Below are 110,082 nucleotides of genomic sequence, written 5' to 3'. Positions count from 1 at the left end.
CCAGGATCACCCCGCTGGCGGTCAGGGTGCCGGTGTAGAACGCCCCGGGCAGCTCGCCGGAGGCCACCAGCAGCAGGTGCCCGGGCAGCTTGCCCGGTTGCGGCAGCTCGATCAGCTGGGTGGCGCGCAGCTCGCCCTGGCGCCAGCTCTCCAGCTCTTCGCCGTGCGCCGGCAGCTGCAGCGAGTCGCCCAGTTGCAGCTCGGCGAGGCGCAGGCCGTGGCTGTCGTAGAGCGCGGCGGCGCGCAGCGGGCTGTAGCTGTCGAGGTTGTGCAGCAGGGCGGCGGCGGCGGCCGGCGAGGCCAGGGCCTTCTGGCTGACTTCCGGGGTGGCGATCAGCCGGCCGAGGGTGTGCAGGGCCTGCGGCGCCACGCTTTCCTGGGAGATCCAGTAGGCGGCGCTGATAAAGGCCAGGTTGGCCACCAGCAGCACGGTGGCCAGCAGGGCCAGCAGGGCGGCGAGCAGTTTGCGGCCGACCGGCAGGTTATCGAGGCGCTGGCGCAGACGGGTCAAGGGCGCAGGTTTCCGCGGAGTGAGGAAGGGCAGGGTAGCGCGGGCTCAGGTGACGGGCAATCCGCGGGCGGCCAGGTGCGCGCTCAGGCGCTGCTGCAGGGCCTGCAGGTGGGGTACGGCCAGTTGCTGCCGGGCGGCCGCCTGGCAGGCATGGCCGAGCAGGTAGGCGATTTCCGTGCGCCGGCCGGCGGCGACATCCTGGTACATGGACGAGTAGTTGGCGGCGGTGGCGGCAATCACCCGCTGCACCTCTGCGTGCAGGCCCTCGGCGGCGCTGGCCTGGCCGCAGGCGCGCAACAGCGTGGCCAGTTCCTGGCAGAGCGCGGCGACCTCATCCGGCCATGCGGCCAGGCCGCCGTTGCGGCAATCGTGCAGCACGGTCAGCGGGTTGATTGCGCAGTTCAGGGCCAGCTTGCGCCACAGCTTGGCGAGGATCTCGGCACTCCAGGTATGGGCGATGCCGGCCTGCTCCAGCTCGCCGAGCCAGGCCGGAGCTTGCGCCTGGCCTTCGATGCCGAGCCAGGTATGGCCCTGGCCGGCGAACACCACGCGAAAGTCGCCATCGCGGAAGGCTCCTTCGGTGCTGCTGGCGAGGATGCAGCGCGCCCGCGGCAGGCGCGCGGCGACCGCGTCCTGGCTGCCCAGGCCGTTCTGCAGGAGGATGATCTCGGCGTCCGGGCTCAGGCGCGGAGCCAGGGTGGCGGCAGCTTCTTCGGCATCGTAGGCCTTGCAGGCCAGCAGCAGGCGCTGCACCGGGGCGCCGGCGGCGGCAGTCTCGCCGGGAATCGGGTAGCGCCGGGCCTGGCCGTTCTCCACCAGGCTCAGGCCGCCGGCGGCGTGGTAGGCGGCCAGGCGCGGCGCATCGCGCAGGATCAGGCGCACCGGCAGGCCGGCGCGGGCCAGGCGGGTGGCCCACAGGCTGCCGAGGCTGCCGGCGCCGAGGATGTGCCAGGTCACTGCGGGACGATCACTGTGGCAGCGGCAGGCGCAGCGCGGTGACCCGGCCGCTGGCGTAGGAGTCCGCCAGCAGGGCGCTGGCGCGATCGAGCAGGGTATTCGGTTCGACCGGCAGCGACTTGGCGTCGAGGCCGACCAGGCTGATCCCCGCCTTGAGGGTGATGAAGCCTTCGCTGGTCTTGAAGGCCTTGAGGTTGAGGCCGTCGTACAGGCGCTTGAAGCTGCTCGGCGAGCATTCCTGCAGGTCGTCGAGCAGGGTGATCAGGGCGAAATGGTTGTCGTCCATGCGCGCCAGCACGTCGAGGGGCCGAACCAGCTGTTGCAGGCGCCGGGCCACGCCGTGCAGCAGCTCGTTGTAGAAACCGTTGCCGTACTGCTGGCGCAGGGTGCTGGCCTCCTGCAGGCCGATCAGCAGGTAGCACACCGCGCCGCCGCGGGACTCGACCTGGCGCAGGCTGTCGGCCAGCTTCTGCTTGAGGTAGCGCGGGTTGCCCAGGCCGGTGAGCGGGTCGACCAGGTTGCGCTGCTCCAGGCTGGAGATGTTCTGCACCAGCATGCGGTTCTCCTGCAACAGGCGCTGCAGGGTGTTGCACAGGCGGTCGGCGGCATACACGCGCGGCACCAGCTGCTCGTTCATCGAGGCCTTGCTGATGAAGTCGTCGACGCCGCGGTCGAAGGCTTCCACCAGCACGTTGTCGCCTTCCTTGCCGGTGAGCAGGATGATGTAGGTGTAGTGGTCGGCAGTCTCGTCCAGCTGGCGTACCCGCCCGGTCAGGTCCAGGCCGTCCATTTCCGGCATCAGCCAGTCGGCCAGCAGCACGCTGGCCGGGCGCAGTTCGAGCTGTTGCAGGGCCTCGGCGGCGCTGCTGGCGAAGCGCACATCCTGGTAGCCGGCCTGGCTCAGTGCACGACCGATCATGGCGCTGGAAAACTTGGCGTCGTCCACCACCAGAATGCTGAGATGGGGGTTGGGCATGATGGGCTCACTGGCAGGGAACTGGGGCGCCGTCGGTACTTCGCCGAACGGGGCGTGTGGGTGTGGTTATAATGAGCGCGCAAATTTTATCGTCAAGCCAGGCGCGCTCTGTCCGTGATATGGATCGCGCCGTCCATCTGGAGGAATTCCATGCCTTCGTTCGACGTGGTGTCCGAACTGGATAAACACGAACTCACCAACGCCGTGGACAACGCGGTGAAAGAGCTGGAGCGGCGCTTCGACCTGCGCGGCAAATGCAGTTTCGAGAGCAAGGACAAGAGCATTACCTTGACCGCCGAAGCCGATTTCATGCTCGAGCAGATGCTGGAAATCCTGCGCATGGCCCTGATCAAGCGCAAGATCGACGCGCAGTGCATGGAGGTCAAGGACGCCTATGCCTCCGGCAAGGTGGTCAAGCAGGAAGTGGAGTTCCGCGAGGGCATCGACAAGGAGCTGGCGAAGAAGATCGTCGCTCATATCAAGGATGCCAAGCTCAAGGTGCAGGCCGCCATTCAGGGCGAGCAGGTGCGCGTTACCGGCAAGAAGCGCGACGACCTGCAGGAGGCCATCGCCGCCCTGCGCGCCAAGGAGTTCGGCATGCCGCTGCAATACAACAACTTCCGCGATTGATGCCGGCTTCCCGCTTGCATGAAAAAGGCCGGCAATCGCCGGCCTTTTTCATGGCTGCTCGGAACTGCTTGGCAGCGGGGCTGCGCCGTTGCCGTTCGGCTGGCCGCGCTCGCGGCGCCACTGCAGCAGAATGAGGAGCAGCGTGGGAATGCCGAGCAGGGCGGTGACCAGGAAGAACTGGGCATAGCCGAGTTTCTCTACCAGCAGCCCGGAGGAACCGCCGACCAGGCGTGGTAGCAGCAGCATGATCGAGCTGAGCAGGGCGTACTGGGTGGCGGAGAACTTCAGGTTGGTCAGGCTCGACAGGTAGGCGACGAAGGCCGCGGTGGCGAGCCCGGAGCTGAGGTTGTCGAGGGCGATGGTCAGCACCAGCATGAGCATGTGCGGGTCCAGGGCCAGCAGCAGCTCGGCCACGGTCTGTTCGGCATAGCGCGCGCGGTCGGCGACTTCGCCCAGGCGCGACAGGCTGGCGAACAGCAGGTTGGTCGCGGCGGACGCCGCCCCGCCCAGCAGCAGGATCGGCAGGATGCCGAAACGCACGATCAGCAGGCCGCCGATGGCGGCGCCGAACAGGGTCATGAACAGGCCGAACAGCTTGCTGACGCTGGCGATCTGGCTCTTGGCGAAGCCCATGTCGATGTAGAAGACGTTGGCCATCACCCCCATCACCGTATCGGACATGCGGTAGGTGGCGATCAGCCCGAGCAGCAGCAAGGCCTGCCAGCGGTAGCGCAGGATGAAGTCGTTGATCGGCGTGAGCACCGGCCCCAGGCCGCGGCGGCCCATGCGCGACAGGCAGGCGGCGGTGAGGATGCCGTACAGCAGGAAGCGCAGGGTGGCGCGGTCGTCGCGCAGCAGCTCGCTCAGGCCCAGCTCGCCGCGCAGCATCGGCAGGATGTCGCTGTTGTAGAACTGGGTGAACATGGCCGGCACCGAGACCAGCAGCACGATCAGCACCAGCACCGAGGCCAGCTGACGGTACAGGCCATAGCGCGCCGCGGCGATCTGGGTCTGCAGCGGCACTGCCGGCTCGCGCATCCACAGGGTGGTGATCAGCCCCGGCAGCATGAACATGGCGAACAGCAGGTAGGTGCTGGCCCAGGCGCCATGCTGGTAGCCGGCGTCGGCATTGCCGAACCAGCCGGCGAAGTACAGCGCACCGGCCGTGCTGAGCAGCACGGCGACCCGGTAGCCGGCCATGTAGCTGGCGGCCAGGGCGGCCTGGCGGGTGTCGTCGACGATTTCCAGGCGGTAGGCGTCCACTGCGATGTCCTGGGTGGCGGAGGCGAAGGCCACCACCACCGCCACGCCGATCAGCCAGGCCAGGTGCTGCTGGGGGTCACACAGGGCCATGCCGATCAGGCCGAAGACCACCAGCCCCTGCGACAGCACCAGCCAGGAACGGCGGCGGCCCAGGCGGCCGAGCAGCGGCAGGCGCCACTGGTCGAGCATCGGCGCCCAGACCCATTTGAAGGCGTAGGCCAGGCCAATCAGGCTGGCGTAGCCGATGGTCTGCAGGGCCACGCCGGCTTCGCGCAGCCACACCGACAGGGTGGCGAATACCAGCATGTACGGCAGGCCGGCGGCGAAGCCGAGCAGCAGGAGGGCGAGGGCGGCCGGGTGGGCATAGGTGGCGAGGGCGGCGCGCCAGGATTTACGGGGCATGGGCAAGGTCTGGGGATAAGCGAAACAAAGGGCGCACTCTAGGGTCTGTTGCCGTTTCGGCGCAAGCCGCGTTGCCGCGAAAAATCTCGCCAGGCTAGGCGCGGGACGCTGGTAATGGTGATCCCTTGCCAAGTCCCGCAACGACGCATGGCGAGATTTTCCGCGCAACCCGAAGGGACGGGCCAGTTTTTACGCGGAACGTCGTTACTCGACGGCTCATCTGGACGACCAAACTTCGTGGCTCGCGCCTAGCTCCGCGAAAAAACTGGCTCCGTCGCGGTCGCGGCGAAACGGCAACAGACCCTAGTCGTTGAGCTCCATCGGGCGCCAGCCGTGGCGGCGCATATCGACGCGGTTGTTGCGGATGGTCAGGCCTTCCTCGCGCAGGCGCGCGCGCTGCTCGTCGCCGCTCGGGCTGCCGGCCGGCAGGCTCAGGCGGCCGCCGGCGCCGAGCACGCGGTGCCAGGGCAGGCGGGTGTCGGGCGGCAACTGGCTGAGGGTGCGCCCGACCCAGCGGGCGGCGCGGCCGAGGCCGGCCAGTGCGGCCAGTTCGCCGTAGCTGGTGACCTTGCCTGCGGGGATCTGCGACAGCAGCAGATACAGCGCGGCGCGCCGGCCCTCGGCGCTTGCCGTCGGGTCGAGGGCGGGGGCATGCTCTGTGGCGATGCCCTGTCCTGCTGGTGGTTTCTGTCCCATGCTGCGCTTCCTGCTCTCGACTGTTCTCTTGGCCGCCGCGGCCTGTGCCCAGGCGGATACCGTGTGGCTGAACAACGGTGACCGCCTGACCGGCAAGATCCTCCTGCTCGACGGCGGCAAGCTGGCGCTGAAGACCCAGTATGCCGGGCGCGTGCTGATCGACTGGAAGGATATCGACACCCTGCGCTCGGACAAACCCCTGCTGTTGCGGCGCAACGGGCTGGACAGCCGGCACAGCAAGCAGTTGCAGGCTGCTGCTGCGGGCCTGGTGACGGTGATCGACGACGGCCGCGAGACGGTGCCGCTGGCCAGCATCAGCCGCCTGGTGCCGCCGCGCCCGCTGCTGCAGGACCGCCTGTGGGAAGGCAACCTCGACGCCAAGCTCGACCTGGAGCGCAACGAGGATCGCACCGACGAATTCAAGATCAAGGGTGATACGCGGGTCGAGCATGGGCGCTGGCGCCATGTGCTGCACGGCCAGCTGGAGCACGAGACCACGAACGACGAGAAGAAGGAAGACAACTGGGAACTGGAGTACGACCTCGACCGCTTCTTCACCGAGCACTGGTTCTGGCGGGCCGGTTATGAGCAGGAGGAAGACCAGTTCGAGGACATCGAGCGCCAGCGTATTCTCGGCAGCGGCCCCGGCTACCGCTTCTGGGACGACGAGCTGGGGCGTTTCGACCTGATCGGCCAGTTCAACCGGGTGCGGCTGGATTCGCAGGTGGGCGAGCTGGCCTTCAACACCTGGTCGCTGGAGTGGGACTACAAGCGCCTGTTGTGGGGTACGCGCCTGGAGTTCTACAGCAGCGCCGAGCTGCAGCTGCCGCAGATCGACGAGATCGACTACGTGCTCGACAGCGAGTTCGGCCTGCGTTACCGCCTGAACGACTGGGCCCGGCTGTCGCTGCTGTACGAGCTGGACCAGCTGCGCGGCCTGGGCAGCACCTACTCGGAGCGGCGCTACCTGATCGGCGTGGGGGTTGGCTGGTAGCCGTCTACCGGTGCAAGGACGAGGCTTTTCTGAACTCGTGGAGCAATCGCCAGTCTGTGCTTGCTCTGCCGGCGCGTACGCGGATAATGCCGGCCTTTTTGCCCACCCCGAGCCGATTGTTTGCCGATGACTGTTTCCCGCTCCCTGCTGTGCCTGGCGCTGAGCGCCATTTCCCCCCCCTCGCTGGCCGACACCGTGTGGCTGAAGAACGGTGACAAGCTGACCGGCAGCATCGAGCTGGTCGATGGCGGCAAGCTGCTGCTGAAGACCGACTACGCCGGCTCGATCACCCTCGATCTGCACAAGGTCGCCACCCTGGAAAGCGAGCGCGAGCTGCTGGTCAAACAGGACGATTTCACCGGCGAGCGGGCCAAGTCGCTGAAGCCGGCCGGTGAAGGCCAGGTCGAGCTGGTCAACGGCGAGGCGCCCAAGGTGGTGGCGCTGAGTTCCATCGCCCAGATCCTGCCGCCCAAGCCGCTGGTGCAGGACCTGCGCTGGAGCGGCAACATCGATTTCTCCGCCGACTACAAGCAGGCCGAGAGCGACGTGGAGGATTACGACATCGACCTCGCCACCCAGGCCCGCCACGGTGCCTGGCGCCACAGCTTTGGCGTCGAGTACGACCACGAACTCAAGGATGACGAGAAGAAGACCGACCGCACCGAGCTGGACTACGACCTCGACCGCTTCCTCACCAAGCAGTTCTTCTGGCAGGGCCAGCTCAAGTACACCCATGACCGCATGGAGGATCTGCGCATCCAGCGCACCGTCGGTACCGGCCCCGGCTACCAGTTCTGGGACGATGCCCTCGGCGCCTTCTCCATGGCCGGCCTGCTCAACCGCAACGACTTCGTTTTCGACAACGGCGAGAGCGAGCACTTCAACTCGGCGGCCATGGAGTGGGACTACAAGCGCAAGCTGATCGGCCAGAACGTCGAGCTGTACAGCCAGGGCGAGCTGGGCGCGCCCTTCATCGACGAGATCGACTACATCATCGATACCGAAGCCGGCGTGCGCTACAAGCTCAACAGCTGGGCGGCCCTGAGCCTCAAGGCCGAGTGGGACAAGGTCGCCAGCGAGAATGGCGATACCGACGAGCGCCGCTACCTGATTGGCCTGGGCGTCGGCTGGTAATTCACCCGCTCACAAAAAAGCCCCACAAATGCGGGGCTTTTTTGTGTTCTACGCTGCTTAGGCTCGACTCTGCGAGCTAGAGCCAGGCAAGGCGCAACGACCAACGGGAGTAACAGCCGCAGGCTGGCCCGAAGGGTAAGCGCCAGCGAATCAATTGGGCGAGGGCGCGGAGTTTACGAGCTGTAAATGAGCAGCCCGAGCCCAATTTCAACGCAGTCTGGCCGACGCGCAGCAAGTCGAAACGTTACAAGCGGAGGCCGCCGTCGAGTTCCAGGATGCGACCCGTGTAATAGTCGTTTTCCAGGATGTAGGCCACCGAGTGGGCGATCTCGGCCGGCTTGCCCATGCGCTTGAGCGGGATGCCGGAAGTCATCTTCTCCAGGGCTTCCGGCTTCATGCTGCCGGTCATCTCGGTTTCGATGAAGCCCGGGGCGACGCCGGCCACGCGGATGCCGTAACGCGCCAGTTCCTTGGCCCAGACCACGGTGTCGGCGGCGACGCCGGCCTTGGCCGCAGAGTAGTTGGCCTGGCCGACGTTACCGGCGCGGGAGATGGAGGAGATGTTGACGATCGCGCCCTGGTTCTTCAGCTCGATCATCTTCGCCGCCACTTCGCGGGTGCAGAGGAACACGCCGGTCAGGTTGACGTCGATCACCGACTGCCACTGGGCCAGGCTCATCTTGCTCAGCTCGCCGTCCTTGACCTTGATGGTCAGGCCGTCGCGCAGGATGCCGGCGTTGTTGACCAGGCCGTTGATCGCGCCGAAGTCGTCGGCGATCTGCGCGACGGTGTGGGTGACTTGCTCTTCGTTGGCCACGTTGCACAGGTAGGCACGGGCGTCACCACCGGCGGCCTTGCAGGCGGCCACGGCTTCGTCGAGCTTTTCCTGGTTGAGGTCGACCAGGGCCAGCTTGGCGCCCTTGGCGGCCAGGTATTCGCCCATGGCGCGGCCGAGGCCCTGGCAGCCGCCGGTGATGATGATGACTTTGTCTTTGAGTTCCATAACACTACCCCTCTAAAGGTCTACAGGTGGCCTCGCTGGCGCTGCAAAGAGTTCTGCCGGGCGCCTGTCCGTTTTGTTTTAGACGGATTCTTAACGAGGAGTCATAAGTTGAGCGTGACAGCCGGCAAGCATGCCCGAGAATTGCTCCTCAAGGAATACCGCGGCGTGCTCTCGACCCATTCCAAGGCCATGCCGGGTTTCCCTTTCGGATCAGTGGTGCCCTACTGCCTGGACGAGCGCGGTTGCCCGCTGATCCTGATCAGCCGCATCGCCCAGCACACCCACAATCTGCAACAGGACGGCAAATGTTCGCTGCTGGTGGGCGAGCGCGGCGCCGAGGATGTGCAGGCAGTCGGCCGCCTGACCCTGCTGGCCGAGGCGGAAAAACTGGCAGAGCCGGCGCAGATCGCCGCCGCTGCCGCGCGTTACTACCGTTATTTCCCCGACTCGCGCGATTACCACCGGGTGCATGATTTCGACTTCTGGCGTCTGCAGCCGGTGCGCTGGCGCTATATCGGCGGCTTCGGCGCGATCCACTGGCTGGACCAGGTCAGTCTGGCCAATCCCTTTGCCGGCGAAGTGGAGCTGGGCATGCTCGAACACATGAATGCCGACCATGCCGCGGCCATCGCCCATTACGTCGAGCTGGCCGGGTTGCCCGGCCATGAGCCGGCGCAACTGGTCGGCATCGACAGCGAAGGTTTCCACCTGCGCATCGGCAAGAGCCTGTACTGGCTGGCCTTCCCAACATCCTGTAACAGTCCCGGCGCAGTGCGCCAGGCCTTGGTACAGCTGGCTCGCGCCGCAAGCTGGCCGACCGCCGGGCAGGTTTCAGCTTGAATTAAGGGCCAGGCCCCATACTTCATCGGTATCGGAAGCCGTTCTTCCGCCAAGGAAATCCTGATGCGCGTTTTTCTCTTTCTGTTTCTGCTGTTCCCGCTGATCGAACTGGCCGTGCTGATCCAGGTCGGCAGTGCCATCGGCGTCCTGCCGACCCTGTTGCTGGTGATCGCCACGGCGATTCTCGGCAGCGTGCTGCTGCGCGTGGCCGGCCTGGCCACCGCCTGGCGCGCCCGCGAGAAGCTGGCGCGCGGCGAAATGCCCGAGCAGGAGATGTTCGAGGGCCTGCTGATCGCCGTCGGTGGCGGCCTGCTGCTGTTGCCGGGCTTCATCAGCGACGTGTTCGGCCTGCTCTGCCTGATTCCGTTCACCCGCCGTCTGCTGATCGGCAACCTGCGCCGCCGTGCAGAGGAGCAGGCCCTGCGCCAGCGCGCCTTCTTCGACGATCCCCAGGCCCGCTCCGGGCAGACCCGGCCCAATGTGCTGGAAGGCGAATACCAGCGCCGCGACTGAGCGCGCCAGACGCCTGCATGGGCGGGCGTGGAAAATTTTTCCGCGCCCGCCCTTGAAATGGCCTTGATCGCCCCTATCTAGCTAGCACCGCAAGGTTTCCACCGCAGGTGGAACAGACTCTCGCGCCTCGCCAAGGCGAGGCGCGTCCGGCTCCGCCGGATTTTGCTAACCCGCCGGTGCAGTCACCGGCCTGCTTACAACAACTATCGGGAGAGATCGACCCATGAAGCTTCGTCCTCTGCATGACCGCGTCGTTATCCGCCGCAGCGAAGAAGAATCGAAAACCGCGGGTGGCATCGTGCTGCCGGGCTCCGCTGCTGAGAAGCCGAACCAGGGCGTGATCGTCGCCGTCGGTGCCGGCAAGACCCTGGACAACGGTGAAGTACGTGCCCTGGCCGTCAAAGTCGGCGACAAGGTGGTGTTCGGCCCGTACTCCGGCAGCAACACCGTCAAGGTCGACGGCGAAGACCTGCTGGTGATGAGCGAGAACGAAATCCTCGCCGTCCTCGAAGCCTGATTCCCGCGAATCTCCGTACAACCGTCAAGAATTTAAGGAACTACCACCATGGCTGCTAAAGAAGTCAAATTCGGCGATTCCGCTCGCAAGAAAATGCTGGTCGGCGTTAACGTCCTGGCCGATGCCGTCAAAGCCACCCTCGGCCCGAAAGGCCGCAACGTGGTGCTCGAGCGCAGCTTCGGCGCGCCGCTGATCACCAAGGACGGCGTGTCCGTCGCCAAGGAAATCGAGCTGAAAGACAAGTTCGAGAACATGGGCGCCCAGCTGGTCAAGGACGTCGCGTCCAAGGCCAACGACGCTGCCGGTGACGGCACCACCACCGCCACCGTGCTGGCCCAGGCCATCGTCAACGAAGGCCTGAAGTCGGTTGCCGCCGGCATGAACCCGATGGATCTGAAGCGCGGCATCGACAAGGCCACCATCGCCATCGTCGCCGAGCTGAAGAAGCTGTCCAAGCCGTGCACCGACACCAAGGCCATCGCCCAGGTCGGCACCATCTCCGCCAACTCCGACAACTCCATCGGCGACATCATTGCCGAAGCCATGGAAAAAGTCGGTAAAGAAGGCGTGATCACCGTTGAAGAAGGCTCGGGCCTGGAAAACGAACTGTCGGTCGTCGAAGGCATGCAGTTCGACCGCGGCTACCTGTCGCCGTACTTCATCAACAAGCCGGACACCATGGTCGCCGAACTCGACGGCCCGCTGATCCTGCTGGTCGACAAGAAGATCTCCAACATCCGCGAACTGCTGCCGGTTCTCGAAGCCGTTGCCAAGTCCGGCCGTCCGCTGCTGATCGTGGCCGAAGACGTCGAAGGCGAAGCCCTGGCCACCCTGGTGGTCAACAACATGCGCGGCATCGTCAAAGTCGCAGCCGTCAAGGCTCCGGGCTTCGGCGACCGTCGCAAGGCCATGCTGCAGGACATCGCCATCCTCACCGGCGGTACCGTGATTTCCGAAGAAGTCGGCCTGAGCCTGGAAGGCGCCACCCTGGAGCACCTGGGTAACGCCAAGCGCGTCGTACTGAGCAAGGAAAACACCACCATCATCGATGGTGCCGGCCAGCAGGTCGACATCGAAGCCCGCGTTGCGCAGATCCGCAAGCAGGTTGAAGACACCACCTCCGACTACGACAAGGAGAAGCTGCAAGAGCGTCTGGCCAAGCTGGCCGGCGGTGTTGCCGTGATCAAGGTCGGTGCCGGCACCGAAGTGGAAATGAAAGAGAAGAAGGCCCGTGTCGAAGACGCCCTGCACGCCACCCGCGCAGCCGTCGAAGAAGGCGTGGTACCTGGCGGCGGCGTCGCCCTGGTGCGTGCCCTGCAGGCCATCAGCGAGCTGAAAGGCGACAACGAAGACCAGAACGTCGGTATCGCCCTGCTGCGTCGCGCCGTTGAAGCGCCGCTGCGCCAGATCGTCGCCAACGCCGGCGACGAGCCGAGCGTGGTGGTCGACAAGGTCAAGCAAGGCCAAGGCAACTACGGCTACAACGCTGCCACCGGCGTGTACGGCGACATGATCGAGATGGGTATCCTCGATCCGGCCAAAGTCACCCGTTCCGCCCTGCAGGCCGCCGCTTCCATCGGCAGCCTGATGATCACCACCGAGGCGATGATCGCCGACATTCCGGAAGACAAGGCCGCCCCGGCCATGCCGGACATGGGTGGCATGGGTGGCATGGGCGGCATGATGTAAGCCGACCGGCACCCAGCTGCAAGAAAAGCCCCGCCTAGTGCGGGGCTTTTTGTTTTCAGTGGCTCGGCTCGGCGTTGTTCGCCAACTGGGGCAGCGCTGGCGGGCGATACAGCAGCAGGTCGTACAGGCCCAGACAGATCAGCCAGCTGAGCAGGGCCGTCCACAGGTTGTGCGAGAAGAAGTGCGCGCCCTGGGCCATGCGCACCAGGGAAAACAGGCAGCCCAGGCTGATGGCGAAGCCCAGCGCGGCATTGGCCAGGCGCGGGTAGCGGTCGCGCCAGACGAAGAACAGCGCGAGCAGGGCAAACCCGGCCGCGGCATGGCCGCCGGGCCAGCACTTGCCGGCTTTCTCCACCGGCTGCGCGCGCGGCTCCAGCAGCCCGGAGAAGTGTTCGACGCCGCCGTACTGCTCCAGGCTCCACGGGCAGTGCATCTGGGTGAGCTTCTTCAGCGGAGTGACGAAGCTGGTGGACAGGCTCATGGCCAGCACCAGGTAGCCGAGCTGGCGGCGCAGCGGCCGCAGGCGGGTTGGCAGCAGGCTGAGCAGGAAGCCGCCAATGGCCAGCACGCCGATGACGATGGTCAGCTGCTTGGCGCGGTCGTGCAGGACATCCTCGAGGAAATCGTTGTGCCGGCCGATGAAGCCCTGGCCCTGGATGTAGAACAGGTCGGCCAGGGCGAAGTCCAGGCGGCTGGGCTCGGCCAGCAGCATCAGCGCCAGCAGGGCGAGCGGCAGGCCGTACCACCAGCGGCGGTCGAAGGTGGGTGAAAGGCTGGGCATGGCGGCTTTCATCTCGTGCTGAGTTGCAGGTCGGGTTGCTGGTTGCCCTTCCAGGCCAGCAGGTGCTCCTTGAAGGCGTGGCTGGCGGCTTGGTAGTAGGCGATGTCGCGCTGCAGCAGCGGGTCATGGCTGTCGACGCTGGATTCGCGGCTGGCGCCGAGGGCATCGTCGTGGCGGCGCATGTGCCGCTGCGGGCTGAGGATGGCCAGGTCCTGGCCGTCGAACAGGCCCAGGTGCTGGTAGTTGCCGAGCAGCACCCGGCGCGGCGCCGGATTGCCTTGCAGCAGGTTGCGGCCGAAGAAGGTCGACTGGTAGTCGAGGTCGAGCAGGCCGAGCAGGGTCGGCGCCAGGTCGATCTGGCTGGCCAGCTGGCTGTCCTCGCGTGGCTCGACCAGCCCCGGCGCGTAGATGAACAGCGGGATGTGGTAGTTGGCCACCGGCAGGTCCTGGGCCCCGGCACTGCCGGCGCAGTGGTCGGCGACGAAGACGAACAGGGTGTTGGCGAACCAGGGCTTGTTGCGCGCGGCGGCGAGGAACTGGCCGATGGCATGGTCGGTGTACTTCACCGCGCCTTCGCGGCCGTCGCCCGAGGCGATGTCGATGCGCCCGTCCGGGTAGGTGTAGGGGCGGTGGTTGGAGGTGGTCATCAGTTGCAGCAGGAACGGCTTGCCGGCGGCGTGATCGGCATCGGCGAGCTTGAGGGTCTGGGCGTAGAGGTCCTCGTCGGCCATGCCCCAGGCGTTCTTGAAGTGGATATCGGCCTCGGCCACGCTGCTCTGGTCCACCACCCGGTAGCCGTTGCCGGCGAAGAAGGCATTCATGTTGTCGAAGTAGCCGCGCCCGCCGTAGACGAACACGCTGTCGTAGCCTCGCGCGCTGAGCTGCTGGCCGAGGCTGGCATAGCCGCTCTCGCGGCCGACGCGCTTGACGATGGAGCGCCCCGGCGTCGGCGGTACCGACAGGGTGATGGCCTCCAGGCCACGGTCGGTGCGGGTGCCGGTGGCGTAGAAGTTGTTGAAGAACAGGCTTTGCCGGCGCAGCGCGTCCAGGTTGGGGGTCAGCCCGCGGCTGTCGCCGAAGCTGCCGAGGTACTTGGCCGACAGGCTCTCGATGGTCACCAGGATGATATTCAGCTGGCGCGGCTGGCCGGGGTTGTCGATCTGCCGGCGGATATCCAGCGGGTCGCTGCCGATGAAGCGGCTACCCGGCTCGTTCAGCTCCTCGCGCAGGCGGCTGGCGACCTGGGCATCGGGCAGGGTGGCATAGAACTGCGGGTAGTCCAGCTCGTTGTTACGGAAGGCGGCGAAGAACTGGTAGGGGCCGTTACTGGCCAGCTCGTGCTGGTAGGCATTGCCGCCCAGGCCGCGCGGGCTGTCCTGACCTAGCAACCACAGGCTCAAGGCTGCGCAGGCCAGCAGACCGGCAATTGCGCTCAGGCGGCCCGAACGCGTAGGCAGCGGTGCCTGCAGGGCGGCTTGCAGCGGCTGGTGCAGGGCCAGAGTCAGCAGCGCGGCGCCAGCGGCCAGGGCACCGAGCAGCAGGCCCAGCGGGTAGGACTCCAGCAGGTTGTTGAGCACCTCGTCGGAGTACACCAGGTAGTCCACGGCGATGAAGTTGAAGCGCACACCGAACTCGTCCCAGAACAGCCATTCGGCCGTGGCGACGAACAGCATGGCGAACAGGCTGGCCAGCAGCAGTCCGCGCAGCAGCCAGCGGTGCCCGGGCCGGCGCCACAGCCCGGGCGGGCAGAGCAGCAGGTACAGGCCCAGCGGCAGGGCGGCGTAGGCGAGGAAGCCGAGGTCGTAGAGCAGGCCGATGGCGAAGATCGCCAGCGGGTTGCCGGCTTCGTGCAGGTGGCCGAACAGCAGCACGCCGCGGGTCAGCAGGAAGATCGCCAGCCAGCTGGCGAGCAGGAGCAGCAGGTAGCGCAGGGGCGCGCTGCGGAGCAGGGACATGGGGCGGTTCCAGGCGGGGGAAATGCGCGGCAGTCTGCTCCCGGCTTTGTTGGCGGTCGGTGAATTCGCCGTGAAAAATGCGTCAAACCGGCCGCCGCGGTGGGGCGGCCGGGTTATCGTGGGCACCTGGCAAACCGGCTGCCGCCGAAGAGGAACAAACCATGCGCATCCTCCTGGTCGAGGACAACCGCGACATCCTGGCCAACATGGCCGACTACCTGGGGATCAAGGGCTACACGGTGGACTGTGCCCAGGACGGCCTGTCCGGCCTGCACCTGGCCGCCAGCGAGCATTACGACCTGATCGTGCTGGACATCATGCTGCCCGGCATCGACGGCTATACCCTGTGCCAGCGCCTGCGCGAGGAGGCGCGCCGCGATACCCCGGTGATCATGCTCACCGCCCGCGACCAGCTGGACGACCGCCTCAAGGGCTTCAAGGCCGGCGCCGACGATTACCTGATCAAGCCGTTCGCCCTCTCCGAGCTGGCCGCGCGCATCGAGGCGGTGCTGCGCCGCAGCCTCGGCGGCGGCAAGCGCAGCCTGCAGGTCGGCGACCTGAGCTACGACCTGGATACCCTGGAAGTCAGCCGTGGCGGGCGTGGACTCAAGCTCAACCCGGTGGGCCTCAAGCTGCTCGCCCTGCTGATGCAGAAGAGTCCCCATGTGGTGCGCCGCGAGGCGCTGGAGGAGGCGCTGTGGGGCGACGACTGTCCGGACAGCGACAGCCTGCGCAGCCACGTGCACCAGTTGCGCCAGGTCATCGACAAACCGTTTGCCCAGGCGCTGCTGCACACCGTGCATGGCGTCGGCTATCGCCTGGCGGAGCTGCAGGATGGAGTTTAGGCACGGCCTGTTCAGGCAGAGCCTGTCGCGACGCATCGTCATCGCCTTCATGCTGATGACCCTGCTGGTCGGCGGCACTTTCGCCATCGGTATCGTCGAGACCGTGCACCTGGTCGAGGAGCGGCTGATATCCACCGAGCTGGGCGGCGATCTTGGCCGCCTGCTGAAGATGGAGAGCAGCGAGGATTGGCGGCACAACCCCGAGCCGGGTCAGCTGTTCCATTTCAGCAACGGCCCCGGCGACTTCGCCATGCCGGCAGACCTGCAGGCGCTGCCGCCCGGTTTCAGCGAGCTGTACCGTGGCGAGCGTTCCTACCACGCCTTCGTGCAACTGGTGGATGGCCGCCGCTATGTGCTGCTGGAAGACCAGAGCGAGTTCGAGGACCGCGAGCAACTGCTATTCGCCGTGGTGCTCACCGGCTTCCTGATCAGCCTGGCGCTGTCCGGGCTGCTCGGCTGGCTGCTGGCGCGCAAGGTGATCGAACCGGTGGTGCGCCTGTCCAGGCAGGTGCGCCACCCGGACCAGTTGCTCGACCGCGCGCCGTCGCTGGCGCCGGACTATGCCGGCGACGAGGTCGGCCAGCTGGCGGCGTCCTTCGACACCACCCTGGGCCTGCTGCGCCGTGCGCTGATGCGTGAGCGGCTGTTCACCAGCGACGTCAGCCATGAGCTGCGCACGCCCTTGATGGTGCTGGCCAGCTCCTGCGAGCTGCTGCTGGAAAGCCCCTCCCTGGATTCGCGCGCCCGCGGCCAGGTGCAACGGATTGCCCGCGCCAGCGAGGAAATGCGCGACCTGGTGCAGACCTTCCTGCTGCTGGCGCGCTCGCGCAACGATGAGACCAGCATGACGCCCCTGGCCAGCCTGGCCGAGGTGGCCGATGGCTTGGTGGAACAATGGCGCCCGGCGATCGAGGCCAAAGGCCTGACGTTTCACTACCAGCGCGGCAGCGGTGCCCTGCTGCATTACAACGCGCCCTTGCTGCGTTCGGTAATGGGCAATCTGCTGCGCAATGCACTGCATTACACCGAGCGTGGGGTTATCGAGCTGCAACTGGGTGAGCAGGGCTTTGTCGTCGTCGACAGCGGCGTGGGCATTCCGGAGAGCGAGCGCGAGGCGATGTTCCAACCCTTCGTGCGTGGCGGCCAGGCGCGGGGCGAAGGCCTGGGGCTGGGCCTGTCGCTGGTGCAGCGGATCTGCGAGAGCCAGGGCTGGAGCGTCAGCCTGAGCGGCGTCGAGCCGCAGGGCTGCCGTTTCGAGGTCAGCCTGTACCCGCATGACCCACTGCTCGAGGCATGACGCTTTTTTCACAAAGCGCTCCATAACCTGCCTGTAACTTTCCCCGGCTAGGCTGGTCACACCGTGGCTGGGCCGGTGTCCTGGCCTACCGTTCGTCTGTCGAGCCTGCGCCCTAGTCTTAGTGAACTAGGGTTTCATTTAAGTGCTTGCAGCATTTTCAAGGGGTTGCAGTTATGAAGTTAGAAATTGCTCGAGGTCTTTTCCTCGTCGGCGCCCTCGGCGTGACGGCCCTGGCCGCCGCCGCATGGCGCGAGCCCGAACCCATGGTGCTGGAGGCCCAGCAGAGTTCGCGGCAGTACTGCCCGCAGCCAGCGGTCGCCCGCAACAAGCTGCTAGTGTCGCAGGTCAGGCCCGACAGCGACTTGCTGTTACTGATGTTCGGTTTGTCGCAGAACATGGCTGCTCACCAGTAGCGCCGTAGAGCCTGGTCCGGCAGGCATTTCAGCCATAAGCAAAAAGCCCCGCGCCAGGCGTAATGCTGTTCACTTAAGCATCTGAGGCTTGGCGGGACACTCCAGAAACCCGCTGCCAGTCATCTGGCAGCGGGTTTTTTGTGTTTTTCAGCCATGCCGAGAGGGCCGGCGCTGAAAAATAGACCCACAAAAGCTAGAAAGCAGACCAAGAAAAACGCCGCGCTCCCAATGGGAGTCGCGGCGTTTTTCTTAAGTGAACAGCATTACGCGCCAGGCGGGGCTTTTTGCCGGGTTGATCAGTGGCTGCTCGCCACTGCTGCCGCTGCCGGTTGCGTGTCCGGCTTGGCCAGCAGGGTGTAGACGCAGGGCAGGACGAACAGGGTGAACAGGGTACCGATCGACATGCCGGTGGCGATCACCAGGCCGATGTCGAAGCGGCTGGCCGCCCCGGCGCCGGTGGCGAGGATCAGCGGCACCATGCCGAAGACCATCGCCGCGGTGGTCATCAGCACCGGGCGCAGGCGAATCGAGGCGGCTTCCTCGATGGCTTCGCGCACACCCAGGCCCTTGTCGCGGCGCAGCTGGTTGGCGAACTCGACGATCAGGATGCCGTGCTTGCTGATCAGGCCGATCAGCGTCACCAGGCCCACCTGGGTGTAGATGTTCATGCTGGAGAAGCCGAGGAAGATCGGCAGCAGGGCGCCGCAGATCGACAGTGGCACGGTCACCAGGATCACCAGGGGATCACGGAAGCTTTCGAACTGCGCGGCCAGCACCAGGAAGATGATCGCCAGGGCCAGGGCGAAGGTGACGAACAGCGCGCTACCTTCCTGCACGTACTGGCGCGAGGCGCCGGCATAGTCGAAGGCATAGCCGCGTGGCGCTTCCTCGCGGGCGATCTGCGCGATGCTGTCCACCGCTTCACCGGTGCTGACGATCGGCACACCCTCGATGATCGCCGAGTTGAGCTGCTGGAACTGCTTGAGCTTGGTCGGCCGTGCGCGGTCGCTGACCTTGATCAGGGTGCCCAGCGGTACCATCTGCCCGCTTTCGCTCTTCACGTAGTAGCTGCTCAGCCAGCCCGGATTGTCACGGTAGGCACGCTCGACCTGGGCGATCACCTTGTAGCTGCGGCCATCGATGGTGAAACGGTTGATCTCGCCTTCGCCGAGCAGGGTGGCCAGGGTCAGCCCCAGGTCCTGCATCGACACGCCCATCTGCGCGGCCTTCTCGCGGTCGATATCGACCACCACTTCCGGCTTGTCGAAGGCCAGGTCGACGTTGAGGAAGGCGAACTTGCCCGACTCCATGGCCCGTGCCTTGACCCGGTCGGCCACCTGCAACAGCGACTCGTAGTCGTTCGGCGTGTTGATCACGAACTGGAATGGCAGGCCCTGGCCGGTGCCCGGCAGCGACGGCAGGTTGAAGCCGAAGATCTGCAGGCCGGGGATGGCATTGAGCCTGGCCTGGACCTCCGGCAGCAGCTCCATCTGCGTGCGTTCGCGCTCGTCCCAGGGGGTCAGCAGGAAACCGCCGATACCGGACTGGACGCCATCGAAGCCATTGATCTGGAACGACGAGTAGTACTCGGGGAAGCTCTTGAAGATCTCCACGAACTCGTCGGTGTAGGCGTTCAGGTAGTTGAGGTTGGTCGGCTGCGGCGCATTGGCGAAGAGGAACACTATGCCCTGGTCCTCTTCCGGCGCCAGCTCGCTGTGGCTGAACTTGAGCAGCACCGGGATCAGACCGAGGACGATCAGGGCGAACACCAGCACCACCGGGCGGGTGTTGAGGGTGCCGTGCAGGGCGCGCTGGTAGCGGCGCTTGAGCCGCTCGAAGATCTGGTCGAGGCGGTGCGCCAGGCCCGAGGGGTTCTCCTCGTGGCGCAGCAGCTTGGCGCACATCATCGGCGACAGGGTCAGGGCGACGATGCCGGAGATGATCACCGCGCCGGCCAGGGTCAGGGCGAATTCCTTGAACAGCGCCCCGGTGAGGCCTTCGAGGAAGCCGATGGGGGCGTACACCGCCGCCAGGGTAATGGTCATCGAGACCACCGGTACGGCGATCTCCCGTGCCCCTTCGATGGCCGCGTCGAAGGGCGTTTTACCTTCCTCGATATGGCGGTGGATGTTCTCCACCACCACGATTGCGTCGTCCACCACCAGGCCGATGGCCAGGACCATGGCCAGCAGGGTCAGCAGGTTGATCGAGTAGCCCATCAGCTGCATGAAGAACAGCACGCCGATCATCGACAGCGGGATGGTGATCACCGGGATCAGCACCGAGCGGAACGCGCCGAGGAACAGGAAGACCACGACGATGACGATCAGCACCGCCTCGATCAGGGTCTTCACCACCTCGTCGATGGACGCCTGGATAAAGCGCGTGGCGTCGTAGGCGATGGAGACTTTCAGGTTCGGCGGCAGCTGCGCTTCCAGCTCCGGGAGGATGGCGCGCACGTGCTTGATCACGTCCAGCGGGTTGGCGCTGGGCGTGCCCTTGATGGCGATGTACACGGACGGGGTGCCGTCGAACGAGCTGATCGAGTCGTAGTTGGCCGCGCCCATTTCCACCCGCGCCACGTCACGCACCAGCACGCGGGTGTCGCCGACGGTCTTCAGCGGGATGGCGCCGAAGGCTTGCGGGGTTTTCAGGTCGGTGCTGGCGTTGATGCTGGTGACCACGTACTGGCCCTTCACTTCGCCGGCGGCGGCGAGGAAGTTGTATTGGCGCACGGCTTCGCTGAACTCGCCGGCGGTGACGCCATAGGCGGCCATCTTCACCGGGTCCAGCCACAGGCGCATGGCGAACACCTGGTTGCCGAGGATTTCCGCTTCGGCCATGCCCGGCAGGGTGGCCAGCTTGGGCTGGATGACCCGGGACAGGTAGTCGGTGATCTGCGGGTTGGACAGCTGCTCGCTGTAGAAGCTGACATACATCAGCGCGGTGGAGTCGGCCGCTTCCTTGGATAGCACCGGGTCTTCGGCATCCTGCGGCAGCTGGTTCTTCACTTCGCCGGCCTTGGCCAGCAGCTCGGTGAACAGGCGGTCGCTGTCGGCGCCGATGCGCGCGTAGATGGAGATCACCGAGAGGTTCTGCTGGCTCGACGAGGTCATGTAGTCGATGCCTTCGGCACTGGCCAGGCTTTGCTGCAGCGGCTGGGTGATGTAGCCCTGGATGGTCTCGGCGTTCGCCCCGGGGTAGGCGGTGGTCACCGTGATCAGGGCGTTTTCCATCTGCGGGTACTGGCGGATCACCAGTTTGCTGAAGGCCTGGAAGCCCAGCAGGATGATCAGCAGGCTGACCACGGTTGCCAGTACCGGACGACGGATGAACGGATCTGTAAAAGCCATGTTGGATTCCTTGGTGCCGAGCCTTACCGGGCGGCGCTGGCTGGGGTGGCCGTTTCGACCGCCTGGGCCTGGTCGTCGACGATGCTCACATGGGCGCCGTTATCCAGCTTGAGCTGGCCGGCGGTGACCACCTGCTCGCCGGCCTTGAGGCCCTTGAGCACCACCACCTGGCCATCGCGGCGCTCGCCGGTCTCGACGAAACGGCGCTCGACCAGCAACTGGGCCTGGCCCTTGTCGTCTTTTACGACGGCGCCTTTGTCGTCCTGCTTCTCACCGATCACGTACACCGAGTTGCCGTACAGGGTGTAGGTGATGGCGGTTTCCGGAACCACGATCACCGGCTTCTCACCGGGCAGGAGGACGTCCAGGTTGGCGAACATGCCCGGCAGCAGCTTGCTCTCGGGGTTCGGCAGCATGGCGCGGACCTGCAGGTTGCGCGTGGTTTCCTCGACCTTGGGGTTGATCGCGGCGATTTCGCCCTCGAATACCTCGCCCGGATAGGCGGCGACGTTCAGGCGTATGCGTTGGCCGATGGCCAGCAGCGGCACGGCCTGTTCCGGCAGGAAGAAGTCGACATACAGCTTGGACAGGTCCTGCAGGGTGGCCACCGGGTTGCCGGGGCTCAGGTAGTCGCCGACATCGACCTGGCGGATGCCGATGGTGCCGGCGAAGGGCGCGAGGATGCGCTTCTTGTCCAGGCTGGCCTGCAGCTGGGCGACGCTGGCCTCGGCCTTGAGCAGCTCGGCATTCAGACGGTCGAACTCGCTCTTGGAGATGGCCTGCTTGACGGCGAGGTTCTTGCCGCGCTGGTACTCCACCTGGGCCAGGTTGCGCACGGCCAGGGCGGTGGCGAGGATCGCCTGTTCCACCTGGCTGTCCAGTTGCAGCAGGGGCTGGCCGAGGCTGACCTTCTCGCCGGACTGGAACAGCACCCGATGCACGGTGCCCTCGACTTCGGCGGTCAGGTCGACGCCCTGGAACGCCTTGAGCGTGCCGATGGCCGGCAGGCGGCTCTGCCAGGGCTGCTCCTTGGCCGTGGCCGCGGACACGCTGATGGCCGGCTGCGGCGCGGCGAACAGCTGTACTTCCTGGTAGATCGAATAGCCTTTGTAGGCGGCCAGGGCGAGCACCACGAGGATGACCGCGCCCAGCATGATAAACATGCGGCGGAGCAACATATTCCGGTTCCTTGGCAGGGCGAGAGTAGCCTGGGAATAGGCGAAGCAGGCACCTTAGTACCAGCTGACCATCAAGTCAAAAACATCCCGGTTGCAGGAAATTACCGCTGCCGATTGGCGCAACGCGGTGTCGCGGCGATCGCCCGCTGAGGCCCTGCTCCGGCACTTCCCTGTGCCGGCACGCGGGCTCGGAAGCTGTCTGCGAGCTGCTGCGCGGCGGCCCTGCGGCGTTAAAGACAGGCTCCAGCGCAAGATCGCAACCAGGGTTTCAGGAGGCCAGGCTGCGGGTCACCGCGCCCAGCTCGCCGGAGAGCTGGTGCAGGTTCTGGCTGGCGGCCTGGGTGCGCTCGACGTTTTCCTGGTTGGAACTGGCGATGGCGGTGATCTCGGTGAGGTTGCGCGAGATGTCCTCGGCCACCGAGGTCTGCTCCTCGGCGGCGGTGGCGATCTGCCGGTTCATGTCGCGGATGGCTTCCACCGCACCGGTGATGCGCTGCAGCATGGCGCCGGCCTCGGTGACCTGAGTCACGCCTTCCTCGCTACGGCTCTGGCCGCTCTCGATGGCACGCACGGCATTCAGGGCGCCGGTCTGCACCGTGTCGATGATCTGGTTGATCTCGGCGGTGGATTCTGCGGTGCGCTGGGCCAAGGTGCGTACCTCGTCGGCCACCACGGCGAAGCCGCGGCCCTGTTCGCCGGCGCGCGCGGCCTCGATGGCGGCGTTGAGGGCCAGCAGGTTGGTCTGCTCGGCGATGCCGCGGATCACTTCGAGGACCTTGCCGATGCGCCCGCTGTCGGCTTCCAGGCGGCGGATCACCTCGGCGGTATTGGCGATCTCGCCGCGCATGCCGGTGATGGTCTGGATGGTCGCGTCCATCACCTGGCCGCCCTGGCGCGCCGAGCTGTCGGCATCGTCGGCGGCATGCGCGGCCTCGGCGGCGTGGCGGGCCACTTCCTGGGCCGTGGCGGACATCTCGTGCATGGCGGTGGCGACCTGGTCGGTGCGCTCGAACTGCTCGTTGATGCCCAGGGTCATGCGCGAGGCGATGTTGTTCAGCTCGCCGCTGGCGTTGTCCAGGTTGCTGCTGCTCTGTTGCAGGCTCTGGGTGGTGCTGGCGAGGAAGTCGCGCAGGGTGTTGGCGGCGATGGCCAGCATGCCCAGCTCGTCGGCGCGGGTGGTTTCCACGCGCTGGCCGAAGTTGCCGTGACTAAGCTGGTCGACGTGGGTGATCAGGTGGCGGATCGGGATGATCAGGTTGCGGTTGACCAGCCACAGGCTGAACAGGGCGATCAGCCCGCTGGCGGCCAGCAGCAACAGGCTGCCGATGAGGATGGTGCGGTCGGCGGCGGCGTTGATCTGCCGGGCCTGCTGCAGGCTGTGTTCGCGCAGCTGCTTGACCAGGGCGCTCATCTGCTCGCTGGCCGCGCGGTCGATACCCTTGACCGCGGCATCGCCGGCCTGGGCGTCGCCAGCGGCGGCGATGAAGGCGTCGCGGCCCTTGCGGTAGTTGGCGCCGAGGCTCTGGTGCTCGCTGCGCAGGCGCTCGACCTGGGCCTGCAGGGCCGGATCATCGGCGGCGATCTGGGCCAGTTGGCCCAGGGTGTCCTGCACCTTGCGTTCCTGGGCCTCGAACTGGCCCCAGTACTTGTCCAGATTGGCGCTGTCGCGGCCGCGCAGCAGGACGTTCTTCCATTCCTGCACCTGGATCTTGAACTCGACGTTGGCCGCGTCGATCAGGCGGCTGGCTTCCAGCGGGCCGTCGAGCAGGCCGCGGTAGGCCTGCATGCCGCCGGAGAGGAAGCTGAAGCAGGCCAGGGCGGTGATCAGGATCAGCACCAGGCTGCCGCCGAGCAGGGCGAGAATCTGCGCGCGCAGGGATTTTTGCAACATGGGGCTAGGCCTCTCTTCCGGGTTTTGGGTGCGGCAAGGCGCGCCGTGGGGCGCGTGCCGGCTGCCGCCTGGAGGCGGGCCGGTCAAGCCGCGGTGAGTATAGATCGGTAGGCCGGCGCCGACCTTTAGCCTGGCGCGTGGCTCAGGCCAGGCGCAGGTGGTTGTCCCACAACCCGGCCGGCAGCTGCAGCGGGTGGGCGGCGATCGGCCTGGTGCGGCAGTCGTACAGGCGGCAGCGGCCCTGGCCGGAGGTGACGACGAAACCCTCGCTCACCGCGCCGACCCCGGCGCAATCCGGCAGCGGGGCGTCGAGCAGCAGCTCGCTGCTGTCCAGGTTCCAGATGAAGAAGCGGTTGCCGCGTGGCGCGGTCAGGGCCAGCAGGCGCAGTTCGTCGTGGATGGCCAGGCTGGCGGTGTACTGGTGCATCGCCGCGCGCTGCGCCTCGCCCAGGGGGAAGGCCTGGAAGGGCTGGCCGGGGCGCTTGATCGCCAGCAAGGGCGCGGCGTCCAGCGGGTCGCCCTCGTACTGCTGGCCGGAGACTATGGTGCCGTCGCTGGCCACGGCCAGGTGGCGCACGCTGTTCATCTGCTGCGGCAGCTGCTCCTTGCTCAGCAGCGTGCCGTCGCGCTGCATCAGCACCAGACTGGGTTCCATGGCCTGCAGGTTCATCATCACCCGGCTGTCGGCCTCGGTGCGGATGCCGCCGTTGGCCACCACCAGGTTTTCCCCGCCGGGCAGCCAGAGCAGCTGGTGCGGGCCGATGCCGTGGGTGGAGTGCTCGCCGATGCGCTGCAGCCGGTCGGCCTGCAGGCGATAGACGCCGAGCACGCCGCGGCCGGGCTGCGCGGTGTCGTTCTCGGTGCTGTAGAACAGCTCGCCGTCCTGGTGGAACAGGCCGTGGCCGTAGAAGTGGCGCTCGTGCGCGGCGGCCAGGGTCTGCAGCAGGCGGCCGTCGCGGGTGTCGATCAGGTAGCTCTCGCGGCTCGGCCGGCGGCCGACGAACACGGCCAGCGGCAGGCTGGGGTGCGGCACCACGTCGTGGCAGCGTTCGGCGACCGGCGTGGCGAAGGCTTGGCTGCCGTCCAGGCGGTAGCCGACGGCGTAATGCTGGCCGTTGCCGTCGTCGCGGGCCGACAGCAGCAGGGGTTGCCGGGCGTGGCTGGCCAGCTTCCAGCCGCCCAGGGAGGCGGCGGCGAGGGCGGCGCCAGCGAGGCCGAGGAAGGCTCTGCGTTTCATTCAGTCACCATCGTGGGCGTTGAAGCCCAGCTGGATGCCGAGGGCCTTGGCCAGCTCGCCTTCGTGCAGGCGGTGCAGCTGGTCGAGGCTGTCGTAGAAGGCGTTCAGCTGCTGGCGGCCGGCGTCGTCGGCGAGCAGTTCGCCGAGCGGGCGCTGCAGCGCGGCCAGCAGCTGGCGGGTGCTGCCGTACTGGGCGTCCAGGCGCCGGGCCAGGTCGGCCTGCTCGCTGCCGAGCAGGGCCTTGATGCCGTCGTTGTTGGCGCCGAGCCAGACGCGTTCGGCGCTGGCCAGGCTGGCGGCGAGGCTGGCCAGGCTGGCGTTGCTGCGCCAGAACTCGGCCTGATAGGGCTGCGCCAAGCCCTTGCTCTGCCGGCCGAGGGCGGTGCCGAGCTTCTTCTTCAGGCCGTCGAGGGCGCTGACCTGGGCGCGTAGCAGCTCGCCGACGGCTTCCGTGGCTTCCGCGTAGCGGGTATTGGGGAAGGCCTTGAGCTGGGCGGCCATGCCGTCCTGGGCCTGCCACTGGCCGAGCACCCTGGCGCTGAGCTGCGCCTGGTGTTCGCCGATGGCGATCAGCAGCGGGCAGTAGCGGGCTTTCTGCGCGGCCTGGTCGAGGTCGATGGCACCATCGAACAGCGCGTACTCGTAGGCGGTGAGCCCCTGGACCACCACGCTGGCCTGGTCCAGATCGGCCTGGGTCAGTTGCGGCTTGCTCTTCAGCAGGCTCTCGACCTGGCGCTGCACCAGGTTCTTCTTGTCCGGCCAGAACTGCACCTGCCAGGCCTGGTTGCCTTCGGCCAGCGGGCCGACCAGCAGCGGTTGCAGGGCGGCCCAGCTGCCGATGCTGGTGTGCAGCGCCTGGCGCGCCGTGGTGAGGTCCTGGCTGCCGGCGCAGAAGGCCTTGGCGCTGGCGGCCAGCTGCTGGTTGCTCTTGTCCCAGCTGGCGTAGGCCGGCAGCAGCACGCCGTCGGTCAGCGCCGTGCTGGCCTGCTGCCTGGGGTCTTGCGGGCTGCAGGCGGCCAGGGCGAGGCCGAGCAGGGCGACAGCGAGGGGCGTGCGGATCATGCCGTTCTCCTTAGAGGGAATTGAGGAAGGCCAGCAGCGCGCTGCGCTGCTCGGCGTCGAAATCGAGGACCCGGCTCTTCGCCGCCTGCGCCTCGCCGCCGTGCCAGAGGATGGCCTCCAGCAGGTTGCGCGCGCGGCCGTCGTGCAGGTACTGGGTGTGGCCGTTGACCGTCTCGGTCAGGCCGATGCCCCACAGCGGTGCGGTGCGCCACTGGCGGCCGTTGGCCTGGAACTCGTCGCGGCCGTCGGCCAGGCCCGCGCCCATGTCGTGCAGCAGCAGGTCGCTGTAGGGGCGGATCAGCTGGTTGGCCAGCTCGGGCTCGGCGGTCTCGGCGGCGGTGGTGAAGCTCGGCGTGTGGCACTGCTGGCAGCCGGCCTGGTGGAACAGCTGCTTGCCGCGGCGCACCGCCAGGCTGTCGACGTCGCGACGGGCCGGGACGCCGAGGTTGCGGGTGTAGAACAGCACGCTGGCGAGGATGCTGGCGCTGACTTCCGGCACTCCGCCGTCGGGCGTGGCGCGGCAGTCGGCCTGGGCGGCGGTGCATTCATCGTGGGGTAGCAGGCTGCTGGTCAGGCCCATGTCGCTGGCGAAGGCATGCACGTTCTGCTGGTTGAGGTCGGGCTGGCCGGCCTTCCAGCCGAAGCGGCCGAGCACCGTCTCGCCGCGGGCGTCGTCCCAGACCCGGTTGGGCACGCCGCGGATGCCGTCGCCGTTGCCATCCTCGGGGTCGGCGCCGGCCAGGATGGCGGCCTCGGGAATGGCTTCGAGCAGGCCCAGACCGATCATCGGCGGAGCGATGCGGACGGAGAAGCGGGTGTCCGGGTGCAGCTCGCCATAGGCGAGCCGGGTGATTTCCAGCTTGGGCTGGCGCAGCTCGACCCGGCTGCCGTCGGCGAAGGTCTCCAGGCGCGGTTCGTAGCGCACCCGCACGCGGCCCTCGGGGGCATGCCCGGGAATGCTCATGTCCTGCAGTTGCCCGCCATACACCGGCTCGGGGATCACGCCCTGGCGCTGCAGCTGCTCGGCATGGGCAGGCGAGCCATCGGCGGGGATGGACAGGCGTACCAGTATGGACGCTGCCGTGCTGGCGTCCGGCTGCGGTGGGTGGCCGCGGCCGTCCTTGATATGGCAGTTCTGGCAGGCGTTGGTGTTGAACAGCGGGCCGAGGCCGTCGCGCGCGGTGGTGGTCGACGGCGCGATGACCCAGGGATTGCGGAAGAAACTGTTGCCCACGCTGAAGTCCAGGCGCCGTGACGGGGCGAGGTTGGCGGAGGGCTGGGAGAAGGCGTTCTGGTCGGCCTGGCGCACGCTGGCGCTGCCGGCGGAAAGGGCTTCGCCGGGCTCCGCCGGTGGCGGCGCCTGGTCACAAGCGGCCAGGCCGAGGGTCAGCGCAAGTACGCAGGGGCGCAACGGGAAAGGCATCGAGCACGAACCTGAACGGAGAATCAGGCGGGCAATCTTAGCAGGCTAATGGAATTCGAATAAGAGGGATTTGCGTTTGCAGCCTGAGGCGCGCTGCCGCAGGTGCGAGTGGCAGGCATGAACAATGGCCGGAAGCCGTTGCAACCGTCGCGCAGCGGCGGCCCGAAGGGTGGTCGCCAGCTAGTTGCCGGGCATAAAAAAACCGATGCACCTTGTGGGGGCATCGGTTGCCAGTGCCGGGGTATCAGAACTGGTGGTCGGCGGTGTCCGGGTTCAGCTCGCTGATGCCCAGCTTGCCGGCAGCCTGTTCGATGGCGCCGGTCTGCTTGACCAGGGCGGCGATGGCGTCACGGACAATCTGCTGGCCGTCCTTGTTGTCGGCGGCGATCAGCTGGTCGAAGTGCACATTGCTCTTCTCGGCGCTGTCGACCAGGGCCTGCAGCTTGGCTTCGCTGCTCTGCAGGTCGGCCTTGAGGGTGCTGTCGGCGGCGGCATCGACCTTGGCCACCAGGGACGACAGGCTCGGGCCGCTCAGGGTGGTGCCGTCGACCTTCCGGTATTCGCCCAGGTAGACGTTGCGGATGCCCTTGCCGTTGTAGAAGTGCGAGTTGTGGGTGTTGTCGCTGAAGCAGTCGTGCTCGTCTTCGGTGGAGTTGGCTTCCAGGGCGACCTTCATGCGCTCGCCGGCCAGTTCGCCGAGGGACAGGCTGCCCATGCCGAACAGCATCTTGCGCAGGCCGTTCTCGGCCGACTCGGCTTCCAGCTTGGCGCGGTAGTTGTCGGGGTTGCCGGCTTGCCACTGCACGACCATCGCGTCGAGGTCGCTGACCAGCAGGTCGGTGGCGGCCTTCAGGTAGGCGCGGCGGCGCTCGTTGTGCTCGCCGGTGGCACCGGCGCCGACGCTGAAGTCGCTGGCCGGGCGGGCACCGGCGCCCGGGCCCGTGCCGTTGAGGTCCTGGCCCCAGAGGAGGAACTCGATGGCGTGGTAACCGGTGGCGACGTTGGCCTCGGAACCGCCCAGCTCGTTCAGGCTGGCCAGCAGTTCGGGGGTGAGGGTGGTCACGTCGAGCTTGTCTTCGCCGACCTGGATGGTGGTGTTGGCGATGATGTTGGCGGTGGCACCCGGGTTGCCCTGGGTTTGCGCGGTGTCGGCGGCGACGTAGTCGATCAGACCTTCGTCCAGCGGCCAGGCGTTCAGCTGGCCTTCCCAGTCGTCGACCACGGCGTTGCCGAAGCGGAACACTTCGGTCTGCATGTAGGGCGCGCGGGCGGCCAGCCAGGCCTGGCGGGCGGCCTGCAGGGTGGCGTCGCTGGGGTTGGCGAGCAGGGCATCGACGGCGGCCTGCAGGTTCTTGCCGGTGCTGGCGGCATCGCTGAACACGGCCAGGGCCAGGTCTGCGTAGTGACTGACTACGGCCTTGGCCTCGGCATCGGCGACTTTCAGGGTCGCGGCAGGACTGCTGGCGGCAGCCGGAGTGGCGGCTTGCGGTGCGGCGACTTGTTGCTTGTCTTCACCGCAGCCGGCGAGGGCAATGGCGAGGGCCAGCAGGCTGGCGGTGGCCAGGGGCATACGAGTCATGACGGGATCCTTTACCTATGAAGATGGGAGTGCAGTGCAGTTGCACCTGGAAACCGCGCAATAATGCGAAAGATTTGCATTTTATGCAAAGGGCTAATTATTCCGCTGCCGTGTGACCTGCTGGGACTGTGCTCGCCGCGGCGCACCGCTAGAATGCCGGCAGTCCACAAGGAGCGTTGCCCATGAGCCTTACCATCGTTGCCATTCTGGTTGTCCTGTTCCTCGCCGCCGTCTGGGTGGTGAGCCTGTATAACGGCCTGGTGCGCCTCAAGCACGGGGTGAGCAAGGCCTGGTCGAACATCGATGTGCTGCTCAAGCAGCGCCACGACGAGTTGCCCAAGCTGGTGGAAACCTGCAAGCAGTACATGCAGCACGAGCGCACCACCCTGGAGCGGGTCATCGCTGCTCGCAACTCGGTGGCCAGTGCCCGCGAGAAGCATGATGTCGGTGCTCTGGGGAAGGCCGAGAGCGGCCTGCGTGCCGGCCTGGGGCAGCTGTTCGCCCTCGCCGAGAACTATCCCGACCTCAAGGCCAACGACAGCTTTCAGCATCTGCAGCAGCGCATCAGCGGCCTGGAGAACGCCATCGCCGATCGCCGCGAGCTGTACAACGAGGCGGTCAACCTGAACAACGTACGCGTCGAGCAGTTCCCGGACGTGATCATCGCGCGCCTGTTCGCCTTCCAGGCGGCCGAGCTGCTGGAGTTCAGCGACGCAGAGAAGGCCGACGTCGACCTCAAGTCGCTGTTCAGCTGAGCATGGATGTCGGTGGACTGGCCATCAGCCTGGCCTTCAGCGTCGGTGCCTGTGTCGGCGGTGGCTGGTGGTGCCTGAAGCGGCTCGGCGAGGCGCGTTTCCTGCTGGATACGCCGACCTCCAAGCTGCGCTCGGCGGCGCAAGGCTACGTCGAGCTGTACGGCGTGCTGCACGAGCAGCCCGAGGTGCAGATCATCGCGCCGCTGACCGGCACGCCCTGCCTGTGGTGGCGCTTCAAGATCGAGGAATACAGCGAGAGCGGCAAGAAGCGCTCCTGGCGGGTGGTCGAGAGCGGCAGCAGCGAAGGCTGGCTGCGCTTCGCCGATGGCACCGGCGAGTGCCTGATCAATCCGGCAGGGGCCGAAGTGCGCCCGGCAACCCGCCAGGTCTGGCGCGGCAGCCTGCGCCACCCGCGGATGCAGGAAGCGCCTGCGGGGGTGCTTGGCTGGCTGCTGTCCGGCAGCAGCGAGTACCGCTATACCGAGGAGCGCCTGCATGCCGGTGAGCCGCTGTATGCCATCGGCGACTTCCGCACGGCGGGCGGGGCCCAGGCTTTCGACCTGGGCGTGGCGCAGGGCGCCGTGGTGCGCGAATGGAAGGCGGATTTCGCCGGCCTGCTGCAGCGCTTCGACAGCAATGCCGATGGGCGGCTGGACGAGGCCGAGTGGGCGCGCATGCGCGAGTCGGCGCGCAGCGAGGCGCAGCGGCGCCAGCGCGAACAGGGCGATGCGCCGCTGCGCAACCAGTTGCAGCAGCCGCGCGAGGCGCAGCCTTTCATTCTCTCCAGCCATGGCGAGGATGTGCTGGCGCGCGGCTTCTACTGGCAGGCGGCGGGAGGCGGGCTGCTCTGCCTGCTCGGCGCCCTGGCGACCACCTGGCTGGTCAGCAATGTGCTGCTGCCGGGGCTGGCGCTCTAGCGTCCGGCATGGGCGCCGGGTGGCGCCTCAGTGCTTGCCCTGCTTGTGGATGTTCTTCGGCAGCTGCACCACCCGGCTTTCCGAATAGATGTCGTGCCAGCTGCGCCCGTCCTTGTCCCACAGCATCCAGAGAAAGCCCAGGCCGCCCAGCAGCCAGGAGATGATGGCGATCAGGAAGCGCAGCAAGGCTTGCCACAGGCTGATCGCCGAGCCGTCGGCATTCTCGATGCGCAGGCCCCAGACCTGCATGCCGAGGGTCTGGCCGGTGTGCGTCCAGAACTTGGCGAAGAAGGCGAACAGGCTGAACAGCACGACGGTGGCCAGTAACGGGTCGCGGTCCAGGGCGCCGGCCTGGGACATCGCCAGCAGCTGTTCGCTGCCGTAGAGCAGGCGCAGCAGGCCGTGCTGGTAGATCAGGGTCACCACCATCATCAGTGCCACGCACAGCAGGAAGTCATAGAAGATCGCGGCGAAGCGGCGAGGCAGGCCGGCGGTGGGGAAGTTCCCCTGGGGGCGCAGCATATGTTTGGGCATGGCGGGCTCGTGGCTGAACAACTGCGCGGATTGTACGGGCAACAAATCGCAGGCACAAAAAAGCCCCTGATGTCGCCATCAGGGGCTCTTCGGAGCAGCGAAACTTAGCCCAGAACCTGGACCTTGTCAGCTTGCATGCCTTTCTGGCCTTGAACGGCTTCGAAAGTAACCTTCTGGCCTTCTTTCAGGCTCTTGAAGCCATTACCTTCGATAGCGCGGAAGTGTACGAACAGATCCGGACCGCTTTCTGGGGTGATGAAGCCAAAGCCCTTCTCGTCGTTGAACCACTTAACGGTGCCGGTTTGACGATTCGACATGTCTTATTTCCTTGAAACTAGAGTTAATGACAGCCTCTTGCTTTGGCGAAGAGGGCTGGGACTGGTTGCAGAGAGTAAGAGAAGTCGAGCGGGTTTAGCGGATCTAGGATCTACTGCACCAGGTCACGATTCATAGCGACCCATGCAAACACAGTGGGCACACTCTAGCTAACAAAAGGGGGTTTGCCAAGCCCTGCGAAACGCTCACTTTCGTGGCTTTTTCCGGGGCGCTGCGACAGGTTTTTCGGGAGGGTTTCAGGCGCCTCGGACGAGGGCTGAAACGAGGTGGCTGGTGCCCCGGGGGAGACTCGAACTCCCACTTCTTGCGAAAACGGATTTTGAATCCGCCGCGTCTACCATTCCGCCACCGGGGCACGATGGGCGCGCAGTATAGGGAGCAGGCCGGGGCCGGTCAATCGTGGCGCGTGGTCAGCGCGGGCTGTTTCCGGTAAGCTCTGCGCCCCTGCAAGACGAACTCCCACCATGCGCGTTGCCGACTTTCATTTCGACCTTCCCGAAGCCCTGATCGCCTCCCATCCCCTGGCCGAGCGCCGGGCCAGCCGTCTGCTGGTGCTGGATGGCGAGACGGGTGCATTGAGCCATCGGCAATTCGTCGACCTGCTCGAGTACCTGCGTCCCGGCGACCTGATGGTGTTCAACAACACCCGGGTGATCCCGGCGCGGCTGTTCGGTCAGAAGGCGTCCGGCGGCAAGCTGGAGGTGCTGGTCGAGCGCGTGCTGGACAGCCATCGGGTGCTGGCCCATGTGCGTTCGAGCAAGTCGCCCAAGCCGGGTTCGCTGATCCATATAGAAGGTGGCGGCGAGGCCGAGATGGTCGCGCGCCACGATGCGCTGTTCGAGCTGCGCTTCGCCGAGCCGGTGCTGCCGCTGCTGGAGCGAGTCGGGCACATGCCGTTGCCGCCTTATATAGAGCGCGCCGACGATGCCGCCGACCGCGAGCGCTATCAGACCGTGTATGCGCAGAAGGCCGGTGCGGTGGCGGCGCCCACCGCCGGCCTGCATTTCGACGAGGAGTTGCTGGCGGCGATTCGCGGCAAGGGCGTGGAGACCGCGTTCGTCACCCTGCATGTCGGCGCCGGGACTTTCCAGCCGGTAAGGGTGGAGCGCATCGAGGATCACCACATGCACCACGAGTGGCTGGAAGTCGGTCAGGACGTGGTGGATGCCGTGGCTGCCTGCAAGGCGCGCGGCGGTCGGGTGGTCGCGGTGGGCACCACCAGCGTGCGTTCGCTGGAGACGGCGGCGCGCGATGGCGAGCTGAAGGCCTTCAGTGGCGACACCAATATCTTCATCTACCCGGGACGGCCGTTTCACGTGGTCGATGCGCTGGTCACCAATTTCCACCTGCCCGAGTCGACCCTGCTGATGCTGGTGTCGGCCTTTGCCGGTTATCCCGAGACCATGGCCGCCTATGTCATGGCCGTGCAGCAGCGATACCGCTTCTTCAGTTACGGCGATGCCATGTTCATCACCCGCAATCCCGCTCCGCGCGGCCCCGAGGAAACCCTATGAGTCACATGTCCTTCGAGCTGCTGGCCACCGACGGGCGTGCCCGTCGTGGTCGCCTGACCTTTCCCCGTGGCGTGGTGGAAACCCCGGCCTTCATGCCGGTGGGTACCTACGGTACGGTCAAGGGCATGCTGCCGCGCGACATCGAGGCGATCGGCGCGCAGATCATTCTCGGCAACACCTTCCACCTGTGGCTGCGCCCGGGTACCGAGGTGATCAAACAGCACGGCGACCTGCACAACTTCATGCAGTGGCAGGGACCGATCCTCACCGACTCCGGCGGCTTCCAGGTGTTCAGCCTGGGCGCCATGCGCAAGATCAAGGAGGAGGGCGTGACCTTCGCCTCGCCGGTGGACGGGCGCAAGGTATTCATGGGTCCGGAAGAGTCGATGCAGGTGCAGCGCGACCTGGGCTCGGACATCGTGATGATCTTCGACGAATGCACGCCGTATCCGGCCGACTTCGACGTGGCCAAGCGCTCCATGGAGCTGTCGCTGCGCTGGGCCAAGCGCTCGAAGAATGCCCATGAGGGCAATCCGTCGGCGCTGTTCGGCATCGTCCAGGGTGGCATGCACGAAGATCTGCGCATGCGCTCGCTGGAAGGGCTCTGCGAGATCGGTTTCGACGGCCTGGCCATCGGCGGTCTGTCGGTCGGCGAGCCGAAGGAAGAGATGATCCGCGTGCTGGACTTCCTGCCGCCGCAATTGCCGGCGGACAAGCCGCGCTACCTGATGGGGGTGGGCAAGCCGGAAGACCTGGTCGAGGGCGTGCGCCGCGGTGTGGACATGTTCGACTGCGTGATGCCGACGCGCAATGCACGCAACGGGCATTTGTTCACCGATACCGGGGTGGTGAAGATCCGCAACGCGGTACACCGCAATGACGAGTCGCCGCTCGATCCGACCTGCGATTGCTACACCTGCCAGAACTTCTCCCGCGCCTACCTCTATCACCTGGACAAGTGCGGCGAAATGCTGGGCAGCATGCTCAATACCATCCACAATTTGCGCCATTATCAGCGCCTGATGGCTGGTTTGCGCGAGGCAATTCAACAGGGTACATTGGCCGCCTTTGTCGATGCCTTCTACGCTCGGCGCGGCCTGCCTACGCCGCCGCTGGCGCCTTGAACGCAGCTATTTCGTGACATGAATCGCTCGCAAGGCGTTGAAATCGAACGAAATGCACCCATTAAGGCGGTAGCCTGCGTTGCGCTTGCGGCGCCTTGCCCGAATGGCTTGCCTGTGCAGCCACCCAAAACAACAGTTTCAAGACCTCGTAATAGGAGTTTTCCATGAGCTTTCTGATTCCCGCCGCTTTTGCCGATGCCGCCGCGCCGGCTGCCGCCGCTGGTCCTGCCGGTAGCGGTTTCGAGTGGGTGTTCCTGGTTGGCTTCCTGGTCATCTTCTATCTGATGATCTGGCGTCCGCAGGCCAAGCGCGCCAAGGAGCACAAGAACCTGCTCGGCGGCCTGCAGAAGGGCGACGAAGTGGTGACCTCCGGCGGTCTGGCCGGCAAGGTGACCAAGGTGTCCGACGATTTCGTGGTGGTCGAAGTGTCCGACAACGTCGAGCTGAAGTTCCAGAAACAGGCCATCGCGGCGACCCTGCCGAAGGGCACCCTGAAAGGCATCTAACGAACCACTCTTCACCAACGACGGGGCGCATCATGCGCCCCGTGTCATAACGGGCGGCGTCATGCTCAATAAGTTTCCCCTGTGGAAGTACCTGCTGATCCTGGCTGTGCTGGCGGTCGGCTTCATCTATTCCGCTCCCAACCTGTATCCGGACGATCCGGCCATCCAGGTCAGTGGCGCCAGCACGGCCTTGCAGGTCGGCCAGGCCGATCTGGAGCGCATCAGCAAGGCGCTGGGCGAAGCGGGTATCGAGGTCAAGGCTGCCTCCCTGAACGACAAGGGCAATGCCGGTCTGGTACGCCTGGCCAAGCAGGCCGACCAGTTGCCAGGCAAGGAGCTGGTGCATCGCCTGCTCGGTGATGACTACGTGGTAGCGCTGAACCTGGCGCCGACCACGCCGCAGTGGCTGCGCAATGTCGGCGCCGGCCCGATGAAGCTGGGTCTGGATCTGTCCGGTGGTGTGCACTTCCTCCTCGAAGTGGACATGGACAAGGCCGTTGGGGCGCGTCTCAAGGTCTACGAAAGCGAGGTCAAGACCCTGCTGCGCAAGGAGCGCCTGCGCTATCGCAGCCTGCCGCAACAGGATGGCGTGATTCAGCTGGGCTTCAGTGATGCCGAGCAGCTGGACAAGGCGCAGAGCCTGATCCGCAAGGACTTCATCGACTTCGAGCAGGCCGTTGCCGAGCGCAATGGCCTGCAGGTGCTGAGCCTGACGCTGAGCCAGGCCAAGCTGGCGGAAATCCGCGAATACTCGATCAAGCAGAACCTGACCACCGTGCGCAACCGGGTCAACGAGCTCGGCGTCGCCGAGCCGCTGGTGCAGCGCCAGGGGGCCAACCGCATCGTGGTCGAGCTGCCGGGCGTGCAGGACACTGCCGAGGCCAAGCGCATCCTCGGCAAGACCGCCAACCTGGAGTTCCGTCTGCAGGCCGAAGTGGATGCGCCGCGCGCCTCCAGCGAATTCTTCGAATTCCGCGAGGAAGGCCGCCCGGCCGTGGCGCTGGAGCGCAACCTGATCATTACCGGTGATCAGGTGACCGATGCCCAGGCCAGCTTCGACGAGAACGGTCGTCCGCAGGTCAACATCCGTCTGGACAGCCACGGCGGCGAGCTGATGAATCGCGCCACCCGCAACAACGTCGGGCGCAGTATGGCGGTGATCTTCATCGAGCAGAAGCCGATGACCCGCTACGCCAAGCAGGTGGTCGACGGTGTCGAGAAAGAGCAGGCGATTCAGACCTTCAAGGAAGAAAAGAGGGTCATCAGTCTGGCGACCATCCAGTCGCCGCTGGGCAGCCAGTTCCGCATTACCGGCCTGGACGGCCAGGGCGAGTCCTCCGAGCTGGCTCTGCTGCTGCGTGCCGGTGGTCTGGCGGCGCCGATGTACTTCGCCGAAGAGCGCACCATCGGTCCGAGCTTGGGTGCCGACAATATCGCCAAGGGTATCGATGCCTCGTTGTGGGGCATGCTCTTCGTCTCCTTGTTCATCATGGTCATCTACCGCTTCTTCGGGGTGCTGGCGACGGTGGCGCTGGGCTTCAACATGGTGCTGCTGCTGGCGCTGATGTCGCTGCTGGGGGCGACGCTGACCCTGCCGGGTATCGCCGGTATCGTGTTGACCATGGGTATGGCGGTGGACGCCAACGTGCTGATCTTCTCGCGTATTCGCGAGGAAATTGCCAATGGCATGTCCAATCAGCGCGCCATCCACGAGGGTTTCGATCGGGCCTTCTCGGCGATCATCGACGGCAACCTGACCACCCTGCTGGTCGGCGGCATCCTGTTCGCCATGGGTACCGGCCCGGTCAAGGGCTTTGCCGTGACCATGTCGCTCGGCATCATCACCTCGATGTTCACTGCCATCTTCGTCACCCGTGCCATGGTCAACCTGATTTTCGGTGGCCGTGATTTCAAGAAGCTGTGGATCTAAGGGGTTCGGCACGATGAAACGTGTAATCAATTTCATGGGCATTCGCCATGTGGCGTTTGCCGTGACGGTGCTGCTGACCCTGGTCTCGCTGGGCAGCCTGGCGGTCAAGGGGTTGAACTTCGGCCTGGACTTCACCGGCGGTACGCTGATCGAGCTGGGTTACGAGAAGCCGGCCGATCTGACCCTGGTGCGTGAGCAACTGGGTCAGGCCGGCTATGCCGATGCCATGGTGCAGAGCTTCGGTGCCACCACCGATGTGCTGGTGCGCATGCGTGGCGATGATCCGCAACTGGGCAACCAGGTGGCTGACGCGCTGCGCAAGGTGGGGGGCGACAATGCCTTTACCGTCAAGCGTGTGGAGTTCGTCGGTCCGGCGGTGGGTGAGGAGCTGCGCGATCAGGGCGGTCTGGGCATGCTGCTGGCGCTGGCCGGGATCCTGCTGTACGTGGCTTTCCGCTTCCAGTGGAAGTTCGGTTTCGGTGCCATCGTCTCGCTGATCCATGACGTGATCGTGACCCTGGGTGTATTTTCGTTCTTCGAGATTCCTTTCGATCTCACCGTGCTGGCCGCCGTGCTGGCGCTGATCGGCTACTCGCTCAACGACACCATCGTGGTATTCGACCGTATCCGCGAAAACTTCCGGGTGCTGCGCAAGGCCGAGCTGATCGAGAACATCAACATCTCGACCACTCAGACCCTGCTGCGCACCATGGCGACTTCGATCTCCACCCTGCTGGCAATCGTTGCGCTGATGGTATTTGGTGGCGAGAACCTGTGGGGGTTCTCCCTGGCGCTGTTCATCGGTGTGACTGCCGGTACCTACTCGTCGGTGTATATCGCCAGCATCCTGCTGATCTGGCTGAAGCTGACGCGCGAGGATCTGATTCCGCCGGTTGAGGCCGAGGAAGTGGACGAGCGTCCCTGAACCTTCTCTGCATCCCCAAAGCCCGGCTCAAGCCGGGCTTTGTGTTTCTGCGGCGTGACGACGTTCCCAGTTGTCGCTTAAGTCTGTCGCAAGGTGGAACTTAGGCGCCGCTGCTGCCTCCAAGGCTAGGAATAATGGCGCAAAGCGTGCTGCGCTGGCTGTGTCTCAGGAGGACCGGATGAACAAGTCGATGATCGTGGGTGCAGTATTGGGTGCGGTGGGGGTGACTGCCGGCGGTGCTGTGGCGACCTATAACCTGGTCAAGGGGCCTCAATATGCCGAGGTGCTGGCCGTGCAGCCGGTCAATGAAACCATCAAGACGCCGCGCGAGGTGTGCAAGGACGTGGCCGTGACCCGGCAGAAGCCGGTCAAGGATCAGCACCAGATCGCCGGCACGGCCATCGGTGCGGTGGTTGGCGGCCTGCTCGGCAACCAGGTTGGCGGCGGCAGTGGCAAGAAGATTGCGACTGTGGCCGGCGCGGTGGGCGGTGGCTACGCCGGCAACAAGGTGCAGGAGAACATGCAGGAAGGCGACACCTACACCACCACCGAGACTCGTTGCAGCACGGTGATGGACACCAGCGAGAAGCTGGTCGGCTATGACGTGAAGTATCAGCTCGATGGCAAGGTCGGTCAGGTGCGCATGGATCGCGATCCGGGCAGTCGCATTCCGCTCGATGAGCAGGGACAGCTGGTGCTGACCGATCCGGTCCAGCCCGTCCAGTAATTCTCCGGCAATAAAAAAACCGCCCCTCGGGGCGGTTTTTTATTGCGCGGAAAAAGCGTGGTTAGCGCTTCATCGACGGCGCCAGGTGCGGCTGGATGGCGGTCAGCACGGCCTTGAAGCACTTGGTGTTGCCGGCGACGATCTGGCCCTTCTCGAGGAATTCGTGACCACCGCTGAAGTCGCTGACCAGGCCGCCCGCTTCCTGGATCAGCAGGGCGCCAGCGGCCATGTCCCATTCGGACAGGCCGAACTCCCAGAAGGCGTCATAGCGGCCGGCGGCCACGTAGGCCAGATCCAGGCTGGCGGCGCCGGCGCGGCGGATGCCGGCGGTCTGGCCGACCAGGCTGCGGAACATGCCCAGGTAGTTGTCGAGGTTTTCGATCTGCTCGTTGCGGAACGGGAAGCCGGTGCCGAGCAGCGCGCCGTCCAGGCTCTTGCGGGTGCTGACGCGCAGGCGGCGGCCGTTGATGGCGGCGCCACGGCCGCGGCTGGCGGTGAACTCTTCCTGGCGCACCGGGTCGAGGACTACGGCGTGCTCGAGGCGGCCGCGGTACTTGCAGGCGATGCTGACGGCGAAGTGCGGCACGCCGCGCAGGAAGTTGGTGGTGCCGTCCAGCGGGTCGATGATCCACTGGTAGTCGGCGCCATCGCCGGTGCCCTGGATGATGCCGCTTTCCTCGCCCATGAAACCGTGCGTCGGGTAAGCCTTCTGCAAGGCCTGGATGATGGTCTGCTCGGCGGCGCGGTCGACCTCGGACACGTAGTCGTGGGCATCTTTCTCGCTGACCGAGATGACGTCCAGGCGCTCGATGGAGCGGAAGATCAGTTCACCGGCGCTGCGGGCTGCGCGCAGCGCGATATTCAGCATGGGCTGCATGGGGAGATTCACCTGGGTCGTTAAAGAAAGCCGGCCATACTAGCAGAAAAGCCTGAATATGTAGCCTAGCCTTTGTCGCGCGTGGCGTAACTCTTGGTCGTTCTGTAAGATCGGCGACCCTTTCGTTTCTCGCCGGGAGCTCGCGGTGCTGCAGAATATTCGTGTGGTTCTGGTCAATACCAGCCATCCCGGCAATATCGGCGGGGCTGCGCGGGCCATGAAAAACATGGGCCTGTCGCGTCTGGTGCTGGTGGATCCCGAGGATTTTCCGAGCGGCGAGGCGGTGGCGCGTGCCTCCGGGGCGGTGGATATCCTCGAGGCGGCGCAGGTGGTCGCTACTCTCGAAGAGGCGCTGGTCGGCTGCAGCGTGGTGCTGGGCACCAGTGCGCGTGACCGGCGCATTCCCTGGCCGCTGCTCGATCCGCGCGAGTGCGCGACGACTTGTCTGGAGCATGTCGGGCTGGGTGGCGAGGTGGCGCTGGTGTTCGGTCGTGAATATGCCGGCCTGACCAACGAAGAGCTGCAGCGCTGTCAGTTCCATGTGCACATCCCCTCCGATCCCGAATTCAGTTCGCTGAACCTGGCGACCGCCGTGCAGGTGCTTGTCTACGAGGTGCGCATGGCCTGGCTGGCCGCGCAAGGCCAGCCGACCAAGATGAACAAGCTGGAAACCACGGCGATGCTCAACACGCAGCTGGTGACCGCGGATGAACTGGAGCTGTTCTACGGCCATCTGGAGAGTACTCTGGTCGAGATAGGCTTCCTCGACCCGCAGAATCCGCGGCATCTGATGTCGCGCCTGCGGCGCCTGTACGGTCGCAGCGCGATCAGTCGGCTGGAGATGAATATCCTGCGCGGTATCCTGACGGAAACCCAGAAAGTAGTGCGTGGCGAGCCCCACAAGCGGAGAAGAGATGATGTTTGAGCGTATGCGCGAAGATATCCAGAGCGTATTCCATCGTGATCCGGCGGCGCGCAATGCCTTCGAGGTGCTGACCTGCTACCCCGGCCTGCATGCGATCTGGCTGCATCGTCTGGCGCACGCGTTGTGGGGTGCCGGCTGGAAGTGGCTGGCGCGCGTGGTGTCGAACTTCGGGCGCTGGCTGACCGGGATCGAGATCCATCCGGGAGCGAAGATCGGCCGGCGATTCTTCATCGACCACGGCATGGGCATCGTCATCGGCGAAACCGCCGAGATCGGCAACGACGTGACCTTGTACCAGGGCGTGACCCTGGGCGGCACCAGCTGGAACAAGGGCAAGCGCCACCCGACCCTGGAGGATGGCGTGGTGGTCGGCGCCGGGGCCAAGGTGCTTGGCCCGTTCACCGTGGGGGCCGGGGCCAAGATCGGCTCCAATGCGGTGGTGACCAAGGCGGTGCCGGCGGGTGCTACTGCGGTCGGCATTCCCGGGCGGATCATCGCCAAGGCCGATGACGAGCAGGAGGCCAAGCGCCAGGCCATGGCCGAGAAGCTCGGCTTCGATGCCTATGGCGTCAGTCAGGACATGCCGGACCCGGTGGCGCGTGCCATTGGTCAGTTGCTGGATCACCTGCAGGCGGTCGACGGTCGCCTGGAGGGCATGTGCGCGGCGCTCAAGGCTCTGGGCAGCGACTACTGCGCCAAGGAGCTGCCGGCCCTGCGCGACGAGGACTTTGCCGGGGTGTGCAAGGAACAGGGCGACAAGCCGGCGGCCTGATGCCTAGCGGCGCGGGTTTTGGTATGCTTTGCGCCCCTCGCCGAGGTTAATTCCTACTGTTTTGATCGGTCTTATAGTTGACCTAAATAGTAGGAAAAGGGGATACTTGCGGCAATTCAGCGAAACCGTGGTAACCACCATGCGCTTGACCACCAAAGGCCGTTACGCCGTCACCGCGATGCTCGATCTGGCGCTGCATGCCCAGCACGGGCCGGTGTCCCTTGCCGATATTTCCGAGCGGCAGGGCATTTCCCTGTCCTATCTCGAACAGCTGTTCGCCAAGCTGCGCCGTGGCAACCTGGTCAGCAGTGTGCGCGGACCGGGTGGTGGCTACCAGTTGTCGCGCGACATGCGGGTGATCCAGGTGGCTCAGGTGATCGATGCGGTCAATGAGTCGGTGGATGCCACGCGTTGCCAAGGCCTGGGTGATTGTCACTCCGGCGATACCTGCCTGACCCATCACCTGTGGTGCGACCTCAGTCAGCAGATTCATGAGTTCCTCAGTGGCATCAGCCTGGCTGACCTGGTGACTCGCCGTGAAGTGCAGGAAGTTGCCCTGCGTCAGGACCAGCTCCGCTGCAATGGCAGGACGCCACGCCTGGATAAGATCGAAGCGTCCGCCGTTGAGTGAGCAGGGCGTCTGCCTGAATTAGGAGAAATCTGATGAGATTGCCGATTTACCTCGATTATTCCGCTACCACTCCGGTTGACCCGCGCGTTGCGCAGAAGATGAGCGAGTGCCTGCTGGTGGATGGCAACTTTGGCAACCCGGCCTCGCGCTCCCACCTGTTCGGCTGGAAGGCCGAGGAGGCGGTGGAGAACGCTCGCCGCCAGGTCGCCGAGCTGGTCAATGCCGACCCGCGCGAGATTGTCTGGACTTCCGGTGCCACCGAGTCCGACAACTTGGCGCTCAAGGGTGTTGCGCACTTCTATAGCAGCAAGGGCAAGCACATCGTCACCTCGAAGATCGAGCACAAGGCGGTTCTCGACTCCGCTCGCCAGCTGGAGCGCGAGGGGTTCGAGGTGACCTACCTGGAGCCGGGCGAAGACGGTCTGGTGACTGCGGCCATGGTCGAGGCCGCGCTGCGTGACGACACCATTCTGGTGTCGATCATGCACGTCAACAACGAAATCGGCACGATCAACGACATCGCCGCCATCGGCGAGCTGACCCGCTCCCGTGGCGTGCTGTTCCATGTCGATGCAGCGCAGTCCACCGGCAAGGTGGAGATCGATCTGGAGAAGCTCAAGGTCGACCTGATGTCCTTCTCCGCGCACAAGACCTACGGGCCCAAGGGCATCGGCGCGCTCTACGTGCGGCGCAAGCCACGCGTGCGCCTGGAGGCGCAGATGCATGGCGGTGGTCACGAGCGCGGCATGCGTTCCGGTACCCTGGCCACCCACCAGATCGTCGGCATGGGCGAGGCCTTCCACATCGCCAAGGCGGAAATGGCCCAGGAAAACGAGCGCATCCGCGCCCTGCGTGACCGTTTCTACAAGCATGTCGAGGGTATGGAGGAGCTCTATATCAACGGCAGCATGACCCAGCGTGTGCCGCATAACCTCAACCTCAGCTTCAACTACGTCGAGGGTGAGTCGCTGGTCATGGCGCTCAAGGATCTGGCGGTTTCCTCCGGTTCGGCCTGTACCTCGGCCTCCCTGGAGCCGTCCTACGTGCTGCGTGCCCTGGGGCGCAATGACGAGCTGGCGCACAGTTCGATCCGCTTCACCTTCGGTCGCTTCACCAGCGAGGAAGAGGTCGACTACGCCGCCTCGAAGATTCGCGATGCGGTGGGCAAGCTGCGTGAGCTGTCGCCGCTGTGGGATATGTTCAAAGAGGGTGTCGATCTGTCCAAGGTCGAATGGCAGGCGCACTGATTGTTTAGTCGCCTCCAAGAGCGGCACCTGATGAGAGAGGAATTGCACCATGGCTTACAGTGAAAAGGTCATCGACCACTACGAGAATCCGCGCAACGTCGGCAAGCTCGACGCCGAAGATCCGGATGTCGGCACCGGCATGGTCGGTGCGCCGGCCTGCGGCGACGTGATGCGCCTGCAGATCAAGGTCAACGAGCAGGGCGTCATCGAAGACGCCAAGTTCAAGACCTACGGCTGCGGCTCGGCGATCGCCTCCAGCTCCCTCGCCACCGAGTGGATGAAGGGCAAGACCCTGGACGAAGCCGAGACCATCAAGAACACCCAGTTGGCTGAAGAGCTGGCCCTGCCGCCAGTGAAGATCCACTGCTCGGTACTCGCCGAGGACGCCATCAAGGCGGCCGTGCGCGACTACAAGCAGAAGAAGGGTCTGCTCTGATCCTCTCCAGTCTGTAAGGAGTTGTTATGGCGATTACCATGACCGAAGCGGCTGCGCGACACGTGCAGCGCTCCATCGAGGGGCGCGGCAAGGGGGCGGGCATTCGTCTGGGGGTGCGCACGACCGGCTGTTCGGGCCTGGCCTATGTGCTGGAGTTCGTCGATGAACTGGCGGCCGAGGATCAGGTGTTCGAGAGTTTCGGGGTGAAGGTGATCATCGACCCGAAGAGCCTGGCCTACATCGACGGCACCGAGCTGGACTTCGTGCGCGAGGGCCTCAACGAGGGCTTCAAGTTCAATAACCCTAACGTGCGTGGCGAATGCGGCTGCGGCGAGAGCTTCAACGTCTGAGGCCATTCGTGGGTAGTCCCTGTCATTTCGCTTTGTTCGACCTGCAACCGAGCTTTCGCCTGGATCAGGCGCAGTTGTCTGCGCGCTATCGCGAGTTGGCCAAGAGCGTGCATCCGGATCGCTTTGCCGATGCCTCCGAGCGCGAGCAGCGTCTGGCGCTCGAGCATTCGGCCAGCCTCAACGAGGCCTACCAGACGTTGAAGAGTGCGCCGCGGCGTGCGCTCTACCTGCTCGCCCTGCGCGGGCGCGAATTGCCGTTGGAAGTGACGGTGCAGGATCCGCAGTTCCTGCTGCAGCAGATGCAGTTGCGCGAGGAGCTGGAAGACCTGCACGACAGCGCCGATCTGGCGGGCGTGGCGGCCTTCAAACGCCGCCTCAAGGCAGCTCAGGATGAGCTCGATGAAGCTTTTGCAGCTTGCTGGGATGATGCTGCGCGTCGCGAGGAGGCCGAGCGCCTGGTGCGGCGCATGCAGTTTCTCGACAAGCTGTCCCACGAAGTGCGCCAGCTGGAAGAGCGCCTCGACGATTAACCGCCGTGCAGCCTGCGCTGCGCGCCTGACCTCCAGAGCATCATGGCCCTACTGCAGATCGCCGAGCCCGGCCAAAGCCCTCAGCCCCACCAGCGCCGCCTGGCCGTGGGGATCGATCTGGGCACCACCAATTCCCTGGTCGCTGCCGTACGCAGCGGCCTGTCTGCGCCGCTGGCGGATGCCGAGGGCCAGGTCATCCTGCCGTCCGCGGTGCGCTATCACGCCGACCGAGTCGAAGTCGGCCAGGCCGCCAAGCTGGCGGCGCCGCTCGATCCGCTGAACACCGTGCTGTCGGTCAAGCGCCTGATGGGGCGCGGCCTGAGCGACGTCAAACAGCTGGGCGAGCAGCTGCCGTACCGCTTCGTCGGTGGCGAGTCGCACATGCCGTTCATCGACACGGTGCAGGGTGCGAAGAGCCCGGTCGAAGTGTCTGCCGAGATTCTCAAGGCGCTGCGTCAGCGCGCCGAGGAGGCGCTGGGCGGCGAACTGGTCGGCGCGGTGATCACCGTGCCGGCCTATTTCGACGATGCCCAGCGCCAGGCCACCAAGGATGCCGCGCGTCTGGCCGGCCTGAACGTCCTGCGCCTGCTCAACGAGCCCACGGCTGCGGCGGTGGCCTACGGCCTCGACCAGCAGGCCGAGGGGGTCGTCGCCATCTACGACCTGGGCGGCGGCACGTTCGATATTTCCATTCTGCGCCTGACCCGTGGCGTGTTCGAGGTGATGGCCACCGGTGGTGACAGTGCCCTGGGGGGCGACGACTTCGATCACGCGATCGCCAACTGGGTTCTGCAGCAGGCCGGCCTGTCCCTGGATCTCGATCCGGGTACCCAGCGCAGCCTGCTGCAGGCAGCCTGTGCGGCCAAGGAGGCGCTGACCGGTGCCGATTCGGTGGTGGTTGCCCATGCCGGCTGGCAGGGTGAGCTGACTCGCGCGCAGTTCGATGCGCTGATCGAGCCGCTGCTGGCGCGCAGCCTCAAGGCTTGCCGGCGGGCGGTGCGCGACGCCGGCATCGAGCTGGAGGAAGTCGAGGCGGTGGTCATGGTCGGTGGCTCCACCCGCGTGCCGCGGGTGCGTGCCGCGGTGGGCGAGCTGTTTGCCCGCGAGCCGCTGACGGATATCGACCCGGATCAGGTGGTGGCCATCGGTGCCGCCATCCAGGCCGATACCCTGGCCGGCAACAAGCGGGGCAATGGCGAAGAGCTGTTGCTGCTCGACGTGATTCCGCTGTCCCTGGGGCTGGAAACCATGGGCGGCCTGATGGAGAAGGTCATTCCGCGCAATACCACCATCCCGGTGGCGCGTGCGCAGGACTTCACCACCTACAAGGATGGCCAGACGGCCATGATGATCCATGTGCTGCAGGGCGAGCGCGAGCTGATCAGCGACTGCCGCTCCCTGGCGCGTTTCGAGCTGCGCGGCATTCCGCCGCTGGTGGCCGGCTCGGCGAAGATCCGCGTGACCTTCCAGGTCGATGCCGATGGCCTGCTGGGCGTAACGGCGCGCGAGCTGGGCTCCGGGGTGGAGGCCAGCATCCAGGTCAAGCCGTCCTACGGCCTGACCGATGGCGAGATCGCGCGCATGCTGCAGGACTCCTTCCGCAATGCCGGCGGCGACAAGGCTGCGCGTGCGCTGCGCGAGCAGCAGGTCGAGGCCGAGCGCCTGCTGGAGGCGGTGCAGTCGGCCCTGGATGCCGATGGCGAGCACCTGCTCGATGCCGATGAGCGCATGGCCATCGAGCTGTGCATGAGCGAGCTGCGCGAGCTGGCTGGCGGCGTCGATACGCCGGCCATCGAGCAGCAGGTCAAACGCCTGGCGCAGATCACCGACGCCTTCGCCGCGCGGCGGATGGATGCCACGGTCAAGGCGGCCCTGTCCGGGCGTCGCCTCAATGAAATCGAGGAATAACTGAGAATGCCGCAGATCATCGTTCTGCCCCATGCCGAACATTGCCCGGAAGGGGCCGTGTTTGAAGCGCAAGCTGGCGAAACCGTGCTGGATGCCGCGCTGCGCAATGGTATCGAGATCGAGCATGCCTGCGAGAAATCCTGCGCCTGTACCACCTGTCACGTGGTGATTCGCGAGGGCTTCAACTCGCTGGAACCTTCCGACGAGCTGGAAGACGACATGCTGGACAAGGCCTGGGGGCTGGAGCCGAGCTCGCGCCTGTCCTGTCAGGCCGTGGTGGCGGACCAGGACCTGGTGGTCGAGATCCCTCGGTACACCATCAACCAGGTCTCCGAAGGTCACTGACGAAGCTGTTCGAAGCCTGCTGCGCGTCGGCCATGCTGCGTTGGATGCAGGCTCGAATGCTCATTTACACTGTGTAAACTCCGCGTCCTCGCCTGCATCCGCCTTGCCTGGCTCTAGCTCGCGAGGCTTTGAAAAGCTTCTAGGAGCGCATGATATGAGTCTGAAATGGGCTGATGTGCTGGATATCGCCATCGAACTGGCCGAGAGCAGGCCGGATGTCGATCCGCGCTACGTCAATTTCGTCGACCTGCATGGCTGGGTGCTGGCTCTGCCGGACTTCGACGATGATCCGCAGCGTGGCGGCGAGAAGGTTCTCGAAGCGATTCAGGCGGCCTGGATCGAAGAGTCCGAGTAAGCGCCGCCGCCCCTCGGTCTACGCATTTCTCCCTAACCCGCGTATAATTCGCGGGTTTACTTGTTCGCTTTAATCCTTGTTTCTGGAGTTTCACATGGCTGTTCAACGCACTTTCTCCATCATCAAACCGGATGCCGTTGCCAAAAACGTTATCGGTGAGATCACCACTCGTTTCGAAAAGGCCGGCCTGCGCGTCGTGGCTTCGAAAATGGTTCAGCTGTCCGAGCGCGAAGCTGCCGGCTTCTACGCCGAGCACAGCGAGCGCGGTTTCTTCAAGGATCTGGTTGCTTTCATGACCTCCGGTCCGGTCATCGTTCAGGTTCTGGAAGGCGAAGACGCCGTTCTGAAAAACCGTGAGCTGATGGGCGCTACCAACCCGAAAGAAGCTGCTGCCGGCACCATCCGTGCCGACTTCGCCGTTTCCATCGACGAAAACGCCGTACACGGTTCCGATTCCGAGGCTTCCGCCGCTCGCGAAATCGCTTACTTCTTCGCCGCCACCGAGGTGTGCGCTCGCATTCGCTAAGCGCGAACAGGCGAGGGTGAGTTCATGACTGAGACTGCCGGTAAAATCAATCTGCTGGGTCTGACCCAGCCTGAAATGGAGAGCTTCTTCGAGTCCATCGGAGACAAGCGCTTCCGTGCCGGCCAGGTGATGAAATGGATTCACCACTTTGGCGTCGATGATTTCGACGCCATGAGCAATCTGGGCAAGGCCTTGCGCGAAAAGCTCAAGGCCTGTGCCGAAATTCGTGGTCCCGAGGTCGTCAGCCAGGACATCTCCGCCGATGGCACCCGTAAATGGGTGGTGCGCGTGGCGTCCGGCAGCTGCGTCGAGACCGTTTACATCCCGCAAGGCGGCCGTGGCACCCTGTGTGTGTCGTCCCAGGCCGGCTGTGCGCTGGATTGCAGTTTCTGTTCCACCGGCAAGCAGGGCTTCAACAGCGACCTGACTGCCGCGGAAATCATCGGCCAGGTGTGGATCGCCAACAAGTCTTTCGGCACCGTACCGGCCAAGATCGACCGCGCCGTCACCAACGTGGTGATGATGGGCATGGGCGAGCCCCTGCTCAACTTCGACAACGTGGTTGCCGCCATGCGCATCATGATGGACGACCTCGGCTACGGTATTTCCAAGCGCAAGGTGACCCTGTCCACCTCCGGCGTGGTGCCGATGATCGACAAGCTGGGCGAAGTCATCGACGTGTCCCTGGCCCTGTCGCTGCATGCGCCGAACGACGAATTGCGCAGTCAGCTGGTGCCGATCAACAAGAAGTACCCGCTGGATATGCTGCTGCCGGCGTGCCGTCGCTATATCGAGGGCCTGGGCGAGAAACGCTTCCTGACCATCGAGTACACCCTGCTCAAGGACGTCAACGACCAGCCCGAGCACGCTGAGCAGATGATCGCACTTCTCAAGGATTTTCCTTGCAAGATCAATCTGATTCCGTTTAATCCCTTCCCCTTCTCCGGTTACGAGCGGCCGAGCAACAACGCCATTCGCCGTTTCCAGGACCTGCTCTACAAGGCCGGGCACAATGTCACCGTGCGTACAACGCGTGGCGACGATATCGATGCGGCCTGTGGTCAACTGGTGGGTCAGGTTCAGGACCGTACCCGGCGCAGCGAACGCTATATCGCCGTGCGCCAGCTGGGCAGCGAGGCTGAAGAACCTCGCACCACCAATCGAACTTGAAGGGGGATGTTCATGATTTTGCGCGCTGCGCTGTTTCTGTCGCTTGCAGGCTTGCTGGCCGGTTGCGTGACCACCGGTGGAAGTGTCGACCCGCTTGACTCGCCAGAGGGCCGTGAACAGGCACGGGATGCCTATATCCAACTGGGTCTGGGGTATCTGCAGCAAGGCGCGACGGAAAAGGCCAAGGCGCCACTGAAGTCCGCTCTTGAGCTGGATCCTGCCAGTGCCGAGGCGCATGTGGCCTTGGCGGTGGTTTTTCAGCGCGAGATGGAGTCCAAGCTGGCGGAAGAACACTATCGCAAGGCGATCTCTTTGAGTTCAGGTGAGGCTCGCATACTGAACAACTATGGCGGTTTCCTGTTCGAGCAGAAGCGTTATCAGGAAGCCTACGATATCTACCTCAAGGCATCCGAGGATACGCTCTATTCCGAGCGTTCGCGGGTGTTCGAGAACCTTGGTTTGACGGCGCTGCAGATGGGGCGTCGGGATGAGGCCAAGGGCTTCTTTGATCGCGCCTTGCGCCTCAACAGCCGCCGCTCGCTGGCGCTGTTGCAGATGGCGCAGTTGTCGTACGAGGACAAGCAGTACCCGCCGGCCCGTAGTTACTATGAGCGCTTCAGCAAGCTGTCCGAGCAGACTCCGCAAAGCCTTTTGCTGGGCATTCGTCTGGCCAAGGTGTTCGAGGAACGTGACCAGGTTGCCAGTCTGGGCCTGCAAATGAAAAGACTCTATCCGGGCACTCCGGAATATCAGCAATACCTGTCGGAGCAGTGATGAAGACGTCGCATCCCGAAGCAGTAGCGGCGAGTCGTGTCAATCCGGGCGATACCCTGCGCCAGGCTCGCGAGAGCAGGGGCTGGGCGCTGGCCGAGGTGGCGGCACAACTCCATTTGACCGAGCAGGCCCTGCATCAGCTGGAGACCGGCGCTTTCGACAAGCTGCCGGGACATACCTTTGCCCGGGGCTATGTGCGTGCCTATGCCAAGTTGCTGGGGATGGATCAGGCGCCGCTGGTTCGCGACTTCGACCAGTTCACCGGCAGCGATGCCAGTGGCAGCAGCGTGCACAGCCTGGGGCGTATCGAGGAGCCGGTACGCCTCTCGCAGAGCATCCTGAAAATCGTCAGCCTGTGCCTGTTGCTGGCCCTGGGGGCCGGGGCATTCTTCTGGTGGCAGGCCGGGGCCGGCAAGGCCAGCCTGGTGCCCGCCGACCTGGGGCTCGAGCATGTCGAGGTCGAGGGCGCGGATGGCACGACCGAGATTCATCCGCTGGGTGAGCTGGAAGACCAGGCAGTCGCCGCAGCGCAAACGCCCGCCGAATTGCCGGTGCCGGTATTGCCCGGAGAGCAGGCTGGCGTGCCGGAGGCCGCTGTGGCCCCCGAGGGCGCCAGCAGCATCCCGACTGTTGCCGATACACCGGTGGCTGCTCCAGTTCCCGACACGACTCCTGTGGTTCCCGCGGTAACGCCCCAGTCGGCAGCCGCGCCTGAAGCATCCGCCCCCGCATCCCCTGCGCTTGCCCCCGAGGCGCCGCTCAGCCCTGCGGTGCCGGCCTCCACCCCGCCGGTGGCGCAGGCCGCGGTCGAACCGGTCGCAGCTGTAGTGCCGGCCGCCGGCGAGGTCAAGGTCCAGCTGCAGTTCACCGCCAACTGCTGGACCCAACTCACCGATGCCAATGGCAAGGTGCTGCTCAGTGCGCTGAAGCGCCGTGGCGAAAGCGTCGAGCTGGTTGGCAAGGCCCCGCTGGAGCTGCGCCTGGGCTATGCCCGTGGTGCCGAGGTGCGCCTGGATGGCCAACTGGTCGATCTGGCCGCCTTCACTCACGGTGAAACCGCTCGCCTGAAGCTGGGTCAATAGACATGCATTGCGAATCTCCGATCAAACGTCGTCTGTCCCGCAAGATCTGGGTCGGCTCAGTACCGGTGGGTGGCGATGCGCCGATCTCGGTGCAGAGCATGACCAACACCGATACCTGCGACGTGGCCGCCACCGTCGGCCAGATCCTCCGCCTGGAAGAAGCCGGCGCCGACATCGTCCGCGTCTCCGTACCCGACATGCAGGCCGCCGAGGCCTTCGGCAAGATCAAGCAGCAGGTGCATGTACCGCTGGTGGCCGACATCCACTTCGACTACCAGATCGCCCTGCGCGTGGCCGAGCTGGGTGTCGACTGCCTGCGCATCAATCCCGGCAATATCGGCCGCGAGGACCGCGTGCGCGCGGTGGTCGAGGCCGCCCGCGACAAGGGCATCCCGATCCGCATCGGGGTCAATGCCGGCTCGCTGGAAAAGGACCTGCAGAAGAAATACGGCGAACCGACTCCGGAGGCGCTGGTCGAGTCGGCGCTGCGCCATGTCGAGCATTTGGACCGCCTGAACTTCCCCGACTTCAAGGTCAGTGTGAAGGCTTCCGACGTGTTCATGGCCGTCGAGGCCTACCGCCTGCTGGCCAAGCAGATCGAACAGCCGCTGCACCTGGGCATCACCGAGGCCGGCGGCCTGCGCTCCGGTACCGTGAAGTCGGCGGTGGGCCTGGGCATGCTGCTGATGGACGGCATCGGCGACACCATCCGCATCTCCCTGGCCGCCGATCCGGTGGAAGAGATCAAGGTCGGTTACGACATCCTCAAGTCCCTGCGCCTGCGTTCGCGTGGCATCAACTTCATCGCCTGCCCGAGCTGCTCGCGGCAGAACTTCGATGTGGTCAAGACCATGAACGAGCTGGAAAGCCGTGTCGAAGACCTGCTGGTACCGCTGGACGTGGCGGTGATCGGCTGCGTGGTCAATGGTCCCGGCGAAGCCAAGGAAGCGCATATCGGCCTGACCGGCGGGACGCCGAACAACCTGATCTATATCGACGGCAAGCCGGCGCACAAGCTGACCAATGAAAACCTGGTGGACCAGCTGGAAAAGCTGATCCGCCAGAAAGCGGCCGAGAAGGTCGAGGCCGACGCGGCCGTTATCGCCCGCGGCTGAATCGTTTAAGGACACCCCGTGAGCAAGACCCTGCAAGCCATTCGTGGCATGAACGACATCCTGCCGGAGCAGACGCCGACCTGGCGCTACCTGGAAAACACCCTGGCGGGATTGCTGGATGGCTACGGCTACAAGGAAATCCGCCTGCCGGTGCTCGAGTTCACCGAGCTGTTCGCCCGCGGCATCGGCGAAGGCACCGATGTGGTCGACAAGGAGATGTACACCTTCCTCGACCGCAACGAAGAATCCCTGACCCTGCGTCCGGAAGGCACCGCCGGTTGCGTGCGGGCAGTGCTGGAGCACGGCCTGACCGGCGGCGGCCAGGTACAGAAGCTGTGGTACGCCGGGCCGATGTACCGCTACGAGAAACCGCAGAAGGGCCGCTATCGCCAGTTCCACCAGGTCGGCGTGGAAGTGTTCAACCTGCCCGGGCCGGATATCGATGCCGAGCTGATCGTGCTCACTGCGCGCCTGTGGCAGCAGCTGGGGCTGGCCGACTCGGTCACCCTGCAGCTCAACAGTCTGGGTTCCAGCGAGGCCCGTGCGGTGTACCGCGACGCCCTGGTGGCCTACCTCAAGGAGCGCTTCGAGCAACTCGACGAGGATAGCCAGCGCCGCCTGACCACCAACCCGCTGCGCATTCTCGACAGCAAGAACGCCCAGACCCAGGCGCTGCTCGCCGATGCGCCGACCCTGCACGACTACCTCGACGAGGAGTCGCGCGTGCACTTCGAGGGGCTCAAGGCGCGCCTGGATGCGGTCGGTATCCGTTACCAGATCAACCCGAAGCTGGTGCGTGGCCTGGATTACTACGGCCGCACCGTATTCGAGTGGGTCACCGACAAGCTGGGCTCGCAGGGCACCGTCTGTGCCGGTGGTCGCTACGACGGTCTGATCAGCCAGTTCGGCGGCAAGCCGACTCCGGGTGTCGGCTTCGCCATGGGTGTCGAGCGCCTGGTGCTGCTGCTGGAGACCCTCGGCCTGGTGCCTGCGCATCTGCACAGCCCGGCGGATCTTTACCTGTGTGCCTTCGGCGAACCGGCCGAACTGGCCGCCCTGGCCCTGGCCGAGCGTCTGCGTGACGCCTTGCCGGGCCTGCGCCTGGTGGTCAACGCCGGTGCCGGCAGCTTCAAGAGCCAGTTCAAGAAGGCCGACAAGAGCGGCGCCCGCTTCGCCCTGATTCTGGGTGAGGACGAACTGGCCAACCGCGTGGTAGGTTGCAAACCTTTGCGCGATGACAGCGAACAACAAAGCGTGAGCTGGGATGCGTTGCCGGAACATCTGGCCGCTTGTCTGGCGCAGGCCTGAAGCCTTCAAAGAATCAAGGAGTAACCGGGGTGAGCATGACCGAAGAAGAACAGATTGCGCAGATCAAGGACTGGTGGCAGCGCAATGGCAAACCCCTGCTGACGGGCGGCGCGCTGGCGCTGGCGCTGGTATTCGGCTGGAACGCCTGGCAGAGCTACCAGGCCAAGCAGGCGCAAAGCGCCTCGCTGATCTACCAGCAACTGCTGGAGACCAGTCTGACCGGCAGCGGCACTCCGGATGCCGGCAAGGTTGCCGAGCTGGCGGGCAAGCTGAAGAGCGAGCACGCCGGCACTCACTATGCCCAGTACGCCGCGCTGTTCGTGGCCAAGGTCGCCGTGGAAGCCGGCAAGCTGGATGATGCCGCCGCCGAACTCAAGGCGCTGAGCGACAAACCGGTCGATGCCACCGTGGCCGAGCTGGCCCGTCAGCGCCTGGCCCGTGTCCTGGCTGCCCAGGGCAAGGCCGAAGACGCGCTCAAGCTGCTCGAAGGCGAAGCCGCCAAGGTCTGGCAGGCCAGTCGTGAAGAACTCAAGGGCGACCTGCTGGTGCAGCTCGGCCGGGCTGACGATGCCCATGCGGCCTACCTGAAAGCCAAGGCTGCTCTGGCCGACGACGCCGCCGTGGGTGGCCTGCAAATGAAACTCGACGACCTGGCGAAAGGGGATGCGTGACGTGATGCGCTGGAAGAATGCCGCCGTGCTGGCCCTGGCCGTTCTGGCCGTGGGTTGCAGCAGCAACAGCAAGAAGGAACTGCCGCCTGCCGAACTCCCTGAGTTCCAGGAAGAAGTCGAACTGCAGAGCCAGTGGAGCCGCTCCATCGGTGATGGCCAGGGTGAGCTGTACAACCTGCTGACTCCGGCCGTGGATGGCGAACGCCTGTTCGCCGCCGATGCCGAAGGCCTGGTGATGGCCCTCGACCGCCTGAATGGCGACGTGTTCTGGAAAGTCGATCTGGAGCTGCCGGTATCCGGCGGCGTCGGTGCCGGCTACGGCCTGGTGCTGGTCGGCACCCTGAAAGGCGAAGTGATTGCCCTCGACGCCAGCTCCGGTGAGGAGCGCTGGCGTGCCCGCGTGACCAGCGAAGTGCTGTCCGCTCCGGCCACCAATGGCGACGTGGTGGTGGTGCAGACCCAGGACGACCGTCTGATCGGCCTGGATGCCAGCACCGGCGAACAACGCTGGATCTTCGAGAACAGCCCGGCCGTGCTGACCCTGCGCGGCACCAGCAGCCCGGTGGTGACCAACCGCCTGGCCATCGCCGGCCTGTCCACCGGCAAGGTGATCGCCCTGGATATCCAGCGCGGCATTCCGGTGTGGGAGCAGCGCGTGGCCGTACCCCAAGGCCGTTCCGAGCTGGAGCGCGTGGTCGACATCGACGGCAGCCTGTTGCTCTCCGGTGGCACCCTGTATGTGGTGACCTACCAGGGCAAGGTGGCCGGTATCGACATCGAAAGCGGGCGCCAGCTGTGGCAGCGTGAAGCGTCCAGCTACGTGGGCCTGGCCCAGGGCTTCGGCAACGTCTATGTCAGCCAGGCCGGCGGCAGCGTCGAGAGTATCGACGAGCGCTCCACCTCGGCACTGTGGAGCAACGATGCCCTGGCCCGTCGCCAGCTGTCCGCGCCGGAAGTGTTTTCCAGCTACGTCGCAGTCGGCGATCTGGAAGGCTACCTGCACCTGCTGAGCCAGGTGGATGGCCACTTCGTCGGCCGCAAGAAGATTGACGGTGACGGTCTGCGCGCCCGTCCGCTGGTGGTGGGTGACTGGATCTACGCCTACGGCAACAGCGGTAAGCTGGTCGCGCTGACCATCCGCTAAGCTGTTTTGCAATGTCCGGCCGCTGCCGTCCTACGGCAGCGGCCTTTGTGTTTTCTGGATTTAGCTGTGGAGGAGCCCAATGGTTCCGGTAATCGCCCTGGTGGGCCGCCCCAACGTGGGCAAGTCGACCCTGTTCAACCGCCTGACCCGCACCCGCGATGCCATCGTCGGCGACCTGTCGGGCCTGACCCGCGACCGTCAGTATGGCGAGGCCAAGTGGGAAGGGCGCAGCTATATCCTGGTCGACACCGGCGGCATCACCGGTGACGAGGAGGGCATCGACGAGAAGATGGCCGAGCAGTCGCTGCTGGCCATCGAGGAAGCCGACGTGGTGCTGTTCCTGGTCGACGCCCGCGCCGGCCTGACCGCCAGCGACCAGATGATTGGCGAGCACCTGCGCAAGCGCAACAAGCGCAGCTACCTGGTGGTAAACAAGATCGACAACATCGATCCGGACATCGCCCGCGCCGAATTCGCCCCGATGGGCATGGGCGAGGCCCTGCCGATCGCCGGCGCCCATGGCCGCGGCATCACCCAGTTGCTGGAAGCGGCGCTCGGCGAGTTCCCCCGTGACGAGGATGACGGCGCCACCGACGAAGAGGTGGCCGAAGGCGAGGAAGCCACGCGCATTCCCGGCCCGAGCGAGAAGGATGGGATCAAGATTGCCATCATCGGCCGGCCCAACGTCGGCAAGTCGACCCTGGTCAACCGCATGCTCGGCGAGGAGCGCGTGGTGGTCTATGACCAGCCCGGCACCACCCGCGACAGCATCTACATCCCGTTCGAGCGCAACGACGAGAAGTACACCCTGATCGACACCGCCGGGGTGCGCAAGCGCGGCAAGATCCACGAGGAAGTGGAAAAGTTCTCGGTGGTGAAGACGTTGCAGGCGATCAAGGACGCCAACGTGGTGATCTTCGTCATGGATGCCCGCGAAGGCGTGGTCGACCACGACCTCAACCTGCTCGGCTTCGCCCTGGAGGCCGGTCGTGCGCTGGTCATCGCGCTGAACAAGTGGGACGGCATGGAGCCGGGCGAGCGCGACTACGTGAAGACCGAGCTGGAGCGCCGGCTGTTCTTCGTCGACTTCGCCGACATCCACTTCATCTCCGCCCTGCACGGCACCGGCGTGGGCAACCTGTACAAGTCGGTGCAGGCCTCGTTCAAGTCGGCGATCACCCGCTGGCCGACCAACCGCCTGACCCAGATCCTCGAGGATGCGGTGCAGGAACACCAGCCGCCGATGGTCAGCGGCCGGCGCATCAAGCTGCGCTATGCCCACCTCGGTGGCGCCAACCCGCCGCTGATCGTGATCCACGGCAATCAGGTCGAGGCGGTGCCGAAGTCCTACACCCGCTACCTGGAAAACACCTACCGGCGGGTGCTCAAGCTGGTCGGCACGCCGATCCGCATCGAGTACAAGGGCGGCGAGAACCCCTACGAGGGCAAGAAGAACACCCTCACCGACCGCCAGGTGAACAAGAAGCGCCGCCTGATGAGCCACCACAAGAAGGCCGAGAAGAAGCGTCGCGACAAGAAGTAAGCGTTGCAGCAGCCTCTGGCTGTCGCGGTCCGAAAAGGCGCAGAAGGCATAAGCTTCTGCGCCTTTTTCATAAGCGCGGCTGCTGCATCCGGCCCTGGCCATGGGCTATCCTCGCCGCTCGCGCCCGTCAGCAGGAAAAGGCCTGATGCTCACCAGCAAGTTGCCGCAAGTCGGCACCACCATCTTCACCCGCATGTCCCAGCTCGCCGTGGAAAGCGGCGCGCTCAACCTGTCCCAGGGCTTCCCCGATTTCGACGGGCCGCAGGCCCTGCGTGAGGCGGTCGGCCGGCATGTCGCCGCCGGGCACAATCAGTACGCGCCGATGACCGGCCTGCCGGCCCTGCGCGAGCAGGTGGCGGCGAAGATCGCCCGCTGCTATGGGCGCACGGTCAGCGCCGATAGCGAGGTGACCATCACCCCGGGCGCCACCCAGGCGATCTTCTGCGCGGTCCAGGCGCTGATCCATCCAGGCGACGAGGTGATCGTCTTCGATCCCTGCTACGACAGCTACGAGCCTTCCGTGGCGCTGGCCGGCGGGCGCTGCGTGCACGTGCCGCTGGCCCTGCCGGACTTCGCCATCGACTGGCAGCGCCTGCAGGATGCACTGAGCCCGCGTACCCGCCTGATCATCCTCAACAGCCCGCACAACCCCAGCGGCGCCCTGATTGGTGCGGCGGACCTGGACCGCCTGGCCGCGCTGATCCGTGGCCGCGACATCTACCTGCTGAGTGACGAGGTCTACGAGCACCTGGTGTTCGACGGTGTGCCGCATGCCAGCGTGCTGGCCCACGAGGAGCTGTACCAGCGTGCCTTGGTGGTCAGCTCCTTCGGCAAGACCTACCACGTCACCGGCTGGAAGACCGGCTATGTGGTGGCGCCGCCGGCGCTATCCGCCGAGCTGCGCAAGGTGCACCAGTACGTCAGCTTCTGCGGGGTGACCCCGCTGCAGTGGGCGCTGGCCGACTTCATGACCGAACACCCGGAGCATGTCAGCGAGCTGCCGGCCTTCTACCAGGCCAAGCGCGACCTGTTCTGCGACCTGCTGGGCGGCTCGCGCTTCGCCTTCACGCGCACAGCCGGCACCTATTTCCAGCTGGCCGACTACTCGGCGATCCGCCCGGAGCTGGACGATGTGGCCATGGCCGAATGGCTGACCCGCGAGCACGGGGTGGCGGCCATCCCGGTCTCGGTGTTCTACCAGCAGCCGCCGGCCGACCTGCGCCTGGTGCGCTTCTGTTTCGCCAAACGCGAGGACACCCTGCGCCAGGCCGCCGACAAACTCTGCGCGGTGTAACCTGGCAGGGTGTCTTCAACGCTTTGAGGAATTGCGATGAGCCATAAGCCCGATCTCGACGTGGCGCTGATCCAGACCGAACTGGCCTGGCAGGACCCGGCGGCCAACCGCGCGCACTTTGCCGAGCTGCTGGTCGAGGCACGCGCCGCCGACCTGGTGATCCTGCCGGAAATGTTCAGCACCGGTTTCTCCATGCACTCCTCGGCGCTGGCCGAGGCGGAGGACGGGCCGACCAGCGCCTGGCTGCTGGAGCAGGCCGAGCGCATCGGCTCGGTGATCTGCGGCAGCCTGATCATCCAGGCCGCCGATGGCAGCTACCGCAACCGCCTGCTGTGGGCGCGCCCGGACGGCACGCTGGCCCATTACGACAAGCGCCACCTGTTCCGTATGGCCGGCGAGCACAAGCACTACGCCGCCGGCGAGCAGCAGGTGGTGCTGGAGTTGAACGGCTGGCGGGTGCGCCCGCTGATCTGCTACGACCTGCGCTTCCCGGTGTGGAGCCGCGATCCCGGCGGCACCGACCTGCTGCTGTACACCGCCAACTGGCCGGCCGCGCGGCGCCAGCACTGGAACCGCCTGCTGCCGGCACGGGCCATCGAGAACCTGTGCTACGTGGCCGCGGTCAACCGCATCGGCAGCGACGGCAACGGCCACCCCTACAGTGGCGACAGCCAGGTGCTGGACTTCCAGGGCGACGCCCTGCTGGTGCCGGGGGAGGCCGGCGGGGTGTTCCGCACCCGCCTCAGTGCGGCCAGCCTGGCCGCCTATAGGCAGCGCTTCCCGGCGCACCTGGATGCCGATCCGTTCAGCCTGGACGAAGCCTGATCGGCGCAGGGCGCTACTGCTGCAGGTAGTGGTCGTAGATCTGCTGGTAGCGCCCGCTGCGCTTCAGCTGTTCGAGGCCGGCGTCGAAGTCGTCGCGGATCTGCCGGTCGCGAAATAGCGGGCGGTAGTCCTCGGGATCTTCCTCGACGAAGTGGTGCAGCTCGGTGGCCTGGGCCTTGAACAGGCTGGTGCGTTCGAGCAGCAGCTCGAAGTAGTGGAAGATGCTCTGGTCGCTGAGTACCACGTCGTAGCGGGCCTTGTTCAGGCCGAGCACCTGCAGCTCCTGGTTGTTCTGCTCGAAGTACAGCCCGGCCTGCTGGGTCTGCGCCAGCCACTCCGGGTAGCGCTGGGCCGCGCCGGGAAAGGCCACCACGCTGAGGCCGGCCAGGTCCTGCGGGCGCCGGATGCGCAGCTTGCGCTTTTTCAGGGTGATGAACACGTTCCGGTAGATCACCGCCGGTTGGCCGTAGTGGGCGCCGGCCTGGCTGAGGTCCTGGCCCAGGTCGGTCATCGCCGCATCCACTTCGCCCTGGCGAAAGCTCAGCGGTACGCGCGCCAGCGGGTAGTAGTGCGGCTTGAGGCGGTGGCCCTTGAAGGCCAGGGCTTCGCCGATGATCTCCAGCTCGATGCCGCTGTCGCTTTCCGGGAAGCAGAAGGGCGGAATCTTCTCGCCGAAGGCCATCACCACCTCGGCCGTGCTGCCGTAGCCGCTGCCGCCCAGCAGGGCCGCGACCAGGACGAGGCGGGTCAGCAGGTTGGGCTTGCTCATCGTGGGGCTCTCCGCGTTGCTGCTGTCGTGCAGTCTAGGAGCTGAGGCAGGGGGTGAATGAAAAAGGGGAGCGCTGGGCTCCCCTGGTTAGGCATTGTGCGGCTGCCGTCAGGCCGCCTGGGCCTCGGCCTGGCTCATGGCGCGGTTGAGGGCGCTGAACAGGGCGCGGAAGGTCGCGGTGGTCAGGTTCTCGTCGATGCCGATGCCGTGCAGCGGGCGCCCGCCGTTGAGACGGATCTCGATGTAGGCCACGGCCTGGGCGTTGGTGCCGGCGCTGATGGCGTGCTCGTGGTAATCCATGATCTCCACATTCATCGGCAGGGCGGCGACCAGGGCTTCCAGCGGGCCCTTGCCGGTGCCGTGCTTGCGGCGCAGCTCGCCATTGAAGTTGACGTCCACATCGACGTTGCAGATGCCGTTCTCTTCCTGCAGGCGATGGCTCTTCAGCACGTAGGGGCTGGTGGCCTTGAGGTACTCGTTGTCCAGCAGGCCGTAGATCTGCGCGGCGGTCATCTCCAGGCCGAGGCGGTCGGTTTCCTTCTGCACCACCTGGCTGAACTCGATCTGCATGCGCCGCGGCAGGCTGATGCCGTACTCCTGCTCGAGCAGGAAGGTGATGCCGCCCTTGCCGGACTGGCTGTTGACGCGGATCACCGCCTCGTAGTCGCGGCCGATGTCGGCCGGATCGATCGGCAGGTACGGTACCTCCCACACGCCTTGCGGGTCCTGCTGGGCGAAGCCCTTGCGGATCGCATCCTGGTGCGAGCCGGAGAAGGCGGTGTGCACCAGGTCGCCGACGTACGGGTGACGCGGGTGCACCGGCAGCTGGTTGCATTCCTCGACCACCTTGCGCACCGAGTCGATGTCGGAAAAGTCCAGCTCGGGGTCGACGCCCTGGGTGTAGAGGTTGAGCGCCACGGTGACCAGGTCGACGTTGCCGGTGCGTTCGCCGTTGCCGAACAGGCAGCCTTCCACACGGTCGCCGCCGGCCATCAGGCCCAGTTCGGTGGCGGCCACGCCGGTGCCGCGATCGTTGTGGGTATGCAGGCTGATCAGCACGCTGTCGCGCTTGTCGATGTGGCGGCAGAACCACTCGATCTGGTCGGCGTAGACGTTCGGGGTGGCGGCCTCGATGGTCGCCGGCAGGTTGAGGATCAGCTTCTGCGCCGGGGTCGGCTGGAATACGCCGATCACCGCGTTGCACACCTCGACGGCGAACGCGGTCTCGGTGGAGCTGAACACTTCCGGCGAGTACTCGAAGCGCCAGGCGGTTTCCGGCGCCTGGGCGGCCAGGCGCTGGATGATCTGCGCGGCGTTCACGGCGATCTCGATCACCCCGGCCTGGTCCTGGTTGAAGACGATGCGGCGGAAGCTCGGTGCGGTGGCGTTGTAGTAGTGGACGATGGCCTGCTTGGCGCCCTTGAGCGACTCGAAGGTGCGGGTGATCAGGTCTTCGCGGGCCTGGGTCAGCACCTGGATGGTCACGTCGTCCGGAATATGGCCGCCTTCGATCAGCTCGCGGACGAAGTCGAAGTCGGTCTGCGAGGCGGACGGGAAGCCCACTTCGATTTCCTTGATGCCGACCTTCACCAGGGTCTTGAAGAAGCGCATCTTCTTCTCGGCATCCATCGGCTCGATCAGCGACTGGTTGCCGTCGCGCAGGTCGGAGGACAGCCAGATCGGCGCCTGGTCGATGGTCTTGGACGGCCAGGTGCGGTCCGCGATGTCGATCTGCGGGAACGGGCGGTATTTGGTCGACGGGTCTTTGAGCATGGTCATCGGGCTAATCCTTGGTACGGCGCGGGCCGGAGAAAACGGAGTGTTGGCGAACGAGGGCTTAGCCACGCAGTCGCGGGCTGACCAGGCGCAAGCAGGCGTGTTGGCGCAACAGAATGAGAGTGTGGGCTGTATTCATGCTGCAACCCTAACGTCAGGGGTTAAAGCTGGCAAGGCTTGCCGGGAAAACGCTGTTTTTGTGCTGAAAAAACGTTGCTCTGAAAAATTATTGCTCGATCTGCGGCTGGCCTTGGTTTCGATTGCGCGGCAATTTTCCGACTCTTTCAGGGGTTGAACGCGCCGATGAAGATCGCCGGGTCGACCCGCGCATCGTTGAGGCTGACGTTCCAGTGCATGTGCGGGCCGGTGGCGCGGCCGGTGCTGCCGACCTTGCCGATCAGGCCGCCGCGCGGCAGCTCCTGGCCCAGTTGCACGTCCACCGCCGATAAGTGGCAGAACATGCTGATCAGGCCCTGGCCGTGGTCGACGAATACGGTGCGGCCGTTGAAGAAGTAGTCGCCGATCAGGCTCACCTTGCCCGCCGCCGGTGCCTTGATCGGGGTGCCGGCCCTGGCGGCGAAGTCCAGGCCGGAGTGCGGGTTGCGTTCCTCGCCATTGAAGAAGCGGCGCAGACCGAAGGGGCTGGACAGCGGGCCGTCGACCGGCTTGTCGAGCAGCAGGTTGCTCGGCTGGCGCGGGCTGAACTGCTGGTAGGCGCGGGTCTGTTCGGCCAGTTCGCGCTCGATGCGCGCCAGGTTCTTCGGGCTCGGGTTGACCTGTTCCTGGTTCTGCAGGGTGATGCGCTGCTCGCGGTAGTGCTTGTTGCCGATCTGGAAGGCGACCGCCTGGCCGTCGACCAGGGCTTGCGCCGGGCCGGGTTGGCTGGTCAGCGGCAGGCCGATGATGGCGATCCACTGCCGGCCGTCTTCCTTGACCGTCAGCACCGGCTTGCCCTGGAAGCGCACCTGCGGCGCGCTGGCGCTGCTGCCCAGTTGCAGCACGGCGACGCCGCCCGGTACCGGCTTGTTCAGCAGGCGGCTGATGAAACCTTCGGCATGGGCGGGCAGGGCGAGGCAGAGCAGCAGGAGGGCAAGCAGGCGCATGAATGGCAGTCCACCGTGGGGTTAATCGAGCAGCGACAGGGTCACCGGTGTCAGGTGGTTGTCTTCCACCCGCACCACCAGCTCGCCCTCGCCGAGCCTGGCCTTGAGGCGCTGGCCGGGCTGGGTCTGCGCCGCGTTACGGATGGCCTGGCCGCGTTCGTCGAGGAGGATGCTGTAGCCACGGCCGAGGGTCGCCAGCGGACTGACGATATGCAGGTTCTGCATCAGGCCTTCGAGCTTCTGCCGACGCTCGCGCAGTTGGCCGAGGGCGGCGCGTGGCAGGCGTTCGGCCAGGCTGTCCAGACGCTGGCGCAGCAGGGCCAGGCTGCGCCCCGGATGCTGGGCGGCCAGGCGGGTATCCAGACGCGCCAGGCGTTCGCGGCGGTTGTGCAGCTCCTGGGCAAAGGCGCGGCGCAGGCGCATGTCCAGGTCGTCCAGGCGCTGGGCCTGCTGGCGCAGGCGTTCGCCGGGGTGGCGCAGGCGTCGGGCCAGGCCGTCCAGGCGCAGCTGTTCGTGGGCCAGGCGGCCCTGCATGCGTAGCAGCAGGCGGCGCTTGAGGTTGTCCAGGCGGTGGCGCAGGTCGCTGCTGTCCGGGGCCAGCAGTTCGGCGGCGGCGGAGGGTGTCGGTGCGCGCACGTCGGCGACGAAGTCGCTGATCGACACGTCGGTCTCGTGGCCGACCGCGCTGACGATCGGCGTTTTGCAGGCGGCCACGGCGCGGGCCACGGCTTCCTCGTTGAAGCACCAGAGGTCTTCCAGCGAGCCGCCGCCACGGGCCAGGATCAGCGCGTCGAAGCCCTGGGCGTCGGCCAACTGCAGGGCGCGGACGATCTGCGCGGTGGCTTCGCGGCCCTGCACGGCGGTGGGGATCAGGGTCAGCGCCACCTGTGGTGCGCGGCGGCGGAACACGCTGATGATGTCGCGGATCACCGCGCCGGTCGGCGAGCTGACGATGCCGATGCGCTGCGGGTGGGCGGGCAGGGCGATTTTGTTCTCGGTGCTGAACAGGCCTTCGCCGGAGAGCTTCTCCTTCAGCGCCTCGAAGGCCAGGCGCAGGGCGCCGTCGCCGGCCGGCTCCACCGAGTCGAGGATCAGCTGGTAGTCTCCGCGGCCCTCGAACAGCGAGACCTTGCCGCGCACCCTGACCGCCAGGCCGTCGCGCAGGGCCTGGCGCACCCGCGCGGCGTTCTGCCGGAACAGCGCGCAACGGACCTGGGCCTGGCTATCTTTAAGGGTGAAATAGAGGTGCCCGGAAGCCGGCTTGGCCAGGTTGGAGATTTCGCCTTCGACCCAGACTTGCGCGAACACGTCTTCCAGCAACAGCCGCGCGCGGTTGTTGAGCTGGCTGACGCTGAGCACATCGCGGTCGAGGCCGAGGCGTTGGAACGGGTCGTTGATCATGGCCGGCATGATAAAGGCTTTGCCGGGCCGGCCATAGGTCGACGGCGTTGACCGGCGCGCAGCAGTCGCTAAGCTGCGCGCCTTTGAGTGAGAGGCGGAGCCTGCCATGAGTGACAACCAGGCCATCATCGTGCCGCGTATTTCCAGCTTTCCCGGGCATGAGGGGCGGGCACGGGTGATCCTGCGCTGGCTGGCGCAGCTGGATGTCGTCGAGGAGCGGCCGAGCACCTGCGGGCGCAGTTTCAACCGCATGGCCTACGCCATCGCCCCTGGCGCACGGCGGGTGGTCGAGCAGCCGCAGCTGTTGCCTTTCGGCCAGCCGGTCAATGGCCTGGAAGTGGTGAGCAAACGCTGCATCTACACCCCGACCGAGGATTTCGCCGAGGAGGCCGGCTGCCCCGAGTGTCGCCAGGAAATAGGCCCGGCGCTGTTCGACTGCCTGGAGGAGTGGATGCCCGGGCAGACCGACAACTTCCGTTGCCCGCAATGCGGCCACGAGGACGACATCAATGGCTTCCTGTTCCTGCAGCCCTGCGCCTTTTCCAACCTGGGCTTCATCTTCAACAAATGGGCTCCGGCGACCTTCAAACAGAGTTTTCTTGACGAGTTCGCCGAGCGCCTGGGTTATCCGGTGGCGCTGGTGCGGGTTGTGCTTTGAGCGTCGGGCGATGAGCGTGCGCGGCGAAGAACCTGTTTACGATCTTCTGAATTAGAGCCAGACAAGGCGCTACGTAGTAACAGCCTTCGGCTGGTCAAAACGCCGAGGAAGCGCAGTTTACGAGCTGTAAATGAGCATGACTCGTTGCACTCGCCCTTCGGGTCGCGCTGAAGCGCGTTAGTCGTAAACGGCTTCCGAGGCCGTTTTTAACGCGGTATGGCCGCGAGTCAGGAGATCGTAAGCAGGTTCTAAGTCATTCTTTGCATTGAGTGAGTGGGGCCTGCTGGGTATAATGGCGCGCTTCCAATTTTCCCTCCCGGGAGCCCCCGCCATGCTGCGTATCAGTCAAGAAGCCCTGACCTTCGACGACGTTCTTCTTATTCCAGGTTATTCCGAAGTTCTGCCCAAGGACGTGAGTCTCAAGACCCGCCTGACCCGTGGCATCGAGCTGAATATCCCGCTGCTGTCGGCAGCCATGGACACCGTCACCGAAGCGCGCCTGGCCATCGCCATGGCTCAGGAAGGCGGCATCGGCATCATCCACAAGAACATGACCATCGAGCAGCAGGCTGCCGAGGTGCGCAAGGTCAAGAAGTTCGAGGCCGGCGTGGTCAAGGACCCGATCACCATCGAGGCCGACGCCACCGTGCGTGACCTGTTCGAGCTGACCCGACAGAACAACATCTCCGGCGTGCCGGTGCTCTCCAACGGCGACCTGGTCGGCATCGTCACCTCCCGTGACGTGCGCTTCGAGAACCGCATGGACGCCTTGGTGCGTGACGTGATGACGCCGAAAGAGCGCCTGGTCACGGTCAAGGAAGGCGCTACCAAGGAAGTCGTGCGCGATCTGCTGCACAAGCACCGCATCGAGAAGGTCCTGATCGTCGACGACGCCTTCACCCTCAAGGGCATGATGACCGTCAAGGACATCGAGAAGGCCAAGGCCTACCCGCTGGCCAGCAAGGACGACCAGGGTCGCCTGCGCGTCGGCGCGGCGGTCGGCACCGGTGCCGATACCGCCGACCGCGTGGCCGCCCTGGCCGCCGCCGGCGTCGACGTGATCATCGTCGACACCGCCCACGGCCACTCCAAGGGCGTGATCGACCGCGTGCGCTGGGTCAAGCAGAACTTCCCGGAAGTCCAGGTGATCGGCGGCAACATCGCCACCGGTGACGCCGCCAAGGCCCTGGCCGAAGCCGGCGCAGACGGCGTCAAGGTCGGCATCGGCCCAGGCTCGATCTGCACCACCCGTATCGTCGCCGGCGTCGGCGTGCCGCAGATCAGTGCCGTGGCCAACGTCGCCGCTGCCCTGGCCGGCACCGGCGTACCGCTGATCGCCGACGGTGGCATCCGTTTCTCCGGCGACCTGTCCAAGGCCATCGTTGCCGGCGCCTCCGCCGTGATGATCGGCTCCATGCTGGCCGGCACCGAAGAGGCCCCGGGCGAAGTCGAGCTGTTCCAGGGCCGTTCCTACAAGGCCTACCGCGGCATGGGCTCGCTGGGTGCCATGGCCCAGGCGCAAGGCTCAAGCGACCGCTACTTCCAGGACTCCTCGGCCGGTGCCGAGAAGCTGGTGCCGGAAGGTATCGAAGGCCGCGTGCCGTACAAGGGCGCGATGAGCGCCATCGTCCACCAGCTGATGGGCGGCCTGCGTGCCTCCATGGGCTACACCGGCTGCGCCACCATCGAAGAGATGCGCACCAAGCCGGAGTTCGTGCGCATCACCGGCGCCGGCATGGCCGAGTCGCATGTGCACGACGTGCAGATCACCAAAGAAGCCCCGAACTACCGCGTGGGTTAAGTCCACTGCATTGAATCGACACGGGGCTGACTGATCAGCCCCTTGTCATTTGTGAATTCCGCTACGAGAGACGGCCATGGCTCACCCTGACATTCACGCCCACCGCATCCTGATTCTGGACTTCGGCTCCCAGTACACCCAGCTGATCGCCCGCCGCGTGCGCGAGATCGGCGTGTACTGCGAAATCCACCCGTTCGACATGGATAACGAGGCGATCCGCGCCTTCGCCCCGCGTGGCGTGATCCTCGCCGGTGGCCCGGAGTCGGTGCACGAGGCGGGCAGCCCGCGCGCGCCGCAGGCGGTGTTCGACCTGAATGTGCCGATCTTCGGCATCTGCTACGGCATGCAGACCATGTCCGAGCAGCTCGGCGGCAAGGTTCAGGGTTCCGACCTGCGCGAGTTCGGCTACGCCCGCGTCGACGTGGTCGGCAAGAGCCGCCTGCTCGACGGCATCGAAGACCACATGGACGACGACGGCGTGTTCGGTCTCGACGTGTGGATGAGCCACGGCGACAAGGTCACCGAGATCCCGGCCGGTTTCCACATCCTCGCCAGCACCCCGAGCTGCCCGATCGCCGCCATGGCCGACGACGCGCGCGGCTACTACGGCGTGCAGTTCCACCCGGAAGTGACCCACACCAAGCAGGGCGGGCGCATCCTCTCGCGCTTCATCCTCGACATCTGCGGTTGCGCAGCGCTGTGGACCCCGGCCAACATCGTCGAAGACGCCATCGCCACCGTGCGTGCCCAGGTCGGCTCGGCCAAGGTGCTGCTGGGCCTGTCCGGCGGCGTCGATTCCTCGGTGGTTGCGGCGCTGCTGCACAAGGCCATCGGCGACCAGCTGACTTGCGTGTTTGTCGACAACGGCCTGCTGCGTCTGCACGAAGGCGACCAGGTGATGACCATGTTCGCCGAGAACATGGGGGTCAAGGTCATCCGCGCCAACGCCGAAGAGCTGTTCCTCGGCCGCCTGACCGGCGTCAGCGACCCGGAGCAGAAGCGCAAGATCATCGGTGCCAGCTTCATCGAAGTGTTCGATCAGGAAGCCACCAAGCTGCAGGACGTGAAGTTCCTCGCCCAGGGCACCATCTACCCGGACGTGATCGAGTCGGCCGGCGCCAAGACTGGCAAGGCCCACGTGATCAAGAGCCACCACAACGTCGGTGGCCTGCCGGAAGACATGCAGTTCAAGCTGGTCGAGCCGCTGCGCGAACTGTTCAAGGACGAAGTGCGCAAGATCGGCCTGGAGCTGGGCTTGCCCTACGACATGGTCTACCGCCACCCGTTCCCGGGCCCGGGTCTGGGTGTGCGCATCCTCGGCGAGGTGAAGAAGGAATACGCCGACCTGCTGCGGCGCGCCGACCACATCTTCCTCGAGGAGCTGCGCAACTTCGACTGGTACCACAAGACCAGCCAGGCCTTCGTGGTGTTCCAGCCGGTGAAGTCGGTCGGCGTGGTCGGTGACGGCCGTCGCTACGCCTGGGTCGTCGCCCTGCGCGCCGTGGAAACCATCGACTTCATGACCGCACGCTGGGCGCACCTGCCCTACGAGCTGCTGGAGAAGGTCTCCAACCGCATCATCAACGAGATCGAAGGCATCTCCCGCGTCACCTACGACGTGTCGAGCAAGCCGCCGGCCACCATCGAGTGGGAATGATGTGACCGACAAGGGCAGCGCGAGCTGCCCTTGGCGTTTCTGCCTGCGGCAATCTGCGGCTCGTCGCGCCGCTCGGGGAATGAGAAGATGTCGCAAATGCTTGGCCGATGGACATGACAATGGCTTTTACCCGCAGACAGATACTCGCCGGCCTGGCTGGCCTCGGCATTGCCGGCCTCGGCGCCGGTGGCGTGCGCTACTGGTTGGGTCGCCCTCAGAATGCCGCGAGCCATGACTATGAGCTGATCGCCGCGCCGCTCGACCTGGAGCTGGTACCGGGGCACGTCACCCCAGCCTGGGGTTACGCTGGCCAGGCACCGGGCCTGGAGCTGCGCTGCCGCCAGGGCGAGCGCCTGCGCGTGCGCTTCATCAACAAGCTGGATGAACCCACCACCATCCACTGGCACGGCATCCGCCTGCCGCTGGAGATGGACGGCGTGCCCTATGTCTCGCAGCTGCCGGTGCTGCCGGGCGAGTATTTCGACTACGACTTCATCACCCCGGATGCCGGCAGCTACTGGTACCACCCGCACACGGCCAGCAGTGAGCAGCTCGGCCGCGGCCTGGTCGGCCCGCTGATCGTCGAGGAGCGCGAGCCGAGCGGCTTCGCCCACGAGCGCACGCTGTGCCTGAAGACCTGGCATATCGACGAGCAGGGCGCCTTCAGCGCTTTCAGCGTGCCGCGCGAAGCGGCGCGCGAAGGCACCCGCGGGCGCCTGTCGAGCATCAACGGCGTGGCGCTGCCGACCCTGGAGCTGCCGGCCGGTCAGGTGGTGCGCCTGCGCCTGATCAATGTCGACAGCACCATCACCTATCGCCTCAACCTGCCGGGCGCCGAGGCACGCATCTATGCCCTGGATGGCAACCCGGTGGCGCCGCGCCCGCTGGGCAAGGACTACTGGCTGGGCCCGGGCATGCGCCTGGATCTGGCGCTCAGGGTGCCGGCCGCCGGCACCGAGCTGCCCCTGCGCAACGGCCCGTTGCGACTGGCGACCCTGAAAAGCGTGGCCAGTGCTCAGGCGGCCGGTGACTGGCCGCCGGCGCTGCCGGCCAACCCGGTCGCCGAGCCGGACTTGGCCCGGGCCGAGACCCTGCGCTTCAACTTCGAGTGGGCGGCCATGCTGGCCAGCCCGAATCAGGCGGGCCCGGCGCGTTACTGGCAGATCAACGGCCAGGCCTGGGACATCACGGACAAGGGCTGCGCCGAGCGGCCCATCGCCACCCTGAAAAAGGACGGCCACTACATCTTCGTGCTGCGCAACATGGCCCAGTACCAGCACCCGATCCATCTGCATGGCATGAGCTTCAAGGTGCTCGATTCCGATCGCCGCGACATCGTTCCGTATTTCACCGACACCTACCTGCTGGGCAAGAACGAAACGGCGCGCATCGCCTTGGTCGCCGATAATCCGGGAGTGTGGATGTTCCACTGCCATGTCATCGACCATATGGAAACCGGCCTGATGGCCGCCATCGAGGTGGTCTGATGCGCCCGATCAAGATCATCGACCGCAGTCAGGACGAGCGCTTTATGCGCGAGGCGCTGACTTTGGCTGCCGAGGGGGCGGTAAGGGGCGAAGTGCCGGTGGGCGCGGTGCTGGTGCAGGATGGCGAGATCATCGGGCGCGGCTTCAACTGCCCGATTTCCACCCATGACCCCAGTGCCCATGCCGAGATGGTGGCGATCCGCGCCGCGGCCCTCGACCTGCGCAACTATCGCCTGCCGGGCAGCACCCTGTATGTGACCCTGGAGCCGTGCAGCATGTGCGCCGGGCTGATCGTGCATTCGCGCATCGCCCGCATCGTCTACGGCGCCACCGAGCCCAAGGCCGGGGTGGTGGTCAGTCGCGGACAGTTCTTCGCCCAGGAGTTCCTCAATCACCGGGTGCTGGTCGAGGGGGGGCTGCTGGCGCAGGAGTGCGGGGCGGTGCTGAGTGCCTTCTTCAAGGCGCGGCGTTCGTCCTGATCCCCGGCCTGGATTGCATGCGGACCACGCCGGGCCTCAGAGCTGGGTGGGCTCTTCCTTGGGCAGGGTGCGGTTGACGCCCGGCACGTGGATGCCGCTTTCGGCGACCTGGGTGCCTTCCAGCTGCGGCTGGGTCACCCAGTTGAGGATGTCGTAGTAGCGGCGGATGTTGCGCACGAAATGCACGGTTTCGCCGCCGCGCGCGTAGCCGTAGCGGGTCTTGCTGTACCACTGCTTCTGCGCCAGGCGTGGCAGCATCTTCTGCACGTCCAGCCACTTGTCCGGGTTCAGGCCTTCGGCCTTGGCCAGCTTGCGCGCATCGCCCAGGTGGGCGATGCCGATGTTGTAGGCGGCCAGGGCGAACCAGGTGCGATCCGGTTCCTCCAGGTCCTCGGCCAGGCTGCCGTGGATCAGCGCCAGGTACTTGCCGCCACCCAGGATGCTCTGCCGGGCGTCCAGGCGATTGGCCACGCCCATGGCCTGGGCGGTGCCCTGGGTCAGCATCATCAGGCCGCGCACGCCGGTCTTGGAGGTGGCATCCGGCTGCCACAGCGACTCCTGGTAGCCGATGGCGGCCAGCAGGCGCCAGTCGACCTTGTGCTTCTCGGCGGCCTGCTTGAAGTGCTGCTCGTAGCGCGGCAGGCGCTGCTGCAGGTGCTTGGCGAAGGTGTAGGCGCCGACATAACCGAGTACGTCGACATGCCCGTAGTAGCGCTGCTTGAGGCGCTGCAGGCTGCCGTTTTCCTCGACCAGGGCGAGGAAGTGGTTGACCTCCTGCAGCAGGCTGTCGTCCGTGCCGCCGGCCACCGCCCAGCCCAGGTTGCTGGCGTCGCCCAGGTCGAAGGCCACGCGCACGTTGGGGAAGTACACCTGGTTCATCGCCAGTTCGTTGGAGTCGACCAGGGTCAGGTCGATCTGCCCTTCGTCGACCATGCGCAGCAGATCGACCACCTCGACGGCGGCGGATTCTTCGTACTTGAGCGCGGGCAGGGTGGTTTTCAGCTGCGCCAGCTGTTCGGCATGGCTGCTGCCCTGCAGCACCAGGATGCGCTTGCCGATCAGGTCGTCGGGGCGCGAGGGGCGGGGCTGGCCGTTGCGGTAGATGACCTGCGGGGTGACCTGCAGGTAGGGCTGGGAAAACTGCGCCTGGCTCTTGCGCCCGGCGCTGTCGACCAGGCCGGCGGCAGCCAGCTCCGGGCCGTCCGGCTGATTCAGGCGGCTGAACAGGTCGTCGAGGTTGTCGGCGGTCTCGATCTGCAGCTCGACGCCCAGGTTCTCGGCGAAGCGCTTGACCAATTCGTATTCGAAGCCGGTTTCGCCGCTGCGGTCCTGGAAGTAGGTGGCCGGGCTGTTGCGGGTGACCACCCGCAGCACGCCCTCCTTCTGGACGCGCTCGAGGGCGCTGGGCTGCTTGGTGACCTCGCCATCACCATCACAGCCCGCGAGCAGCAGAGGGATTGCGGTCGCCAGCAGCCAGGCGGCAGTGCGGATGCGCAACGCAGTTTGTGCAAACATCGGCGCAGTATACGCAAAGGCCGGCGCCTGCCATATCTCGACAGTGGTAGGGGGCTCTGCTAGGTCCGTGGCCGCCTGCCTCCTTACGGGTGCCGCCCGGCGGCGCTTTAGGCTAGAATGCACGGCCTCAAAGCACACCCCTTCCCAGAGGCTGTTCACGATGTTGATCCTGCGCGGCGCGCCCGCTCTTTCCGCCTTCCGTCACGGCAAACTGCTTTCGCAATTGACCGCCAAGGTCCCCGCCGTGACTGGTCTGTACGCCGAGTTCGCGCATTTTGCCGATGTCACCGGGGTGCTCACTGCCGACGAAGAGCAGGTGCTGGCCCGTCTGCTGCGGTACGGGCCGAGCGTGCCGGTGCAGGAGCCGAACGGCCGCCTGTTTCTCACCATTCCGCGTTTCGGCACCATTTCGCCCTGGTCGAGCAAGGCCAGCGACATCGCTCGCAACTGCGGCCTGGCGAAGATCCAGCGCCTGGAGCGCGGCATCGCCTATTACGTCAGCGGCGAGCTGAGCGAGGCCGATATCCAGGCCGCTGCCACCCTGCTGCATGACCGCATGACCCAGCTGGTGCTGAGCCACATGGAGCAGGCCGCCGATCTGTTCAGCCATGCCCAGCCCAAGCCGCTGACCGCCGTGGATGTGCTCGGCGGCGGGCGCGCTGCCCTGGAACAGGCCAACGTCCAGCTCGGCCTGGCCCTGGCCGAAGACGAAATCGACTACCTGGTGAAGAGCTTCACCGAGCTGGGGCGCAATCCGCACGACATCGAACTGATGATGTTCGCCCAGGCCAACTCCGAGCACTGCCGGCACAAGATCTTCAACGCCAGCTGGGATATCGACGGCCAGAGCCAGGACAAGTCCCTGTTCGGCATGATCAAGAACACCTACCAGATGCACAGCGAAGGCGTATTGAGCGCCTACAAGGACAACGCCTCGGTGATCGTCGGCCATCAGGCCGGGCGCTTCTTCCCCAATCCGGACACCCGCGAATACGGCGCCAGCGTCGAGCCGGTGCATATCCTGATGAAGGTGGAAACCCACAACCACCCGACCGCCATCGCCCCCTTCCCCGGCGCCTCCACCGGCTCCGGCGGCGAGATCCGCGACGAGGGCGCCACCGGTCGCGGCGCCAAGCCGAAGGCCGGCCTGACCGGTTTCAGCGTATCCAACCTGCAGATCCCCGGCTTCGAGCAGCCCTGGGAGAAGCCCTACGGCAAGCCCGAGCGCATCGTCACCGCGCTGGACATCATGATCGAAGGCCCGCTGGGCGGCGCCGCGTTCAACAACGAGTTCGGCCGCCCGGCGCTGAACGGCTACTTCCGTACTTTCGAGCAGGCGGTGAATACGCCGCGCGGCGAGGAAGTGCGCGGCTACCACAAGCCGATCATGCTCGCCGGCGGCATGGGCAACATCCGCGAAGAGCATGTGCAGAAGGGCGAGATCTCGGTCGGCGCCAAGCTGATCGTGCTCGGCGGCCCGGCCATGCTCATCGGCCTGGGCGGCGGCGCCGCTTCCTCGATGGCCACAGGCGCCAGCTCCGCCGACCTGGATTTCGCCTCGGTGCAGCGCGACAACCCGGAAATGGAACGGCGCTGCCAGGAAGTCATCGACCGCTGCTGGCAGCTGGGCGATGCCAACCCAATCAAGTTCATCCACGACGTCGGCGCCGGCGGCATCTCCAACGCCCTGCCGGAGCTGATCAACGACGGTGGCCGCGGCGGTCGCTTCGAGCTGCGCGCCGTGCCCAACGACGAGCCGGGCATGGCCCCGCACGAAATCTGGTGCAACGAGTCCCAGGAACGCTACGTGATGTCGGTCGACGCCGCCGACTTCGAGCGCTTCAAGGCCATCTGCGAGCGCGAGCGCTGCCCGTTCGCCGTGGTCGGCGAGGCCATCGCCGAGCCGCACCTGACCGTGTCCGACAGCCACTTCGGCAACAAGCCGGTGGACATGCCGCTCGAAGTGCTGCTCGGCAAACCGCCGCGCATGCACCGCAGCGTGACCCGCGAGGCGGAGCAGGGCGATGACTTCAGCGCCGCCAGCGTCGATATCGACGACGCGGTCAGCCGCGTGCTGCGTCACCCGGCCGTGGCCAGCAAGAGCTTCCTGATCACTATCGGCGACCGCAGCATCACCGGCCTGGTGGCCCGCGACCAGATGGTCGGCCCGTGGCAGGTACCGGTGGCCGACTGTGCCGTCACCGCCACCAGCTTCGACGTCTACACCGGTGAAGCCATGGCCATGGGCGAGCGCACCCCGCTGGCCCTGCTCGACGCCCCGGCCTCCGGGCGCATGGCGGTCGGCGAGACCATCACCAACCTGGCCGCCTCGCGCATCGACAAGCTGTCCGACATCAAGCTGTCGGCCAACTGGATGGCCGCCGCCGGCCACCCGGGCGAGGACGCCCGTCTGTACGACACGGTACAGGCCGTCGGCATGGAGCTGTGCCCGGCACTGGGCATCACCATCCCGGTGGGCAAGGACTCGATGTCGATGAAGACCCGCTGGCAGGATGAAGGCGTCGACAAGAGCGTGACCTCGCCGCTGTCGCTGGTGATCACCGGCTTCGCCCCGGTCGTCGATATCCGCCAGAGCCTGACCCCGCAGCTGCGCCTGGACAAGGGCGAGACCGACCTGATCCTGATCGACCTGGGCCGCGGGCAGAACCGCATGGGCGGCTCGATCCTCGCGCAGACCTACGGCAAGCTCGGCCAGAGCGTGCCGGATGTCGACGATGCCGAAGACCTCAAGGCCTTCTTCGCGGTGATCCAGGGCCTGAATGCCGATGGTCACCTGCTGGCCTACCACGACCGTTCCGACGGCGGTCTGCTGACCACCGCGCTGGAAATGGCCTTCGCCGGTCACTGTGGCCTGAACCTGTTCCTCGACGCCCTGGCCGATGGCAAGGACGACATTGCGGCGGTGCTGTTTAGCGAAGAGCTGGGCGCGGTGATCCAGGTGCACCAGGACGCCACTCCGGAAGTGCTGGCGCAGTTCAGCGCCGCCGGCCTGGGCGACTGCGTGGCCGTGATCGGCCAGCCGATCAACGGCAGCGACGTGGCCATCAGCTTCAACGGCGAGCCGGTATTCGGCGGTCAGCGCCGCCTGCTGCAGCGCCAGTGGGCCGAGACCAGCTACCAGATCCAGCGCCTGCGCGACAATGCCAGCTGCGCCGAACAGGAGTTCGACAGCATCCTCGACGAGGACAACCCGGGCCTGTCGGTGAAGCTCAGCTTCGACGTCAACCAGGACATTGCCGCGCCGTACATCAAGAAAGGCGTGCGTCCGCGGGTGGCGGTGCTGCGCGAGCAGGGCGTCAACGGCCAGGTGGAAATGGCCGCGGCCTTCGACCGCGCCGGGTTCAGCGCCATCGACGTGCACATGAGCGATATCCTCAGCGGTCGCGTCAGCCTGGAAGAGTTCAAGGGCCTGGTGGCCTGCGGTGGCTTCTCCTACGGTGACGTGCTGGGCGCCGGCGAGGGCTGGGCCAAGTCGATCCTGTTCAACGCCCGTGCCCGCGACGGCTTCCAGGCCTTCTTCGAGCGCAAGGACAGCTTCGCCCTCGGCGTGTGCAACGGCTGCCAGATGATGAGCAACCTGCACGAGCTGATTCCGGGTACCGAGTTCTGGCCGCACTTCGTGCGCAACCGCTCGGAGCAGTTCGAGGCGCGCGTGGCGATGGTCCAGGTACAGGAGTCGGCCTCGATCTTCCTGCGCGGCATGGCTGGCTCGCGCCTGCCGATCGCCATCGCCCACGGCGAAGGGCATGCCGAGTTCGAGAGCGAGGAAGCCCTGCTCGAAGCCGATCTGTCCGGCACCGTGGCGCTGCGTTTCGTCGACAACCAGGGCAAGGTCACCGAGAGCTACCCGGCCAACCCGAACGGCTCGCCGCGCGGGATCACCGGCCTGTGCAGCCGCGACGGCCGGGTGACCATCATGATGCCGCACCCGGAGCGGGTATTCCGTGCCGTGCAGCAATCCTGGCGCCCGGACGAGTGGCAGGAAGACGCCGGCTGGCTGCGCATGTTCCGCAACGCCCGCGTCTGGGTCGACTGATCGGCGCCTGCCGACTGCGGCGTCGCCCTTTCCCGTAACGCGGGGCAGGGCGGCGCTCACCGCCGCCCTGCGGCACTCGCGCGAGACGGCGGCGATGCCCGACAGCGACTCCATCCCCTCCATTCTTCCCGAGGTACGCCTGGTCAAGCCGGGTGAGACCTTGCTGCTATGCCGCTGCGGGCGCTCGCCTGCACTGCCCGATTGTTCCCCTGCCTGCAGTGATGGCTTGCACCTGCAGCCTACGCGTGAGCAACATTTGCTGCTGTGCCGCTGCGGCCGGTCGCAGCGCCTGCCCTATTGCGATGGCAGCCACAGCCCGCCGGCCGCAGGGCTCAAGGCACGCTGGCAACGCTTCACCAGGGGTGATTAAGCCGGTCTGGCTTATGGCCAACTGCTCTAACCAGAAAATGGACTATCAGGCTTTCCGAGAGTCCTATGCAGAGTTGCGAACTGTGCCACGGGTGGCAAATAAGGCAAAATGCCATTATTGCTGTGGCAGGGCGAGTCGCGAGGCTCCCGTATTCGTCGATGCACTTTGGAGAAGCGGATGTACAAGCTGTGTTTCTATGTGCCGGAAAGCCACCTGGATGTGGTCAAGACGGCGGTGTTCGCCGCTGGGGCAGGACGCATTGGCAAGTATGACAGTTGCTGCTGGCAGGTCCTGGGCCAGGGCCAGTATCGCCCGCTGGAGGGCAGCGAGCCGTACCTCGGCTTTCACGGGCAGGTGCACCAGGTGGCGGAGTGGAAGGTCGAGCTGGTGGTGGCCGACGAGCTCCTGCATGACACGGTCAAGGCCATGAAGAAGGCTCACCCTTATGAAACGCCGGCGTTTGATGTCTGGCGTTTGTCCGACCTGCAGTTCTGACGCCAAACACGGTAAACGAAGCCCCGGCTTGCATTGGCAAGCCGGGGCTTCGTGTTTTTGGCTTTGTGCGGGCCCGCGCGGCTTAGACGGCGACGTTCAGGCGTACCTCGATATTGCCGCGGGTGGCGTTGGAGTACGGGCAGACCTGGTGGGCGGCGGCGACCAGTTCGTCGGCCACGGCCTGTTCAAGGCCCGGCAGGCTGATGTCGAGCTGTACTTCCAGGCCGAAGCCGCCGGGAATCTGGCCGATGCCGACCTTGCCGGTAATCGAGGTGGCGGCCGGCAGGGCCTGCTTCTTCTGGCTGGCCACGAACTTCAGGGCGCCGATGAAGCAGGCCGAGTAGCCGGCGGCGAACAGTTGCTCCGGGTTGGTCGCCTCGCCGCCCTGGCCGCCCAGCTCGCGCGGGGTGGTCAGCTTCACGTCGAGGAAACCGTCGGAGGACACGGCGCGGCCGTCGCGGCCCCCGGTAGCAGTGGCGGTGGCGGTATAGAGGGCTTGGATGCTTTGCATGGCGGAATCTCCGGATTAAGTTTGCTATCAAAAATATTGCGCGCTAACTAAGCTGGCGAAGCGAAATGTAGTGCGAATAAATTTAGTGCGCAAGATATTTGTTTGAATGAATTACTATAGGGAAATGCCTTTCAGGAATAAGTGCAGCGTGCACCTGGGCGTGGCGCGACAGGCGAGGGCGTGCAGTCGCGCGGGTTGCCGGCTGTGGCGCTGGCGCAATCAGCCAGCGGCCGCTGTTCTGGCCGCAGGTTTAGATGGCCTGCTGCAGTTTGTTGCGCAGCGTGACCAGTTCGTCCTTGAGGGCCATCAGCTCGGCGCTGCTGTGGCCGCTGGCGGCGACGATGCAGGCGGGAAAGCCCTCGGCCTGCTGCTGCAGTGCGCGGCCCTTGTCGGTCAGGCGCAGCTCGACCACTCGCTCGTCGGCGCTGCTGCGGGTGCGCGTGAGCAGGCCTTCGCCTTCCAGGCGCTTGAGCAGCGGGGTCAGCGAGCCGGGGTCGGTGAGCAGGCGGGCGCTGATTTCGCCGACGGTGATGCCGTCACCTTCCCACAGCACCAGCATGGCCAGGTACTGCGGGTAGGTCAGGCCGATGCTCTGCAGCAGCGGTTTGTAGGCCTTGGTCATCAGCAGCGAAGTCGAGTGCAGGGCGAAGCACAGCTGGTTGTCCAGCTGCAGGGCGGCACAGGAGTTGGTCTGTTTCATCGGGCTATCCCGCGCTCAGGGGTGAAGGCAACAAGTTATCGCGCAAGAGAGAGGGGCGCAAACATCTACCGACGTCGCGCTTCCTTCACAGGGCGTTGCCGATGATCATCAGCAGCACCGCGAGCAGGGTGGTCAGTGCGGCGAAAATGCTGCCGAGGATGGCGAAGATCTTCTTGCGCTCGCTCTGGCACAGGCCGCCGATGCCCAGGCCGATGGCCAGCAGATTGAGGAACAGCAGGAAGATGATGAACAGGCCGAGCATCACGGCCTCGACCGACTCCTCGTCGATCCCGCCCGGGGTCGAGGCTTCCATCACGCCGGCGATCAGAAACAGCAGGAACAGCAGAATGGTGCAGGCGATGCTGAGGGTGAACGAGGCGATGCCGAGCCCGGAGTGCTGCTGTTGCTGTTCCATGTGCGGGTCCTGATCCATGTGGGGCGGGCATGATCGTGGAGATCGGCGGGCGCTTCAAGTGCCGGCCGGGCGAGCGCAAGGCGCCCGCGGGTGAGGCGGGGGTGGGCTAGGGGCGGATCTCGATCAGCGTGCCGTCCTTGACCAGGCTCCAGATCTCGCGCATGTCGGCGTTCTTCATGGCGATGCAGCCCTCGGTCCAGTCGAGGGTGTGGAAGTACCACTCGGGGTATTCGGCGTCCAGCGGGGTACCATGGATCATGATCATGCCGCCGGGCGGCACGCCTTTCTTGCGCGCGTTGGCGGCGTCGCGGGCATTGGGGTAGGAGATGTGCATCGACAGGTTGTACTTCTCGCTGGTCTTGCGCCAGTCGATCCAATAGAAGCCTTCCGGTGTGCGGCTGTCGCCTTCGCGCAGCTTGGCGCCCTTGGGCTGCTTGCCGAGCGATACCCGGTAGGACTTGAGCACTTCGCCGCGGGCCATCAGGTGCAGCTTGCGCTCGGATTTGACCACCAGCACCTTGTCGATTGGCTTGCCGCGTAGGGTCGGGGCCGTCGTGGCGTTGGCGAGACAGGCGAGGGAAAGACAGAGGGCGGCGAGCAACCAGCGCATTGCAATGTTCCAGAGCGTTTCTGTGGCCTGAGCGAACAGGCTGTTATGGGGCGAGAGTCTGCCTATGCCGGCGCCGATGTTCAATCTTCCGGGGATTGTCGGTCGTGCTGTTTGGCCGGCCTCCGGCCGTCCCGGTCGCCGTCGCTGCACGTGTCGTGCACGGCCCGGGCGGCGAGCGGAAACAATGCTGCGCATGTGTCGCTGGTAAAAAGCGCTTGCTCGGCCATTTGAATCGCCAGCACCCAACCTGCGGGGGCTGTTTTGCCACTGGGCGGGACACCCCGCCTGGCGCGGACTCGGAAGATCGTCAAGCGCGTCTTATTTGGATAGCAGTAGCGCCAGTTCGTCGACCCTTTCTGCCCAGTCCGAGTCGTCGTCCAGGGCTTCGCCGATGAATGCCGCCTGGGATTCGCTCCAGAACGGCGCCTGGGCCAGCCCCTGGCCTTCGAGCAGCTGATGGTCGCGGATAAAGGCTTCGATATCGGCCTTGCCGGCGGGCAGGCCGAGTTGCTCGAACAGGGCGCTCAGGCTGTGATTGCTGGTATCCATGGCTCCTCCTGTGAGGCGATGTACCGCGGGTGGGTAAGCAGAAAGGACTATAGCTGCCCGCCGAGCATTCGGCGGCTGCCCCACGTTCTTTCCCGGCCACTCGGGCATCGTCGCCCAGAAACTCCGGGCGGCGCACCCCGCCAGAGGCAGGGCTTCAGTCGCGCGGGCGCAGCGCGGCGATGCCTTCGTTGCGGATCGGGTAGATCTGCACGCGGCGGTCGGCGAAATAGCATTTCAGCGTGCGACCGACGGTCGGAAAGGCCAGTTCGTCCCAGGGGATCTCGTGCTCGTGGAACAGCTGCACCTCGAGGCTTTCCTCGCCGGCGGCGAAATCCAGATCGACCAGTTCGGCGCGGAAGAATACGTACAGCTGGCTGATGTGCGGCAGGTCGAACAGGGTGTACAGGTTCAGCTCGCGTACTCGCGCGCAGGCTTCTTCATGGGTCTCGCGGGCGGCGGCCTGCTCCAGGGTCTCGCCGTTCTCCATGAAACCGGCCGGCAGGGTCCAGAAGCCGCGGCGCGGCTCGATGGCGCGGCGGCACAGCAGCACTTGCTCGCCCCATACCGGCAGGCAGCCGGCGACGATGCGCGGGTTCTGGTAATGAATGGTCAGGCACTGCGGGCAGACGTAGCGCAGGCGGTTATCGCCGAGCGGAATGCGCTGTTCCACCGGGCTGCCACATTGACTGCAGAATTTCATGCCGCCTCCTCACTGATTCACCCATCTTGGCGCCAGAGTGGCATCAGCGGCAAGCATCCGCGGGGGCGGGGCTTGGGCGCCCGCGGGCTTTCATGCCATCATGCCGGTTAGAAAAAAGACCGAGAATGACTCATGCTCGACGAGCTGCTCCACCGCGTGCGTAGTCATACGCCACGTATTCTGGAGACCGACAAGCGCCTGCCCGAAGCGGCTGTTTTGTTGCCGCTCACCCGCAGTGACGAGCCGGAACTGGTGCTGACCCTGCGTGCCAGCGGCCTGTCCACCCACGGTGGTGAAGTGGCTTTCCCCGGCGGTCGGCGCGACCCGGAAGACCGCGACCTGATCCACACCGCCCTGCGCGAGGCCGAGGAAGAAGTCGGCCTGCCGCCGGGCCTGGTGGAAATGATCGGCCCGCTCAGCCCGCTGGTGTCGCGCTTCGGCATCAAGGTCACGCCCTATGTCGGGGTGGTGCCGGACTTCGTCGAGTACCGCGCCAATGACGACGAGATCGCCGCGGTGTTCGCCGTGCCGCTGCGCTTTTTCTGCGACGACCCGCGCGAGGTCACCCATCGCATCGATTACGAGGGGCGCAGCTGGTACGTGCCCTGCTACCACTACGACAACTACAAGATCTGGGGCCTGACGGCAGTGATGATCGTCGAGCTGGTCAACCTGGTGTTCGATGCCGGCATCGACCTGGAGCAGCCGCCGAAGCCCTCGGTCAAGATCATCCGTTTGTAAGGAGCCAACCATGAAGTACCGCCTGGGCGATGCCCGCGTCGACGCGCACCCCGAGAGCTGGATCGCCCCCACCGCGGCGGTGATCGGCAAGGTGCGCCTGGAGCAGGGCGCCAGTGTCTGGTTCGGCGCGGTGCTGCGCGGCGACAACGAGCTGATCCATATCGGCGAGAACAGCAACGTGCAGGACGGCACCGTGATGCACACCGACATGGGGTTTCCGCTGACCCTGGGCAAGGGCGTCACCGTCGGCCACAACGTGATGATGCACGGCTGCACGGTCGGCGATTACAGCCTGATCGGCATCAATTCGGTGATCCTCAACGGCGCCAGGATCGGTAAGCACTGCATCATCGGCGCCAACAGCCTGATTCCCGAGGGCAAGGAAATTCCCGATGGCAGCCTGGTCATGGGCAGCCCGGGCAAGGTGGTGCGCGAACTGACCGAACAGCAGAAGAAGATGCTCGAAGGCAGCGCCGCCCATTACGTGCACAACGCCCAGCGCTATGCCCGCGACCTGGTCGAGGACCAGGAGTGATGGAGCTCGAGCGTCCGGTCAAGTCGCCCTGCGTGAGCATCTGCGCGCTGGACGAGCAGGACATCTGTACCGGCTGCCAGCGCACGGCCAACGAGATCACCCGCTGGGGACGCATGGACAATGCCGAGCGCCGCCTGGTGCTCGAACGCTGCGTCGAGCGTACCCGCGCCGCCGGCCTGTTCCTCCAGCAGCCGTCCGCCCACTGATAACTACCCGTTCCCCTTTCTGACGAGGACTCTTGCATGCCCCGTATCGGTACTCCGCTGTCGCCGACGGCCACCCGTGTTCTGCTCTGTGGCTCCGGCGAGCTGGGCAAGGAAGTCGTTATCGAGCTGCAGCGCCTGGGCTGCGAAGTGATCGCCGTCGACCGCTATGCCAACGCCCCGGCCATGCAGGTGGCGCACCGCAGCCACGTCATCAGCATGCTCGACGGTGCCGCCCTGCGCGCGGTGATCGAGCTGGAGCAGCCGCACTACATAGTGCCGGAGATCGAGGCGATCGCCACCGACACCCTGGTCGAGCTGGAGGCCGAAGGCTTCACCGTGATCCCCAGTGCGCGCGCGGCCAAGCTGACCATGAACCGCGAAGGCATCCGCCGCCTGGCTGCCGAGGAACTGGGCCTGCCGACTTCACCGTATTTCTTTGCCGACTCGCTGGAAGAGTGCCGGGCCGCGATCGAGAAACTGGGCTTTCCCTGCTTGATCAAGCCGATCATGAGTTCCTCCGGCAAGGGCCAGTCGGTGCTGAAAAGCGCCGCCGACCTGCCGGCCGCCTGGGATTACGCTCAGGCTGGCGGGCGCGCCGGCAAGGGTCGAGTGATAGTCGAGGGCTTTATCGACTTCGACTACGAGATCGCCTTGCTCACCGTGCGCCATGCTGGCGGCACCACCTTCTGCGCGCCGGTGGGCCATCGCCAGGTCAAGGGTGATTACCAGGAGTCCTGGCAGCCGCAGCCGATGAGCGCCAAGGCGCGGGCCGAGGCTGAGCGCATTGCCTTGGCTGTCACCGAGTCGCTGGGCGGGCGCGGGCTGTTCGGCGTGGAGCTGTTCGTCAAAGGCGATCAGGTGTGGTTCTGCGAGATTTCCCCGCGCCCGCACGATACCGGGCTGGTCACCCTGATTTCCCAGGATCTGTCCGAGTTCGCCCTGCATGCGCGGGCCATTCTCGGCCTGCCGATTCCGGCCATTCGCCAGCTGGGGCCGTCGGCTTCGGCGGTGATCCTGGTCGAGGGCGAGTCGCAGCAGGTCAGCTTCGCCAATCTCGGCGCCGCCCTGGCCGAGGCGGATACCGCCCTGCGCCTGTTCGGCAAGCCGGAAGTCAGTGGTCAGCGACGCATGGGCGTGGCGTTGGCCCGTGACGAAAGCCTCGACGCGGCGCGGGCCAAGGCGACTCGCGCAGCCCAGGCGGTGCGCGTCGAGCTGTGATACGCCTGCGTGCGCTGGGCTGGTGGGGGCTGACCCTGGCCCTGTTGCCAGTGGTGCTGCCGCAGGCGCTGTGGACGCGGCGCACGGCACTGCGCCTGCCGCCCGCTGCCGGCGCGCAGAGCGGTCTGGTTGGCGCCGATGGTTCACCGCCGCTGCGCTTGCTGCTGCTTGGCGAGTCCACCGTGGCCGGCGTCGGGGTCGAGTTGCAGGAGGCGGCCCTGGCCGGGCAACTGGCCCAGGCGCTGAGCGTGCGCCTGCAGCGTCCGGTGGCCTGGCGCGCCTGTGGCGAGAATGGCATCACCGCCGCGCAGGCCTGTCAGCGTCTGCTGCCCCAGGCCTTGGCCGAGCCGGCGGATCTGGCCGTGCTGGTGTTCGGGGTGAATGACACCACCCACCTGAGTTCGCTGCAGGCCTGGGACGATTCCCTGCGCCAGCTGAGTCGCAGCCTGGCGGCGGGTGGTTGTCGCGTGGTGTTTACCGGCGTGCCGCCGATCGAGCATTTCAGTGCCTTGCCCTGGTTGCTGCGCAAGCTGCTGGGCTGGCGCGCGTCCTTGATGGATCACCATCTGCGCCGGGTCTGTCTGGAGGAGGGGGTGGACTATCAGCGCCTGGCGCTGGAGTTCGCCGCCGATTACTTGGCACGCGATGGCTATCACCCATCGGCGCTGGGTTATCGGGTCTGGGGCGAAGGCCTGGCGCGCGGGCTCAGTGTTGCGTCCGGCCTGGCTGGCTCTGCCACAGGCGCACGCGTTTGACCCGGTTCTCGCTGGATTCGAGGATTTCCAGGCGATAAGGGCCGATGCGCAGGCACACCGGGCAATCCGGGATGCTTTCCAGGGCTTCGGTGATCAGGCCGTTGAGGGTCTTCGGTCCTTCGCTGGGCAGATGCCAGCCCAGCAGTTTGTTCAGTTCGCGGATATTGGCGCTGCCGTCGATGATCTGGCTGCCGTCGGCCTGGGGGCTGATGTCGGCATGCTGTTGCTGGTCGCGGCCACTGAGGTCGCCGACGATTTCCTCCAGCACGTCTTCCAGGGTGATCAGGCCAAGCACGTCGCCATATTCGTCGACCACCAGGCCCATGCGGCGTTTTTCCTTCTGGAAGTTCAGCAGCTGGGTCGACAGCGGGGTGTTTTCCGGCACGAAGTAGGCGGGCTGGCAGGCCTGCTGCAGGGTTTCGAAAGTCAGCTGATTGTGCGTCAGCAGGCGCGCCAGGTGGCGCATATGGACCATGCCTTCGACCTGGTTGATGTCCTGGCGGTACACCGGCAGGCGCGTGTGGCGGGTGTGCTGCAGCAGCTCGATGACTTCGCTGAGGTCGTGCTCGAGGTCGATGCCGATGATCTCGTTGCGCGGGATCATGACGTCGTTGACCGAGACCGTTTCCAGGTCGAGTACGCCGAGTAGCATGTTCTGCCGGCTCTCGGGCAGCGCATGGCCGGACTCGCGCACCACGCTGCGCAGCTCTTCGGTGGTCAGGCTGTCGCTGCTGCGGGCGCTGGGGTCGATGCCGAACAGGCGCAGCAGCACGTTGCTGATGGCATTGAGGGCGACCACCAGCGGGTAGAACAGCTTGAGCAGCAGCATCAGAGGCAGGCTTGCCGGGTAGGCAATGGCCTCTGGGCGCAGGGCCGCCAGGGTCTTGGGGGTGATTTCGCCGAAAATCAGCAGGACTATGGTCAGGGCAACCGTGGCGATGGCGATGCCGGCTTCGCCCCAGAGCTGCATGGCCAGCACGGTAGCGATGGCCGAGGCGAGAATGTTGACGAAGTTGTTGCCGATCAGAATGGTGCCGAGCAGCCGGTCCGGGCGGCTCAGCAGCTCGCTGGCCCGTTTGGCGCCGCGGTGTCCTTCACGGGCCTTGTGGCGCAGGCGGTAGCGGTTGAGGCTGATGATGCCCGTCTCCGAGCTGGAGAAAAACGCCGAACACATGATCAGAAAGGCCAGCAGGCCAAGAAGGAAACCGGGGTGCAGCTCGGCCACAGCCAATGCCTCAGATATGCAGGATGAATTCGCGGACCAGTTTGCTGCCGAAGTAGGCCAGCATCAGCAGGCAGAAGCCGGCCAGGGTCCAGCGGATCGCCTTGTGCCCGCGCCAGCCGAGCTGGTAGCGGCCCCACAGCAGCACGGCGAAGACCACCCAGGCGAAGCAGGAGAGCAGGGTCTTGTGTGCCAGGTGCTGGGCGAACAGGTTGTCGACGAACAGCCAGCCGGACAGCAGCGACAGCGAGAGCAGGCCCCAGCCGGCCCAGAGGAAGCCGAACAGCAGGCTTTCCATGGTCTGCAGCGGGGGAAAGTTCTTGATCAGCCCGGATGGGTGCTTGTGCTTGAGCTGGTGATCCTGCAGCAGCAGGAGCAGGGCCTGGAACACCGCCATGGTCAGCAGGCCGTAGGCCAGGATCGACAGCAGGATATGGGCCAGGATGCCTGGCGCCGCGTTGATCGGGTTGAGCGTGCCGGCCGGCAGGAATTGCGCCAGCAGCACGGTCAGGCAGCCCAGCGGCAGCAGTACCAGCAGCAGGTTGTCCACCGGAATGCGCAGGCAGGCCAGCAGGGTCAGCAGGATCACCGCGTAGGCGATCAGGCTGGCCGCATTGAAGAAGTCGAGGGTCAGCCCTGGCGTGGCGTGCAGCTGGGCGAACAGGCTGGCGCCATGGAGCAGCAGGGCGAGGGCGACGAGCAGGGCGAGCAGGCGCCGGTTCGGCGTTTCGCGTTTGGCCAGGCGCAGGCCCTGGTAGGCGGTGGCGCCGGCATACAGTGCGGCGGCGGCGAGACTGGGCAGCAGAGGGTACATAAGTCCTTGTAAGGCGGGCCCTAAAGGTCGTGAGTGTGGCATACAAGAAGCGTTCCCCGAAAGACCGCTGGCGGTGTCGGCGGCTCGGACACTTGGTTATACTCCGCGACCTGCCGCAAGACCCGCTGAAAGGAACGCGCATGTTCGAAAACCTTACCGACCGCCTGTCACAGACGCTGCGCCATGTCACTGGCAAGGCCAAGCTGAGCGAAGACAACATCAAGGACACCCTGCGCGAAGTGCGCATGGCCCTGCTCGAGGCTGATGTCGCGTTGCCGGTGGTCAAGGACTTCGTCAACAAGGTCAAGGAGCGTGCGGTCGGCACCGAGGTGTCGAAGAGCCTGACGCCGGGCCAGGCCTTCGTGAAGATCGTCCGCGCCGAGCTGGAAGAGCTGATGGGGGCGGCCAACGAGGATCTCAGTCTCGCCGTCACCCCGCCCGCCGTGGTGCTGATGGCCGGCCTGCAGGGCGCCGGCAAGACCACCACCGCCGGCAAGCTGGCGCGCTTCCTCAAGGAGCGCAAGAAGAAGACGGTGATGCTGGTCTCTGCCGACGTCTACCGGCCGGCGGCGATCAAGCAGCTGGAAACCCTGGCTGGCGACATCGGCGTGACCTTCTTCCCCTCCGATAGCAGCCAGCAGCCGGTGGCCATCGCCCAGGCGGCGATTGCCGAGGCCAAGCTCAAGTTCATCGACGTGGTCATCGTCGACACCGCCGGCCGCCTGGCCATCGACGCCGAGATGATGGCCGAGATCCAGGCCGTGCACGCGGCCAGCAAGCCGGCCGAGACCCTGTTCGTGGTCGACGCCATGACCGGCCAGGACGCCGCCAATACGGCCAAGGCCTTCGGCGATGCGCTGCCGCTGACCGGGGTGATCCTGACCAAGGTCGACGGCGATGCCCGTGGCGGTGCCGCGCTGTCCGTGCGCCACATCACCGGCAAGCCGATCAAGTTCCTCGGCATGGGCGAGAAGAGCGACGCGCTCGAGCCGTTCCACCCGGATCGCATCGCCTCGCGCATCCTCGGCATGGGTGACGTGCTCAGCCTGATCGAACAGGCCGAGCAGACCCTCGACCGCGAGAAGGCCGAGAAGCTCACCAAGAAGCTGAAGAAGGGCAAGGGCTTCGACCTCGAAGACTTCCGCGATCAGCTGCAGCAGATGAAGAACATGGGTGGTCTGGGCGGCCTGATGGACAAGCTGCCGTCCATCGGCGGGGTCAACCTGTCGCAGATGAGCGGCGCCCAGGGCGCGGCCGAGAAGCAGTTCAAGCAGATGGATGCGATCATCTGCTCCATGACCCCGGCCGAGCGCCGTGATCCGGACATCATCAGCGGCTCGCGCAAGCGCCGCATCGCCCTCGGCTCCGGCACCCAGGTGCAGGATGTCGGGCGGCTGATCAAGCAGCACAAGCAGATGCAGAAGATGATGAAGAAATTCACTGCCAAGGGTGGCATGGCCAAGATGATGCGTGGTCTTGGCGGGATGATGCCCGGCGGTGGTATGCCGAAGCTCTGAGTTCACCGCTGCGCACGCCGCCCTGGCTGGCCTGCAGGGCAGTGCCGACCGGCGGGACCAAAAAGAGATTTGCAAACGGCCGCATAATCCTTAGAATATGCGGCCTTTCGGGCCTAGGCCCTCAAAGTGTGCCTTTAAGTTTTGCAAGCACCGACTACAGGAACGATGTTCACATGGTAACCATCCGTCTTGCCCGTGGCGGCTCCAAGAAGCGCCCCTTCTACCACCTGACCGTGACCAACAGCCGCAATGCGCGCGATGGTCGTTTCGTTGAGCGCGTGGGTTTCTTCAACCCGATCGCCACCGGTGGTGAAGTGAAGCTGTCTGTTAACCAGGAGCGCGTCACTTACTGGCTGAGCCAAGGCGCCCAGCCGTCTGAGCGTGTTGCTCAGCTGCTCAAGGACGCTGCCAAGGCCGCTGCCTGAGTACTATGACCACGACGCCGACCGCCGAGGACCTGATCGTTCTCGGCAAGATCACTTCGGTGCACGGCGTACGTGGCGAGGTGAAGATTTATTCCTTCACCGATCCAATCGACAACCTGCTCGACTATTCGCAGTGGACGCTCCGGCGCGACGGCGAAGTCAAACAGGTTGAGTTGGTCAGCGGGCGCTTGCAAGGCAAGGTCCTGGTGGCAAAGCTCAAGGGCCTCGATGACCGCGAAGTGGCACGTACCTTCGCGGGCTTCGACATTTGTGTGCCGCGTGCTCTGCTGCCGGATCTGGCTGAAGACGAGTTCTACTGGTACCAGCTCGAAGGTCTCAAGGTCATCGATCAGCTCGGGCAACTGCTCGGCAAGATCGATCATCTGCTGGAGACCGGCGCCAACGATGTGATGGTGGTCAAGCCCTGTGCGGGCAGCCTGGATGACCGCGAACGCCTGCTGCCCTATACGGCGCAGTGCGTACTCAAGGTGGATCTGGCGGCCGGCGAAATGCAGGTCGAGTGGGATGCCGATTTCTGAGCTGTCAGGCTCTTGTGCGAGCGAGTGCCATGCGCGTTGAAGTCATCAGCATCTTCCCGGAGATGTTTGCCGCCATCAGCCAGTACGGCATTACCAGTCGTGCGGTGAAGCAGGGCCTGTTGCAGTTGAACTGCCACTACCTGCGCGATTTCACCGATGACCGGCACCAGACCGTGGACGATCGCCCCTTCGGTGGCGGCCCCGGCATGGTGATGAAGATCAAGCCTCTGGAAGGCGCCCTGGCTGCGGCCAAGGCATCGGCCGGAGAGAAGGCGAAGGTGATCTACCTGTCGCCGCAAGGCCGCCAGCTTAACCAGCCGGCAGTGCGTGAGCTGGCCGGCGAAGAGGCGTTGATTCTCATTGCCGGTCGCTACGAAGGTATCGACGAGCGCTTCATCGAAGAGCATGTCGATGAGGAATGGTCGATCGGCGACTACGTACTCTCCGGTGGCGAGCTGCCGGCGATGGTCCTGATCGATGCGGTGACGCGCTTGCTGCCCGGTGCATTGGGCCATGCAGATTCAGCCGAGGAGGACTCGTTTAGTGACGGCCTGCTCGACTGTCCGCACTACACCCGCCCGGAGGTGTATGCGGGAAAACGTGTTCCCGACGTGTTGCTTAGTGGCAACCACGAACACATCCGGCGCTGGCGTTTGCAGCAGTCCCTTGGTCGGACCTGGGAACGTCGTGCCGATCTTCTGGATAGCCGCTCGCTTTCTGGAGAAGAAAAAAAGCTGCTGGAGGAATACATCCGCCAGCGGGACGATAGTTAACGTATCGATGACAAACCGTGGTTTGTCTTAGGAGCACAGCATGACCAACAAGATCATTCAGCAGCTCGAAGCCGAGCAGATGAACAAAGAGATCCCGACCTTTGCCCCGGGTGACACCATTGTCGTTCAGGTGAAAGTGAAGGAAGGCGACCGTTCCCGTCTGCAGGCTTTCGAAGGCGTGGTTATCGCCAAGCGCAACCGTGGTCTGAACAGTGCTTTCACTGTTCGCAAGATCTCCAACGGTGTTGGCGTAGAGCGTACCTTCCAGACCTACAGCCCGCTGGTCGACAGCCTGGCCGTCAAGCGTCGCGGCGACGTGCGCAAAGCCAAGCTGTACTACCTCCGCGACCTGTCCGGCAAGGCAGCCCGCATCAAGGAAAAACTGTCCTGATCGGACGGTTCTCCTGCGCGAAAGAAGCAGCCCAAGGGCTGCTTTTTTCTTGCCCGCAATTTCCCCGTCCGGCGTAGCGGCCAGCTGCAGGCCTGGTGTGCGAGGCATCGGGTGCCATGCAAGTCATCAGGTAGTAGTGGCATGAGCCCCAGAGAGCAAGAGATCCAGCGCCGTACCGAACTGTCGGTAACCAGCGTGACCAAGGCGGTGTTCCCGCCCACCACCAATCATCACAACACCCTGTTGGGCGGCACGGCGCTGGCCTGGATGGACGAGGTGTCGTTCATCGCCGCCACGCGCTTCTGTCGTCTGCCGCTGGTGACCGTGTCCAGCGACCGCATCGACTTCAAGCACGCGATTCCGGCCGGCTCCATCGTCGAACTGGTCGGCCGGGTGATCAAGGTCGGCACCACCAGCCTCAAGGTCGAGGTGAACCTCTACGTGGAAAGCATGTACAGCGATGGCCGCGAGAAGGCGGTCAGCGGCGTGTTCAGCTTTGTCGCCGTGGGTGAGGACAAGAAGCCGATCCCGCTGCTGCCGGGGTTTGCCGAGAACCCTTCGGCCTAAGCCGGATGGCGCGGGCTGCCAGTCCCGCTACTGGTGGCCGGCGGCTCGGCTATGGAACACTAGCCGCCCTGTATCCCGCGAAGCCCCGTGCATGCCGATTCTCGACCACCCGCTGATCGACCGCTTCCTCGATGCCCTGTGGCTGGAAAAGGGCCTGTCGGCGCACACCCGTGATGCCTATCGCAGTGACCTCGGGCATTTCCACCTCTGGTTGCAGGCGCGTGGTCTGGAGCTGCCCAGCGCCGGGCGCGAGATCATTCTCGACCACCTGGCCTGGCGCCTGGAACAGGGCTACAAGGCGCGCTCCACGGCGCGCTTTCTCTCCGGCCTGCGCGGCTTCTACCGCTACCTGCTGCGCGAGGGGCTGATCGCCGAGGACCCGACCCTGCAGGTCGACCTGCCGCAGCTCGGCCGGCCGCTGCCCAAGTCGCTGTCCGAGGCGGATGTCGAGGCGCTGCTGGCGGCGCCGGAGCTGGACGACCCGCTCGGCCTGCGCGACCGCGCCATGCTCGAAGTGCTGTATGCCTGCGGCCTGCGGGTGAGCGAGCTGGTGTCCTTGACCCTGGAGCAGGTCAACCTGCGTCAGGGCGTGCTGCGCGTGTTCGGCAAGGGCAGCAAGGAGCGTCTGGTGCCGATGGGCGAGGAGGCGATTGCCTGGATCGAGCGCTATGTGCGCGAGGCGCGCCCGCTGTTGCTGGGCGGCAAGCCCAGCGACGTGCTGTTCCCCAGCCTGCGCGGCGAGCAGATGACCCGGCAGACCTTCTGGCACCGCATCAAGCTGCAGGCGCGGGTGGCCGCGATCGCCAAGCCGCTGTCGCCGCACACCCTGCGCCATGCCTTCGCCACCCACCTGCTTAACCACGGCGCCGATCTGCGCGTGGTGCAGATGCTGCTCGGCCATAGCGACCTGTCGACCACGCAGATCTATACCCATATCGCCCGCGCGCGGCTGCAGGAGCTGCATGCCCGCCACCATCCGCGCGGCTAGAGGCCTGCGCGTCAGCGGGCTTCGTCCGCCCGGCGTCTGCGGTCGGCTCGCCTGCCCTTCTGTGTTAGGCTTTAACGATTATTGACAGGAGAGACCCATGCGTATTTTCCGCCTTCTCGCTGGTGCGGCACTGGGCCTTGCCGCGGCCGTTGCGCAAGCCGCCGATCCCGACCAGGCCATTCGCGAGACCTTCAGCAAGCTGCAGCCGGACCTGCCGATCGAGGCGATTGCCGAAAGCCCCATGCCAGGCCTGTATCAGGTGCACCTGAAGGGCGGGCGCCTGCTCTATGCCAGCGCCGACGGCCAGTTCCTCCTGCAGGGCAGCCTGTACCAGTTCCGCAACGGCAATGCGGTGAACCTGACGGCCATGGCCGAGAGCAAGGGCATCGCCAAGCTGATCAACGCGATTCCGCCTTCCGAGATGGTGATTTTCCCGGCCAAGCCGGCGCAGACCCATATCACCGTGTTTACCGACACCGACTGCGGCTACTGTCAGAAGCTGCACAGCGAAGTGCCGGAGCTGAACCGGCGTGGCGTCGAAGTGCGCTATGTCGCCTTCCCGCGCCAGGGACCGGGCTCCCACGGCTACAACAGCCTGGTCAGCGTCTGGTGTGCCGAGGACCGTCAGGAGGCCATGAACAAGGCCAAGAGGCGTGAGCAACTGCCGGCCGCCAGCTGCGAAAACCCGGTGCTCAAGCAGTTCGAGCTGGGGCAGATGATCGGCGTGAATGGCACGCCGGCCATCGTTCTGGCCAACGGGCAGCTGATTCCGGGCTACAAGCCGGCGCCCGAGCTGGCCAAGATCGCCCTGGAGGCCAAGTAATCCGGGCCTGCTAGTTGATTGACTAATAGGGAGCCGCTAATGTGCGGCTCTTTTATGCGGCCGGGGCTTGCCCCGGCCGTTTCGTGCAGTGCAGATGGGGAAAACAGAGTGAAACCGGTCAAAGTAGGCATCTGTGGGCTGGGTACCGTCGGTGGCGGCACCTTCAATGTGCTTCAACGCAACGCCGAGGAGATTGCCCGCCGTGCCGGGCGTGGAATCGAAGTCGCGCAGATTGCCGCACGTCGAGCCAACCCGAAATGCGTGACCGGTACGACCCCCATTACCGCCGATATTTTCGATGTGGCCAACAATCCGGACATCGATGTGGTCATCGAGCTGATCGGTGGCTACACCCTGGCCCGCGAGCTGGTGCTCAAGGCCATCGAAAACGGCAAGCACGTGGTCACCGCCAACAAGGCGCTGATTGCCGTGCACGGCAACGAAATCTTCGCCAAGGCCCGCGAGAAGGGCGTCATCGTCGCCTTCGAAGCGGCCGTGGCCGGCGGCATCCCGGTGATCAAGGCGATCCGCGAAGGCCTGGCCGGCAACCGCATCAACTGGCTGGCCGGCATCATCAACGGCACCGGCAACTTCATCCTCACCGAGATGCGCGAGAAGGGCCGTGCCTTCGCCGACGTGCTCAAGGAAGCCCAGGCCCTCGGCTATGCCGAAGCCGACCCGACCTTCGACGTCGAAGGTATCGACGCCGCGCACAAGCTGACCATCCTCGCCTCCATCGCCTTCGGCATTCCGCTGCAGTTCGACAAGGCCTACACCGAAGGCATCAGCCAGCTGACCAGCGCCGACGTCAACTACGCCGAAGCCCTGGGTTACCGCATCAAGCACCTCGGCGTGGCCCGTCGTACCGAGGCCGGTTTCGAGCTGCGCGTGCATCCGACCCTGATCCCGGCCGATCGCCTGATCGCCAACGTCAACGGCGTGATGAACGCGGTGATGGTCAATGGCGATGCGGCCGGCAGCACCCTGTTCTACGGCGCCGGCGCCGGCATGGAGCCGACCGCCTCCTCGGTGGTTGCCGACCTGGTCGATGTGGTTCGCGCGATGACCAGCGATCCGGAAAACCGCGTGCCGCACCTGGCCTTCCAGCCGGATTCGCTGTCCGACCACCCGATCCTGCCGATCGAGGAGTGCGAGAGCGCCTACTACCTGCGCATCCAGGCCAAGGACCATCCGGGCGTGCTGGCCCAGGTGGCGAGCATCCTCTCGGCGCGCGGCATCAATATCGAATCGATCATGCAGAAGGAAGCCGAGGAACACGACGGCCTGGTGCCGATGATTCTGGTCACCCACCGGGTGGTCGAGTCCCGCGTCAACGACGCTATCGCCGCGCTGGAAGCGCTGAGCGACGTGGTCGGCAGCGTGGTGCGTATCCGCGTCGAACAACTGGTCTGAGGTAAGAACACCATGCGTTATATCAGTACCCGCGGCCAGGCCCCGGTCCTCAACTTCGAAGACGTGCTGCTGGCTGGCCTGGCCAGCGACGGCGGCCTCTACGTGCCGGAAAACCTGCCGCGCTTCACCCAGGAAGAAATCGCCTCCTGGGCCGGCCTGCCGTACCACGAGCTGGCCTTCCGGGTGATGCGCCCGTTCGTCGCCGGCAGCATTGCGGATGCCGACTTCAAGAAGATCCTCGAAGAAACCTACGGCGTGTTCGCCCACAACGCCGTGGCGCCGCTGCGCCAGCTCAACGGCAACGAGTGGGTGCTGGAGCTGTTCCACGGCCCGACCCTGGCGTTCAAGGACTTCGCCCTGCAGCTGCTCGGCCGCCTGCTCGACCACGTGCTGGCCAAGCGCAACGAGCGCGTGGTGATCATGGGCGCCACCAGCGGTGACACCGGTTCGGCGGCCATCGAAGGCTGCAAGGCCTGCGACAACGTCGATATCTTCATCATGCACCCGCACAACCGCGTGTCCGAGGTGCAGCGCCGGCAGATGACCACCATCTTCGGCGACAACATCCACAACATTGCCATCGAAGGCAACTTCGACGACTGCCAGGAGATGGTCAAGGCCAGCTTCGCCGACCAGGGCTTCCTCAAGGGCACCCGCCTGGTCGCGGTCAACTCGATCAACTGGGCGCGGATCATGGCCCAGATCGTCTACTACTTCCACGCGGCCCTGCAGCTCGGCGGCCCGGCACGTTCCATCGCGTTCTCGGTGCCGACCGGCAACTTCGGCGACATCTTCGCCGGCTACCTGGCGCGCAACATGGGCCTGCCGATCAGCCAGCTGATCGTCGCGACCAACCGCAACGACATCCTGCACCGCTTCATGAGCGGCAATCAGTATGTGAAGGACACCCTGCACCCGACCCTGTCGCCGTCCATGGACATCATGGTCTCGTCGAACTTCGAACGCCTGCTGTTCGACCTGCACGGGCGCAACGGTGCGGCTATCGCCGGGCTGATGGAGACCTTCAAGCAGGGCGGCGGCTTCAGCGTCGAGGATGACCGCTGGACCGAGGCCCGGCGCCTGTTCGACTCGCTGGCGGTGAACGACGAGGAAACCTGCGAGACCATCGCCGAGGTGTATGCCGAGTGCGGCGAGCTGCTCGACCCGCACACCGCCATCGGCGTGCGCGCCGCCCGCGAATGCCGCCGCAGCCTGGCCATCCCCATGGTCACCCTGGGCACCGCACACCCGGTCAAGTTCCCGGAAGCGGTGGAGAAGGCCGGTATCGACGCGGTTCCGGCCCTGCCGCCACACCTGGCCGACCTGTTCCAGCGCGACGAGCGTTGCACCGTGCTGGCCAACGACCTTAAGACCGTGCAGCAGTTCGTCGCTGCTCACGGCAACCGCGGCAAGCCGCTGTAAGGCCGCAGTGGTAAAGAGAACCCCGCTTCGTGCGGGGTTTTTTCTGCCTGTAGTAGCCCGTTGTTACCCGCTCCCGGCGTCTCTGGACCAGACTGCAAGGGTCAACTCAACCGCAGCGGAGGCCCTGCCATGACAGCCAAGAACATCCTTATGCTGGTCGGCGATTACGTCGAAGACTACGAGACCATGGTGCCGTTCCAGGCCCTGCAGATGGTCGGCCATACCGTGCATGCGGTGTGCCCCGGCAAGCAGGCCGGCGACAGCGTGCGTACCGCCATCCATGACTTCGAAGGCGACCAGACCTACAGCGAGAAGCCGGGGCACAACTTTGCCCTCAACTTCGGCTTCGACCAGGTGCGCGCCGAGGCTTACCATGCCCTGGTGATTCCCGGTGGCCGCGCGCCCGAGTACCTGCGCCTGAATCCGCAGGTGATCGCCCTGGTACAGGCCTTCAATGCTGCCAACAAGCCGATTGCCGCCGTCTGCCATGGCGCCCAGCTGCTGGCCGCCGCCGATGTGCTCAAGGGGCGTGGCTGCAGCGCCTACCCGGCCTGTGCACCGGAGGTGCGCCTGGCCGGCGGCGAGTATGTGGAAGTGCCGATGGACGGCGTGCATGTCGATGGCAACCTGGTCACCGCTCCCGCCTGGCCGGCCCATCCGGCCTGGCTGGCGGCGTTTCTGAAAGTTCTTGGTTGAGAAGAGGGGATAACGCGATGTGCGAACTCTATGTAAAGGCCGACCCCATCCTCTACGAGTCGCGCTCGCGCTCCCTGCGCATTCGCGGGGTGGTGACTACCCTGCGCCTGGAAAACCAGTTCTGGGAGCTGCTGCGCGAGATAGCCGAGGTCGATGGCATGACCACCAACCAGCTGATCAGCAAGCTGTACGACGAGGTCATGGAGTACCGTGGCGAAGTGGTCAATTTCGCCTCGTTCCTGCGCGTCAGCTGCACGAGGTTCTTGAGCCAGGCGCCACAGCGCTCGGCGGAAGTGCTCAGCCTAGTAGCCAAGGTCTGATATGTAGGAGCCAGCTTGCTGGCGATCAACCAGACAGCGCTGAATGTCCGATCGCCAGCAAGCTGGCTCCTACAGGACATCAGCAGGCCCCTGATGGAATAAGGCCGGCAATTTGCCGGCCTTTTGCTGTGCGCGTGATCAGTGCCTGTGCGGCACCGGCTTGAGCAGCTCGTCCGGCGGCATCTCGCAGTTGATCTTGCGGCCCAGCAGCTCCTCGATCGGCGGCAGGGCGTAGGCGTCGTCTTCGCTGGCGAAGCTGATCGAGACGCCGCTGGCGCCAGCGCGGCCGGTGCGGCCGATGCGGTGCACGTAGTCGTCCGGCACTTCCGGCAGGGTGAAGTTGATCACGTGGCTGATGCCGTCGACATGGATGCCGCGGCCGGCCACGTCGGTGGCGACCATCACGCGGATCTTGCCTTCGCGGAAGCCTTCCAGGGTCTTGATCCGCTTGTGCTGCGGCACGTCGCCGGACATCTGCGCGGCGCTGACGCCATCGCGGATCAGCTTTTCTTCGATGCGCCGCACTTCGTCGCGGCGGTTGGCGAAGACCATCACCCGTTCCCAGTTGTTCTGGGTCACCAGGTTGTACAGCAGGCGGTACTTGTCCTTGCTCGACACGGCATAGACATGCTGTTCGACGGTGTCGCTGGCGACGTTCTCCGGCTCGATCTCGACGATGGCCGGGTCAACCGTCCACTGCCGGGCCAGATTCATCACGTCCTCGGTGAAGGTGGCGGAGAACAGCAGGGTCTGCCGTTCGCCCTTCATCGGGGTCTGGCGGATGATCTGCCGCACCTGCGGGATGAAGCCCATGTCGAGCATGCGGTCGGCTTCGTCGAGGACCATCACCTCGACCATGTCCAGGTGCACTTCGCCGCGCTGGTTGAAGTCCAGCAGGCGGCCGGGGGTGGCCACCAGAATGTCGCAGAAGCGCGATTCCAGCTGCTTGAGCTGCTTGTCGAAGTCCATGCCGCCGACGAACTGCATGACGTTGAGGCCGGTGTACTTGGTCAGGTCGGCGGCGTCCTTGGCGATCTGCACCACCAGCTCGCGGGTCGGCGCGATGATCAGCGCGCGCGGCTCGCCCATGTAGCGGTCTTTCGGCGGCGGCGTCTGCAACAGCTGGGTGATGGTCGAGACCAGGAACGCGGCGGTCTTGCCGGTGCCGGTCTGGGCGCGGCCGATGGCGTCCTTGCCCTTGAGGGTGTGGCCGAGGACCTGGGCCTGGATCGGCGTGCAGTAGGGGAAGCCGAGATCGTGGATCGCGTGCATCAGCTCCGGGGCCAGGCGGAAGTCGTGGAAACGGGTCTTGCCTTCCTGCGGTTCGACCGCGAAGTCTTCCAGTTTCCAGGTGTCCACCGGCTTGGCTTGGCGCTCGCGGCGCGGCTTGCTGGGGCGGGGTTTCTGCGTATCCGCAGCGGCAGGGCCGGCTGCCGGCGCGCTGGCGGCGGGGGCCGCTGGCGTCGGCTGCTGGCGTGTTTCGCCCTGCGGCGCGAGGGATGAAGCGGGTGAGCTGGGAGAAGTGCTGCGCACGGGCTGCTCGGCTTCGCCCTTGCTGAAGATTTTCTTGAGTGCTTTGAGCACGGCCATCTCGTATTGGTTAAGGAGTGAACGGGGGCCAGTGTAAAGCAAGAAGCCCCCGTGGCGAAGTGCCGCGGGGGCTTCCAGGCGGGGAGGGCGGGTTATTCCGGCAGGGTCGCGAGCAGCAGGCGCTGTACGTTGCCGCCCATGATCTGGGCGATGTCGGCCTGGCTGAAGCCGGCGCGCAGCAGGCCTTCGGTGATCTGCGCCAGGCCGGTGGTGTCGAACGGGGTATGCACCGTGCCGTCGAAGTCGGAGCCCAGGGCCACGTGCTCGACCCCGACCTTGTCGGCGGTATAGCGGATGGCGCGGACGATGGCGCCGACCGAGGTTTCGCAGACGGCGGCATCCCAGTAGCCGATGCCGATCAGCCCGCCGTTGGCGGCGATGCGCTGCAGGTGGGCGTCGCTCAGGTTGCGCGGGCCCTTGCAGGTGCCGGCGACCCCGGTGTGGGAGACCAGTACCGGGCGCTTGGCGATGGCCAGCACGTCGTCGATCAGCGGCTTGGAGGCGTGGGCCAGGTCGACCAGCATGCCTTTGTGCTCCAGGCGGGCGATCACCTGGCGGCCGAACGGGGTCAGGCCGCCTTTCTCCAGGCCATGGGCCGAGCCGCCGATCTCGTTGTCGAAGAAGTGGGTCAGGCCGGCGATGCGAAAGCCGGCGTCATACAGGCGGTCGACGTTCTCCAGTTTGCCTTCCAGCGGGTGCAGGCCTTCGGTGGCGAGCAGGGCGGCCAGGTGCTGCGGGTCCTGCTTCCAGGTTTCGAGGAAGGCCTGCAGGTCGCAGCGGCTGCGGATCAGCAGCAGTCGGCCCTGGCTGTCGGCGGCCGCCTGCTGCAGCTTCTGGCCCTGGTAGAGGGCGCGTTCGAGCAGGCTGCTCCAGGTCGCCCGCGGCCAGCGCTGGGCCATGGCCAGCAGGGTGATGTTGTCGCTGTCGCTGCCGTTGCTCTGGTAGTTGAGACCGCGCGGGGTCTTGGTCACGGTGGAGAATACCTGCAGGCCGACGTGCCCTTCGAGCAGGCGCGGCAGGTCGGAATGACCGTAGCTGTGGCGTTCCAGGATATCGCGCTGCCAGAGCAGGGCGTCGTCGTGCAGGTCGGCGACGAACAGGGTCTGGTGCAGTTTGTTGGCCGACTCGCTGGCCGGGTAGGGCGCGGGCGTGGCCACGCTGTTCATCTGGCGGTCGAGCAGGCTGGGCAGGCTGAAGAATACGCCGCCGGCGATTGCGGCGAGGGCGAGCAGGGCGAGAGGGAGCTTGCGCATAGAGGGGCCATCCGGGCGTTATTGTTATGCGGCGAACTCTAACAGAGCGTGTGAGGACTTCGAGCGGGTTAGCAGTGCGAATGGCAGCGAGCGAGCCGGGCCGAGGCAAGAAGCCAGGAGCGCAGACGCCGCAGTGAACATCTGTTCATGAGGACGGCGAGCACCACGCGCCGCGGTTGCCAGCGCACTTTTCAGCCGCAGAGACAGTTGCGGCCCTGCAGCTTGGCCTGGTACAGCGCGTTGTCGGCTCGTGCGATCAGGCTTTCCAGGCTGTCCTTCGGCCGCATCGAGGCCAGGCCGATGGATGCGGTGACGCCCGGCAGGATGCCGACCGGTGAATAGAAGGAGTCGATCTGCTGCAGGCACTGGCGCAGGCGCTCGCCGATGCTGCGGGCCTCCTCCAGGTCGATTTCCGGCAGCAGGATGACGAATTCCTCGCCGCCGTAGCGGACCATGCTGTCCTTCGGCCGCAGCTGGTTGCGCAGGGTGTGAGCCACCAGGCACAGCGCATAGTCGCCGGCCAGGTGGCCGTGCTGGTCGTTGTAGGTCTTGAAGTGGTCGACATCGAGCATGAGCATGCACATGGGCTGGCCGTTGAAGGCGCAGCGGGTGCTCTCGCGCTCGTAGACATGTTCCAGCCAGCGCCGGTTGAAGCAGCCGGTGAGGGTGTCGATGTTGGCGTTCTGCTCGCTGTCGAGGATGATCCGGTTGCCCTGGCGTACCCGTTCGCAGAGCAGTTCCAGCAGGTTCTGCATCAGTTGCGGCGAGTGCTGAAACAGGCCGACCAGCGCTTCGCGGTGCAGGCGCAGGGCCAGGGACGGAACCGTGGCCACCACATAGGCGGATGGGTGGTCGTTGTCGATGAAGCTGATTTCGCCGGCGCATTCCCCGGCGTTCAGGGTGCTTACCGCCTGGTTGTCGAGGGAGCCGAGGTAGACCTTCAGCTCGCCTTCGAGCAGCAGGTACAGGTACTGGTTGCGGTTGAATGGCGACAGCAGGATCTCGCCGGCCTCCAGCTCGCAGGCGCGGAGATCCCGCAGCAGCTGTTCGAGGCCGCTGGCGGCGACGTTCTGGAACAATCGCACATGTCGGAGTTGCAGCAGGTCGGGCTGCCAGCGCGCGGTCTTCATAACCGGCCTGCTAACGTCCAAGCACTGCGGAAATCGGTCTGGGCATCGCCAACGCTTCCTATCGTTAATACGAACACCAGCGTCGAACATATGACTGCGCCGCGCCAGACACAATCCCGCCGGGCCGAGTTGGCGACCAGCGGTTGTGCAGCATGGGGGCGGGCGTCAGGCCCGGGGCTTGCGGCCCGATCAGGCCTCGTCGTGCAACTGGTAGCGCACGGCAAAGCCGGACAGGCGCCGGGCGATGGCCTCCTGCTGCGCGGCATCGAGCCCGGCGCCGTGGATATGGGCGAGTTGGCCGAGGCGCTCGTCGCTGAGCACTTCGACGCGCAGCTCGCCGTCCAGGTCGGCGAGGGCAGCCTGGAAGACCCGACGAATGGCATCGAAGCGCAGGGCTGGCTTGAAGGTCTTGCCGACCGGGGTGAGCGGAATGGCATCGATGATCCATACGTCCTTGGGCACCGCCGCGCGTTCCGGGATATGCGCGGCGGCATGCTCGAGCAGTTCGGCCTCGCTCACCGTCTGCCCCGGTTTGAGCTGGATGTACACCACCGGCAGCTCGCCGGCCTTGGCATCCGGCTTGCCGACCGCCGCGGCCAGGGCCACGGCCGGGTGCTTGTGCAAGGCCTCCTCGATCATCTGCGGGTCGATGTTGTGCCCGCCGCGGATGATCAGGTCCTTGCTGCGCCCGGTCAGCCAGACGTAGCCGTCGGCGTCCAGGCGGCCGAGGTCGCCGGTGTTGAACCAGTCGCCATCGACCCAGATGCCGGCGTTCTTGCTGGTCTGCAGGTAGCCCTTGAACACGGTGGCGCCGCGGATGCACAGGTTGCCGATCTCGTTCTGCGCGGCGTCGCGCAGGTAGTTGCCCTGCTCGTCGAGCACCTTGATCGCCACCTCGCAGTAGGGCATGCGCAGGCCGATGGAGCCGGGCCGGCGCTCGCCGCCGATGGGGTTGGCGCAGCTGCCGCAGGTGCCTTCGGTGAGGCCGTAGCCTTCGAGCAGGGTCAGGCCGGTCTTGGCCTCGAACTGGCGGATCAGTTCCACCGGCATCGGCGCCGCGCCGCACAGGGCGTAGCGCAGGCTGGACAGGTCGCGGCCCGCGCTGGGTACCTGCAGCAGGCCGGCATAGATGGTCGGCACGCCGCTGAAGAAGCTGACTTTATAGCGCTCGATAATGCCCCAGAAATCGGCCATCAGCGTCGTGTTGCGATAGCCCTGCGGCGTGGCCAGCAGCACTTCGGCGCCGCTGATGAAGGCGGTCAGGCCGGTGACGATGACGCCGTTGACATGGAACAGCGGCAGCCCGCACAGCGCCACGTCGCCGGGGCCGAAGCGGGTGACGAAGGCCATGCTGTAGGCCATCGCCACTTCGTTGCGGTGGCTGTGCGGCGCCAGTTTCGGCGTGCCGGTGGTGCCGCCGGTGTGGAAGTAGCTGGCGATGTCGTCGGGCTGGATCTGCCGGGGGCTTTCTAGGTGGTCGGCCGGGCAGCGGGCGATCAGCTCGTCGAAGTCCAGTACGCCGGCCGGCAGCGGCCCGCGCTGGGCCTTGACGGCACTGCGCTGCGGTTCGGGCAGCAGGTTGGCCATGTCCACGCAGAGCACTGCCTTGAGCTCCGGCAAGTGGCCGCGCAGGGCCTCGACCTTGGCCCACAGGTCGGTGCCGGGGAAGGGCGCCAGGGTCACCAGGATTTCCGAGTCGGCGGCGTGGATCAGCTCGGCGATGTGCTCGGGTTCGAGCAGCGGGTTGATCGCATTGACGATGCCGGCCGTCTCGCCGCCCCAGATGGTGAAGTGGGTCTGCGGCAGGTTGGGCAGCAGGAAGGACACCGCCTTGCCCGCGCCGAGGCCGAGGCGGTGAAAGGCGTTGGCGGTCTGGGTGATCTTGCCCAGCAGCTCGCTGTAGGTGAGGCGGTAGGGCTCCTCGTCGGCGTTGCCCTGGAGGATGAAGCTCAGGGCCGGGGCCTGGGGATGGGCGATGGCGCTGCGGCGGATCAGTTCATAGGTGCTGGCTGGCAGGTCGCGCTCGCTCAGCGGGGTCTGCTCGATCAGTTCGATGTCGGCCAGGCTACGGATGATGGGGGCAGCGCTCATGGTCATTTCCTGTGCAGTGGGCTCAGTGGCTGAGCTGTTCGCGCAGCCAGATCGCGATATCGCGGATTTCTTCGGGGCGTACCTCGTGGCCCATCGCATAGCTCAGCCATTGGCTCGGCACGCCCCGGGCGTGCAGTTGCTCGAAGGCGGCCCGGCCCAGGGCCGGCGGGACCACGTCGTCCAAACTGCCATGCAAACACAGCGCCGGCAGTTGTAGTTTTGTATCCGCCAGCTGCAAGTCATGGGCGAAGGTCGGGGCATAGGTCGACAGCGCCAGCACGCCGCCCAGCGGGCCCTGCCAGCGCAGGTAGGCGGTGTGATAGACCACGGCGCCACCCTGGGAGAAGCCGGCGAGGAAGATCCGCGCCGGGTCGATGCCGCTGTCGCGCTGCTTTTCGATCAGCTCGATCACGCGCTGCGCCGAGGCCTCCAGCTGTTCCTGGTTGATCGCCCGGGCCGGGCTCATGGCCAGGATGTCGTACCAGCTGGGCATGAGGTAGCCGCCGTTGATGGTCACCGCGCGGGTCGGCGCCTGGGGCAGGACGAAGCGGGTGCTGTGCAGGTGCTCCTGCAGGGCCTCGGCCACCGGCAGGAAATCGTAACGGTCGGCGCCCAGGCCGTGTAACCAGATGACGCAGGCGTCGGCGGTTTGGGTAGGTTCGAGGATCAGGGGTTCGCTCATGGCGGGCTCCGGCGCGGTGCGCTTGCTTCATTCGGGTGCGCGGTATCTGGGCGCAGCGGGTGGATTAGATAAGAAGATGTCGCACGGTGAAAACTTTGCCTATTGACCGGGTTTTATCACGCCTGGGGGCTGAAAGTGGTACGCACCTTGCTGTAGTCATCGGGTCTGGTGGGGCGGCGGTTGGCTGCTGCACCAGTGCATTGCTGCGTCTCAAGTCCGTATGACCTACGGCACTGGGTGGGCAGTTCGCCGGGATGGTTATCGGCAACTAGACTCACTACAGGTTCGCACCCCGGTCGACCCCGTCATGGTGGCGGGATCGAACGTGCCTCACAAGGGTACGGCGGCAGGACCGAGACTCCGATCCAATAAGAACACTTGGAGGTTTGAATGAAGATGGTGAAATCCACCCTGGCAATTTTGACCACGGCTGCAGTACTCGGCGTGAGCGGTTTCGCCCAGGCCGGCGCCACCCTGGATGCGGTGAAGAAGAAAGGCTTCGTGCAGTGCGGTATCAGCGATGGCTTGCCGGGTTTCTCCTATGCCGATGCCAAGGGTAACTACCTGGGTATCGACGTGGACGTCTGCCGTGCCGTAGCGGCCGCCGTGTTCGGCGATGCCTCCAAAGTGAAATTCAGCCCGCTGACCGCCAAGGAGCGCTTCACCGCGCTGCAGTCTGGCGAAGTGGACATTCTCTCGCGCAACAGCACCTGGACCAGCTCGCGTGATGCGGCCATGGGCCTGAACTTCACCGGAGTGACCTACTACGACGGTCAGGGCTTCCTGGTGAACAAGAAGCTCGGCGTTTCCAGCGCCAAGGAACTGGACGGCGCCACTGTGTGCATCCAGGCCGGTACCACCACCGAGCTGAACCTCGCCGACTACTTCCGCGCCAATGGCCTGAAGTACACCCCGATCACCTACGACACCTCCGACGAAAGCGCCAAGTCGCTGGAGTCCGGGCGTTGCGACGTACTCACCTCCGACCAGTCCCAGCTGTATGCCCAGCGCATCAAGCTGGCCGCGCCGGACGAGTACGTGGTGCTGCCGGAAGTGATCTCCAAGGAGCCGCTCGGCCCGGCCGTGCGCCAGGGTGACGAGGAATGGTTCGACATCGTGCGCTGGACCCTGTTCGCCCAGCTCAACGCCGAGGAACTGGGCGTGACGTCGGCCAACGTCGAGGAAACCGCCAAGTCCACCAAGAACCCCGACATCGCCCGCCTGCTGGGCGCCGAGGGTGACTTCGGCAAGGACCTGAAGCTGCCGAAGGACTGGGCCGTACAGATCGTCAAGCAAGTGGGCAACTACGCGGAAGTCTTCGAGCGCAACGTCGGTGCCGGCAGCGAGCTGAAGATCGAGCGCGGTCTCAATGCCCTGTGGAACAAGGGTGGCATGCAGTACGCACCGCCGGTGCGCTGACCCACAGTGCCGGCGCCCCGGTCGGGGCGCTGGTACTCCTGATTTCGTGATCTCCGCCCGCTGTCCAGGGGCGGAGTTTCAATGAGGGCCATCATGCAAAATCCTGCCAATCTTTCGCGCCCGCGCGGTTCGGCCTGGACCGATCCGAAGGTGCGCGCTTGGGCTTTCCAGATTCTTGCCGTCATCGCCGTCGTGGCGATCGGCTGGTACCTGTTCGACAACACCCAGAGCAACCTGCAGCAACGCGGGATCATTTCCGGCTTCGGCTTCCTCGAGCAGAGCGCCGGTTTCGGCATCTCCCAGCACCTGATCGACTACAGCGAAAGCGATACCTACGGACGCGTATTCGTCATCGGCCTGCTCAACACCCTGCTGGTCTCGGTGGTCGGCATCTTCTTCGCCACCCTGCTGGGGTTCATCCTCGGCGTGGCGCGGCTGTCGCCGAACTGGCTGATCAGCAAGTTGGCCACCATCTATATCGAGACCTTCCGCAACATCCCGCCGCTGCTGCAGATCTTCTTCTGGTACTTCGCCGTGCTGTTGCCGCTGCCGGGGCCGAAGCAGAGCCTGAGCATCGGCGACACCTTCTTCCTCAGCAACCGCGGCCTGAACATGCCATCGCCCAGTGTGGCGGAGGGCTACTGGCCGTTCATCGTCGCGCTGGTACTGGCGGTGGTGGCGGTGACTCTTGTGGCCCGCTGGGCGCGCCAGCGCTTCGAGGCGACCGGGCAGCCGTTCCACACGGTGTACGTGTCGCTGGCCATCCTGCTGCTGGTGCCGGGGCTGAGCGTGCTGGTGTTCGGTGATCCCTTCCACTGGACCGTGCCGACCCTGCAGGGCTTCAACTTCCGCGGCGGCTGGGTGGTGATTCCCGAGTTGATGGCGCTGACCCTGGCGCTGACCATCTACACCGCCGCCTTCATCGCCGAGAACGTGCGTTCCGGCATCCAGGCGGTCAGCCACGGGCAGACCGAGGCGGCGCGCTCGCTGGGCCTGCAGCCGACCGTGACCCTGCGCAAGGTGATCATTCCCCAGGCGCTGCGGGTGATCATTCCGCCGCTGACCAGTCAGTACCTCAACCTGGCGAAGAACTCCTCGCTGGCTGCCGGTATCGGCTACCCGGACATGGTCTCGCTGTTCGCCGGCACGGTGCTCAACCAGACCGGCCAGGCCATCGAGGCGATTGCCATCACCATGAGCGTGTACCTGGCCATCAGCATCAGCATCTCCATGCTGATGAACTGGTACAACAAGCGCATCGCGCTGATCGAGCGGTAAGGAGCAGCCATGCAGACCCATAGCTTCAAACCCGATCTGCCGCCGCCCGCGATGAGCGTGGGCGTGCTCGGCTGGTTGCGCGGCAACCTGTTCTCCAACTGGTTCAACACCCTGCTGACCCTGCTGGCGATCTACCTGGTCTGGCTGATCATCCCGCCGCTGCTGCAGTGGGCCTTCATCGAGGCCGACTGGACCGGCACCAGCCGCACCGACTGCACCAGCGAGGGCGCCTGCTGGGTGTTCATCAAGGAGCGCTTCAGCCAGTTCATGTACGGCTTCTACCCGGAAGCACTGCGCTGGCGCGTCGACCTGACCCTGTGGCTGGCGGTGATCGGCGCGGCGCCTCTGTTCGTGCCGATGATGCCGCGCAAGGCCATCTACGGCGCGCTGTTCCTGCTGGTCTACCCGCTGCTGGCCTTCTGGCTGCTGCACGGCGGCTTCTTCGGCCTCAGCGAAGTGGAAACCAGCCAGTGGGGCGGCCTGATGCTGACCCTGGTGATCGCCGCGATCGGCATCAGCGGCGCGCTGCCGCTGGGTATCCTGCTGGCCCTCGGGCGGCGTTCGGACATGCCGGCGATCCGGGTGATCTGCGTGACCTTCATCGAGTTCTGGCGTGGCGTGCCGCTGATCACCGTGCTGTTCATGTCCTCGGTGATGCTGCCGCTGTTCCTCCCCGAAGGCATGCACTTCGACAAGCTGATGCGCGCGCTGATCGGCGTGATCCTGTTCCAGTCGGCCTATATCGCCGAGGTGGTGCGCGGCGGCCTGCAGGCCATTCCCAAGGGCCAGTACGAGGCCGCGGCGGCCATGGGCCTGGGCTACTGGCGGATGATGGGCCTGGTGATCCTGCCGCAGGCGCTGAAGCTGGTGATCCCCGGCATCGTCAACACCTTCATCGCCCTGTTCAAGGACACCAGCCTGGTGATCATCATCGGCCTGTTCGACCTGCTCAACAGCATCAAGCAAGCCACCACCGACCCGGTCTGGCTGGGCATGGCCACCGAAGGCTATGTGTTCGCCGCCCTGGTGTTCTGGATTTTCTGTTTCGGCATGTCCCGCTATTCCATGCGCCTGGAGCGCAGGCTGGACACCGGCCACAAGCGTTAGGAGTGAATCATGAGTGAAGCCATCAAACAGCCCAGCGCCGAGCCGATGATCCTGCTGCAGGGCGTGAACAAGTGGTACGGCCAGTTCCATGTGCTGAAAGACATCAACCTCAGCGTGCAGCAGGGCGAGCGCATCGTCCTGTGTGGCCCGTCCGGCTCCGGCAAGTCGACCACCATCCGCTGCATCAACCGCCTGGAGGAACATCAGCAGGGGCGCATCGTGGTCGACGGCACCGAGCTGACCCACGACCTCAAGCAGATCGAGGCGGTGCGTCGTGAAGTGGGCATGGTGTTCCAGCACTTCAACCTGTTCCCGCACCTGACCGTCCTGCAGAACTGCACCCTGGCGCCGATGTGGGTACGCAAGATGCCCAAGCGCCAGGCCGAGGAGATCGCCATGCACTTTCTCGAGCGCGTGCGCATCCCCGAGCAGGCGCACAAGTTCCCCGGCCAGCTCTCCGGCGGCCAGCAGCAGCGCGTGGCGATTGCCCGCGCCCTGTGCATGAAGCCGAAGATCATGCTGTTCGACGAGCCGACCTCGGCCCTCGACCCGGAAATGGTCAAGGAAGTGCTGGACACCATGGTCAGCCTGGCCGAGGACGGCATGACCATGCTCTGCGTGACCCATGAGATGGGCTTCGCCCGCACTGTGGCGAACCGGGTGATCTTCATGGACAAGGGCGAGATCGTCGAACAGGGCGAGCCGAACAGCTTCTTCAGCAACCCGCAGAACGAGCGGACCAAGCTGTTCCTCAGCCAGATCCTGCACTGAGTTTCACGGCAAGACGAACAGGGAGCCTGCGGGCTCCCTTTTCTTTGCCTGAAACGCAGCCGCTTTCCGTTACCGTAGGAGCCAGCTTGCTGGCGATTGTTCATGGGGGCGGGCTGATCGCCAGCAAGCTGGCTCCTACAGGGGGTTGTGCGTGGTGGCTGGGTGACGTGTCAGGCGCTTGCGAAAGGCCCCGGGCGTCTCGCCGCAGAGCTGCTTGAACAGCTTGGCGAAGGTGGCGCGATCGGCGTAGCCGACCTGGGCGGCGACCTGCTCCAGCGAGCGCGCCGGGTTGCGCAGGGCGCTCTGTGCGGCGCTGATGCGCAGGCGCTGCAGGTAGTCGTTGGGCGTCAGCCCGGTGGCGGCCTTGAAGCGCCGCAGCAGGGTGCGGGTCGAGCAGTTGGCCTGCCGGGCCAGGCGCGGCAGGTCGATGGCCTGGGCGTGGTGCTGCTGCAGCCAGCGCAGCAGCGGGGCGATCAAGCCGTCCTCCAGGAGCAGCTCTGGCAGCAGCGGGGCAAAGCGCGACTGCCGCCCGCGACCGCGCTCGAATACCAGCGCGCCGGCCACCCGCTCGGCCAGCCAGTCGCCGCCATGCCAGGCGATCAGGTGCAGGCAGAGGTCCAGGCCGGCCTGGGCACCGCCGGAGCAGAAGCGGTTGCCATCCTCGGTGAACAGCTCGTCGACCTGCAGGTTGACCCGCGGGAAGCGCTGGCGAAAGGCGCCGGCCAGTGCCCAGTGGGTGGTGGCGCGGCGGCCGTCGAGTACTCCGGCGGCAGCCAGCAGGCAGGCGCTGCTGCACAGGCTGGCCAGTTGCTGGCTGGCCGGGCGCGTGGCCAGCCAGGCGAGCAGCTCGGGGTTGCCGTTCAGGGTGCGCTCGATGGCGCTGCCGGTGGCGGGGATCAGCAGCAGGTCGGCGCCGTCGGCCAGGCGCAGATCGCCGTCCACCCGCAGCTGGGCGCTGCCGAGATCGACCGGCTGGCCGTCCGCGCTGAGCCGGCTCACCTCGAACAGGCGCTCCCCGGCCAGCTGGTTGGCCAGGCGCAAGGCGTCGTCGGCCATACCCAGGCTGGACAGCACGGTCTGCGGGCAGACATACAAGGCAATACGAACCATGGGGGCGTCGATCTCGAGGTGGGTGGCGATTATTGACACAAAGTTGGCGTTGTCGCCAATCGCCGTTTGCCGGATCAGCGGCAATACTCTGTCCAGTCCCTTTCACGGAGCAGGACCCATGGCCCACCCCAATGCCGAACTCATCAGCCGTTTCTACCAGGCCTTCCAGCAGCTGGACGCCGAGGCCATGGTCGCCTGCTATGCCGAGGACGTGCAGTTCAGCGACCCGGCGTTCACCGACCTGCGCGGCCGCGATGCCGGCGACATGTGGCGCATGCTGGCGGCGCGGGCGCAGAACTTCTCCCTGACCTTCGACAGCGTGCAGGCCGATGACCGGCAGGGCAGTGCGCGCTGGGTGGCGACCTACCTGTTCAGCAAGACCGGCAATACCGTGGTCAACCACATACAGGCCAACTTCCGTTTCGAAGACGGCAAGATCGTCGAGCACCGCGACAGCTTCGACCTGTGGCGCTGGGCCCGTCAGGCGCTGGGCACCCAGGGCCTGCTGCTGGGCTGGACGCCGCTGGTGCAGGGCGCGATCCGCAAGCAGGCCATGGCCGGGCTGCGCGCCTGGCAGGCGTCCCGCCGAGTGACGTAAGCTGCCCGCCGGAAAATGGCTCCTGTGCAGGGCGCGCCATGCGTACCAGCGGCCTATGTGTCGCCTGTGGTGCGCGCGGTGCCCCCTACGAGGCCCCAACGAGAAGCTATTGATGAGTGAAATCCCGACCGAACCCGGCAAGACCTGGTCGGTTTATCTGGTGCGCGCGGCAAACGGCGCGCTGTACTGCGGCATCAGCGACGACCCGCAGCGGCGCTTCGCCCAGCACTGCAGCGGCAAGGGCGCGCGCTTCTTCCACTCCAGCCCGGCGCAGGCGCTGGTCTATGTCGAGGCCTGTACGGACAAGGGCACGGCCCTGCGCCGCGAAAGGGCGATCAAGGGCCTGGCCAAGGTCGCCAAGGAGCGCCTGGTGCTGACGGCTACTATGGAAAAAACTGATAGCTGACTATCAGTCCCGGCGGGTAGGCCGCCGGCCGTCCCGGGGGTAAGCTGCTGCTTCACTGCCACCGACACGGAGCCCGTCATGCACGAGTTGATCCTGCACCATTACCCAACCTCGCCATTCGCCGAAAAGAGCCGCCTGTTGCTGGGCTTCAAGCAGCTGTCCTGGCGCTCGGTGCTGATCCCCGCGGTGATGCCCAAGCCCGACCTGCTGGCCCTGACCGGAGGCTACCGCAAGACCCCGGTGCTGCAGGTCGGCGCCGACATCTACTGCGACACCGCGCTGATCGCCCGCCGCCTGGAGGCCGAAAAGGCCACCCCGGCGCTGTTTCCGGAAGGCCGCGAGTTCGTCGTGGCGAGCTTTGCCCAGTGGGTCGATTCGGTGATTTTCCAGCACGCGGTGAGCCTGGTGTTCCAGCCGGAATCCATTGCCCTGCGCTTCGCCAAGCTGCCGCCGGAAGCGGTCAAGGCCTTTATCGCCGACCGTGCCGGGCTGTTCAGCGGCGGCACGGCCACCCGCCTGCCGGCCGAGGTCGCCCGGCACAACTGGCCGGGCCTGATGGCCCGGGTCGAGCAGCAGCTGGCGCGCGAGGAGGGCGACTTCCTGTTCGGCGAGCCGTCGCTTGCCGACTTCTCCCTGGCCCACTGCCTGTGGTTCCTCAAGGCCACTCCGGTGACCGCGCCGCTGGTCGATGCCTACCCCAATGTCAGCGCCTGGCTCGGCCGCGTGCTGGGCTTCGGCCACGGTGCGTCCAGCGGCCTGGACGCAGAAGAGGCCATCGAAATCGCCCGCGCGGCGACGCCGGCGGCCCTGCCGGACGAGCCCTTCGTCGAACCCAACGGCCTGCAGGCCGGGCAGCGGGTGAAGATCGCCGCCACCGATTACGGGGTCGACCCGGTCGAGGGCGAGCTGCTGTTCGCCGGCGTCGAGGAGCTGATCCTGCGCCGCGAGGACGAGCGTGCCGGGGTGGTGCATGTGCACTTCCCGCGCCTGGGTTTTCGTATCGAAGCAGTTTGATTGATGTAGGGCGGGTGAAACCTGCGGGTTTAACCCGCCCACAACGCAGAAACCCGTAGGGTGCGCCGTGCGCACCGCCGGCCCGCACAGACTTCTTGGTGCGCACGGCGCACCCTACGGGAGGGCCGCTACTCGGCGGCGTCCAGATCGCTGGCGCTGAACGGCAGCGGGTTGTCCGGCCAGGCCAGTTGCAGGCGTTCCAGCTCGCGGGCCAGCAGGCTGGCTACCAGCCAGTCGCGCAGCCAGCGCAGGTCGGACGGGAGCACATACCAGGGCGCCTGCGGCGTATGACTGGCTGCCAGCAGCTCGCTCCAGCGCTGCTGGCGCAGGTCGAACTCGCGATAGGCCTGCAGATCGCTGGCGTGCAGCTTCCAGCGCTTCTCCGGGCGTTCTAGGCGGCTGAGCAGGCGCCGCTTCTGCTCCTCGCGGGAAATCTGCAGGTAGCACTTCAGCGGGTGCAGCTGTCGCGCCGGCCATTCGCCCTCGAACGCCAGCAGCTCCTGCAGGCGCTGCGGCACGTCAGCCTCGCTGCACAGGCCATCCAGCGGGTCGCAGATCAGCGCCTCGTAGTGGCTGCGGTTGAACACGCCGAGCAGCCCCGGCTGCGGCAGGCGCTGGCGGTAGCGCAGGAGAAAGTGCTGGTACCGCTCCTGCTCGTCCGGCTGGTGAAAACTGTGCAGGCTGATGCCCTGCGGGTCGAAGGCGTTGACCACCTTGCGGATCACCCCGTCCTTGCCCGCGCAGTCGGGGCCTTGCAGCACCAGCAGCAGGGCCGCGCGGCGGCTGGCCCAGAGCATGCGCTGCTGCTCGTTGAGCCAGGGCCTGAGGCCGGCCATGGCCAGCTGGGCGGCGTCCTTGCCCAGGCCGAAGTCGCGCGCCGGGTCCTGCGTCAGCGGCGCCTGTGGATCGCACAGGCAGGCGTCGAGGATGGCGTCGGGCAGGCGCATGGCGGGCTCAGTCCTTGCGCCGCTTGAGCTGGT

Annotated in this window: 110 protein-coding genes, 1 tRNA gene and 1 pseudogene (2 of these 112 running past the window's edge); 72 read left to right on the top strand and 40 right to left on the bottom strand. The window is 65.7% G+C overall.

Translation table 11 applies throughout. From position 1 onward, the window contains the following. The 3 genes and pseudogenes from GV001_RS18005 to GV001_RS17995 all read right to left on the bottom strand — a co-directional run. Nucleotides 1–511, bottom strand: the start of a protein-coding gene (locus tag GV001_RS18005; protein ID WP_160082355.1) for an ATP-binding protein. Its footprint begins 1,511 nt before the window's first position; only the first 511 of its 2,022 coding nucleotides appear in the window; it begins with the start codon at nt 509–511; its stop codon lies off the left edge, out of view. Nucleotides 512–556: 45 nt separating this feature from the next. Further along, entirely contained in the window at nt 557–1,468 is a 912-nt protein-coding gene (locus GV001_RS18000) for a putative 2-dehydropantoate 2-reductase (RefSeq protein WP_160082353.1), read from the bottom strand. Nucleotides 1,469–1,478: 10 nt separating this feature from the next. Then, nucleotides 1,479–2,456: pseudogene (locus GV001_RS17995) on the bottom strand (response regulator); the annotation flags it as partial. A gap of 138 nt (nt 2,457–2,594) precedes the next feature. Between GV001_RS17995 and GV001_RS17990 the strand changes: the two are divergent. After that, complete coding sequence (locus GV001_RS17990; protein WP_160082349.1) at nt 2,595–3,074, top strand: YajQ family cyclic di-GMP-binding protein; 480 nt, start codon at nt 2,595–2,597, stop codon at nt 3,072–3,074. 48 nt (nt 3,075–3,122) lie between these two features. Here GV001_RS17990 and GV001_RS17985 read toward each other — a convergent pair whose 3' ends face one another. Beyond that, nucleotides 3,123–4,739 (bottom strand): AmpG family muropeptide MFS transporter, encoded by a 1,617-nt coding sequence (locus tag GV001_RS17985; RefSeq protein WP_160082347.1) that lies wholly within the window; start codon nt 4,737–4,739, stop codon nt 3,123–3,125. Between the two features lie 303 nt (nt 4,740–5,042). Beyond that, nucleotides 5,043–5,435 (bottom strand): MGMT family protein, encoded by a 393-nt coding sequence (locus GV001_RS17980; protein WP_160082345.1) that lies wholly within the window; start codon nt 5,433–5,435, stop codon nt 5,043–5,045. Here GV001_RS17980 and GV001_RS17975 point away from each other — a divergent pair. Continuing rightward, a complete protein-coding gene (locus GV001_RS17975; RefSeq protein WP_160082343.1) occupies nt 5,434–6,429 on the top strand; it encodes a DUF481 domain-containing protein in 996 nt (331 codons plus the stop codon). The genes GV001_RS17980 and GV001_RS17975 overlap by 2 nt on opposite strands. A gap of 126 nt (nt 6,430–6,555) precedes the next feature. Further along, entirely contained in the window at nt 6,556–7,563 is a 1,008-nt protein-coding gene (locus GV001_RS17970; RefSeq protein ID WP_160082341.1) for a DUF481 domain-containing protein, read from the top strand. 244 nt (nt 7,564–7,807) lie between these two features. Here GV001_RS17970 and GV001_RS17965 read toward each other — a convergent pair whose 3' ends face one another. Beyond that, nucleotides 7,808–8,566 carry an SDR family oxidoreductase gene (locus GV001_RS17965; protein WP_160082339.1) on the bottom strand — a complete coding sequence of 253 codons (759 nt, stop codon included), beginning with the start codon at nt 8,564–8,566 and terminating at the stop codon, nt 7,808–7,810. 108 nt (nt 8,567–8,674) lie between these two features. Between GV001_RS17965 and GV001_RS17960 the strand changes: the two genes are divergently transcribed. The 4 genes from GV001_RS17960 (at nt 8,675) to groL (ending at nt 12,125) form a co-directional block, all read left to right on the top strand. Beyond that, nucleotides 8,675–9,406, top strand: a complete 732-nt coding sequence (locus tag GV001_RS17960; RefSeq protein WP_160082337.1) for a HugZ family protein — start codon at nt 8,675–8,677, stop codon at nt 9,404–9,406. 63 nt (nt 9,407–9,469) lie between these two features. Continuing rightward, a complete protein-coding gene (locus GV001_RS17955; protein WP_160082336.1) occupies nt 9,470–9,919 on the top strand; it encodes an FxsA family protein in 450 nt (149 codons plus the stop codon). Between the two features lie 223 nt (nt 9,920–10,142). Further along, nucleotides 10,143–10,436: a co-chaperone GroES gene (locus GV001_RS17950; RefSeq protein ID WP_160082334.1), complete on the top strand. Its 294-nt coding sequence runs from the start codon at nt 10,143–10,145 to the stop codon at nt 10,434–10,436. A gap of 48 nt (nt 10,437–10,484) precedes the next feature. Beyond that, nucleotides 10,485–12,125 carry a chaperonin GroEL gene (gene groL, locus GV001_RS17945; protein ID WP_160082332.1) on the top strand — a complete coding sequence of 547 codons (1,641 nt, stop codon included), beginning with the start codon at nt 10,485–10,487 and terminating at the stop codon, nt 12,123–12,125. Nucleotides 12,126–12,180: 55 nt separating this feature from the next. Here groL and GV001_RS17940 read toward each other — a convergent pair whose 3' ends face one another. Both GV001_RS17940 and GV001_RS17935 read right to left on the bottom strand, forming a co-directional pair. Next, a complete protein-coding gene (locus GV001_RS17940; RefSeq protein WP_160082330.1) occupies nt 12,181–12,906 on the bottom strand; it encodes a phosphatase PAP2 family protein in 726 nt (241 codons plus the stop codon). 8 nt (nt 12,907–12,914) lie between these two features. Continuing rightward, on the bottom strand, nt 12,915–14,861 hold the full coding sequence (locus tag GV001_RS17935; RefSeq protein WP_160082328.1) for an LTA synthase family protein: 1,947 nt from the start codon (nt 14,859–14,861) through the stop codon (nt 12,915–12,917). 161 nt (nt 14,862–15,022) lie between these two features. Between GV001_RS17935 and GV001_RS17930 the strand changes: the two genes are divergently transcribed. From GV001_RS17930 to GV001_RS17920, 3 genes are all read left to right on the top strand, one after another. After that, on the top strand, nt 15,023–15,706 hold the full coding sequence (locus tag GV001_RS17930) for a response regulator transcription factor (protein ID WP_160082326.1): 684 nt from the start codon (nt 15,023–15,025) through the stop codon (nt 15,704–15,706). After that, complete coding sequence (locus GV001_RS17925; protein ID WP_160082324.1) at nt 15,696–17,003, top strand: HAMP domain-containing sensor histidine kinase; 1,308 nt, start codon at nt 15,696–15,698, stop codon at nt 17,001–17,003. The genes GV001_RS17930 and GV001_RS17925 overlap by 11 nt, the downstream gene beginning before the upstream one ends. 173 nt (nt 17,004–17,176) lie before the next feature. Continuing rightward, a complete protein-coding gene (locus GV001_RS17920) occupies nt 17,177–17,416 on the top strand; it encodes a hypothetical protein (RefSeq protein WP_160082322.1) in 240 nt (79 codons plus the stop codon). A 296-nt stretch (nt 17,417–17,712) separates the two neighbouring features. Here GV001_RS17920 and GV001_RS17915 read toward each other — a convergent pair whose 3' ends face one another. The 7 genes from GV001_RS17915 to GV001_RS17885 form a co-directional block, all read right to left on the bottom strand. After that, entirely contained in the window at nt 17,713–20,769 is a 3,057-nt protein-coding gene (locus GV001_RS17915) for a multidrug efflux RND transporter permease subunit (RefSeq protein ID WP_160082320.1), read from the bottom strand. A gap of 23 nt (nt 20,770–20,792) precedes the next feature. Continuing rightward, on the bottom strand, nt 20,793–21,947 hold the full coding sequence (locus GV001_RS17910; protein ID WP_160082318.1) for an efflux RND transporter periplasmic adaptor subunit: 1,155 nt from the start codon (nt 21,945–21,947) through the stop codon (nt 20,793–20,795). Between the two features lie 268 nt (nt 21,948–22,215). Then, on the bottom strand, nt 22,216–23,838 hold the full coding sequence (locus GV001_RS17905) for a methyl-accepting chemotaxis protein (protein WP_160082316.1): 1,623 nt from the start codon (nt 23,836–23,838) through the stop codon (nt 22,216–22,218). Nucleotides 23,839–23,980: 142 nt separating this feature from the next. Next, nucleotides 23,981–25,075: a DUF1513 domain-containing protein gene (locus GV001_RS17900; protein WP_160082314.1), complete on the bottom strand. Its 1,095-nt coding sequence runs from the start codon at nt 25,073–25,075 to the stop codon at nt 23,981–23,983. Next, entirely contained in the window at nt 25,076–26,137 is a 1,062-nt protein-coding gene (locus GV001_RS17895; protein WP_160082312.1) for an imelysin family protein, read from the bottom strand. Between the two features lie 10 nt (nt 26,138–26,147). Continuing rightward, nucleotides 26,148–27,560: a di-heme oxidoredictase family protein gene (locus tag GV001_RS17890; RefSeq protein WP_160082310.1), complete on the bottom strand. Its 1,413-nt coding sequence runs from the start codon at nt 27,558–27,560 to the stop codon at nt 26,148–26,150. Between the two features lie 244 nt (nt 27,561–27,804). Beyond that, complete coding sequence (locus GV001_RS17885; RefSeq protein WP_160082308.1) at nt 27,805–29,139, bottom strand: imelysin family protein; 1,335 nt, start codon at nt 29,137–29,139, stop codon at nt 27,805–27,807. A gap of 182 nt (nt 29,140–29,321) precedes the next feature. Here GV001_RS17885 and GV001_RS17880 point away from each other — a divergent pair, with 182 nt between their 5' ends. Further along, on the top strand, nt 29,322–29,894 hold the full coding sequence (locus GV001_RS17880) for a LemA family protein (RefSeq protein WP_160082306.1): 573 nt from the start codon (nt 29,322–29,324) through the stop codon (nt 29,892–29,894). Between the two features lie 2 nt (nt 29,895–29,896). After that, nucleotides 29,897–30,811, top strand: a complete 915-nt coding sequence (locus tag GV001_RS17875; protein ID WP_160082304.1) for a GIDE domain-containing protein — start codon at nt 29,897–29,899, stop codon at nt 30,809–30,811. A gap of 27 nt (nt 30,812–30,838) precedes the next feature. Here GV001_RS17875 and GV001_RS17870 read toward each other — a convergent pair whose 3' ends face one another. The 3 genes from GV001_RS17870 to GV001_RS17860 all read right to left on the bottom strand — a co-directional run bounded on the left by GV001_RS17870 (nt 30,839) and on the right by GV001_RS17860 (nt 32,036). Beyond that, nucleotides 30,839–31,345: an RDD family protein gene (locus GV001_RS17870; protein ID WP_160082302.1), complete on the bottom strand. Its 507-nt coding sequence runs from the start codon at nt 31,343–31,345 to the stop codon at nt 30,839–30,841. Nucleotides 31,346–31,449: 104 nt separating this feature from the next. Then, nucleotides 31,450–31,662 carry a cold-shock protein gene (locus GV001_RS17865; protein ID WP_160082300.1) on the bottom strand — a complete coding sequence of 71 codons (213 nt, stop codon included), beginning with the start codon at nt 31,660–31,662 and terminating at the stop codon, nt 31,450–31,452. 290 nt (nt 31,663–31,952) lie between these two features. Next, nucleotides 31,953–32,036, bottom strand: a tRNA-Leu gene (locus GV001_RS17860). A 109-nt stretch (nt 32,037–32,145) separates the two neighbouring features. On the opposite strand from GV001_RS17860, the gene queA reads away from it, so the two are divergent. From queA to GV001_RS17830, 6 genes are all read left to right on the top strand, one after another. After that, complete coding sequence (gene queA, locus GV001_RS17855; RefSeq protein WP_160082298.1) at nt 32,146–33,195, top strand: tRNA preQ1(34) S-adenosylmethionine ribosyltransferase-isomerase QueA; 1,050 nt, start codon at nt 32,146–32,148, stop codon at nt 33,193–33,195. A gap of 5 nt (nt 33,196–33,200) precedes the next feature. After that, nucleotides 33,201–34,319, top strand: a complete 1,119-nt coding sequence (gene tgt / locus GV001_RS17850) for a tRNA guanosine(34) transglycosylase Tgt (protein WP_160083450.1) — start codon at nt 33,201–33,203, stop codon at nt 34,317–34,319. A gap of 164 nt (nt 34,320–34,483) precedes the next feature. After that, the gene (gene yajC / locus GV001_RS17845) at nt 34,484–34,825 is read left to right on the top strand and encodes a preprotein translocase subunit YajC (protein WP_160082296.1); all 342 of its coding nucleotides are present in this window, start codon (nt 34,484–34,486) and stop codon (nt 34,823–34,825) included. Between the two features lie 61 nt (nt 34,826–34,886). Next, the gene (gene secD / locus GV001_RS17840; RefSeq protein ID WP_160082294.1) at nt 34,887–36,755 is read left to right on the top strand and encodes a protein translocase subunit SecD; all 1,869 of its coding nucleotides are present in this window, start codon (nt 34,887–34,889) and stop codon (nt 36,753–36,755) included. A 13-nt stretch (nt 36,756–36,768) separates the two neighbouring features. Next, nucleotides 36,769–37,680 (top strand): protein translocase subunit SecF, encoded by a 912-nt coding sequence (secF, locus tag GV001_RS17835; RefSeq protein WP_160082292.1) that lies wholly within the window; start codon nt 36,769–36,771, stop codon nt 37,678–37,680. A 178-nt stretch (nt 37,681–37,858) separates the two neighbouring features. Further along, nucleotides 37,859–38,407: a glycine zipper 2TM domain-containing protein gene (locus GV001_RS17830; protein WP_160082290.1), complete on the top strand. Its 549-nt coding sequence runs from the start codon at nt 37,859–37,861 to the stop codon at nt 38,405–38,407. 61 nt (nt 38,408–38,468) lie between these two features. On the opposite strand, the gene suhB is transcribed toward GV001_RS17830, so the two are convergent. Then, the gene (gene suhB / locus GV001_RS17825) at nt 38,469–39,284 is read right to left on the bottom strand and encodes an inositol-phosphate phosphatase (protein ID WP_160082288.1); all 816 of its coding nucleotides are present in this window, start codon (nt 39,282–39,284) and stop codon (nt 38,469–38,471) included. A 145-nt stretch (nt 39,285–39,429) separates the two neighbouring features. Here suhB and trmJ point away from each other — a divergent pair, with 145 nt between their 5' ends. The 21 genes from trmJ (at nt 39,430) to GV001_RS17720 (ending at nt 58,235) form a co-directional block, all read left to right on the top strand. Next, on the top strand, nt 39,430–40,209 hold the full coding sequence (gene trmJ, locus GV001_RS17820) for a tRNA (cytosine(32)/uridine(32)-2'-O)-methyltransferase TrmJ (RefSeq protein ID WP_160082286.1): 780 nt from the start codon (nt 39,430–39,432) through the stop codon (nt 40,207–40,209). Beyond that, the gene (cysE, locus tag GV001_RS17815; RefSeq protein ID WP_160083448.1) at nt 40,202–40,981 is read left to right on the top strand and encodes a serine O-acetyltransferase; all 780 of its coding nucleotides are present in this window, start codon (nt 40,202–40,204) and stop codon (nt 40,979–40,981) included. The genes trmJ and cysE overlap by 8 nt, the downstream gene beginning before the upstream one ends. 139 nt (nt 40,982–41,120) lie before the next feature. Continuing rightward, complete coding sequence (gene iscR / locus GV001_RS17810) at nt 41,121–41,612, top strand: Fe-S cluster assembly transcriptional regulator IscR (protein WP_160082284.1); 492 nt, start codon at nt 41,121–41,123, stop codon at nt 41,610–41,612. Nucleotides 41,613–41,644: 32 nt separating this feature from the next. Beyond that, nucleotides 41,645–42,859: an IscS subfamily cysteine desulfurase gene (locus tag GV001_RS17805; RefSeq protein WP_160082282.1), complete on the top strand. Its 1,215-nt coding sequence runs from the start codon at nt 41,645–41,647 to the stop codon at nt 42,857–42,859. Nucleotides 42,860–42,908: 49 nt separating this feature from the next. Then, nucleotides 42,909–43,295, top strand: a complete 387-nt coding sequence (gene iscU, locus GV001_RS17800) for a Fe-S cluster assembly scaffold IscU (RefSeq protein ID WP_160082280.1) — start codon at nt 42,909–42,911, stop codon at nt 43,293–43,295. Between the two features lie 26 nt (nt 43,296–43,321). After that, nucleotides 43,322–43,645 (top strand): iron-sulfur cluster assembly protein IscA, encoded by a 324-nt coding sequence (gene iscA / locus GV001_RS17795; protein WP_160082277.1) that lies wholly within the window; start codon nt 43,322–43,324, stop codon nt 43,643–43,645. Nucleotides 43,646–43,653: 8 nt separating this feature from the next. After that, nucleotides 43,654–44,175, top strand: a complete 522-nt coding sequence (gene hscB / locus GV001_RS17790) for a co-chaperone HscB (RefSeq protein ID WP_160082275.1) — start codon at nt 43,654–43,656, stop codon at nt 44,173–44,175. 42 nt (nt 44,176–44,217) lie between these two features. Then, entirely contained in the window at nt 44,218–46,083 is a 1,866-nt protein-coding gene (hscA, locus tag GV001_RS17785; RefSeq protein WP_160082273.1) for a Fe-S protein assembly chaperone HscA, read from the top strand. Nucleotides 46,084–46,089: 6 nt separating this feature from the next. Continuing rightward, on the top strand, nt 46,090–46,428 hold the full coding sequence (fdx, locus tag GV001_RS17780) for an ISC system 2Fe-2S type ferredoxin (protein WP_160082271.1): 339 nt from the start codon (nt 46,090–46,092) through the stop codon (nt 46,426–46,428). A 154-nt stretch (nt 46,429–46,582) separates the two neighbouring features. Continuing rightward, complete coding sequence (gene iscX, locus GV001_RS17775) at nt 46,583–46,783, top strand: Fe-S cluster assembly protein IscX (protein ID WP_160082269.1); 201 nt, start codon at nt 46,583–46,585, stop codon at nt 46,781–46,783. Nucleotides 46,784–46,877: 94 nt separating this feature from the next. Further along, nucleotides 46,878–47,309, top strand: coding sequence for a nucleoside-diphosphate kinase (gene ndk / locus GV001_RS17770; RefSeq protein ID WP_090442892.1), 432 nt, complete (start codon nt 46,878–46,880; stop codon nt 47,307–47,309). 24 nt (nt 47,310–47,333) lie between these two features. Continuing rightward, nucleotides 47,334–48,479, top strand: coding sequence for a 23S rRNA (adenine(2503)-C(2))-methyltransferase RlmN (rlmN, locus tag GV001_RS17765; protein WP_160082267.1), 1,146 nt, complete (start codon nt 47,334–47,336; stop codon nt 48,477–48,479). A gap of 12 nt (nt 48,480–48,491) precedes the next feature. Continuing rightward, entirely contained in the window at nt 48,492–49,253 is a 762-nt protein-coding gene (gene pilW / locus GV001_RS17760) for a type IV pilus biogenesis/stability protein PilW (protein ID WP_160082265.1), read from the top strand. Beyond that, on the top strand, nt 49,253–50,335 hold the full coding sequence (locus tag GV001_RS17755) for a RodZ family helix-turn-helix domain-containing protein (RefSeq protein WP_160082263.1): 1,083 nt from the start codon (nt 49,253–49,255) through the stop codon (nt 50,333–50,335). The genes pilW and GV001_RS17755 overlap by 1 nt, the downstream gene beginning before the upstream one ends. Before the next feature lie 2 nt (nt 50,336–50,337). Further along, the gene (ispG, locus tag GV001_RS17750) at nt 50,338–51,450 is read left to right on the top strand and encodes a flavodoxin-dependent (E)-4-hydroxy-3-methylbut-2-enyl-diphosphate synthase (RefSeq protein WP_160082261.1); all 1,113 of its coding nucleotides are present in this window, start codon (nt 50,338–50,340) and stop codon (nt 51,448–51,450) included. A gap of 18 nt (nt 51,451–51,468) precedes the next feature. After that, entirely contained in the window at nt 51,469–52,758 is a 1,290-nt protein-coding gene (gene hisS, locus GV001_RS17745) for a histidine--tRNA ligase (RefSeq protein ID WP_160082259.1), read from the top strand. A gap of 35 nt (nt 52,759–52,793) precedes the next feature. Further along, nucleotides 52,794–53,429 (top strand): tetratricopeptide repeat protein, encoded by a 636-nt coding sequence (locus tag GV001_RS17740; RefSeq protein WP_160082257.1) that lies wholly within the window; start codon nt 52,794–52,796, stop codon nt 53,427–53,429. After that, a complete protein-coding gene (gene bamB / locus GV001_RS17735; protein ID WP_160082255.1) occupies nt 53,422–54,573 on the top strand; it encodes an outer membrane protein assembly factor BamB in 1,152 nt (383 codons plus the stop codon). The genes GV001_RS17740 and bamB overlap by 8 nt, the downstream gene beginning before the upstream one ends. Before the next feature lie 79 nt (nt 54,574–54,652). Further along, the gene (gene der / locus GV001_RS17730) at nt 54,653–56,116 is read left to right on the top strand and encodes a ribosome biogenesis GTPase Der (RefSeq protein WP_160082253.1); all 1,464 of its coding nucleotides are present in this window, start codon (nt 54,653–54,655) and stop codon (nt 56,114–56,116) included. A gap of 145 nt (nt 56,117–56,261) precedes the next feature. After that, a complete protein-coding gene (locus tag GV001_RS17725; RefSeq protein WP_160082251.1) occupies nt 56,262–57,410 on the top strand; it encodes a pyridoxal phosphate-dependent aminotransferase in 1,149 nt (382 codons plus the stop codon). Between the two features lie 36 nt (nt 57,411–57,446). Next, nucleotides 57,447–58,235: an amidohydrolase gene (locus tag GV001_RS17720; protein WP_160082249.1), complete on the top strand. Its 789-nt coding sequence runs from the start codon at nt 57,447–57,449 to the stop codon at nt 58,233–58,235. Nucleotides 58,236–58,248: 13 nt separating this feature from the next. On the opposite strand, the gene GV001_RS17715 is transcribed toward GV001_RS17720, so the two are convergent. Next, the gene (locus tag GV001_RS17715; protein WP_160082247.1) at nt 58,249–59,004 is read right to left on the bottom strand and encodes an ABC transporter substrate-binding protein; all 756 of its coding nucleotides are present in this window, start codon (nt 59,002–59,004) and stop codon (nt 58,249–58,251) included. Nucleotides 59,005–59,112: 108 nt separating this feature from the next. Continuing rightward, a complete protein-coding gene (gene leuA / locus GV001_RS17710; protein ID WP_160082245.1) occupies nt 59,113–60,783 on the bottom strand; it encodes a 2-isopropylmalate synthase in 1,671 nt (556 codons plus the stop codon). Here leuA and GV001_RS17705 point away from each other — a divergent pair. Continuing rightward, nucleotides 60,770–61,075: a hypothetical protein gene (locus GV001_RS17705; protein WP_160082243.1), complete on the top strand. Its 306-nt coding sequence runs from the start codon at nt 60,770–60,772 to the stop codon at nt 61,073–61,075. The genes leuA and GV001_RS17705 overlap by 14 nt on opposite strands. Here the strand turns inward: GV001_RS17705 and GV001_RS17700 are convergent. Together GV001_RS17700 and xseA are read right to left on the bottom strand one after the other, a co-directional pair. Then, nucleotides 61,065–61,883 (bottom strand): peptidoglycan DD-metalloendopeptidase family protein, encoded by an 819-nt coding sequence (locus GV001_RS17700; RefSeq protein ID WP_160082241.1) that lies wholly within the window; start codon nt 61,881–61,883, stop codon nt 61,065–61,067. The two genes, GV001_RS17705 and GV001_RS17700, sit on opposite strands and share 11 nt — an antisense overlap. A gap of 21 nt (nt 61,884–61,904) precedes the next feature. Next, nucleotides 61,905–63,284, bottom strand: a complete 1,380-nt coding sequence (gene xseA / locus GV001_RS17695; protein ID WP_160083446.1) for an exodeoxyribonuclease VII large subunit — start codon at nt 63,282–63,284, stop codon at nt 61,905–61,907. 106 nt (nt 63,285–63,390) lie between these two features. Here xseA and GV001_RS17690 point away from each other — a divergent pair, with 106 nt between their 5' ends. From GV001_RS17690 to tadA, 5 genes are all read left to right on the top strand, one after another. After that, a complete protein-coding gene (locus GV001_RS17690; protein WP_160082239.1) occupies nt 63,391–63,942 on the top strand; it encodes a sugar ABC transporter ATPase in 552 nt (183 codons plus the stop codon). A gap of 331 nt (nt 63,943–64,273) precedes the next feature. Beyond that, nucleotides 64,274–65,743: an IMP dehydrogenase gene (gene guaB, locus GV001_RS17685; protein ID WP_160082237.1), complete on the top strand. Its 1,470-nt coding sequence runs from the start codon at nt 64,274–64,276 to the stop codon at nt 65,741–65,743. A 76-nt stretch (nt 65,744–65,819) separates the two neighbouring features. Then, the gene (gene guaA, locus GV001_RS17680) at nt 65,820–67,400 is read left to right on the top strand and encodes a glutamine-hydrolyzing GMP synthase (RefSeq protein ID WP_160082235.1); all 1,581 of its coding nucleotides are present in this window, start codon (nt 65,820–65,822) and stop codon (nt 67,398–67,400) included. Between the two features lie 119 nt (nt 67,401–67,519). Further along, a complete protein-coding gene (locus tag GV001_RS17675) occupies nt 67,520–68,887 on the top strand; it encodes a multicopper oxidase family protein (RefSeq protein WP_160082233.1) in 1,368 nt (455 codons plus the stop codon). Beyond that, nucleotides 68,887–69,366, top strand: coding sequence for a tRNA adenosine(34) deaminase TadA (gene tadA, locus GV001_RS17670; RefSeq protein WP_160082231.1), 480 nt, complete (start codon nt 68,887–68,889; stop codon nt 69,364–69,366). The genes GV001_RS17675 and tadA overlap by 1 nt, the downstream gene beginning before the upstream one ends. A gap of 36 nt (nt 69,367–69,402) precedes the next feature. Here tadA and mltF read toward each other — a convergent pair whose 3' ends face one another. After that, nucleotides 69,403–70,881, bottom strand: coding sequence for a membrane-bound lytic murein transglycosylase MltF (gene mltF, locus GV001_RS17665; protein WP_160082229.1), 1,479 nt, complete (start codon nt 70,879–70,881; stop codon nt 69,403–69,405). Nucleotides 70,882–71,041: 160 nt separating this feature from the next. Here mltF and purL point away from each other — a divergent pair, with 160 nt between their 5' ends. The 3 genes from purL to GV001_RS17650 all read left to right on the top strand — a co-directional run bounded on the left by purL (nt 71,042) and on the right by GV001_RS17650 (nt 75,803). Next, entirely contained in the window at nt 71,042–74,938 is a 3,897-nt protein-coding gene (gene purL / locus GV001_RS17660; protein WP_160082227.1) for a phosphoribosylformylglycinamidine synthase, read from the top strand. A gap of 94 nt (nt 74,939–75,032) precedes the next feature. Beyond that, complete coding sequence (locus GV001_RS17655) at nt 75,033–75,308, top strand: CDGSH iron-sulfur domain-containing protein (protein ID WP_160082225.1); 276 nt, start codon at nt 75,033–75,035, stop codon at nt 75,306–75,308. Nucleotides 75,309–75,485: 177 nt separating this feature from the next. After that, the gene (locus GV001_RS17650; RefSeq protein WP_160082223.1) at nt 75,486–75,803 is read left to right on the top strand and encodes a YqfO family protein; all 318 of its coding nucleotides are present in this window, start codon (nt 75,486–75,488) and stop codon (nt 75,801–75,803) included. Between the two features lie 82 nt (nt 75,804–75,885). Here the strand turns inward: GV001_RS17650 and GV001_RS17645 are convergent, their stop codons facing one another. The 6 genes from GV001_RS17645 to GV001_RS17620 form a co-directional block, all read right to left on the bottom strand. Further along, nucleotides 75,886–76,314: an organic hydroperoxide resistance protein gene (locus GV001_RS17645; RefSeq protein ID WP_160082221.1), complete on the bottom strand. Its 429-nt coding sequence runs from the start codon at nt 76,312–76,314 to the stop codon at nt 75,886–75,888. A 250-nt stretch (nt 76,315–76,564) separates the two neighbouring features. Further along, a complete protein-coding gene (locus GV001_RS17640; RefSeq protein WP_160082219.1) occupies nt 76,565–77,014 on the bottom strand; it encodes a MarR family winged helix-turn-helix transcriptional regulator in 450 nt (149 codons plus the stop codon). An 85-nt stretch (nt 77,015–77,099) separates the two neighbouring features. Further along, nucleotides 77,100–77,429: a hypothetical protein gene (locus GV001_RS17635; protein ID WP_160082217.1), complete on the bottom strand. Its 330-nt coding sequence runs from the start codon at nt 77,427–77,429 to the stop codon at nt 77,100–77,102. A gap of 106 nt (nt 77,430–77,535) precedes the next feature. Further along, nucleotides 77,536–78,039, bottom strand: a complete 504-nt coding sequence (locus GV001_RS17630; protein WP_160082215.1) for a murein L,D-transpeptidase family protein — start codon at nt 78,037–78,039, stop codon at nt 77,536–77,538. Between the two features lie 318 nt (nt 78,040–78,357). Further along, complete coding sequence (locus GV001_RS17625) at nt 78,358–78,588, bottom strand: DUF2789 domain-containing protein (RefSeq protein ID WP_160082213.1); 231 nt, start codon at nt 78,586–78,588, stop codon at nt 78,358–78,360. A gap of 154 nt (nt 78,589–78,742) precedes the next feature. Continuing rightward, complete coding sequence (locus GV001_RS17620) at nt 78,743–79,288, bottom strand: NUDIX hydrolase (RefSeq protein WP_160082211.1); 546 nt, start codon at nt 79,286–79,288, stop codon at nt 78,743–78,745. A 132-nt stretch (nt 79,289–79,420) separates the two neighbouring features. Between GV001_RS17620 and GV001_RS17615 the strand changes: the two genes are divergently transcribed. The 5 genes from GV001_RS17615 to GV001_RS17595 are packed head-to-tail and all read left to right on the top strand — an operon-like array spanning nt 79,421 to nt 82,743. Beyond that, nucleotides 79,421–80,029, top strand: coding sequence for a CoA pyrophosphatase (locus GV001_RS17615; protein WP_160082209.1), 609 nt, complete (start codon nt 79,421–79,423; stop codon nt 80,027–80,029). A 10-nt stretch (nt 80,030–80,039) separates the two neighbouring features. After that, complete coding sequence (locus GV001_RS17610; protein WP_160082207.1) at nt 80,040–80,564, top strand: gamma carbonic anhydrase family protein; 525 nt, start codon at nt 80,040–80,042, stop codon at nt 80,562–80,564. After that, entirely contained in the window at nt 80,564–80,770 is a 207-nt protein-coding gene (locus tag GV001_RS17605) for a DUF1289 domain-containing protein (RefSeq protein ID WP_178091833.1), read from the top strand. The genes GV001_RS17610 and GV001_RS17605 overlap by 1 nt, the downstream gene beginning before the upstream one ends. A 36-nt stretch (nt 80,771–80,806) precedes the next feature. Then, nucleotides 80,807–81,988 carry a formate-dependent phosphoribosylglycinamide formyltransferase gene (gene purT / locus GV001_RS17600; protein WP_160082203.1) on the top strand — a complete coding sequence of 394 codons (1,182 nt, stop codon included), beginning with the start codon at nt 80,807–80,809 and terminating at the stop codon, nt 81,986–81,988. Beyond that, nucleotides 81,985–82,743, top strand: a complete 759-nt coding sequence (locus GV001_RS17595; RefSeq protein ID WP_256664952.1) for an SGNH/GDSL hydrolase family protein — start codon at nt 81,985–81,987, stop codon at nt 82,741–82,743. Before purT ends, GV001_RS17595 begins: the two co-directional genes overlap by 4 nt. On the opposite strand, the gene GV001_RS17590 is transcribed toward GV001_RS17595, so the two are convergent. Next, a complete protein-coding gene (locus GV001_RS17590; protein ID WP_160082201.1) occupies nt 82,694–83,968 on the bottom strand; it encodes an HlyC/CorC family transporter in 1,275 nt (424 codons plus the stop codon). The genes GV001_RS17595 and GV001_RS17590 overlap by 50 nt on opposite strands. Before the next feature lie 10 nt (nt 83,969–83,978). Continuing rightward, nucleotides 83,979–84,779, bottom strand: coding sequence for an inner membrane protein YpjD (locus GV001_RS17585; RefSeq protein WP_160082189.1), 801 nt, complete (start codon nt 84,777–84,779; stop codon nt 83,979–83,981). A 140-nt stretch (nt 84,780–84,919) separates the two neighbouring features. Here GV001_RS17585 and ffh point away from each other — a divergent pair, with 140 nt between their 5' ends. The 12 genes from ffh to GV001_RS17525 all read left to right on the top strand — a co-directional run bounded on the left by ffh (nt 84,920) and on the right by GV001_RS17525 (nt 94,653). Continuing rightward, complete coding sequence (ffh, locus tag GV001_RS17580; RefSeq protein ID WP_160082187.1) at nt 84,920–86,296, top strand: signal recognition particle protein; 1,377 nt, start codon at nt 84,920–84,922, stop codon at nt 86,294–86,296. Between the two features lie 173 nt (nt 86,297–86,469). Then, nucleotides 86,470–86,721: a 30S ribosomal protein S16 gene (gene rpsP, locus GV001_RS17575; RefSeq protein WP_160082185.1), complete on the top strand. Its 252-nt coding sequence runs from the start codon at nt 86,470–86,472 to the stop codon at nt 86,719–86,721. 5 nt (nt 86,722–86,726) lie between these two features. After that, a complete protein-coding gene (gene rimM, locus GV001_RS17570; protein WP_160082183.1) occupies nt 86,727–87,260 on the top strand; it encodes a ribosome maturation factor RimM in 534 nt (177 codons plus the stop codon). A 29-nt stretch (nt 87,261–87,289) separates the two neighbouring features. Then, complete coding sequence (gene trmD, locus GV001_RS17565; protein WP_160082181.1) at nt 87,290–88,033, top strand: tRNA (guanosine(37)-N1)-methyltransferase TrmD; 744 nt, start codon at nt 87,290–87,292, stop codon at nt 88,031–88,033. A gap of 40 nt (nt 88,034–88,073) precedes the next feature. Beyond that, nucleotides 88,074–88,424, top strand: coding sequence for a 50S ribosomal protein L19 (rplS, locus tag GV001_RS17560; RefSeq protein ID WP_160082179.1), 351 nt, complete (start codon nt 88,074–88,076; stop codon nt 88,422–88,424). A 141-nt stretch (nt 88,425–88,565) separates the two neighbouring features. After that, nucleotides 88,566–88,991, top strand: a complete 426-nt coding sequence (locus GV001_RS17555) for an acyl-CoA thioesterase (RefSeq protein ID WP_160082177.1) — start codon at nt 88,566–88,568, stop codon at nt 88,989–88,991. Between the two features lie 91 nt (nt 88,992–89,082). Beyond that, nucleotides 89,083–89,979 carry a site-specific tyrosine recombinase XerD gene (gene xerD / locus GV001_RS17550; RefSeq protein ID WP_160082175.1) on the top strand — a complete coding sequence of 299 codons (897 nt, stop codon included), beginning with the start codon at nt 89,083–89,085 and terminating at the stop codon, nt 89,977–89,979. 97 nt (nt 89,980–90,076) lie between these two features. Next, a complete protein-coding gene (locus GV001_RS17545; RefSeq protein WP_160082173.1) occupies nt 90,077–90,802 on the top strand; it encodes a DsbC family protein in 726 nt (241 codons plus the stop codon). 108 nt (nt 90,803–90,910) lie between these two features. After that, nucleotides 90,911–92,215 carry a homoserine dehydrogenase gene (locus GV001_RS17540; RefSeq protein WP_160082171.1) on the top strand — a complete coding sequence of 435 codons (1,305 nt, stop codon included), beginning with the start codon at nt 90,911–90,913 and terminating at the stop codon, nt 92,213–92,215. Between the two features lie 12 nt (nt 92,216–92,227). After that, nucleotides 92,228–93,637, top strand: coding sequence for a threonine synthase (gene thrC / locus GV001_RS17535; RefSeq protein WP_160082169.1), 1,410 nt, complete (start codon nt 92,228–92,230; stop codon nt 93,635–93,637). Nucleotides 93,638–93,766: 129 nt separating this feature from the next. Beyond that, a complete protein-coding gene (locus GV001_RS17530; protein ID WP_160082167.1) occupies nt 93,767–94,333 on the top strand; it encodes a DJ-1/PfpI family protein in 567 nt (188 codons plus the stop codon). Between the two features lie 17 nt (nt 94,334–94,350). After that, nucleotides 94,351–94,653 (top strand): ribbon-helix-helix domain-containing protein, encoded by a 303-nt coding sequence (locus GV001_RS17525; protein ID WP_160082165.1) that lies wholly within the window; start codon nt 94,351–94,353, stop codon nt 94,651–94,653. Nucleotides 94,654–94,791: 138 nt separating this feature from the next. Here GV001_RS17525 and rhlB read toward each other — a convergent pair whose 3' ends face one another. From rhlB to GV001_RS17500, 5 genes are all read right to left on the bottom strand, one after another. Then, nucleotides 94,792–96,243, bottom strand: a complete 1,452-nt coding sequence (gene rhlB, locus GV001_RS17520; protein ID WP_178091832.1) for an ATP-dependent RNA helicase RhlB — start codon at nt 96,241–96,243, stop codon at nt 94,792–94,794. 92 nt (nt 96,244–96,335) lie between these two features. Further along, the gene (locus tag GV001_RS17515; RefSeq protein ID WP_160082161.1) at nt 96,336–97,496 is read right to left on the bottom strand and encodes a dipeptidase; all 1,161 of its coding nucleotides are present in this window, start codon (nt 97,494–97,496) and stop codon (nt 96,336–96,338) included. 191 nt (nt 97,497–97,687) lie between these two features. Continuing rightward, entirely contained in the window at nt 97,688–98,626 is a 939-nt protein-coding gene (locus GV001_RS17510; RefSeq protein WP_160082159.1) for a GGDEF domain-containing protein, read from the bottom strand. A gap of 189 nt (nt 98,627–98,815) precedes the next feature. Further along, nucleotides 98,816–100,717: an acyl-CoA synthetase gene (locus GV001_RS17505; RefSeq protein WP_160082157.1), complete on the bottom strand. Its 1,902-nt coding sequence runs from the start codon at nt 100,715–100,717 to the stop codon at nt 98,816–98,818. Between the two features lie 22 nt (nt 100,718–100,739). Then, on the bottom strand, nt 100,740–101,399 hold the full coding sequence (locus GV001_RS17500; RefSeq protein ID WP_160082155.1) for an alpha/beta hydrolase: 660 nt from the start codon (nt 101,397–101,399) through the stop codon (nt 100,740–100,742). A gap of 390 nt (nt 101,400–101,789) precedes the next feature. Here GV001_RS17500 and GV001_RS17495 point away from each other — a divergent pair, with 390 nt between their 5' ends. The 4 genes from GV001_RS17495 to GV001_RS17480 all read left to right on the top strand — a co-directional run bounded on the left by GV001_RS17495 (nt 101,790) and on the right by GV001_RS17480 (nt 105,974). Beyond that, nucleotides 101,790–102,818, top strand: a complete 1,029-nt coding sequence (locus GV001_RS17495) for an amino acid ABC transporter substrate-binding protein (protein WP_160082153.1) — start codon at nt 101,790–101,792, stop codon at nt 102,816–102,818. A 93-nt stretch (nt 102,819–102,911) separates the two neighbouring features. After that, nucleotides 102,912–104,096: an amino acid ABC transporter permease gene (locus GV001_RS17490; RefSeq protein WP_160082151.1), complete on the top strand. Its 1,185-nt coding sequence runs from the start codon at nt 102,912–102,914 to the stop codon at nt 104,094–104,096. Between the two features lie 9 nt (nt 104,097–104,105). Beyond that, a complete protein-coding gene (locus tag GV001_RS17485) occupies nt 104,106–105,203 on the top strand; it encodes an amino acid ABC transporter permease (protein ID WP_160082149.1) in 1,098 nt (365 codons plus the stop codon). Between the two features lie 9 nt (nt 105,204–105,212). Next, entirely contained in the window at nt 105,213–105,974 is a 762-nt protein-coding gene (locus GV001_RS17480; protein WP_160082147.1) for an amino acid ABC transporter ATP-binding protein, read from the top strand. A 135-nt stretch (nt 105,975–106,109) separates the two neighbouring features. On the opposite strand, the gene GV001_RS17475 is transcribed toward GV001_RS17480, so the two are convergent. Next, a complete protein-coding gene (locus GV001_RS17475; protein ID WP_160082145.1) occupies nt 106,110–107,084 on the bottom strand; it encodes a GlxA family transcriptional regulator in 975 nt (324 codons plus the stop codon). Between the two features lie 118 nt (nt 107,085–107,202). Between GV001_RS17475 and GV001_RS17470 the strand changes: the two genes are divergently transcribed. From GV001_RS17470 to GV001_RS17460, 3 genes are all read left to right on the top strand, one after another. Continuing rightward, nucleotides 107,203–107,682, top strand: coding sequence for a nuclear transport factor 2 family protein (locus GV001_RS17470; protein WP_160082143.1), 480 nt, complete (start codon nt 107,203–107,205; stop codon nt 107,680–107,682). Between the two features lie 112 nt (nt 107,683–107,794). Continuing rightward, the gene (locus GV001_RS17465) at nt 107,795–108,088 is read left to right on the top strand and encodes a GIY-YIG nuclease family protein (protein WP_160082141.1); all 294 of its coding nucleotides are present in this window, start codon (nt 107,795–107,797) and stop codon (nt 108,086–108,088) included. Between the two features lie 78 nt (nt 108,089–108,166). Then, nucleotides 108,167–109,102 carry a glutathione S-transferase family protein gene (locus tag GV001_RS17460; RefSeq protein ID WP_160082139.1) on the top strand — a complete coding sequence of 312 codons (936 nt, stop codon included), beginning with the start codon at nt 108,167–108,169 and terminating at the stop codon, nt 109,100–109,102. A 128-nt stretch (nt 109,103–109,230) separates the two neighbouring features. Here the strand turns inward: GV001_RS17460 and GV001_RS17455 are convergent, their stop codons facing one another. Then, on the bottom strand, nt 109,231–110,049 hold the full coding sequence (locus GV001_RS17455) for a polyphosphate kinase 2 family protein (RefSeq protein ID WP_160082137.1): 819 nt from the start codon (nt 110,047–110,049) through the stop codon (nt 109,231–109,233). 7 nt (nt 110,050–110,056) lie between these two features. Next, nucleotides 110,057–110,082 carry the 3' portion of a nucleoid-associated protein YejK gene (gene yejK, locus GV001_RS17450; protein ID WP_160082135.1) on the bottom strand. The gene runs 982 nt beyond the window's last position, so 26 of the gene's 1,008 nt are visible here — the last part of the coding sequence; its start codon lies off the right edge, out of view; it ends in the stop codon at nt 110,057–110,059.

Source organism: Pseudomonas sp. 8AS (genome assembly GCF_902506505.1).
In the GTDB taxonomy this organism is placed as follows: domain Bacteria; phylum Pseudomonadota; class Gammaproteobacteria; order Pseudomonadales; family Pseudomonadaceae; genus Aquipseudomonas.
The sequence above is the reverse complement of the archived record's forward strand: the minus strand, read 5'-3'. Positions and strand labels throughout refer to the sequence as shown.

What these genes read in the sequence shown, in the direction of transcription:
- GV001_RS17650 (WP_160082223.1), top strand. Translation starts at nt 75,486, where the DNA reads ATGTACAAGCTGTGTTTCTATGTGCCGGAAAGCCACCTGGATGTGGTC.
- GV001_RS17905 (WP_160082316.1), bottom strand. Translation starts at nt 23,838, where the DNA reads ATGTTGCAAAAATCCCTGCGCGCGCAGATTCTCGCCCTGCTCGGCGGC.
- GV001_RS17455 (WP_160082137.1), bottom strand. Translation starts at nt 110,049, where the DNA reads ATGCGCCTGCCCGACGCCATCCTCGACGCCTGCCTGTGCGATCCACAG.
- secD (WP_160082294.1), top strand. Translation starts at nt 34,887, where the DNA reads ATGCTCAATAAGTTTCCCCTGTGGAAGTACCTGCTGATCCTGGCTGTG.
- GV001_RS17725 (WP_160082251.1), top strand. Translation starts at nt 56,262, where the DNA reads ATGCTCACCAGCAAGTTGCCGCAAGTCGGCACCACCATCTTCACCCGC.
- GV001_RS17965 (WP_160082339.1), bottom strand. Translation starts at nt 8,566, where the DNA reads ATGGAACTCAAAGACAAAGTCATCATCATCACCGGCGGCTGCCAGGGC.
- GV001_RS17880 (WP_160082306.1), top strand. Translation starts at nt 29,322, where the DNA reads ATGAGCCTTACCATCGTTGCCATTCTGGTTGTCCTGTTCCTCGCCGCC.
- iscR (WP_160082284.1), top strand. Translation starts at nt 41,121, where the DNA reads ATGCGCTTGACCACCAAAGGCCGTTACGCCGTCACCGCGATGCTCGAT.
- GV001_RS17525 (WP_160082165.1), top strand. Translation starts at nt 94,351, where the DNA reads ATGTGCGAACTCTATGTAAAGGCCGACCCCATCCTCTACGAGTCGCGC.
- suhB (WP_160082288.1), bottom strand. Translation starts at nt 39,284, where the DNA reads ATGCAGCCCATGCTGAATATCGCGCTGCGCGCAGCCCGCAGCGCCGGT.
- groL (WP_160082332.1), top strand. Translation starts at nt 10,485, where the DNA reads ATGGCTGCTAAAGAAGTCAAATTCGGCGATTCCGCTCGCAAGAAAATG.
- rlmN (WP_160082267.1), top strand. Translation starts at nt 47,334, where the DNA reads ATGACTGAGACTGCCGGTAAAATCAATCTGCTGGGTCTGACCCAGCCT.
- GV001_RS17900 (WP_160082314.1), bottom strand. Translation starts at nt 25,075, where the DNA reads ATGAAACGCAGAGCCTTCCTCGGCCTCGCTGGCGCCGCCCTCGCCGCC.
- GV001_RS17970 (WP_160082341.1), top strand. Translation starts at nt 6,556, where the DNA reads ATGACTGTTTCCCGCTCCCTGCTGTGCCTGGCGCTGAGCGCCATTTCC.
- GV001_RS17635 (WP_160082217.1), bottom strand. Translation starts at nt 77,429, where the DNA reads ATGGAACAGCAACAGCAGCACTCCGGGCTCGGCATCGCCTCGTTCACC.
- GV001_RS17720 (WP_160082249.1), top strand. Translation starts at nt 57,447, where the DNA reads ATGAGCCATAAGCCCGATCTCGACGTGGCGCTGATCCAGACCGAACTG.
- GV001_RS17470 (WP_160082143.1), top strand. Translation starts at nt 107,203, where the DNA reads ATGGCCCACCCCAATGCCGAACTCATCAGCCGTTTCTACCAGGCCTTC.
- leuA (WP_160082245.1), bottom strand. Translation starts at nt 60,783, where the DNA reads ATGACCATGCTCAAAGACCCGTCGACCAAATACCGCCCGTTCCCGCAG.
- rplS (WP_160082179.1), top strand. Translation starts at nt 88,074, where the DNA reads ATGACCAACAAGATCATTCAGCAGCTCGAAGCCGAGCAGATGAACAAA.
- iscA (WP_160082277.1), top strand. Translation starts at nt 43,322, where the DNA reads ATGGCGATTACCATGACCGAAGCGGCTGCGCGACACGTGCAGCGCTCC.
- pilW (WP_160082265.1), top strand. Translation starts at nt 48,492, where the DNA reads ATGATTTTGCGCGCTGCGCTGTTTCTGTCGCTTGCAGGCTTGCTGGCC.
- tadA (WP_160082231.1), top strand. Translation starts at nt 68,887, where the DNA reads ATGCGCCCGATCAAGATCATCGACCGCAGTCAGGACGAGCGCTTTATG.
- GV001_RS17830 (WP_160082290.1), top strand. Translation starts at nt 37,859, where the DNA reads ATGAACAAGTCGATGATCGTGGGTGCAGTATTGGGTGCGGTGGGGGTG.
- GV001_RS17915 (WP_160082320.1), bottom strand. Translation starts at nt 20,769, where the DNA reads ATGGCTTTTACAGATCCGTTCATCCGTCGTCCGGTACTGGCAACCGTG.
- purL (WP_160082227.1), top strand. Translation starts at nt 71,042, where the DNA reads ATGTTGATCCTGCGCGGCGCGCCCGCTCTTTCCGCCTTCCGTCACGGC.
- GV001_RS17805 (WP_160082282.1), top strand. Translation starts at nt 41,645, where the DNA reads ATGAGATTGCCGATTTACCTCGATTATTCCGCTACCACTCCGGTTGAC.
- GV001_RS17465 (WP_160082141.1), top strand. Translation starts at nt 107,795, where the DNA reads ATGAGTGAAATCCCGACCGAACCCGGCAAGACCTGGTCGGTTTATCTG.
- purT (WP_160082203.1), top strand. Translation starts at nt 80,807, where the DNA reads ATGCCCCGTATCGGTACTCCGCTGTCGCCGACGGCCACCCGTGTTCTG.
- hscA (WP_160082273.1), top strand. Translation starts at nt 44,218, where the DNA reads ATGGCCCTACTGCAGATCGCCGAGCCCGGCCAAAGCCCTCAGCCCCAC.
- GV001_RS17740 (WP_160082257.1), top strand. Translation starts at nt 52,794, where the DNA reads ATGACCGAAGAAGAACAGATTGCGCAGATCAAGGACTGGTGGCAGCGC.
- iscU (WP_160082280.1), top strand. Translation starts at nt 42,909, where the DNA reads ATGGCTTACAGTGAAAAGGTCATCGACCACTACGAGAATCCGCGCAAC.
- GV001_RS17975 (WP_160082343.1), top strand. Translation starts at nt 5,434, where the DNA reads ATGCTGCGCTTCCTGCTCTCGACTGTTCTCTTGGCCGCCGCGGCCTGT.
- GV001_RS17950 (WP_160082334.1), top strand. Translation starts at nt 10,143, where the DNA reads ATGAAGCTTCGTCCTCTGCATGACCGCGTCGTTATCCGCCGCAGCGAA.
- ndk (WP_090442892.1), top strand. Translation starts at nt 46,878, where the DNA reads ATGGCTGTTCAACGCACTTTCTCCATCATCAAACCGGATGCCGTTGCC.
- GV001_RS17715 (WP_160082247.1), bottom strand. Translation starts at nt 59,004, where the DNA reads ATGAGCAAGCCCAACCTGCTGACCCGCCTCGTCCTGGTCGCGGCCCTG.
- GV001_RS17605 (WP_178091833.1), top strand. Translation starts at nt 80,564, where the DNA reads ATGGAGCTCGAGCGTCCGGTCAAGTCGCCCTGCGTGAGCATCTGCGCG.
- GV001_RS17865 (WP_160082300.1), bottom strand. Translation starts at nt 31,662, where the DNA reads ATGTCGAATCGTCAAACCGGCACCGTTAAGTGGTTCAACGACGAGAAG.
- trmD (WP_160082181.1), top strand. Translation starts at nt 87,290, where the DNA reads ATGCGCGTTGAAGTCATCAGCATCTTCCCGGAGATGTTTGCCGCCATC.
- rpsP (WP_160082185.1), top strand. Translation starts at nt 86,470, where the DNA reads ATGGTAACCATCCGTCTTGCCCGTGGCGGCTCCAAGAAGCGCCCCTTC.
- rimM (WP_160082183.1), top strand. Translation starts at nt 86,727, where the DNA reads ATGACCACGACGCCGACCGCCGAGGACCTGATCGTTCTCGGCAAGATC.
- secF (WP_160082292.1), top strand. Translation starts at nt 36,769, where the DNA reads ATGAAACGTGTAATCAATTTCATGGGCATTCGCCATGTGGCGTTTGCC.
- GV001_RS17920 (WP_160082322.1), top strand. Translation starts at nt 17,177, where the DNA reads ATGAAGTTAGAAATTGCTCGAGGTCTTTTCCTCGTCGGCGCCCTCGGC.
- yajC (WP_160082296.1), top strand. Translation starts at nt 34,484, where the DNA reads ATGAGCTTTCTGATTCCCGCCGCTTTTGCCGATGCCGCCGCGCCGGCT.
- GV001_RS17480 (WP_160082147.1), top strand. Translation starts at nt 105,213, where the DNA reads ATGAGTGAAGCCATCAAACAGCCCAGCGCCGAGCCGATGATCCTGCTG.
- GV001_RS17755 (WP_160082263.1), top strand. Translation starts at nt 49,253, where the DNA reads ATGAAGACGTCGCATCCCGAAGCAGTAGCGGCGAGTCGTGTCAATCCG.
- GV001_RS17510 (WP_160082159.1), bottom strand. Translation starts at nt 98,626, where the DNA reads ATGAAGACCGCGCGCTGGCAGCCCGACCTGCTGCAACTCCGACATGTG.
- GV001_RS17460 (WP_160082139.1), top strand. Translation starts at nt 108,167, where the DNA reads ATGCACGAGTTGATCCTGCACCATTACCCAACCTCGCCATTCGCCGAA.
- GV001_RS17555 (WP_160082177.1), top strand. Translation starts at nt 88,566, where the DNA reads ATGAGCCCCAGAGAGCAAGAGATCCAGCGCCGTACCGAACTGTCGGTA.
- GV001_RS17885 (WP_160082308.1), bottom strand. Translation starts at nt 29,139, where the DNA reads ATGACTCGTATGCCCCTGGCCACCGCCAGCCTGCTGGCCCTCGCCATT.
- GV001_RS17500 (WP_160082155.1), bottom strand. Translation starts at nt 101,399, where the DNA reads ATGAGCGAACCCCTGATCCTCGAACCTACCCAAACCGCCGACGCCTGC.
- xseA (WP_160083446.1), bottom strand. Translation starts at nt 63,284, where the DNA reads ATGATCAACGACCCGTTCCAACGCCTCGGCCTCGACCGCGATGTGCTC.
- GV001_RS17640 (WP_160082219.1), bottom strand. Translation starts at nt 77,014, where the DNA reads ATGAAACAGACCAACTCCTGTGCCGCCCTGCAGCTGGACAACCAGCTG.
- GV001_RS17980 (WP_160082345.1), bottom strand. Translation starts at nt 5,435, where the DNA reads ATGGGACAGAAACCACCAGCAGGACAGGGCATCGCCACAGAGCATGCC.
- mltF (WP_160082229.1), bottom strand. Translation starts at nt 70,881, where the DNA reads ATGTTTGCACAAACTGCGTTGCGCATCCGCACTGCCGCCTGGCTGCTG.
- GV001_RS17630 (WP_160082215.1), bottom strand. Translation starts at nt 78,039, where the DNA reads ATGCGCTGGTTGCTCGCCGCCCTCTGTCTTTCCCTCGCCTGTCTCGCC.
- GV001_RS17895 (WP_160082312.1), bottom strand. Translation starts at nt 26,137, where the DNA reads ATGATCCGCACGCCCCTCGCTGTCGCCCTGCTCGGCCTCGCCCTGGCC.
- GV001_RS17655 (WP_160082225.1), top strand. Translation starts at nt 75,033, where the DNA reads ATGCCCGACAGCGACTCCATCCCCTCCATTCTTCCCGAGGTACGCCTG.
- GV001_RS17870 (WP_160082302.1), bottom strand. Translation starts at nt 31,345, where the DNA reads ATGCCCAAACATATGCTGCGCCCCCAGGGGAACTTCCCCACCGCCGGC.
- der (WP_160082253.1), top strand. Translation starts at nt 54,653, where the DNA reads ATGGTTCCGGTAATCGCCCTGGTGGGCCGCCCCAACGTGGGCAAGTCG.
- GV001_RS17940 (WP_160082330.1), bottom strand. Translation starts at nt 12,906, where the DNA reads ATGCCCAGCCTTTCACCCACCTTCGACCGCCGCTGGTGGTACGGCCTG.
- GV001_RS17985 (WP_160082347.1), bottom strand. Translation starts at nt 4,739, where the DNA reads ATGCCCCGTAAATCCTGGCGCGCCGCCCTCGCCACCTATGCCCACCCG.
- tgt (WP_160083450.1), top strand. Translation starts at nt 33,201, where the DNA reads ATGTCCTTCGAGCTGCTGGCCACCGACGGGCGTGCCCGTCGTGGTCGC.
- GV001_RS17485 (WP_160082149.1), top strand. Translation starts at nt 104,106, where the DNA reads ATGCAGACCCATAGCTTCAAACCCGATCTGCCGCCGCCCGCGATGAGC.
- xerD (WP_160082175.1), top strand. Translation starts at nt 89,083, where the DNA reads ATGCCGATTCTCGACCACCCGCTGATCGACCGCTTCCTCGATGCCCTG.
- fdx (WP_160082271.1), top strand. Translation starts at nt 46,090, where the DNA reads ATGCCGCAGATCATCGTTCTGCCCCATGCCGAACATTGCCCGGAAGGG.
- iscX (WP_160082269.1), top strand. Translation starts at nt 46,583, where the DNA reads ATGAGTCTGAAATGGGCTGATGTGCTGGATATCGCCATCGAACTGGCC.
- GV001_RS17530 (WP_160082167.1), top strand. Translation starts at nt 93,767, where the DNA reads ATGACAGCCAAGAACATCCTTATGCTGGTCGGCGATTACGTCGAAGAC.
- GV001_RS17625 (WP_160082213.1), bottom strand. Translation starts at nt 78,588, where the DNA reads ATGGATACCAGCAATCACAGCCTGAGCGCCCTGTTCGAGCAACTCGGC.
- queA (WP_160082298.1), top strand. Translation starts at nt 32,146, where the DNA reads ATGCGCGTTGCCGACTTTCATTTCGACCTTCCCGAAGCCCTGATCGCC.
- GV001_RS17475 (WP_160082145.1), bottom strand. Translation starts at nt 107,084, where the DNA reads ATGGTTCGTATTGCCTTGTATGTCTGCCCGCAGACCGTGCTGTCCAGC.
- GV001_RS17955 (WP_160082336.1), top strand. Translation starts at nt 9,470, where the DNA reads ATGCGCGTTTTTCTCTTTCTGTTTCTGCTGTTCCCGCTGATCGAACTG.
- GV001_RS17645 (WP_160082221.1), bottom strand. Translation starts at nt 76,314, where the DNA reads ATGCAAAGCATCCAAGCCCTCTATACCGCCACCGCCACTGCTACCGGG.
- GV001_RS17925 (WP_160082324.1), top strand. Translation starts at nt 15,696, where the DNA reads ATGGAGTTTAGGCACGGCCTGTTCAGGCAGAGCCTGTCGCGACGCATC.
- GV001_RS17620 (WP_160082211.1), bottom strand. Translation starts at nt 79,288, where the DNA reads ATGAAATTCTGCAGTCAATGTGGCAGCCCGGTGGAACAGCGCATTCCG.
- GV001_RS17515 (WP_160082161.1), bottom strand. Translation starts at nt 97,496, where the DNA reads ATGCGCAAGCTCCCTCTCGCCCTGCTCGCCCTCGCCGCAATCGCCGGC.
- GV001_RS17495 (WP_160082153.1), top strand. Translation starts at nt 101,790, where the DNA reads ATGAAGATGGTGAAATCCACCCTGGCAATTTTGACCACGGCTGCAGTA.
- GV001_RS17585 (WP_160082189.1), bottom strand. Translation starts at nt 84,779, where the DNA reads ATGTACCCTCTGCTGCCCAGTCTCGCCGCCGCCGCACTGTATGCCGGC.
- GV001_RS17890 (WP_160082310.1), bottom strand. Translation starts at nt 27,560, where the DNA reads ATGCCTTTCCCGTTGCGCCCCTGCGTACTTGCGCTGACCCTCGGCCTG.
- GV001_RS17615 (WP_160082209.1), top strand. Translation starts at nt 79,421, where the DNA reads ATGCTCGACGAGCTGCTCCACCGCGTGCGTAGTCATACGCCACGTATT.
- GV001_RS17700 (WP_160082241.1), bottom strand. Translation starts at nt 61,883, where the DNA reads ATGCGCCTGCTTGCCCTCCTGCTGCTCTGCCTCGCCCTGCCCGCCCAT.
- GV001_RS17930 (WP_160082326.1), top strand. Translation starts at nt 15,023, where the DNA reads ATGCGCATCCTCCTGGTCGAGGACAACCGCGACATCCTGGCCAACATG.
- ffh (WP_160082187.1), top strand. Translation starts at nt 84,920, where the DNA reads ATGTTCGAAAACCTTACCGACCGCCTGTCACAGACGCTGCGCCATGTC.
- GV001_RS17990 (WP_160082349.1), top strand. Translation starts at nt 2,595, where the DNA reads ATGCCTTCGTTCGACGTGGTGTCCGAACTGGATAAACACGAACTCACC.
- GV001_RS17610 (WP_160082207.1), top strand. Translation starts at nt 80,040, where the DNA reads ATGAAGTACCGCCTGGGCGATGCCCGCGTCGACGCGCACCCCGAGAGC.
- GV001_RS17935 (WP_160082328.1), bottom strand. Translation starts at nt 14,861, where the DNA reads ATGTCCCTGCTCCGCAGCGCGCCCCTGCGCTACCTGCTGCTCCTGCTC.
- bamB (WP_160082255.1), top strand. Translation starts at nt 53,422, where the DNA reads ATGCGTGACGTGATGCGCTGGAAGAATGCCGCCGTGCTGGCCCTGGCC.
- guaB (WP_160082237.1), top strand. Translation starts at nt 64,274, where the DNA reads ATGCTGCGTATCAGTCAAGAAGCCCTGACCTTCGACGACGTTCTTCTT.
- GV001_RS17490 (WP_160082151.1), top strand. Translation starts at nt 102,912, where the DNA reads ATGCAAAATCCTGCCAATCTTTCGCGCCCGCGCGGTTCGGCCTGGACC.
- cysE (WP_160083448.1), top strand. Translation starts at nt 40,202, where the DNA reads ATGTTTGAGCGTATGCGCGAAGATATCCAGAGCGTATTCCATCGTGAT.
- rhlB (WP_178091832.1), bottom strand. Translation starts at nt 96,243, where the DNA reads ATGGCCGTGCTCAAAGCACTCAAGAAAATCTTCAGCAAGGGCGAAGCC.
- GV001_RS17910 (WP_160082318.1), bottom strand. Translation starts at nt 21,947, where the DNA reads ATGTTGCTCCGCCGCATGTTTATCATGCTGGGCGCGGTCATCCTCGTG.
- GV001_RS17875 (WP_160082304.1), top strand. Translation starts at nt 29,897, where the DNA reads ATGGATGTCGGTGGACTGGCCATCAGCCTGGCCTTCAGCGTCGGTGCC.
- thrC (WP_160082169.1), top strand. Translation starts at nt 92,228, where the DNA reads ATGCGTTATATCAGTACCCGCGGCCAGGCCCCGGTCCTCAACTTCGAA.
- GV001_RS17675 (WP_160082233.1), top strand. Translation starts at nt 67,520, where the DNA reads ATGGCTTTTACCCGCAGACAGATACTCGCCGGCCTGGCTGGCCTCGGC.
- GV001_RS17690 (WP_160082239.1), top strand. Translation starts at nt 63,391, where the DNA reads ATGAGTGACAACCAGGCCATCATCGTGCCGCGTATTTCCAGCTTTCCC.
- guaA (WP_160082235.1), top strand. Translation starts at nt 65,820, where the DNA reads ATGGCTCACCCTGACATTCACGCCCACCGCATCCTGATTCTGGACTTC.
- ispG (WP_160082261.1), top strand. Translation starts at nt 50,338, where the DNA reads ATGCATTGCGAATCTCCGATCAAACGTCGTCTGTCCCGCAAGATCTGG.
- GV001_RS17505 (WP_160082157.1), bottom strand. Translation starts at nt 100,717, where the DNA reads ATGAGCGCTGCCCCCATCATCCGTAGCCTGGCCGACATCGAACTGATC.
- GV001_RS17545 (WP_160082173.1), top strand. Translation starts at nt 90,077, where the DNA reads ATGCGTATTTTCCGCCTTCTCGCTGGTGCGGCACTGGGCCTTGCCGCG.